The 115,343-nt window shown below is 42.0% G+C and carries 100 protein-coding genes, 1 tRNA gene and 1 other RNA gene (1 of these 102 cut by a window edge); 56 read left to right on the forward strand and 46 right to left on the reverse strand.

Annotation, left to right across the window (positions count from 1 at the left end):
- Nucleotides 1-4 precede the first annotated feature (4 nt).
- Together ACH3Z1_RS11750 and ACH3Z1_RS11755 are read left to right on the forward strand one after the other, a co-directional pair.
- A complete protein-coding gene (locus tag ACH3Z1_RS11750) occupies nucleotides 5-748 on the forward strand; it encodes a polyprenol monophosphomannose synthase (RefSeq protein ID WP_490822170.1) in 744 nt (247 codons plus the stop codon).
- Between the two features lie 179 nt (nucleotides 749-927).
- Nucleotides 928-1,812, forward strand: coding sequence for a DMT family transporter (locus tag ACH3Z1_RS11755; protein ID WP_490822171.1), 885 nt, complete (start codon nucleotides 928-930; stop codon nucleotides 1,810-1,812).
- A 5-nt stretch (nucleotides 1,813-1,817) separates the two neighbouring features.
- On the opposite strand, the gene ACH3Z1_RS11760 is transcribed toward ACH3Z1_RS11755, so the two are convergent.
- Together ACH3Z1_RS11760 and ACH3Z1_RS11765 are read right to left on the reverse strand one after the other, a co-directional pair.
- Nucleotides 1,818-3,167, reverse strand: coding sequence for a PAS domain-containing protein (locus ACH3Z1_RS11760; protein WP_490822172.1), 1,350 nt, complete (start codon nucleotides 3,165-3,167; stop codon nucleotides 1,818-1,820).
- A 95-nt stretch (nucleotides 3,168-3,262) separates the two neighbouring features.
- On the reverse strand, nucleotides 3,263-4,090 hold the full coding sequence (locus ACH3Z1_RS11765) for a strictosidine synthase family protein (RefSeq protein ID WP_490822173.1): 828 nt from the start codon (nucleotides 4,088-4,090) through the stop codon (nucleotides 3,263-3,265).
- Nucleotides 4,091-4,223: 133 nt separating this feature from the next.
- Between ACH3Z1_RS11765 and ACH3Z1_RS11770 the strand changes: the two genes are divergently transcribed.
- Nucleotides 4,224-7,145, forward strand: coding sequence for an alpha/beta hydrolase family protein (locus tag ACH3Z1_RS11770; RefSeq protein WP_490822174.1), 2,922 nt, complete (start codon nucleotides 4,224-4,226; stop codon nucleotides 7,143-7,145).
- 130 nt (nucleotides 7,146-7,275) lie between these two features.
- Here the strand turns inward: ACH3Z1_RS11770 and ACH3Z1_RS11775 are convergent, their stop codons facing one another.
- The 4 genes from ACH3Z1_RS11775 to ACH3Z1_RS11790 form a co-directional block, all read right to left on the reverse strand.
- A complete protein-coding gene (locus ACH3Z1_RS11775) occupies nucleotides 7,276-7,995 on the reverse strand; it encodes a hypothetical protein (RefSeq protein ID WP_490822175.1) in 720 nt (239 codons plus the stop codon).
- A 254-nt stretch (nucleotides 7,996-8,249) separates the two neighbouring features.
- The gene (locus ACH3Z1_RS11780; RefSeq protein ID WP_490822176.1) at nucleotides 8,250-8,438 is read right to left on the reverse strand and encodes a hypothetical protein; all 189 of its coding nucleotides are present in this window, start codon (nucleotides 8,436-8,438) and stop codon (nucleotides 8,250-8,252) included.
- A 456-nt stretch (nucleotides 8,439-8,894) separates the two neighbouring features.
- Entirely contained in the window at nucleotides 8,895-10,397 is a 1,503-nt protein-coding gene (locus ACH3Z1_RS11785; protein ID WP_490822177.1) for a dihydrolipoamide acetyltransferase family protein, read from the reverse strand.
- A 223-nt stretch (nucleotides 10,398-10,620) separates the two neighbouring features.
- Nucleotides 10,621-11,877: a competence/damage-inducible protein A gene (locus ACH3Z1_RS11790; RefSeq protein WP_490822178.1), complete on the reverse strand. Its 1,257-nt coding sequence runs from the start codon at nucleotides 11,875-11,877 to the stop codon at nucleotides 10,621-10,623.
- Nucleotides 11,878-11,919: 42 nt separating this feature from the next.
- Here ACH3Z1_RS11790 and dacB point away from each other — a divergent pair, with 42 nt between their 5' ends.
- A complete protein-coding gene (dacB, locus tag ACH3Z1_RS11795) occupies nucleotides 11,920-13,305 on the forward strand; it encodes a D-alanyl-D-alanine carboxypeptidase/D-alanyl-D-alanine endopeptidase (protein WP_490822179.1) in 1,386 nt (461 codons plus the stop codon).
- A gap of 144 nt (nucleotides 13,306-13,449) precedes the next feature.
- On the forward strand, nucleotides 13,450-13,878 hold the full coding sequence (locus ACH3Z1_RS11800) for a DUF6526 family protein (RefSeq protein ID WP_490822180.1): 429 nt from the start codon (nucleotides 13,450-13,452) through the stop codon (nucleotides 13,876-13,878).
- Here ACH3Z1_RS11800 and ACH3Z1_RS11805 read toward each other — a convergent pair.
- Nucleotides 13,863-14,288, reverse strand: a complete 426-nt coding sequence (locus tag ACH3Z1_RS11805) for an acyl-CoA thioesterase (protein ID WP_490822181.1) — start codon at nucleotides 14,286-14,288, stop codon at nucleotides 13,863-13,865. The two genes, ACH3Z1_RS11800 and ACH3Z1_RS11805, sit on opposite strands and share 16 nt — an antisense overlap.
- 161 nt (nucleotides 14,289-14,449) lie before the next feature.
- Between ACH3Z1_RS11805 and ACH3Z1_RS11810 the strand changes: the two genes are divergently transcribed.
- Genes ACH3Z1_RS11810 through ACH3Z1_RS11825 form a run of 4 tightly spaced genes read left to right on the forward strand, consistent with a single transcriptional unit; the run spans nucleotide 14,450 to nucleotide 20,685 of the window.
- Nucleotides 14,450-17,491, forward strand: coding sequence for a tetratricopeptide repeat protein (locus ACH3Z1_RS11810; RefSeq protein ID WP_490822182.1), 3,042 nt, complete (start codon nucleotides 14,450-14,452; stop codon nucleotides 17,489-17,491).
- A gap of 10 nt (nucleotides 17,492-17,501) precedes the next feature.
- Nucleotides 17,502-19,241, forward strand: coding sequence for a hypothetical protein (locus ACH3Z1_RS11815; protein ID WP_490822183.1), 1,740 nt, complete (start codon nucleotides 17,502-17,504; stop codon nucleotides 19,239-19,241).
- Between the two features lie 9 nt (nucleotides 19,242-19,250).
- Nucleotides 19,251-19,769 carry a hypothetical protein gene (locus ACH3Z1_RS11820; protein WP_490822184.1) on the forward strand — a complete coding sequence of 173 codons (519 nt, stop codon included), beginning with the start codon at nucleotides 19,251-19,253 and terminating at the stop codon, nucleotides 19,767-19,769.
- A gap of 13 nt (nucleotides 19,770-19,782) precedes the next feature.
- Complete coding sequence (locus ACH3Z1_RS11825; protein WP_490822185.1) at nucleotides 19,783-20,685, forward strand: class I SAM-dependent methyltransferase; 903 nt, start codon at nucleotides 19,783-19,785, stop codon at nucleotides 20,683-20,685.
- Here ACH3Z1_RS11825 and ACH3Z1_RS11830 read toward each other — a convergent pair.
- From ACH3Z1_RS11830 to ychF, 3 genes are all read right to left on the reverse strand, one after another.
- Nucleotides 20,672-21,487 carry a glutaminyl-peptide cyclotransferase gene (locus ACH3Z1_RS11830; RefSeq protein ID WP_490822186.1) on the reverse strand — a complete coding sequence of 272 codons (816 nt, stop codon included), beginning with the start codon at nucleotides 21,485-21,487 and terminating at the stop codon, nucleotides 20,672-20,674. The two genes, ACH3Z1_RS11825 and ACH3Z1_RS11830, sit on opposite strands and share 14 nt — an antisense overlap.
- 108 nt (nucleotides 21,488-21,595) lie before the next feature.
- Nucleotides 21,596-22,729 (reverse strand): NAD(P)/FAD-dependent oxidoreductase, encoded by a 1,134-nt coding sequence (locus ACH3Z1_RS11835; RefSeq protein ID WP_490822187.1) that lies wholly within the window; start codon nucleotides 22,727-22,729, stop codon nucleotides 21,596-21,598.
- 211 nt (nucleotides 22,730-22,940) lie between these two features.
- The gene (ychF, locus tag ACH3Z1_RS11840; protein WP_490822188.1) at nucleotides 22,941-24,044 is read right to left on the reverse strand and encodes a redox-regulated ATPase YchF; all 1,104 of its coding nucleotides are present in this window, start codon (nucleotides 24,042-24,044) and stop codon (nucleotides 22,941-22,943) included.
- A gap of 191 nt (nucleotides 24,045-24,235) precedes the next feature.
- Here ychF and ACH3Z1_RS11845 point away from each other — a divergent pair, with 191 nt between their 5' ends.
- Entirely contained in the window at nucleotides 24,236-25,468 is a 1,233-nt protein-coding gene (locus ACH3Z1_RS11845) for a nucleoside recognition domain-containing protein (RefSeq protein ID WP_490822189.1), read from the forward strand.
- A gap of 83 nt (nucleotides 25,469-25,551) precedes the next feature.
- Here the strand turns inward: ACH3Z1_RS11845 and ACH3Z1_RS11850 are convergent, their stop codons facing one another.
- The 8 genes from ACH3Z1_RS11850 to ACH3Z1_RS11885 form a co-directional block, all read right to left on the reverse strand.
- Nucleotides 25,552-26,268, reverse strand: coding sequence for a Sir2 family NAD-dependent protein deacetylase (locus ACH3Z1_RS11850; protein WP_490822190.1), 717 nt, complete (start codon nucleotides 26,266-26,268; stop codon nucleotides 25,552-25,554).
- On the reverse strand, nucleotides 26,232-27,125 hold the full coding sequence (locus tag ACH3Z1_RS11855) for a DUF4349 domain-containing protein (RefSeq protein ID WP_490822191.1): 894 nt from the start codon (nucleotides 27,123-27,125) through the stop codon (nucleotides 26,232-26,234). The genes ACH3Z1_RS11850 and ACH3Z1_RS11855 overlap by 37 nt, the downstream gene beginning before the upstream one ends.
- 223 nt (nucleotides 27,126-27,348) lie before the next feature.
- Complete coding sequence (locus ACH3Z1_RS11860; RefSeq protein WP_490822192.1) at nucleotides 27,349-27,759, reverse strand: EVE domain-containing protein; 411 nt, start codon at nucleotides 27,757-27,759, stop codon at nucleotides 27,349-27,351.
- An 18-nt stretch (nucleotides 27,760-27,777) separates the two neighbouring features.
- Entirely contained in the window at nucleotides 27,778-28,494 is a 717-nt protein-coding gene (locus ACH3Z1_RS11865) for a (Fe-S)-binding protein (protein WP_490822193.1), read from the reverse strand.
- 9 nt (nucleotides 28,495-28,503) lie between these two features.
- Nucleotides 28,504-28,995 (reverse strand): 6,7-dimethyl-8-ribityllumazine synthase, encoded by a 492-nt coding sequence (ribH, locus tag ACH3Z1_RS11870; protein ID WP_490822194.1) that lies wholly within the window; start codon nucleotides 28,993-28,995, stop codon nucleotides 28,504-28,506.
- Nucleotides 28,995-29,684, reverse strand: a complete 690-nt coding sequence (locus ACH3Z1_RS11875) for a YfgM family protein (protein ID WP_490822195.1) — start codon at nucleotides 29,682-29,684, stop codon at nucleotides 28,995-28,997. The genes ribH and ACH3Z1_RS11875 overlap by 1 nt, the downstream gene beginning before the upstream one ends.
- 41 nt (nucleotides 29,685-29,725) lie before the next feature.
- Nucleotides 29,726-30,721, reverse strand: a complete 996-nt coding sequence (pdhA, locus tag ACH3Z1_RS11880; protein WP_490822196.1) for a pyruvate dehydrogenase (acetyl-transferring) E1 component subunit alpha — start codon at nucleotides 30,719-30,721, stop codon at nucleotides 29,726-29,728.
- A 214-nt stretch (nucleotides 30,722-30,935) separates the two neighbouring features.
- Nucleotides 30,936-31,400 (reverse strand): hypothetical protein, encoded by a 465-nt coding sequence (locus ACH3Z1_RS11885; protein WP_490822197.1) that lies wholly within the window; start codon nucleotides 31,398-31,400, stop codon nucleotides 30,936-30,938.
- Between the two features lie 203 nt (nucleotides 31,401-31,603).
- Between ACH3Z1_RS11885 and ACH3Z1_RS11890 the strand changes: the two genes are divergently transcribed.
- Nucleotides 31,604-32,116, forward strand: coding sequence for a fasciclin domain-containing protein (locus ACH3Z1_RS11890; protein WP_490822198.1), 513 nt, complete (start codon nucleotides 31,604-31,606; stop codon nucleotides 32,114-32,116).
- A 211-nt stretch (nucleotides 32,117-32,327) separates the two neighbouring features.
- Here the strand turns inward: ACH3Z1_RS11890 and pruA are convergent, their stop codons facing one another.
- Nucleotides 32,328-33,959, reverse strand: coding sequence for an L-glutamate gamma-semialdehyde dehydrogenase (gene pruA, locus ACH3Z1_RS11895; protein ID WP_490822199.1), 1,632 nt, complete (start codon nucleotides 33,957-33,959; stop codon nucleotides 32,328-32,330).
- Nucleotides 33,960-34,502: 543 nt separating this feature from the next.
- On the opposite strand from pruA, the gene ACH3Z1_RS11900 reads away from it, so the two are divergent.
- Both ACH3Z1_RS11900 and ACH3Z1_RS11905 read left to right on the forward strand, forming a co-directional pair.
- Nucleotides 34,503-34,871 carry a hypothetical protein gene (locus ACH3Z1_RS11900; RefSeq protein WP_490822200.1) on the forward strand — a complete coding sequence of 123 codons (369 nt, stop codon included), beginning with the start codon at nucleotides 34,503-34,505 and terminating at the stop codon, nucleotides 34,869-34,871.
- A 259-nt stretch (nucleotides 34,872-35,130) separates the two neighbouring features.
- Nucleotides 35,131-36,006 (forward strand): sulfurtransferase, encoded by an 876-nt coding sequence (locus tag ACH3Z1_RS11905; RefSeq protein ID WP_490822201.1) that lies wholly within the window; start codon nucleotides 35,131-35,133, stop codon nucleotides 36,004-36,006.
- A 51-nt stretch (nucleotides 36,007-36,057) separates the two neighbouring features.
- Here ACH3Z1_RS11905 and ACH3Z1_RS11910 read toward each other — a convergent pair whose 3' ends face one another.
- The gene (locus ACH3Z1_RS11910) at nucleotides 36,058-38,859 is read right to left on the reverse strand and encodes a M16 family metallopeptidase (protein WP_490822202.1); all 2,802 of its coding nucleotides are present in this window, start codon (nucleotides 38,857-38,859) and stop codon (nucleotides 36,058-36,060) included.
- Between the two features lie 210 nt (nucleotides 38,860-39,069).
- Nucleotides 39,070-40,149, reverse strand: coding sequence for a tryptophan 2,3-dioxygenase family protein (locus ACH3Z1_RS11915; protein ID WP_490822203.1), 1,080 nt, complete (start codon nucleotides 40,147-40,149; stop codon nucleotides 39,070-39,072).
- Between the two features lie 145 nt (nucleotides 40,150-40,294).
- Between ACH3Z1_RS11915 and pyrF the strand changes: the two genes are divergently transcribed.
- A complete protein-coding gene (gene pyrF / locus ACH3Z1_RS11920; RefSeq protein ID WP_490822204.1) occupies nucleotides 40,295-41,107 on the forward strand; it encodes an orotidine-5'-phosphate decarboxylase in 813 nt (270 codons plus the stop codon).
- 140 nt (nucleotides 41,108-41,247) lie between these two features.
- Nucleotides 41,248-42,177, forward strand: a complete 930-nt coding sequence (locus tag ACH3Z1_RS11925; protein ID WP_490822205.1) for a metallophosphoesterase family protein — start codon at nucleotides 41,248-41,250, stop codon at nucleotides 42,175-42,177.
- A 95-nt stretch (nucleotides 42,178-42,272) separates the two neighbouring features.
- On the opposite strand, the gene ACH3Z1_RS11930 is transcribed toward ACH3Z1_RS11925, so the two are convergent.
- Both ACH3Z1_RS11930 and kynU read right to left on the reverse strand, forming a co-directional pair.
- Nucleotides 42,273-42,881 (reverse strand): SGNH/GDSL hydrolase family protein, encoded by a 609-nt coding sequence (locus ACH3Z1_RS11930; RefSeq protein ID WP_490822206.1) that lies wholly within the window; start codon nucleotides 42,879-42,881, stop codon nucleotides 42,273-42,275.
- Between the two features lie 87 nt (nucleotides 42,882-42,968).
- A complete protein-coding gene (gene kynU / locus ACH3Z1_RS11935; protein WP_490822207.1) occupies nucleotides 42,969-44,231 on the reverse strand; it encodes a kynureninase in 1,263 nt (420 codons plus the stop codon).
- A gap of 259 nt (nucleotides 44,232-44,490) precedes the next feature.
- Here kynU and ACH3Z1_RS11940 point away from each other — a divergent pair, with 259 nt between their 5' ends.
- From ACH3Z1_RS11940 to ACH3Z1_RS11960, 5 genes are all read left to right on the forward strand, one after another.
- Nucleotides 44,491-47,013: a S9 family peptidase gene (locus ACH3Z1_RS11940; RefSeq protein WP_490822208.1), complete on the forward strand. Its 2,523-nt coding sequence runs from the start codon at nucleotides 44,491-44,493 to the stop codon at nucleotides 47,011-47,013.
- A gap of 310 nt (nucleotides 47,014-47,323) precedes the next feature.
- Nucleotides 47,324-47,860, forward strand: a complete 537-nt coding sequence (locus ACH3Z1_RS11945; RefSeq protein WP_490822209.1) for a DUF2975 domain-containing protein — start codon at nucleotides 47,324-47,326, stop codon at nucleotides 47,858-47,860.
- A gap of 3 nt (nucleotides 47,861-47,863) precedes the next feature.
- Nucleotides 47,864-48,079, forward strand: coding sequence for a helix-turn-helix domain-containing protein (locus ACH3Z1_RS11950; protein WP_490822210.1), 216 nt, complete (start codon nucleotides 47,864-47,866; stop codon nucleotides 48,077-48,079).
- A 492-nt stretch (nucleotides 48,080-48,571) separates the two neighbouring features.
- Nucleotides 48,572-48,937 carry a hypothetical protein gene (locus ACH3Z1_RS11955; RefSeq protein ID WP_490822211.1) on the forward strand — a complete coding sequence of 122 codons (366 nt, stop codon included), beginning with the start codon at nucleotides 48,572-48,574 and terminating at the stop codon, nucleotides 48,935-48,937.
- A gap of 337 nt (nucleotides 48,938-49,274) precedes the next feature.
- Nucleotides 49,275-49,994 carry a VIT1/CCC1 transporter family protein gene (locus ACH3Z1_RS11960; RefSeq protein ID WP_490822212.1) on the forward strand — a complete coding sequence of 240 codons (720 nt, stop codon included), beginning with the start codon at nucleotides 49,275-49,277 and terminating at the stop codon, nucleotides 49,992-49,994.
- A 55-nt stretch (nucleotides 49,995-50,049) separates the two neighbouring features.
- On the opposite strand, the gene ACH3Z1_RS11965 is transcribed toward ACH3Z1_RS11960, so the two are convergent.
- From ACH3Z1_RS11965 to ACH3Z1_RS11980, 4 genes are read right to left on the reverse strand one after another with little or no spacing between them, the layout of a single operon-like run.
- Complete coding sequence (locus ACH3Z1_RS11965) at nucleotides 50,050-50,706, reverse strand: hypothetical protein (RefSeq protein ID WP_490822213.1); 657 nt, start codon at nucleotides 50,704-50,706, stop codon at nucleotides 50,050-50,052.
- A gap of 14 nt (nucleotides 50,707-50,720) precedes the next feature.
- Entirely contained in the window at nucleotides 50,721-51,623 is a 903-nt protein-coding gene (locus tag ACH3Z1_RS11970) for a pirin family protein (RefSeq protein ID WP_490822214.1), read from the reverse strand.
- A gap of 16 nt (nucleotides 51,624-51,639) precedes the next feature.
- Nucleotides 51,640-52,161, reverse strand: coding sequence for a hypothetical protein (locus ACH3Z1_RS11975; protein ID WP_490822215.1), 522 nt, complete (start codon nucleotides 52,159-52,161; stop codon nucleotides 51,640-51,642).
- 9 nt (nucleotides 52,162-52,170) lie between these two features.
- Nucleotides 52,171-53,166, reverse strand: coding sequence for a glycoside hydrolase family 43 protein (locus ACH3Z1_RS11980; protein ID WP_490822216.1), 996 nt, complete (start codon nucleotides 53,164-53,166; stop codon nucleotides 52,171-52,173).
- Between the two features lie 221 nt (nucleotides 53,167-53,387).
- Here ACH3Z1_RS11980 and ACH3Z1_RS11985 point away from each other — a divergent pair, with 221 nt between their 5' ends.
- Together ACH3Z1_RS11985 and ACH3Z1_RS11990 are read left to right on the forward strand one after the other, a co-directional pair.
- Nucleotides 53,388-53,834, forward strand: a complete 447-nt coding sequence (locus tag ACH3Z1_RS11985) for a hypothetical protein (protein ID WP_490822217.1) — start codon at nucleotides 53,388-53,390, stop codon at nucleotides 53,832-53,834.
- A 62-nt stretch (nucleotides 53,835-53,896) separates the two neighbouring features.
- Nucleotides 53,897-54,346 carry a DUF1569 domain-containing protein gene (locus tag ACH3Z1_RS11990; protein WP_490822218.1) on the forward strand — a complete coding sequence of 150 codons (450 nt, stop codon included), beginning with the start codon at nucleotides 53,897-53,899 and terminating at the stop codon, nucleotides 54,344-54,346.
- Nucleotides 54,347-54,425: 79 nt separating this feature from the next.
- On the opposite strand, the gene ACH3Z1_RS11995 is transcribed toward ACH3Z1_RS11990, so the two are convergent.
- The 3 genes from ACH3Z1_RS11995 to ACH3Z1_RS12005 all read right to left on the reverse strand — a co-directional run bounded on the left by ACH3Z1_RS11995 (nucleotide 54,426) and on the right by ACH3Z1_RS12005 (nucleotide 57,150).
- Nucleotides 54,426-55,640, reverse strand: a complete 1,215-nt coding sequence (locus tag ACH3Z1_RS11995; protein WP_490822219.1) for a cation:dicarboxylate symporter family transporter — start codon at nucleotides 55,638-55,640, stop codon at nucleotides 54,426-54,428.
- Between the two features lie 27 nt (nucleotides 55,641-55,667).
- A complete protein-coding gene (locus ACH3Z1_RS12000) occupies nucleotides 55,668-56,084 on the reverse strand; it encodes a YciI family protein (RefSeq protein WP_490822220.1) in 417 nt (138 codons plus the stop codon).
- A 148-nt stretch (nucleotides 56,085-56,232) separates the two neighbouring features.
- Nucleotides 56,233-57,150, reverse strand: a complete 918-nt coding sequence (locus ACH3Z1_RS12005) for a hypothetical protein (RefSeq protein ID WP_490822221.1) — start codon at nucleotides 57,148-57,150, stop codon at nucleotides 56,233-56,235.
- Nucleotides 57,151-57,332: 182 nt separating this feature from the next.
- Here ACH3Z1_RS12005 and ACH3Z1_RS12010 point away from each other — a divergent pair, with 182 nt between their 5' ends.
- The 6 genes from ACH3Z1_RS12010 to ACH3Z1_RS12035 all read left to right on the forward strand — a co-directional run bounded on the left by ACH3Z1_RS12010 (nucleotide 57,333) and on the right by ACH3Z1_RS12035 (nucleotide 64,365).
- Nucleotides 57,333-58,517, forward strand: a complete 1,185-nt coding sequence (locus ACH3Z1_RS12010) for an acyl-CoA dehydrogenase family protein (protein ID WP_490822222.1) — start codon at nucleotides 57,333-57,335, stop codon at nucleotides 58,515-58,517.
- Between the two features lie 231 nt (nucleotides 58,518-58,748).
- Nucleotides 58,749-59,255, forward strand: coding sequence for a shikimate kinase (locus ACH3Z1_RS12015; protein ID WP_490822223.1), 507 nt, complete (start codon nucleotides 58,749-58,751; stop codon nucleotides 59,253-59,255).
- Nucleotides 59,248-59,637 (forward strand): DUF423 domain-containing protein, encoded by a 390-nt coding sequence (locus tag ACH3Z1_RS12020; RefSeq protein WP_490822224.1) that lies wholly within the window; start codon nucleotides 59,248-59,250, stop codon nucleotides 59,635-59,637. Before ACH3Z1_RS12015 ends, ACH3Z1_RS12020 begins: the two co-directional genes overlap by 8 nt.
- 92 nt (nucleotides 59,638-59,729) lie before the next feature.
- Nucleotides 59,730-62,312: an FtsK/SpoIIIE family DNA translocase gene (locus tag ACH3Z1_RS12025; RefSeq protein ID WP_490822225.1), complete on the forward strand. Its 2,583-nt coding sequence runs from the start codon at nucleotides 59,730-59,732 to the stop codon at nucleotides 62,310-62,312.
- 117 nt (nucleotides 62,313-62,429) lie between these two features.
- Nucleotides 62,430-63,059, forward strand: a complete 630-nt coding sequence (lolA1, locus tag ACH3Z1_RS12030; protein WP_490822226.1) for an outer membrane lipoprotein periplasmic chaperone LolA1 — start codon at nucleotides 62,430-62,432, stop codon at nucleotides 63,057-63,059.
- 166 nt (nucleotides 63,060-63,225) lie between these two features.
- Nucleotides 63,226-64,365: an alpha/beta hydrolase gene (locus tag ACH3Z1_RS12035; RefSeq protein ID WP_490822227.1), complete on the forward strand. Its 1,140-nt coding sequence runs from the start codon at nucleotides 63,226-63,228 to the stop codon at nucleotides 64,363-64,365.
- Nucleotides 64,366-64,451: 86 nt separating this feature from the next.
- Here the strand turns inward: ACH3Z1_RS12035 and ACH3Z1_RS12040 are convergent, their stop codons facing one another.
- Nucleotides 64,452-65,357: a ribonuclease Z gene (locus tag ACH3Z1_RS12040; protein WP_490822228.1), complete on the reverse strand. Its 906-nt coding sequence runs from the start codon at nucleotides 65,355-65,357 to the stop codon at nucleotides 64,452-64,454.
- Nucleotides 65,358-65,629: 272 nt separating this feature from the next.
- On the opposite strand from ACH3Z1_RS12040, the gene rpsO reads away from it, so the two are divergent.
- From rpsO to ACH3Z1_RS12070, 6 genes are all read left to right on the forward strand, one after another.
- Nucleotides 65,630-65,902: a 30S ribosomal protein S15 gene (rpsO, locus tag ACH3Z1_RS12045; protein ID WP_490822229.1), complete on the forward strand. Its 273-nt coding sequence runs from the start codon at nucleotides 65,630-65,632 to the stop codon at nucleotides 65,900-65,902.
- 156 nt (nucleotides 65,903-66,058) lie between these two features.
- On the forward strand, nucleotides 66,059-68,212 hold the full coding sequence (pnp, locus tag ACH3Z1_RS12050; protein WP_490822230.1) for a polyribonucleotide nucleotidyltransferase: 2,154 nt from the start codon (nucleotides 66,059-66,061) through the stop codon (nucleotides 68,210-68,212).
- A gap of 150 nt (nucleotides 68,213-68,362) precedes the next feature.
- Nucleotides 68,363-69,175 carry a 50S ribosomal protein L11 methyltransferase gene (prmA, locus tag ACH3Z1_RS12055; RefSeq protein ID WP_490822231.1) on the forward strand — a complete coding sequence of 271 codons (813 nt, stop codon included), beginning with the start codon at nucleotides 68,363-68,365 and terminating at the stop codon, nucleotides 69,173-69,175.
- Between the two features lie 79 nt (nucleotides 69,176-69,254).
- Complete coding sequence (gene plsY, locus ACH3Z1_RS12060; RefSeq protein ID WP_490822232.1) at nucleotides 69,255-69,911, forward strand: glycerol-3-phosphate 1-O-acyltransferase PlsY; 657 nt, start codon at nucleotides 69,255-69,257, stop codon at nucleotides 69,909-69,911.
- A 190-nt stretch (nucleotides 69,912-70,101) separates the two neighbouring features.
- Entirely contained in the window at nucleotides 70,102-70,908 is an 807-nt protein-coding gene (locus tag ACH3Z1_RS12065) for a M48 family metallopeptidase (protein WP_490822233.1), read from the forward strand.
- 273 nt (nucleotides 70,909-71,181) lie between these two features.
- Entirely contained in the window at nucleotides 71,182-71,844 is a 663-nt protein-coding gene (locus ACH3Z1_RS12070) for a YdeI/OmpD-associated family protein (protein ID WP_490822234.1), read from the forward strand.
- A 140-nt stretch (nucleotides 71,845-71,984) separates the two neighbouring features.
- On the opposite strand, the gene ACH3Z1_RS12075 is transcribed toward ACH3Z1_RS12070, so the two are convergent.
- From ACH3Z1_RS12075 to ACH3Z1_RS12085, 3 genes are all read right to left on the reverse strand, one after another.
- The gene (locus ACH3Z1_RS12075; protein ID WP_490822235.1) at nucleotides 71,985-72,227 is read right to left on the reverse strand and encodes an anti-sigma factor family protein; all 243 of its coding nucleotides are present in this window, start codon (nucleotides 72,225-72,227) and stop codon (nucleotides 71,985-71,987) included.
- Between the two features lie 15 nt (nucleotides 72,228-72,242).
- On the reverse strand, nucleotides 72,243-72,803 hold the full coding sequence (locus ACH3Z1_RS12080) for a sigma-70 family RNA polymerase sigma factor (RefSeq protein ID WP_490822236.1): 561 nt from the start codon (nucleotides 72,801-72,803) through the stop codon (nucleotides 72,243-72,245).
- A gap of 117 nt (nucleotides 72,804-72,920) precedes the next feature.
- Nucleotides 72,921-74,183, reverse strand: a complete 1,263-nt coding sequence (locus ACH3Z1_RS12085; RefSeq protein WP_490822237.1) for an aminotransferase class V-fold PLP-dependent enzyme — start codon at nucleotides 74,181-74,183, stop codon at nucleotides 72,921-72,923.
- A gap of 168 nt (nucleotides 74,184-74,351) precedes the next feature.
- On the opposite strand from ACH3Z1_RS12085, the gene ACH3Z1_RS12090 reads away from it, so the two are divergent.
- Nucleotides 74,352-74,435 (forward strand) — tRNA-Leu (locus ACH3Z1_RS12090).
- Between the two features lie 73 nt (nucleotides 74,436-74,508).
- Here ACH3Z1_RS12090 and hscB read toward each other — a convergent pair.
- Nucleotides 74,509-75,000: a Fe-S protein assembly co-chaperone HscB gene (gene hscB, locus ACH3Z1_RS12095; protein WP_490822238.1), complete on the reverse strand. Its 492-nt coding sequence runs from the start codon at nucleotides 74,998-75,000 to the stop codon at nucleotides 74,509-74,511.
- Nucleotides 75,001-75,095: 95 nt separating this feature from the next.
- Here hscB and ACH3Z1_RS12100 point away from each other — a divergent pair, with 95 nt between their 5' ends.
- Nucleotides 75,096-76,295: an NAD(P)-dependent oxidoreductase gene (locus ACH3Z1_RS12100; protein ID WP_490822239.1), complete on the forward strand. Its 1,200-nt coding sequence runs from the start codon at nucleotides 75,096-75,098 to the stop codon at nucleotides 76,293-76,295.
- 101 nt (nucleotides 76,296-76,396) lie between these two features.
- Here the strand turns inward: ACH3Z1_RS12100 and ACH3Z1_RS12105 are convergent, their stop codons facing one another.
- Nucleotides 76,397-77,113: a tRNA1(Val) (adenine(37)-N6)-methyltransferase gene (locus ACH3Z1_RS12105; protein ID WP_490822240.1), complete on the reverse strand. Its 717-nt coding sequence runs from the start codon at nucleotides 77,111-77,113 to the stop codon at nucleotides 76,397-76,399.
- Nucleotides 77,114-77,173: 60 nt separating this feature from the next.
- Here ACH3Z1_RS12105 and ACH3Z1_RS12110 point away from each other — a divergent pair, with 60 nt between their 5' ends.
- Both ACH3Z1_RS12110 and ACH3Z1_RS12115 read left to right on the forward strand, forming a co-directional pair.
- Nucleotides 77,174-77,635 (forward strand): helix-turn-helix transcriptional regulator, encoded by a 462-nt coding sequence (locus ACH3Z1_RS12110; protein ID WP_490822241.1) that lies wholly within the window; start codon nucleotides 77,174-77,176, stop codon nucleotides 77,633-77,635.
- Between the two features lie 118 nt (nucleotides 77,636-77,753).
- On the forward strand, nucleotides 77,754-78,266 hold the full coding sequence (locus ACH3Z1_RS12115; protein ID WP_490822242.1) for a DUF4199 domain-containing protein: 513 nt from the start codon (nucleotides 77,754-77,756) through the stop codon (nucleotides 78,264-78,266).
- Nucleotides 78,267-78,423: 157 nt separating this feature from the next.
- On the opposite strand, the gene ACH3Z1_RS12120 is transcribed toward ACH3Z1_RS12115, so the two are convergent.
- The 4 genes from ACH3Z1_RS12120 to ACH3Z1_RS12135 form a co-directional block, all read right to left on the reverse strand.
- On the reverse strand, nucleotides 78,424-79,185 hold the full coding sequence (locus ACH3Z1_RS12120) for a succinate dehydrogenase/fumarate reductase iron-sulfur subunit (RefSeq protein ID WP_490822243.1): 762 nt from the start codon (nucleotides 79,183-79,185) through the stop codon (nucleotides 78,424-78,426).
- 49 nt (nucleotides 79,186-79,234) lie between these two features.
- Nucleotides 79,235-79,585, reverse strand: a complete 351-nt coding sequence (locus ACH3Z1_RS12125; RefSeq protein WP_490822244.1) for a four helix bundle protein — start codon at nucleotides 79,583-79,585, stop codon at nucleotides 79,235-79,237.
- 132 nt (nucleotides 79,586-79,717) lie between these two features.
- On the reverse strand, nucleotides 79,718-81,691 hold the full coding sequence (locus tag ACH3Z1_RS12130) for a fumarate reductase/succinate dehydrogenase flavoprotein subunit (RefSeq protein ID WP_490822245.1): 1,974 nt from the start codon (nucleotides 81,689-81,691) through the stop codon (nucleotides 79,718-79,720).
- Nucleotides 81,692-81,763: 72 nt separating this feature from the next.
- Nucleotides 81,764-82,429, reverse strand: a complete 666-nt coding sequence (locus tag ACH3Z1_RS12135) for a succinate dehydrogenase cytochrome b subunit (RefSeq protein WP_490822246.1) — start codon at nucleotides 82,427-82,429, stop codon at nucleotides 81,764-81,766.
- Between the two features lie 329 nt (nucleotides 82,430-82,758).
- Between ACH3Z1_RS12135 and ACH3Z1_RS12140 the strand changes: the two genes are divergently transcribed.
- From ACH3Z1_RS12140 to ACH3Z1_RS12150, 3 genes are all read left to right on the forward strand, one after another.
- Nucleotides 82,759-84,009, forward strand: coding sequence for an ABC transporter permease (locus ACH3Z1_RS12140; protein WP_490822247.1), 1,251 nt, complete (start codon nucleotides 82,759-82,761; stop codon nucleotides 84,007-84,009).
- Nucleotides 84,010-84,089: 80 nt separating this feature from the next.
- Nucleotides 84,090-85,070, forward strand: a complete 981-nt coding sequence (tsaD, locus tag ACH3Z1_RS12145; protein ID WP_490822248.1) for a tRNA (adenosine(37)-N6)-threonylcarbamoyltransferase complex transferase subunit TsaD — start codon at nucleotides 84,090-84,092, stop codon at nucleotides 85,068-85,070.
- 188 nt (nucleotides 85,071-85,258) lie between these two features.
- The gene (locus ACH3Z1_RS12150) at nucleotides 85,259-87,532 is read left to right on the forward strand and encodes an ATP-binding protein (RefSeq protein WP_490822249.1); all 2,274 of its coding nucleotides are present in this window, start codon (nucleotides 85,259-85,261) and stop codon (nucleotides 87,530-87,532) included.
- A gap of 2 nt (nucleotides 87,533-87,534) precedes the next feature.
- On the opposite strand, the gene ACH3Z1_RS12155 is transcribed toward ACH3Z1_RS12150, so the two are convergent.
- Nucleotides 87,535-88,311 carry a LytR/AlgR family response regulator transcription factor gene (locus ACH3Z1_RS12155; protein WP_490822250.1) on the reverse strand — a complete coding sequence of 259 codons (777 nt, stop codon included), beginning with the start codon at nucleotides 88,309-88,311 and terminating at the stop codon, nucleotides 87,535-87,537.
- A 338-nt stretch (nucleotides 88,312-88,649) separates the two neighbouring features.
- Here ACH3Z1_RS12155 and ACH3Z1_RS12160 point away from each other — a divergent pair, with 338 nt between their 5' ends.
- The 9 genes from ACH3Z1_RS12160 (at nucleotide 88,650) to ftsY (ending at nucleotide 101,877) form a co-directional block, all read left to right on the forward strand.
- On the forward strand, nucleotides 88,650-89,081 hold the full coding sequence (locus ACH3Z1_RS12160; protein WP_490822251.1) for a hypothetical protein: 432 nt from the start codon (nucleotides 88,650-88,652) through the stop codon (nucleotides 89,079-89,081).
- A 9-nt stretch (nucleotides 89,082-89,090) separates the two neighbouring features.
- Nucleotides 89,091-94,976: an HYR domain-containing protein gene (locus ACH3Z1_RS12165; RefSeq protein ID WP_490822252.1), complete on the forward strand. Its 5,886-nt coding sequence runs from the start codon at nucleotides 89,091-89,093 to the stop codon at nucleotides 94,974-94,976.
- A 134-nt stretch (nucleotides 94,977-95,110) separates the two neighbouring features.
- Nucleotides 95,111-96,736: an ABC-F family ATP-binding cassette domain-containing protein gene (locus ACH3Z1_RS12170; RefSeq protein ID WP_490822253.1), complete on the forward strand. Its 1,626-nt coding sequence runs from the start codon at nucleotides 95,111-95,113 to the stop codon at nucleotides 96,734-96,736.
- 102 nt (nucleotides 96,737-96,838) lie between these two features.
- Nucleotides 96,839-97,216, forward strand: a complete 378-nt coding sequence (locus ACH3Z1_RS12175) for a retropepsin-like aspartic protease (RefSeq protein WP_490822254.1) — start codon at nucleotides 96,839-96,841, stop codon at nucleotides 97,214-97,216.
- An 87-nt stretch (nucleotides 97,217-97,303) separates the two neighbouring features.
- Nucleotides 97,304-99,862 (forward strand): M14 family metallopeptidase, encoded by a 2,559-nt coding sequence (locus ACH3Z1_RS12180; protein WP_490822255.1) that lies wholly within the window; start codon nucleotides 97,304-97,306, stop codon nucleotides 99,860-99,862.
- Between the two features lie 339 nt (nucleotides 99,863-100,201).
- On the forward strand, nucleotides 100,202-100,438 hold the full coding sequence (gene rpmB / locus ACH3Z1_RS12185; protein WP_178889158.1) for a 50S ribosomal protein L28: 237 nt from the start codon (nucleotides 100,202-100,204) through the stop codon (nucleotides 100,436-100,438).
- 30 nt (nucleotides 100,439-100,468) lie between these two features.
- Nucleotides 100,469-100,651 carry a 50S ribosomal protein L33 gene (gene rpmG / locus ACH3Z1_RS12190; protein ID WP_133472563.1) on the forward strand — a complete coding sequence of 61 codons (183 nt, stop codon included), beginning with the start codon at nucleotides 100,469-100,471 and terminating at the stop codon, nucleotides 100,649-100,651.
- A 2-nt stretch (nucleotides 100,652-100,653) separates the two neighbouring features.
- Entirely contained in the window at nucleotides 100,654-100,827 is a 174-nt protein-coding gene (locus tag ACH3Z1_RS12195) for a DUF4295 family protein (RefSeq protein ID WP_294991686.1), read from the forward strand.
- A gap of 84 nt (nucleotides 100,828-100,911) precedes the next feature.
- The gene (ftsY, locus tag ACH3Z1_RS12200) at nucleotides 100,912-101,877 is read left to right on the forward strand and encodes a signal recognition particle-docking protein FtsY (protein ID WP_490822256.1); all 966 of its coding nucleotides are present in this window, start codon (nucleotides 100,912-100,914) and stop codon (nucleotides 101,875-101,877) included.
- A gap of 81 nt (nucleotides 101,878-101,958) precedes the next feature.
- Here the strand turns inward: ftsY and ACH3Z1_RS12205 are convergent, their stop codons facing one another.
- A complete protein-coding gene (locus tag ACH3Z1_RS12205) occupies nucleotides 101,959-102,435 on the reverse strand; it encodes a hypothetical protein (protein WP_490822257.1) in 477 nt (158 codons plus the stop codon).
- Nucleotides 102,436-102,538: 103 nt separating this feature from the next.
- Between ACH3Z1_RS12205 and ACH3Z1_RS12210 the strand changes: the two genes are divergently transcribed.
- From ACH3Z1_RS12210 to prfB, 5 genes are all read left to right on the forward strand, one after another.
- A complete protein-coding gene (locus ACH3Z1_RS12210) occupies nucleotides 102,539-103,504 on the forward strand; it encodes a polyprenyl synthetase family protein (protein WP_490822258.1) in 966 nt (321 codons plus the stop codon).
- A gap of 70 nt (nucleotides 103,505-103,574) precedes the next feature.
- Nucleotides 103,575-105,281 carry an amino acid permease gene (locus ACH3Z1_RS12215; protein ID WP_490822259.1) on the forward strand — a complete coding sequence of 569 codons (1,707 nt, stop codon included), beginning with the start codon at nucleotides 103,575-103,577 and terminating at the stop codon, nucleotides 105,279-105,281.
- A 140-nt stretch (nucleotides 105,282-105,421) separates the two neighbouring features.
- The gene (locus ACH3Z1_RS12220) at nucleotides 105,422-106,447 is read left to right on the forward strand and encodes a Smr/MutS family protein (protein WP_490822260.1); all 1,026 of its coding nucleotides are present in this window, start codon (nucleotides 105,422-105,424) and stop codon (nucleotides 106,445-106,447) included.
- 113 nt (nucleotides 106,448-106,560) lie between these two features.
- Nucleotides 106,561-106,943, forward strand: an RNA gene (rnpB, locus tag ACH3Z1_RS12225) — RNase P RNA component class A.
- A gap of 80 nt (nucleotides 106,944-107,023) precedes the next feature.
- Nucleotides 107,024-108,110, forward strand: a protein-coding gene (gene prfB, locus ACH3Z1_RS12230; RefSeq protein ID WP_490822261.1) for a peptide chain release factor 2 whose coding sequence is annotated in 2 segments (ribosomal slippage) — nucleotides 107,024-107,083 and nucleotides 107,085-108,110 — 1,086 coding nt in all. Because the reading frame shifts where the segments join, the coding sequence is not laid out codon by codon here.
- Between the two features lie 89 nt (nucleotides 108,111-108,199).
- Here prfB and nhaA read toward each other — a convergent pair.
- From nhaA to ACH3Z1_RS12250, 4 genes are read right to left on the reverse strand one after another with little or no spacing between them, the layout of a single operon-like run.
- Nucleotides 108,200-109,387, reverse strand: a complete 1,188-nt coding sequence (nhaA, locus tag ACH3Z1_RS12235; RefSeq protein ID WP_490822262.1) for a Na+/H+ antiporter NhaA — start codon at nucleotides 109,385-109,387, stop codon at nucleotides 108,200-108,202.
- Nucleotides 109,388-109,419: 32 nt separating this feature from the next.
- A complete protein-coding gene (locus ACH3Z1_RS12240) occupies nucleotides 109,420-111,063 on the reverse strand; it encodes an OstA-like protein (protein WP_490822263.1) in 1,644 nt (547 codons plus the stop codon).
- Nucleotides 111,063-112,067 carry an MlaD family protein gene (locus ACH3Z1_RS12245; protein WP_490822264.1) on the reverse strand — a complete coding sequence of 335 codons (1,005 nt, stop codon included), beginning with the start codon at nucleotides 112,065-112,067 and terminating at the stop codon, nucleotides 111,063-111,065. The genes ACH3Z1_RS12240 and ACH3Z1_RS12245 overlap by 1 nt, the downstream gene beginning before the upstream one ends.
- Nucleotides 112,068-112,124: 57 nt before the next feature.
- Complete coding sequence (locus tag ACH3Z1_RS12250) at nucleotides 112,125-113,063, reverse strand: N-acetylmuramoyl-L-alanine amidase family protein (protein ID WP_490822265.1); 939 nt, start codon at nucleotides 113,061-113,063, stop codon at nucleotides 112,125-112,127.
- 103 nt (nucleotides 113,064-113,166) lie between these two features.
- Here ACH3Z1_RS12250 and ACH3Z1_RS12255 point away from each other — a divergent pair, with 103 nt between their 5' ends.
- Nucleotides 113,167-115,343, forward strand: the 5' portion of a protein-coding gene (locus tag ACH3Z1_RS12255; RefSeq protein ID WP_490822266.1) for a putative LPS assembly protein LptD. It continues 487 nt past the right edge of the window; 2,177 of the gene's 2,664 nt are visible here — the first part of the coding sequence; the start codon lies at nucleotides 113,167-113,169; the stop codon falls past the right edge of the window.

The raw sequence follows: 115,343 nt of genomic DNA on the forward strand, positions 1-115,343 counted from the left end.
GCTTTTGAAAAAACTAGTCATCATACCAACCTATAATGAAAAGGAAAATATTGCCGCAATCATCGCGGCAGTATTCGAATTACAGGCAGGTTATCATGTGCTGGTAATTGATGATGGCTCACCCGATGGTACCGCAGACATCGTTAAATTGCTGATGATACAATACCCTGAGCAATTGTTCATAGAAGAAAGAAAAGGCAAGCTGGGGTTGGGTACAGCGTATATCCATGGATTCAAATGGGGCATAGCCAGACGGTATGATTATATTTTTGAAATGGATGCCGATTTTTCACACAACCCCAAAGACCTCGAAAGATTATACAATGCATGTCAACAGGACGGTGCAGACATAGCTGTTGGCAGTCGGTATGTTCCGGGAGGCAAAACAGAAAACTGGCCACTCGACAGACAATTGTACTCAAGAGGTGGAGCCTTGTATACACGCCTGCTTACCTGGATGCCCGTAAACGACCCCACTGCAGGTTTTGTTTGTTATAAACGACAGGTATTGGAAGCCATTAACCTCGACGAAATTGAATTTGTGGGTTATGCTTTCCAGATTGAAATGAAATTTGTTGCCTGGAAACTTGGATTTCGTATCAAAGAAGTGCCCATCACTTTTGTGGATCGAAAAATCGGCGTAAGCAAAATGAGCAAAGGCATCATCAAAGAAGGTGTATTAGGTGTATTGAAAATTCAATGGCACAGCCTTTTCCGTAATTACCGCAAGCGTGTAGCGAGTTCGTAGGAATATTTTATTGGCTATGAGCCTTGAGCTGCGAGCCAGGGTGAGTATGGAACAGTTGTATTATACTCAAAAATGATCCATTATTTTGCTCGAAGCTCACAGCTCATAGCCGGCGTTTTACAACACGGCGCTCAACTTTACTCCTTTCTCATTAGCTTTATTCCCACACAACCGCCCATATGAGAGATGCACTCGTTAAACTTCATATTTCTGTTTTTCTGGCCGGATTTACCGGTGTATTAGGTGCATTGATACAACTTAATGAAGGATTGCTTGTATGGTACAGAATCATGATTACGGTAGTGAGCTTACTCGCTTTGTTGCAAATAAAAAAACAGTTTCAGCGTATTCCCGTATCCATGGTATGGAAGCTCTTGGGTATTGGAACACTCATTGCCCTACACTGGGTATTTTTTTATGGGAGCATCAAAATGGCCAATGTGTCTATCGGACTGGTCTGCTTTGCTTCTACTGGGCTTTTTACCGCTTTACTGGAACCGGTGTTCAATAATAAAAGATTCAGTTTGTGGGATGTAGGTCTGGGGCTGATCAGTCTGCTTGGAATCTTACTCATCTTTCAATTCGACCAGCGTTACCGGGAAGGAATTATAGCAGGTATTGTTTCTGCTATTCTTGCTGCATTGTTTACGGTACTTAATAAAAGGCAGGTAAATAAAGTAGAGCCTCGCGTAATGATGGTATATGAATTAAGCGGAGGTTTATTGCTGTTAACATTGCTCATGCCTGTTTATCTGCAGTATTATCCTGTTGAATCAGTATTACCATCTTTATCAGATTGGTGCTGGCTACTGATACTCGGATGGTTGTGTACGGTACTTGCAATGGATCTGATGCTGCAGGCTTTGCAAAAAGTATCTGCCTTTACGCAAAACCTGAGCCTTAATCTTGAACCCGTATATGGTATTGCGCTCGCTTTTGTTTTATTTGGCGAACAAAAGCAGTTGGGAAAGAGTTTTTATGTCGGTGTAATGCTCATCACCGTCTCGGTATTGTTGCAGATGATCAGGGTAGTCAGACAACATAAACAAGCAAGCAAAATTTGAATCACTTATTCCTGTCTTGTATTCGATACAATTTGCTGAATCACTGCATCGAGTCTTGCCGCACTGGCATTCAAATGCTCGAGTACCTGGAGAATATCAGGGTCATTGGTTTTTTCGGTGTAGAGCATCAGTACATTGATCAGTCCTAATATATTACTGAGCGGTGCCCTTGCTTCATGCGACTGGAGATACGCGATTTCCCGCATTTTATCGTACTGTTGCAGGAGTTTCATCTCTGCTGTTTTCCTCCCGTCAATATTGGTAATATTCATCGCCACACCCATCATACTTCCGGCTTCGCTATAAACCGGGTAGTATAAAAACTGAAACCACATGGCATCGCCGCCAGGCAAACCTACGGGTCGTTCGGTGGTAAGTTTTTCGCCTGATAATGCCCTGTTGAAGTTTTCCTGGAATGATGCCCTTAATTCAGGCATAACATAATGCATGAAATTGGCACCTACATATAATGATGCCTTGAAATATTCTTCTGCCAGTATACCAGCAGTACGGTTAAAATTAAGAATGCGCATATCAGGACTGATCATGATATTTACATCAGTGGTACTATCGAGGATTGCTTTTAACTTTATTTCATTGGCCAGCAGTTCAAGCTGTTGTTTCTTTTGCAAGGAGATATCAATGAAATAACAAATAATCCCCTCTTTCGACGGACTGGCCGATACCGCAAAATGATATTCGGGTGGCCAGGGTTGTTCAAAAGTGATGGTCTGTTCCTGGTCAAATGCTTTACGCATGGCAATGGCATAAGGCTGATCGGGAGAGTCTGGAAAAATGTCCCAGAAATTTCTGCCAATCATTTCATGTCTGTTCAATCCGGTCACCTGTTCAAAAAAACGGTTTACCCGGGTAAATACCCAGTTGCGGTTGAGTGCAAAAAAACCATCCTGCACGCCATCAAGGTATTCATTGAATTGATGAGCATAGCGTGAGGCGGCAAATTCATCCAGCGTATCGCCACTTAACAGCACACCCATGCCCACAATTACATGATCCTGTTCATCGGCATAAGAACAAAACTCCCATTGGATGGGGAAAGTCTGATCACTTTGAATATAGCGAACGGTTGCGGGATATTTCTGTCCGGGGTTTCTTTGGCAATTCAATAACTGCTGACGGAAAAATTCAATATCCGCATAATGAATATTTGCATCTGCCCTTATATCAGACATGGTTGAAGCCGACAAACCTGTAAGCTTGGCAAAGCGTTGATTGGTATACGTATAATATCCTTTCTCATTTATCAGCACACAGGCAAACATATCAGAATGCTCCATCATTCTGATTGCTAGTTGTGTACTTTGAACATCGGTATTCATTTCAAATGAATGCATTTGAACATGTATGGCTTTTTAAAGGGGATCTGCCATCACGAAATATCTGCCTTTTCGAACATATGTTCGTCATAAACACATTAAAATGCCCTTAATTATTGCCTTAATTGATAAGCTGCTACTGTATTTCTGTAAAAAGTAGGTACGTATACGATTTTACGTTTGGGGTCGTAGCCGATATCTGCGCTATTGAACCTGTCATTTCTTGTGTCTGAAATAACAATTTTATTACCGTTCGAATACACATAATAGATTACACCTGCCCAGGAACTTATAATGTATTCGTTCTCTTTCACCATTTCAATGCCGTCTGTTCCAGGATCCATACCATCTGCTAATTTGGAGAGCTGGCCGTCAAAGGTCATTTTAAGCAGACTACCCCTGTCTAAAATCATCAATCCGTCTTTAATGGCAAGCAGTCCGTTAGGTCCCTGTAATTTTTCAACCAGCGTCATCACGTTACCATTTTCGATTTTGTGCACTTTGGCAGACCTGCTATCACTTACATATACCACCCCTTTGTTGTCGATGCTGATATCATTTAAAAACACAGCGTCTGCAACCGGTATTCTCTCTGTAATGGTTCCTTTTTTAATATCAATTACAACTACTTCGGTTAAATCGGCTACATACAGTTTGTTTTTGTATAAACCCATCCCTTTGGGGGCATTTAATCCGCTGATCCATTCTACCTGTATAATCTTTCCGTCCAGACCCAGTTTCCCAATGGACCCTTTACCATCTTTTCCGGCAGGTTGTCCATCGATATTGGAAACATATAAAACCTTGTTTCCTGCGTCATATAAAACAGATTCCGGAACTTTTAAGAGACTGTCGGTTGTCCATATTTTTTCCAGTCGGGGTTCCTGGGAGAGTAGTTGTGTGGAGAAGCAAAGTAAGGCTGCCAGTAAAAACGTTTTCATATGAATGCATTTATGCGAAAATAGTCGAAACAATGTTTCCTTGTTTCTGTTCACCCATTGATCATTTTCCTGCAAAAGCTATCCCGGAAACTCTCTGGTTTGATTATCTTCGGAACCTACTAAAACTACCGCTATGAAAAAACTCATGCTGGCCCTGCTATTATTGCCGGCACTTCAAACCCTTGCACAGAAAAAACCATTGGATCATACTGTTTATGACGGATGGGAGGCATTGGGTGAAAGAGTCATCAGTAATGATGGAAAATATGTGGCTTATGCAGTAAATCCACAGGAAGGAGATGGTAACCTGTATATCCAGAGTGTATCAGGTGATTATAAAGTAATCATACCTCGTGGTTACAGTGTTTCTATTACAGAAGATAATCTATATGCCATCTGCCGTATCAGACCTTTCTTTAAAGATACTAGGGATGCAAGGATCAAGAAACGTCGCCCTGATGAAATGCCGAAAGACAGCCTCGCCATTATCGCTTTGGGAAAAACAGAAATTGTAAAAATCCCACGCATTAAGAGCTATAAAATTCCTGATGAAACAGGAATCTGGCTGGCTTATCTGTTAGATAAACCATTGCCTGAAACAAATCGTCCACGCACATCGGATTCTTTAACAAGAATCAATACTATGTTATCAATGGCCGATAGCCTGATGCGTGTGGCCGACAGTATTCGCAACAAAGCCAACCTGGCCAAAACCAATGGAATGGCTATTTTGCAACCGGCAAGAACAAATCGTCCGGCAGCAAGACCAGCAGCAGATCCTGTAGAAGAAGGAACTGAACTGGTATTAAAAAATCTGCTGACAGGTGAAGAACGCAGATTTACATTGGTGAAAGATTATTTCTTCAATAAAACAGGTACTGTTCTTCTCATCGAAACCACGCGTAAGAACAGCGATGAGTCATCAGTTGCATCATTGACAAAACTGAACCTGAAGAACAATACAACCACCACCATTTTCAAACGCTTTAATGAAGCCAAAAGTTTCCGCATGGATGAAGCGGGAACACAAGTGGCATTTGTAGCAGAAAGAGACAGCAGCAGTAAAGCTTTGCAAAAATTCTTCAAACTGTATTATCATAAAGATGGTATGGACAGTGCCCGTTTACTCGCCGATAATAGAACGCCGGGCTTACCAGCTAACTGGACCATCAGCGACAATCCCGGTAGTATTGTATTTAGTAAGTCGGGTAACAGATTATTCCTCGGTACATTACCCATCTGGCCAGTTCGCGATACCACTGTTCCGGAAATAGACAGGGTAAGTGTGGATGTATGGCATTATAACGACGATTATGTTCAGCCTGTTCAGTTACGTAACATGAACACTGAACTAAGAAGAAGTTATACTGCCTATTATGATATGTCCAGCAATCAGGTAGTACAATTAGCCAATGAAAAACTGCGTACAGTTGTTCCTACACAGGAAGGAGATGGTAGCGTATTTTATGGTGTATCCGATTTTGGAAAACGTGTAGCTACACAATGGCAGGGTTTTAGTTTGAATGATGTATATAAAGTAAACCCAACATCCGGTCTTGCTGAAATTATTAGAAAAGACCTCAAAGGAGGGAACCTCCAACCATCGTACACAGGTAAATACCTGTTGTTCTTTGATGAGAAAAAGCAACAATACTTTGTGTACAATAACAGCACACAGCAGTTGTATCAGGTGGCCAAAGACATTAAAACATCACTGGGAGATGAAGAAAATGATGTGCCCGATGATCCTAATGCCTATGGTATCATAAAATGGTCGGAAGCTGACCAGTATGTTTATGTATATGACCGTTATGATATCTGGCAGGTAGATCCGGAAGGGAAAGCAGCATCTGTTTGTTTGACAACCGGTCGGAAGGATAAAACTACCTATCGTTATGTAAACACAGATCAGGAAGAACGTTATATCAAAGCCGGTCAGACTTTATTGCTTCGTTTATTTGATGAGCGTGATAAAAGTGCCGGTATCGCTACCCTCAATCTTTTTAATAAAGAATTCAAACTGGTGTTCAGGGATAAAGTATCAGTGAGCCCGGCAATTCAAAAAGCGAAAGATGCGAATGTGTTGTCTTACACAAAAGAAACCTATCAGCAATCGCCCAACCTGTATGTACAGTCACTGGATGGTTCTGCAAGACAATTATCAAATACCAATCCTCAGCAGGCTGGTTACAACTGGGGAACGGCTGAACTATTCAAGTGGAAAGCATACACAGGAAAAGAAGCAGAAGGCATTGTATACAAACCCGAAGATTTTGATCCAAAAAAGAAATACCCGATGATCGTGTATTTCTATGAAAGAAGCAGTCAGGGTTTGTATGGCTATAATGCACCATCTCCCACACCCTCAAGATTAAATATCTCCTTCTTTGTGAGTCGTGGTTATGTGGTATTTGTACCCGATATCTGGTATAAAAAAGGATATCCCGGACAAGGTGCATATGATTATATACTCAGTGGTACGAGAGCTGTGGTGAAACAGGGTTATGTAGACAGTACCAAATTAGGCTTACAGGGCCAGAGCTGGGGTGGTTATCAGATTGCACACCTGATTACAAGAACCAATTTATATGCAGCAGCATGGGCAGGGGCACCAGTAGTGAATATGACAAGTGCTTATGGCGGTATTCGTTGGGGAACAGGTTTGAACAGACAGTTCCAGTATGAAAAAACACAGAGCCGTATTGGTGCCACTTTATGGGAGAAACCCAACCTGTATATCGAAAACTCACCACTGTTCCATTTACCCAAAGTAACTACACCACTGGTTATTATGGCCAATGATGCAGATGATGCCGTACCCTGGTACCAAGGCATTGAGTACTATACAGCCATGCGCAGACTAGGTAAGAAAGTTTGGATGCTGAATTATAACAATGAGGCCCATAATCTGGTAGAAAGAAGAAACAGGAAAGACATCCAGATACGTGAGCAGCAGTTCTTCGATTACCTGCTGAAAGGCGATAAGCCTGCAAAATGGATTACAGAAGGTGTACCGGCTACCATGAAAGGAAAAGACATGGGACTGGGATATTAAGAAGATGTCGGATGTCAGATGTCTGATTTGAATTATCGACAGAAAAAAACCGAACAAAATGTTCGGTTTTTTTTTTATTAATGGGTTTTTCAAATCCGACATCTGACATCAGACATCCTCCATGTTCCTCCTAGGCCATCATCGTTGTAATATACCTCACCAGGCTTCTTTTCGCGATGGGGAGTAATGTTTCTTCGAGTGGAATGCTGAGATCTGTTTCTACAGAATAGACAGCAGGGTTGGGAAGGTCTGAACGGTTACGGATGAGCTCAGCTTTGATATTCTGGTAGGAGTTCACCATATTTCTTTGCCACACATCTACAAATTCGGTTTTAATACTCCTGTATTTTTCGTCGTGTTTTTCAAAAATGCTGAGTCGGTATTGGTAAACCCATGTATTTCTACAAGTGCCCTCACAAAGCAGGAAATAACCTTCGTTATGATCGAGTGGTACGATACCGATGGGTTCGATGGTGATTTTATTTTCTACAAATTCATAAATCTCCGTTCCACTGGTAATGGTTTTTTTCATATTGGAAGATGCATAGTGTATAATATCTTCCAGTTCCTGCATCAATTCATCATCTTCTACCATCGATTCGTATAACAGTTGCAATTTCTCGATTTGTACACCCGTGAGTTTTTTCGGAAACTGCTCCTGGAGGTATTGTTTATTTTCTTTGAAGGCAATGAGATTGTTGTAATGAAAAATAACATCGGCCAGTTGCGGATACAACTTGTTCTGGCAGAAATAATGATTGATCTCTTTTAAATAAGCTAGCAGGGTATATTTCTTCAATTCAAAATCAATATAACCATCTGCAAACCATGTTTGTGATAAGGTCTTCATACTGATCCGTTTTGTTTCCTTAATTTACTGCAACCTGAAAACAAAAAGATCATTTGTTTATTAACAGGATGTGAAAATCGGGGGTAGCAGTCAGAAAGTCCGAAAGTCAGGAAGTCCGAAAGACCGAAGTGCAACCAGGAAAAGCACTCCTTAAAAAAATATTGCTTCTGGACTTTCCGACTTTCGGTCTCCCGGACTTCCTCCCAAAAAAAAGCCCGCCACGAATGGCGGGCCATATGATTTATGCTAATTGCTTAGCATTTTTTTGTACAACCCGGAGGAGTGCAGGATTTTTTGCAATCCTTTTTATCCGCGCAAGCTTTTTTATCGCATGCTTCTTTGGGTGCTTTTTTGTTGACTGCTTTTTTAGTGCTGTTATCAGAAGCCATAGTCATGCCACTGATCAGCGTAAAAGCGATCAGGGCCATCATTGTTTTTTTCATTTGATGGTAATTAATGTGTTTAAAAAATGGATTGTTTTATATCAAACGAAAAGAAACTCGGGAGGCTGCCAGCAATCCGTTGAATAACCCGAAACAGGGTTTTCAATATGATGGGGGTTTATTTTTGTGTTCGAAGTTGACCAGAAACTTTTATACAATGTTTCTTCAACGGGTAAGTACTGACACACAAAACAACAGGAGGAAGCATTACATCTGGTGGTGGTATCGCAGTTTTTATTTTCTGCTTTTTGTTCCGGCTTGCTTTCGCTACATACTTTACGACAGGTGTACTCGGATTCACAGGTATCAGTTTCCTGCATTGACATCATCATGACCAGTGGCTGAACTGTAAAAAGTCCAGACAACACAATAAATATGCAAGCCACTGCTTTCATTGAATACTAAGGTAGACAACAGCAGACAAACGCAAAACCGTTCATCAAAAACAACAAATGATTACAGGTACTGAAACCACTGACGGCTGGGATCCCATTTCTCAAATTCTTTGGCCACTTCTGTGAGGAAGCTGGCACCAATGCTGCCATCTACAATGCGATGATCATAGCTGAGTGAGAGATACATCATGTGCCTGATGCCAATGGTATCGCCTTCCTTGGTTTCAATTACCATCGGGCGTTTTTTTATGGCACCTACTGCAAGAATCGCTACCTGTGGTTGTGGGATGATCGGTGTACCCATCAGGCTACCAAAAGTACCTACATTGGTCAACGTGAAAGTGCCGCCATTGGTGTCATCCGGTTTGAGGCGATTGTTACGTGCAGCATCTGCCAGTCCGTTAACAGCTTTACTTAATCCAACAATATTCAATTGGTTGGCGCCTTTAATAACGGGCACAATCAGGTTACCAGATGGCAGGGCCGTGGCCATACCAATATTAATATCTTTCCGGATGATTACTTTATCTCCTTCCACTGAGCAATTGATCAATGGATAACGTTCAATCACACGCGCAATACACTCCACGAACATGGGGGTGAAAGTAAGTTTGGTGCCTTCTCTTTTTTCAAACTCTGCTTTTACTTTCTCACGCCATTGCACCATATGTGTAACATCGGCTTCTGCAAAACTGGTTACGTGAGGGCTGGTATGCTTACTGTCGACCATATGTTTGGCGATCAGCTTACGCATCCTGTCCATCTCCATGATCTCTGTCTGCCCGTTTACAACTACTGCAGCAGGATCGCTGAGTTTGCCTGAAGATGCCTGTATGGAAATACTACTGCTAGTGGCAGCAGTATCATTTGTTTTTGTCGCAACGGTTTCAAATCGGGGTGCGGCCTGAACAGGTGCAGCGGCTGGTGCAGGAGCTGTGGCGGGAACTTTTCCTGATTTCTTATCAGCTACATAGTTTAGAATATCTTTTTTACTTACCCTGCCATCAATGCCTGTACCCGGAATTCTTTCGAGTTCGCTGAGGCTGATTCCTTCGCTGTTAGCGATATTCAGTACCAGTGGTGAATAGAAACGGTTGGTCGCAGGTTTATCGAGTAAAGTAACTTCTGGTGCTGCAGGAACAAATGGCACTTCTGCTTCAATCTGAGGCGAAGGCTCAGTCGGAGGTGCAGGTAATGGTGATGATAAAGATAAGGGCCCTGTTGGCTGAATAGTTTCTGTGCTTGATACTTCAACAGTCCAATTACCACCTTTCTCCTCTACAGCCGGAGCAGGTGTCGGAGCATCTGTTACTACGCCATTAGCGGTGGTATTAATTCTGGCAATCACAGTACCAATTGGTACCACGTCGTTTACATTGAATAATATCTCTGTTATGATACCTTCAGCAGTAGAAGGTACTTCACTGTCAACCTTATCCGTGGCGATATCCAGTACAGTCTCATCCATTTTCACATGGTCGCCCACTTTCTTGTTCCATTTCAGGATGGTAGCTTCCATGATACTCTCGCCCAGCTTGGGCATCACCAGTTCAGCAATTGCCATACAATTCGTAGTATTTAAAATAATGATCAAAAACCCTTCTGCACACTATATCCGGTCCTAAAACTTACGCCCGTTTGTTTTCGGGGGCAATATTAGTGAGAAAATAGACAAATTACCGCTGAAAACCGAAAAAACTCATCTGTCTTTATACACAGTATTTCCAGATGCAATATAGATGTGTATTTAACACACTCCCGTTGTTTCCGCAATCGGGGATAAAGATTTACAATTTTCCCAATATCAGTTGTCTTAAAAGATTTAATGCATTGGTAGCGGTTAATTCAATATTCCTCGCCCGGTCAAACCGGAAATGGAAAATCTGTGTCACCGTTTTTTCAGCGGATGCCACTGCTACCCAAACCGTTCCCACAGGTTTGCTAGCTGTTCCGCCATCAGGTCCCATGATACCACTCACCGCAATGGCATAATCGGTTTGCATGATATTTCTTACAGAAGCGGCCATCTGGCGAACCGTATCTTCGCTTACTGCACCCACCGTGTTTAAGGTGGTGGATGGAACACCTAACAGCGTTTCTTTAATACGGTTGTCATAGCTCACCACACTGCCCATATAATAGGCGGAAGCGCCGCTGTGTTTGGTAATAACATGGGCAATATATCCACCTGTACAACTCTCTGCTGTGGCAAGGGTCTGGTTTCTTTCCTTCAATAATTTTCCCACCACCAGTTCCATAGGTATATCTTCATCTATGACGAGGTAATCTTTTGTTCTTTCCAATAATTGCTGAAAATAAACCATCAGTTCATTTTCGAGTACAGTTTCATCAGCACCCGAAGCGGTTAAACGAAGCCTTACCATACCATAATTGGGCAGGTAGGCCAGTTTAATATGGCTGGGTAGTGATGATTCAATATCTGCAATCATTTCTGCCAGAAAAGATTCGCCAATACCTGCGGTAAGCAGGGTTCTGTGACGAATGAAACCTGTTGTAAAACGGTTTTCAATAAGCGGCAATACATGGTTTTGCATCAGCCATTTCATTTCATGGGGTACACCGGGCATGGAAACATAGATCACGCCATTTTTTTCAAACAACATGCCGGGTGCTGTACCTTTTTCATTCTTTAAAACGGTGCACACATCTGGCACTTCTGCCTGTTTCCTGTTTCTTTCAATCATCGGTCGCTTGAATACTTTTTCAAACAGAAATGTAACATGTGCCAGTGTTTCTTCATGCACCAGCATCTTTCCGCCAAAATATTCACAGAGTAATGGTTTGGTAATATCATCTGCGGTAGGTCCCAGTCCGCCAGTAATGAGTACAATGGATGCTTTTTTGCTTTCTTCATCCAAAGCCTGCCATATATCATCCCATGTATCGCCAACGGCCACCCTGTTTTTAACCAGGATACCTGCTTTATTCAGTTCCTGGGCCATCCAGGCACTGTTGGTGTCTATGACCTGTCCAATCAGTAGCTCATCGCCAATCGTAATAATTGATGCAAAAACTTTTTCCATACTTTACAGGCGCTTAATTTTATTGCAAGGTAAAACGCATTTATGAGAAGACTTGTTTACAGTTGTGTGAGTTTAGTTTTTTTTCTGACCGCCACCAACGCACAAACAGTACAGGAAAAAATACAAAAAGCGGTTCAGCAGTTGTTGAGCGACCCGCAAATGCGATATGCAACACTTGGGTTTACGGTGGTGAACAGCGAAACCGGTGCTGTTGTGTATGAATACAACGGTAATACCGGATTGGCCCCAGCCAGTTGCCAAAAAACGGTTACCAGTGCCACCGCTTTTGAACTGCTTGGCAAAGATTATACGTTTAGCACCCTGCTTGGACATGATGGAACGATTGCCAATGGAAAACTCCATGGAAACCTGCACATTACCGGGTCAGGTGACCCCACGCTCGGAAGCTGGCGATACAGTAATACCAGCGATACCCTGATTCTAAAACAATGGAAAGAAATCATTAATAAAGCTGGTATTAAAACAATAACAGGTCATATCATCATGCATGGCGACAGGTGGGAGAGTTCATCTGTGCCAGGCGGCTGGCCATGGGATGACATGGGAAATTATTATGGAGCAGGTGCTTATGGCATCAACTGGAGAGAGAACCAGTATGACCTGGTACTGAAATCGGGTGCTAATACAGGCGATCCTGTAATGATCAGTAAAACCATTCCAAAGCTGCATAACCTGCTTTTCACCAATGAACTGAAAGCGGGTAAGAAAGGGAGTGGTGACAATGCCTATATTTTTTCTGCACCATACAACGAAAGGGTATATGTACGTGGAACGATACCGCCTGCTCAGAAAAGTTTTACCATATCGGGTTCCATGACCGATCCACAACAGCAACTGGCATACAGTTTATCGGCACAGTTGGCTACCAATGGAAAACAGCCAGGTGTACGTGTAAAAACAACTGATGCAAAGATCACCAACATTCATACGCAGGTATCGCCAACGCTTGACAGTATCAATTACTGGTTTATGAAAAAAAGTATAAACCTGTATGGGGAGAGTCTGGTAAAAGCGATAGCATTTCAGCAAAATGGATTCGGGGCAACAGAAGACGGACTGGAGATCATGAAAAATTTCTGGAAAGAAAAAAACATTGATCCTGCGTCACTTAGAATGATTGATGGAAGTGGATTGTCACCACAAAACAGAATTACCACCAATGCATTGATCAACGTATTACAGTATGCACGTACTCGCCCCTGGTACAGTTATTATGTTGATGCTTTTCCTGAGTATAATAAAATGAAGTTAAAGAGCGGAACCATCGGAGGATCAAAGGGTTTTGCAGGATATCATACTTCGAAAGAAGGAGTGGGTTATACCATTGCCATGCTGGTCAATAACTATGATGGATCGGCAAGTGAAATCGTGAAAAAAATGTTTCTTGTACTTGATGAACTAAAATAACCCGTTATCATGTTAAGCCGGAATTGAAATCCGGGACAAGGTAATTGAAAGGTGAAAATGATGATGTTTTGAATATTCATTTTACGTAACACAAAACGAACCAAACCCAGCCCCAGATTAAAATCCGGGAAAAAATGAAAATGTATGAAAGAACAAAACTTCAATAACCATACACGCTATGTACCTGTATGGCATTTTTTTGTGGCACCAGCTCTTCTTTGTTTGTTGATTGGTGCTTTTATCAACCTGGCAAATGCCTCGGATGATAACCTTTATTCGGCCTCACTTATCTGCCTCACCAGTATTGTACTTGGTTTTATTTATTGGTATGTGCGTGCATTTGCACTCAAGGCGCAGGACAGGGCCATCAGGGCAGAAGAGCAGTTCCGTCATTTTATACTCACTGGAAAACCCTTGCCGCAAACATTAAGACTCAGACAAATCATTGCCCTGCGTTTTGCTTCTGATGAAGAGTTTCCTGCATTGGCAGAAAAAGCTGCAAAAGGAAATATGGGTAACAAAGAAATCAAAGCGGCCATACAAAACTGGCGACCCGATTACAGCAGGCTCTGATCCTGGAAAAAGGGCAGGAGTTTTTCTCGCAAGGCTTCTGGCAACCGGGACTTTTTGTTGGTATGACTATCTATGAAGTACAATGTTACTTTCCCGGTCGTAAGTAACTTATTTTGCTCATTGTACACTTCATGATAAAAACTGATGCTGTGATCGGTTGGTAATTCTTTCAATATGGTTTTGATGCTGATGAGGTCATCGTAATGAGCCGGACGTAAAAACCGGGCTTCCATTTCCACAACAGGCATACGGATACCTATTTCTTCCATTTTCTTATAGGTAAACCCAAGTTCACGAATCCATTCAGCCCTGCCCACTTCAAAGAACTGGGCATAGTTACCATAATACACAATATCCATCTGGTCTGTTTCTGCATACCGTATTCTCAATGTAGTGCTGTGTGCGTACATAGTTATCCTGATTTGTTGACAAACTTACGTCCTTGATCTGTTTTTCCACAAATAGCTGTTAAGCCTTTCCTTACAAAACGCTAATACTACCTTTAAAACAGGTTTTTCGCTTTTCATTAAGAAAGAAACAGAAATCTTTGTCATTAAGCAGTCCGCAATCTATGAACAGATTCTTATACATCAGTCTGGTAATCGCAGGTCTGGCGATTCAATCAGGCTCTTATGCACAGATCACACAAATACAACAAGATCCTGATGCCGAGTTCAAACAGGCAAAAGAATTATTTCAGAACGACCAGTATGGGCTTGCCTATCCGGTGTTCAAGAAAATTTACAGCAATGGAGCGCCCAACAGCAATCTCTCATTAGCGGTTCAGTTAGAATCGAAGTACTATTATATTCTCTGTGGATTAAAAATCAATGATTCAACGGCTGCACCCATGGCTGTTGATTTTACAGAGAAAGAATACGATGTACCACATGTGCAGATGATGCGTTTTCATCTTGGTGAATATTATTATCGCAGAAAAATGCTGCCGGAAGCAGTGGCCAGTTACGAGAAAACCAATATTGCCAATCTCAGTAACCGTGAAATTGCTGATATGAAATTTCACCAGGCTTATGGTTATTTTACCATGACGCAGTTCGATAAAGCAAAGCCACTTTTCAATGCCATTCGCCAGATACCGGAAGATCCGAATTATATAGACGCAAACTATTATTACGGCTTTATCGCTTTCAATGAAAAGAAATATGGCGAAGCGATTGCGAGTTTTCAGGTGGCAGAAAAATCACCCGATTACCAGAATGTAGTTCCTTTTTATCTCGCTGAAATCTATTATTTCAATGGTGAAAGAGATAAGGCACTGGAGTATGGAGAAGCTGCCTTGAGTAAAGGCGGGCAATATTATGACCTTCAGTTGCGTCAACTCGTTGGACATATCTGGTTTGAAAAAAGGCAATACTCCAAAGCGCTTCCATACCTCGAAAAATATGTATCGGGTAACCAGAAAGTAAGACGCGAAGATTTATATGAGTTGTCATACTGTTACTACGAAGCAAAAAACTGGTCCAAATCTATTGAGGGGTTCAAGCAGCTTGGTGGGGGCGAAGATTCACTGGCACAAAACAGCATGTACCTGCTGGCAGATGCTTACCTGAAGACCAATGATAAGGTAAATGCCAGGAATGCTTTTCAGTTCTGTGCTGCTAACAATAGCAATGCATTACAGAAAGAAGTGTCTTCATTCAATTTTGCTAAACTTTCTTATGAGTTGGGTTATATGGATGCTGCTTTAAAAGGCTTTCAGGCTTTCACGGCTGCTTATCCTGCATCAACCATGTTACAGGAGGCAAGAGAGTTATTGGTGAGTACACTGGCCAATACGAGTAATTATAAAGATGGACTGGCATTGTACGAAAGTTTACCGGTGAGAAGTGAAAACGCCATGAAAATCTATCCACGTTTATTATATGGGCGTTCGGTGGAGTTGATCAATGACCAGCAAATTACACAGGCCGATCCTTTGTTGAGCCGTTTGCTGGAAGTGCCTTATAACAATACACTACTTTCATTGGCCCGTTTCTGGAAAGGGGAAATTGCTTATCGCAACGGTAACAATGAATCGGCCATAGCTTATTTCACAGAATACCTGAAAAATCCATTGGCCAATGGGGAAGTGAATACCATCAATGCAAGGTATAACCTGGCTTATGCCTTATTAAAAACAGAAAACTACCCGGCGGCAAAAGAGCAATTTGAAATAATTGCCAAAAATGTCAGTTCTGCTTCATCCGCCATTGAAAAAGATGCTTACCTGCGTTTGGCTGATTGTCATTTCATGAACAAAGATTACAAACAGGCGTTGAGAATATATGATCAGGTAATGGTACTGCAAATGGATGGAGCAGATTATGCACTGTTTCAGAAAGGCATTATTGCAGGTGCCATGAACCAGCAAGCAGAAAAACTGAAATTGTTACAGAGTATTGATACAAGATACCCGGCATCTCCATTTACCTCCGATGCTGCCCTTGAAATAGCGAATACACATATTGCAGACGAAAATTATGAGGCGGCACTGATACCACTAAACAAACTGATCAAGAGTAACAAAGCCGCATCTTTAAAACCGGAAGCATACTTAAAAACGGGCATCGCTTATTTCAACCTGGATAAAAACGAGGAATCACTCACACAGTTTAAAACACTTGTATCTACTTATCCCAATGCACCGGAAACTGATGATGCGATTGAGTATATCCGCAATTTATTTGTAGAACGTCAGCAACCCGGAGAGTTTGCGGCATTTATGCGAGCCAATGGTCGTCCGGTTACCTATAATGAAGAAGACTCACTCACTTTTAAATCTGCCATGTTACGGTATGATGTGAAAGACTGGACTGGATCGAAAAATGGGTTCAAGGATTATCTATCCAAATTTCCTGATGGACGTTACCAGATAGAAGCCAATTATTTTACGGCAGAAATTTTTGTCACAGAGAAAGCATTGAAAGAAGCCTTACCCTTTTATGTAGCCGTAGCAGGGAAGGGATTGAGCACATTTGCTGAAAGAAGTGTATTACAGGCGGCGAGAATCTATTATTTCGAAGTAAAAGATTACGATCAGGCAGAAAAATATTTCACCCAGTTAAAGCCCATTGCTACACAACAGGAAAATAAACTGGAAGCTATGCGTGGTTTATTACGTTGTCAGTTCAGGGCTCAGAAATGGGCAGAAGCGGCCCCCAATGCGCAGGAACTTTTAAAAGAATCGGGTATAGCTACCGATGATAAAATGATGGCCAGTCTGGTAGTGGCAAAAAATCACCAGTTAAATAAAGAACCCGATCAGGCGATTGCCGCTTACAGACAGGTAATGGCAACCGGTAAATCGGAATATGGAGCTGAATCGCAGTACCGTATTGCCGAAATCCTGTTTCAGCAGGATAAACTGGCTGATGCAGAGAAATCGGCTTTTGATGTCATCAAAAAATCGGGGTCTTATGAATACTGGGTCACCAAAAGTTATTTGTTACTCGGTGATATTTATTTCAAACAGAAAGACCTGTTTAATGCAGAAGCTACTTTTAAAAGTATAGTGGATAATGGTACTGTAGAAGAATTGAAAAAAGAAGCTGGGCAAAAACTGGCACAGGTATTGGCAGAGAAGAATAAAACAAATAAGGTAGAACAAGAATAAATCAGCATACATGATTCGTCAAACATATAAAGGCTTTTTATTGGCACTGTTGGTATTGTCTTCAGTATCATCTGATGCACAACGCAGGCGTAATACAAGAAAAGCAACGCCAGCTAAAAAAACAGTAACTACAAAAGAGAATACAGAGTCGAAGACCAATCGTGAGGCTTTGGGCGACACTTCATCTCCCAAAGTGGTAACGGTAACATCTGCTTTCAAGCCATCATTGAAAAATGCCGCAAAGATTAATTTTACGGCAGCTTCTCCTTTTATTGATTCATCGAGAACACCTGTAACATATATGGTGCCGTCTCAGAACCTGTTTTTTTCTTATCAGCCCGTACCCATTCGTCCATTGGCATTGCCGGTAGATACTGGTTTCCACTGGCAGAACGATCATTCCGTGAAAGTGGGATTGGGCAATTTCAATAGTTTTCTTTTATCCGGCGCTTTTTCATTTGGGGATGGGGTAAAGAGTAATACCATTGTAACCGCTGATTATCTTACGAACAAGGGTAATCTTTTTGCACAACAGTATGCTCATCTGGGACTGAGTGTATTGTCTGTATTCAATACCAATAACAACAATGAATGGACCACGAAAGCCTGGTATAAAAATACGACCAGGTATTTTTATGGGTATGATACATCCATGTTTAATTATTCAAAAGAGTCATTGCTGAGGCGTTTTAATCATGCAGGAATAGAAGTGGGGTTACGTAATAAAAAAGCCAATGCGTTTAATATTACGTATGCTCCCAAAATAAGCCTGCATTATTTCAGTGATAACAGTTCTAATAAAGAATACAATGCAGTATTGACTGCACCTTTAAAGAAAAAATTTGGAGAGCATTTCGCCATTGATCTGGGTATTACAGCCGATATCGCTAAAACCGATTTTGAAGTATTGGGCATAGGAACCAGGTACAAGCAAACCAATAACCTGTTTTATGTAAGTCCTTCTGTAGAGTATGTAAGTAAAGGGTTTAAATTATCTGCGGGTATCAGGCCTTCCTGGGATAATGGAAAATATGCCACACTCCCGAATATTACAGCCGAAGTAAAAGTGCCTGAAACGCCATTGGTGGCTGAAGCAGGTTGGCATGGCTATTTTAATAAAAACAGTTACAGAAGTATTGCCGACTTTAATCCATGGGTATATACCCCCATGCTGATGCTCCTTAACACAAAAGTGATGGAGCAATATGCAGGCATTAAAGGGTCAGCGGGTAATCATTTAACGTATAGAGCCAGATTATCGTTCCAGCAACTGAATAACCAGCCAGTGTTCCCTAATTCAGTAACAGATGGAAAAACATTCAATGTTTTATATGAATCAACCATGAATGTGGTGCAGATACATGGAGAACTGGGTTATACCCTGCAGGAAAAACTCTCTTTACTGGCAGGTGCCACATTCCGTCGCTTTTCGAACATGCCCTCTTATGAACCATGGGGTTTATTGCCCTTTGAGTTAACTGGCTCATTAAAATGGAAGATCCTCAAAGACCTTCAGTTAAAAGCAGATGCTTTTTTCTGGGATGGCAGTAAATACAGAAACAGCGGTGTAAATACCTTCAAGATGAAACCTGCCGCCGATCTGAACCTGGGTGCAGAGTTTTCAGTGATGCCTAAACTGAACCTTTGGGTACAACTGAATAATGTGCTCAATAATAAATACCAGCGCTGGAATCAATATGAGGTATTAGGATTGAATGTTTTGGGCGGAGTTGTATATTCGTTCCGGTAAACCGGAATTATGATACAGCAATTATTGTATAAATACCTTGTTTTAAACGGGCAGCTTGGATTGCCCGATATTGGTAGTTTTACAATCCATCGTCAGCCTGCTGCTGTTGATGCCACAGGTTCTGTATTGCTGGCTCCAACGCAGGAGGTTCATTTTGAACCCCAAACTGTTCAGGCAGATAAAAATCTCTTTCTTTTCCTGGCCCAGGAAACCGATGCTGATGAAGTAACAGTGATCGGACAATTCAATGAATGGGTAAAATCAACCAAAGAAAAACTGACACAGGAATCTGTAGCAGAATTGCCATTTATAGGATCTCTGCGATTAACTGGAGAGGGCGCTTATCGTTTTGATGCATTGTCGGCAGCTATTGTGCAGCCCGCCGTTTCTTTACCTGAAGGATTGGTATGGAAAACAATTGTAACAGAAGAAGATTCAATTGCTGAAACAACTGATTCCGGTTGGTGGATTTATGCCATCATACTGCTGTTATTAGGTATTGCCGCCATAGCTTATCGTTATCTCTAAAGTATTGAATGGAATGAGTGCACCGCTTGTTAATTATACAAATTGTCCTTTCTGCAATAGTTCAGCCATTCATCCCGTACTGGCAGCCAAAGACCATACGGTAAGTCATCGTTCATTTGAAATATGGCATTGCGCTCATTGTACCAATCGTTTTACACAGACTGTTCCCGATCTGCAACATATCGGCCCCTATTACCAGTCTGCTGAATACATTTCACACTCTGATACGGCCAAGGGACTGATTAATCGGCTCTACCACTGGGTACGTTCTTATACACTTGGTGCAAAACGGAGACTGATACAAAAAGTAGCAGGTTTGGATCAGGGTAGTTTACTGGATATTGGTGCGGGCACCGGGGCATTTGTCACCACAATGCTGGCGGCAGGGTGGAAGGTAACCGGATTGGAACCCGACAGCATCGCACGTGAGAATGCCAAAACCAAACATGGCATCGACCTGCGTTCAGCAGATGATATATATTCCTTGCCCTCATCTTCTTTTGATGTGATTACACTCTGGCATGTATTAGAACATGTACATGATTTACATGGCTATTTCAAACAGTTTAAAGCATTATTGAAGCCAGGAGGAAAACTGGTCATTGCGGTACCCAATTATACCAGTAAAGATGCTACTGCTTATGGTCAGTTCTGGGCGGCATGGGATGTGCCCCGGCATCTGTATCATTTTTCACCTGCTGGCATGCAACATCTTGCCCAGCTCGAAGGGTTTTCTATTCAATCTATGCACCCGATGTGGTTCGATGCTTTTTATGTGTCGATGCTGAGTGAACAGTACAAAAACGGGAAACCCAATTTAATCGGTGCTTTAGTCAAAGGATTATCTTCCAATCTGGCAGCTATGGGCGATAAACGCCGATGCAGTTCGCTGATCTATGTACTTAGTTTAATTTGATCTCGTATAAAGCAGGCCATTTTTTACCTGTAATATAGAAGCTATTGGTAGCAGCATTGTATGCGATTCCATTGAGTACAAAACCATTGGCTATATACATTTCTTCATCAAAAGACTGGTTGGTTTTTTGTAGCACATTTGTTAAGTCAATTCGCCCTTCCACCAAACCTGTTTCGGGGTTGATTTTTGCAATCCACTCTTTGCCGTAAACATTTGCATAAATACTCCCATTCACATATTCAAGTTCATTTAAATCAGCGAGGTAACCATTGTTGTCATACACACCCAATGTTCTTTCAATGGCAAAGGTTTCAGGATTTACAAAATATAAATTGCTATCACCTGTGCTTACAATTAGCTGCTTACCATTATGTGAGAGACCCCAACCTTGCATGCTCCAGTCAAATTCTTTGATCTTTTTAAACGTATTGAGATCGTATACGAACACTTTATGCTCTTCCCATGTAAGTTGATAAATCTTATCATTAAAAATGGTGATGCCTTCCCCAAAATATTCTTTCGCCAGGTCTATTTTCTGCTTGTGTTTGCCTGATGCCAGGTCCACTTTCATCAGCCTGCTTTCACCTTTCAGGCCAGTACCTTCATAAAGAGTATTGTTGTGCCATATCAATCCCTGCGTGTAAGAACTGGTATCGTGCGGATAAATTTTTACAATGGAATAATTCAGGTTGGCAGGAGCGGGGATAGCAGCGGAATTATTGGTTGCATCACGCTGCTCATTCTTATCGTCGCCACAACTACTTATTAAAACAACAGCTATCAGTAAGGGATATAGTTTCATGCGTATAAAATTCAGGCTAAAAATAGGAAATCGTACATAAATCAAATTGTTAATGATATCCATATCCCAGCTCCGGACTTAAGTCCGGAGCTGGGATATGGATATCATTCAGGAAAGTATATCTGATGCAATAGTTTCAGCAATAACAGGTGTAAGAGCCACTCCCATTCCATTACAGGCAACAGCGAGGTAAGCACCGTCTTTTACGTAACCTGTAAATGGACGTTTATCTGCAGTAAAACCCATAATACCACTCCAGGAATGTTCAATTGTATATTGAATAGATGGAGACAGGTGTCTTTCCAGAAATGATACAAGTGTATTCCGGATGACATCGGATCCATTTAGATCAGTGGTACTTTCTCCATTAAAATCTGCATTTCTTCCACCACCCAATAAAATACGATTACCCAGGTGCCGCCAGTAGTAATAACCTTCATCAAAATGAAAAGTACCTTTCATGGGCAGATTGGCGATAGGAGAGGTTAGAATGATTTGTCCCCGACCCGGTTCAACAGCAGCCGTATCAAGTAATGTATTGCTGAATGCATTGGTACAGAAAATGAGTTTGGTTGCTTTGATGGATTGCCGGCTTTCTGAAAGCACTTCAAAACCCAGGTTGGTTTTCTGCCATTCTTTTACAGCAAAGCCCGATAAAATGGTCGCACCTTTTGTTACTAATTGTTGCGTAAGCGCCTGCACCAGTTTACCACTGTGTAAAGCCGCTTCTGTGCTGTTTTCAATGAGTGTATCGAAATGCTGTAAACCTAAATCGCTGAGTTTATTACCTGCGTATTTGAAAATGGAACGATGACCGGTAATGTCTTTTAAAAGTTTATTGAGTTGACTGATTCTGTCATCAAATGCTGGCCAGAAACGGGAATCTTTGTTGATACATTCATAACCGCCACAATGTTCGAAGCCAATGGCTTCATCAGAAAAGTGTTTTTTTATTTTTTCAATGCCTTTATAACGCATTTCAACCACCTGAAGCATATCCTTAATGCCCATGGTTTCCATATCGCTCATGAGTTCTGTTGGACTGCCAAAACAGGCGAATCCGGCGTTGCGGGTTGAAGCACCGAGAGGGGTGCTGTTTCTTTCAAGAATAACGATGCGGAGTGAAGGATTTTGTTGCAGTAGTTCCCATGCGGTCCATAAGCCCATTAAACCTGCACCAATAATAATGATATCTTTTGGTGCATAAAAGGATTCCTGTTCCCAGATTGACAAGCTAATCATGAGCTAAAGTTACTAAGTAAGCATCAATTATTTTTTGTACGAGGGGAAACCACAGAGTTACACGGAGCATGGTATGGAGTTTCACAGAGGGATGTTTTAAATATAGGTTATGGGTTAATAGTAAAACCTCCGTGCAACTCTGTGTTCGACTCCGTGTAACTCTGTGGTAAAAAAACTGCCGACTAAAAGTCGGCAGTTAAATCATTTTTAATTACACATTAAACCGGAAATGCATTACATCTCCATCCTTCACGATATATTCTTTTCCTTCAATTCTTAATTTGCCATTTTCTCTGCAAGCTGCTTCACTGCCGTATTTCACGAAATCATCATACGCAATTACTTCTGCTTTGATGAATCCTTTTTCAAAATCGGTATGAATCACACTGGCAGCCTGTGGTGCTTTCCAGCCTTTGTGGATGGTCCATGCTCTTACTTCCTGTACACCAGCCGTAAAATAAGTATCGAGGTTGAGGAGTTTATAAGCGGTGCGAATCAATCTGTTCAATGCAGGTTCGGTCATTTTATATTCTTCCATGAACATCTGCTTGTCTTCTTCCACTTCCATTTCCGCAATCTGTGCTTCGATATTGTTACACATCACAATCATTTCTGCGCCTTCTGCAGCAGCTACAGCCTTCAGTTGTTCAGAAAATTTATTGCCGGTATGCATGCTGGCTTCATCTACGTTGGCAACATAGAGCACAGGTTTGTCGGTCAGCAGAAACAGATCGGCTACTGCTGCTTTTTCTTCCTTGCTTAAGCCAAGTGAGTAAATGCTTTTGCCTGTTTCGAGGTGTGCTTTACAACGTGACAGTATTTCAAACTCTGCTTTTGCTTTCACATCGGTACCTACACGGGCCATTTTCTCTACACGCTGTATTTTCTTGTCTACGCTTTCCAGGTCTTTCAATTGCAGTTCGGTATCAATGATTTCTTTATCACTTACCGGATTGATGGCACCTTCATCACGTAATACATTCTCGTCTTCAAAACAACGGATCACATGAATGATGGCATCTACTTCCCTGATATTCCCCAGGAATTTATTACCCAATCCTTCACCCTTGCTGGCACCTTTTACCAGTCCGGCAATATCCACTATCTCCATCTGGGTAGGTACAATCCTGTTGGGGACCACTAATTCAGCCAGTTTCGCCAGTCGCTGATCGGGTACATCCACCAGACCCACATTGGGCTCAATGGTACAGAAACGATAGTTGCTGGCCTGTGCTTTGGCACTGTTACTAACCGCATTAAAAAGTGTTGATTTTCCAACATTGGGTAAACCCACAATACCTGCTTGTAAAGCCATAATCCTTTTTTTCGAGCCGCAAATATAGCGTTTTGGGGGGGAAGTTGGTGAATGGTCAATGGTTAATCGGGAATGAATCTCATGCATTGGGAGTAGTACCTCTATTCTTCAGGAACTCTTTATTCACCATTGACCATTGACCATTCACCAATGCCGCTTTTCTCCCTATATTCACCCCCTAATTCAACGCCATGGCCCTTAACATTGTATGGATCGCATTTTTTGTGATTGCGTTCGTTATTGCACTGTATAAGTTCATTTTCCTGCATGATACTGATATCTTCAAAACACTGGTAGATGGTATGTTCGACAGCGCCAAAAGTTCTGTAGTGGATGTGGCTTTTCCCTTGACGGGAGCAATGGTCTTTTTCCTGGGCCTGATGAATATCGCTGAAAAAGCAGGAGCCATCAACTGGCTGGCAAGAATACTCAACCCTTTTCTCAAACGACTGTTTCCTGAAGTGCCGGAAAAACACCCGGCCATGGGACAGATGGTGATGAACTTCAGTGCCAATATGCTCGGACTTGACAATGCAGCAACTCCTTTCGGCTTAAAAGCCATGGAAGGGCTACAGTCCATCAATCCGGAAAAAGAAAAAGCATCCAATGCGCAGATCATGTTTCTGGTATTGCATACGAGTGGACTTACACTGATTCCTTTAACCATTATTTCATACCGACTGGCGGCAGGCTCCAAAGAAGCGGCCAGTATTTTTATTCCGCTGGTATTGGCAACCATCTGTACCACACTGGCGTCCATTTTTGTGGTGGGGTTCAAGCAAAAACTAAAGTGGGACAGAGTGATGTTTGGGTGGATAGGCAGCATGTTACTGGTTGTAGCACTTATGCTTTATTGGGTGCAGGGTATGGCTCCTGAACAAAGAGAAATATTCAGTAAAATCACCGGTAATCTTTTATTACTGGTAATCGTAGTTACCATTATCCTCGGTGCGGTCTGGAAAAAAGTCAATGTATTTGATGCATTCATTGATGGTGCCAAAGGTGGGTTTGATGTAATCATTAAAATCATTCCATACCTCGTGGGTATGCTGGTGGCCATCCGTCTTTTTCGCGATAGCGGTGCACTGGGTTATATCGTGGAAGGCATTACCTGGTTGCTGATGCAAACAGGCGTGAATACTGATTTTACTTCTGCTTTACCAGTAGCCATCATGAAACCCTTTAGTGGCAGTGGTGCCAGGGGGTTGATGCTCGATGCCATGCAGGTGCATGGCCCCGATTCTTTTGTGGGTAAACTAGCATCCACATTCCAGGGTTCGGCTGATACCACTTTTTATATCATTGCACTTTATTTCGGAAGTGTAGGTATCAAAAAAGTTCGTTATGCCATCTGGGCGGGTATGCTGGCCGATATTATAGGAGTGATTATGGCTATTATTATTGGGTATATTTTCTTTCACTAAAAGAAGGCTGTGAGCTCTGAGCCATGAGCTTCGACTAAATTTATTACTCACGGCTCATGGCTCACAGCTCATAGCCCAAAAGATTAGCGTAACAGTAAATCTCTAAGCTGCAACACTCCCTCAGATGCTGGTGCTTCAATTCGTGTAAGATTTGGGATAGCACCTGTTGTAGGTATATGTTTGTCGATGATGTATTTGGGAATATGGCGTGGTGCCATATCGAGTAAACCCGCAGCAGGGTAAACTACCAGTGAAGTGCCAATCACCACAAAAATATCTGCTGATGCTGTAATGCGGGCGGCTTCGGTAATCATGGGTACGGGTTCTTCAAACCAAACGATATAGGGTCTTAACTGTTCACCATCTTCCGCAGTATCTCCTATATGGATATCGCCACGGATATCATAGATAAGTGAGTCATCTTTTTCACTACGCATTTTAAAGATCTCACCATGCAGGTGTAATACCTTACTGCTTCCGCCACGTTCATGCAAATCATCTATGTTCTGCGTAATGATATGCACATCAAAATTTTCTTCCAGTTCGGCTAACCCGGTATGTGCGGCATTGGGATGAACGTTGGCTATATCTCTTCTGCGCAGGTTATAAAATTCAAGAACGATAGCGGGATCTTTTTTCCAGCCCCGGGGGGAAGCCACTTCATAAATATCGTGGCCCTCCCAGAGACCGTCGCTGTCGCGGAATGTTTTGATACCGCTTTCGGCACTGATACCCGCACCGGTAAGCACTACCAACTTTGGCTTTATTTTTTTACTACCTGTAATCTTCTTCTTTTCCATAAAACACCGATCAGTATGCCCAATAAAATTAAGGGCCATAAACGAATACCGATAAGTATAATTTCCACCAATATATTCCCACCATCTGCAAAACCTTCCTTCAGCTTGTTCCAGAATGAATGGGGTTTCGACGACTGCGGGCTAGCCGAAAGAAACGTATAGTAAGTGAGATGAATGGTGCTGTACGATGTTTGGTGCGACAGGTAATTGAGCCTGCCAGCAGCTGATTCTAACTCTTCCTGAATATTGTTGATTTCCTGTTCCACTTTTAGTACATCGTCCATCTTTTTTGCCTGTTGTAACAGTTGTACATAACGCTCCCTGATTTTTTTTCTTGCTTCTATTCTCGATTTGCTGTCATACATTTCTGATGTTACATCTTCGGTACTGATATTCTTTTGCACCACACGATTGCTGTCGGACCCAAAACTACCGAGCAAGGATTCAAAATAAACCACCGGTACTTTGATGGTCATTACATTTTGTTGCCTCTCTTCTGAAAAAGCCTGTTCTTCTGATGCGATATAGGCCCCATGTCGTTTTAAGGCGTTGCGAATAGCCTGGTCAAAGCGATGGTAGTTAGCAGCTTCAACCGTAATGTTAGCGGTCTTGATGAGTTTTTTATCCCAGTCCCGGTATGCCACTGATGGCTTCTTTTCTTCGGGATCAGCGATATTGTCTTCGACTTTTTCATCAGCAAGCATTTGTGGAGCTGTATAAGTTGTATCGGCAGCTGTAGGTGTTATTAACTCTATATCTGCTGTTGATATTTTGGCTTTTAGCTGGTCTTGTTCTCGGCTGTTACAGGCAATAGATAGCAGTATGGCCAGACAGGCCATGTAGGTGATGGTCTTCATAAATGTCTTTTTTAATTAGATGCGGTGAAGAAAAAAATGCACAGGCCTGTAACCATAAATACCATTTACGCAGAAAAAGTAACCCTATAGAGCTTGTTAAAAAATCAGCACTCCCGTTCTCCCTTTCTCTTTGTAAAAAATGTCTTGCAAAATAGTAACTAAGAATAAGTAGAGCGTCTTTAACAAAGAAAAAGGGAGAACGGGAGTTTTCGCAGAGGGGAAATTATTTAGTGCCTGAGAGTTCCATGATGATTTGCCATTCTTCCTCTGTAACAGGTTGTACAGACAGGCGCCCTAAACGAACCAGTGCCATATTGGCCAGTCGTTTATCTGTTTTAATCTGGGCAAGTCCCACAGGTTTTTTTAATTTTTTGAATGGCGCAAAGTCAACAGCCGACCATGTTTCATCATCGGCAGTAGGATCGGGGTAGGCTTCTTTAATGACTTTGGCGATGCCCACTATTTCCAATCCTTCATTGCTGTGGTACCAAAAAGCCTGGTCGCCTTTTTTCATGGCACGAAGGTGATTGCGGGCAGCATAATTTCTTACACCATCCCAGAAAGTGGACTTGTCTTTTTCAAACTGTTCCCAACTATATTTGAATGGTTCCGATTTAATGAGCCAGTATGCCATACAATAATTTTGTTTGATTTAAAATGAAGCGAGTACATCTGCCAGGTGTAATACTTTCAAACCTGAGCCTTTGTGTTTCATACAGCCATCTATATGCATCAGGCAACTCATATCGGTACTGATGATGTATTCGGCGCCGGTTGCTTCTGCATGGGTAATTTTCTGATCCGCCATGGCTACGCTGATGGGTTCGAACTTCACAGCAAAACTACCGCCAAATCCGCAGCAGGTTTCGTTATCTGCCATTTCAACCAGTTCAAGTCCTTTTACGTTTTGTAATAATTTACGTGGTTCCTGTTTCAATCCACATTCACGGAGTGCAGCGCAGCTATCGTGATAAGTTGCTTTACCGGTAAAGCTGGCACCCAGATCATCCACTTTCACAACATTCACCAGGAAATCTGATAATTCAAAAATGCGCTCACTTATTTTTTTGGCAGCTTGTTGTTGTGAAGAGTGTTCATACAATTTGCTGTAATAATTTTTTACAAAGCCCACACAACTGGCGCTGGGAGCTACTATATAATCTGATCCGCTGAAATCGTGAATAAATTTGTTGCATACATCTTTTGCTTCACCCCAGAAACCCGCATTAAATGCAGGTTGTCCGCAACAGGTCTGGTTGGGATTATAGTCAACCACACAACCTGCTTTCTCCAATACTTTTACCATGTTGAAGGCAACAGTGGGATAGAGCTGGTCGATAAAACAAGGAATAAAAATCTGAACGCGCATGTGTGGTTATTATGACTTTCTATTCATCAATTTACGATTCAATGCAATCATTTTTATGGCTGTGATGGCTGCTTCTTCTCCTTTATGCCCATGTTTACCGCCAATTCTTTCAATGGCCTGTTGTTCGTTGTCGACTGTTAGTACACCAAATATAACAGGCACATCCAAAGCAAGGTTGAGTTGCAGTACACCATCGGTAACTGACTGGCATACATAATCGAAATGGGGTGTATCGCCCCTGATCACCGCTCCCAGGGTTATATAGGCATCTGGTGGGGTTTTGCTGTAAGCGTAATGATTCTTTACAGCAAATGGAATTTCAACTGCACCAGGCACCACAATACTTGAAACCCTGATTCCTTGTTCCTTACACACTTTCTTTACCCCTGCTTCCAGTTTATTAATGATATGGGTGTTCCATTCGGTTTTAACGATAACAACAAAGGCATCCTTTAGGGTAGGGATGCCTTTGTTTAATGAAGTATTTCCTTTTGTTGCCATTAGTTAGCTCCCAGGTCGTTTTTTTCAATACTTAAACGATAAATATATCTGTCGGCCTGAAACCCTTTATCGGTTTTAGGGAATTTCTCTTTGATTTCTTTGTAGATGGCCAATGCCTCTTCGTTCTTACCCTTTGTTTCCAACAGCAGGGCTGCGCGGAACAGGTACTCAGCAGAGTTGTTATCATCTTTTTCAAATGTGCTGCCTGCTTTTTTATAGTAGCTGATGGCATCATCTGTTTTGTTCTGCTCTGCATAAGCATCACCCAATGCGCCAAAAGCCAGTAACTGAATCTGTTTGGCATCAGTTGAAAACTCTTTCAGGTATTTTACTGCATTGTTAAAGTCACCCAGTTTCAGGTAGCTTACACCAGCATAAAAATGAGCAAGGTTAGCTGCTTTGGTGCCACCAAAATTTTTGATCACATACAAAGCACCACGACTCTGGCCATCGCCATTTAATACCAGGTTAGCAGAGTCCATACGGAAATACTCTTCTGCCTTGAATAAAGCTTCAGCAGCTTTTTCTTCTTTGGGTTTAACGATGTATTCTTTGTAACCATACCAGCCTGCAAAGCCAATTACTACAACGGCTACAGCGCCAATAATGATTTTTTGGTATTGCTGCCAGAAACCCTGTGCTTTTGCAAGGGCCTGTTGCTCATTCGTCACTTCGTGCTTCTCACTCATGGGAAATTAATTAGTCGAGTTTATGTGTATTGTTTAAAATATTAGTCAACGATAAAAGGATAGTTCTGGTCAATATATACATCTTTCAGTACTTCGCTGTCATCGGGCCATGGACTTTCTTCGGCAAAACGAACGCTTTCTTCTACCACGGCATCAATACGCTTATCAATATCATTCAGGAATTCTTCAGTAGCGAACCCATTTTCCAGGATGGTGTTACGTACCTGGGTAAGTGGATCCTGCTCTTTATATTCATCAACTTCTTCCTTAGAACGGTATTTCTGCGGGTCAGAGATAGAATGTCCCTTGTAACGATAGGTTTTCATTTCCAGCAGGGTTGGACCATCGCCTTGTCTGGCTCTTTTCACAGCTCTTGCCACACCTTCGTGAACAGCTTCTGCAGACATGCCATCAATTTTATCAGCAGGCATATCGTAGGCATCGGCCAGTTTATAGATATCGGTTACGTTACTGGTACGCTCAATCGAAGTACCCATCGCGTAATTATTGTTCTCGCAAATAAAGATCACGGGCAGTTTCCAGGTCATGGCCAGGTTAAAAGTCTCGTGTAACATACCCTGTCTGGCTGCACCGTCACCAAAATAGCAAAGCACCACATTTTGTGATCCCCTGTATTTTTCTGCAAAAGCCAGTCCGGCACCGGTACCTATCTGGGCACCAACGATACCATGTCCACCAAAGAACTTGTGTTCAACACTAAAAAAGTGCATACTTCCACCCTTACCCTTTGCGCAGCCGGTGGCTTTGCCATAGAGTTCGGCCATACAGGCATTGGCGCTCACGCCTTTTGCGAGGGCCAGGCCATGGTCGCGGTAGGCAGTAATGAAAGGATCATCCTGTTGGGTAGCGGTCATACATCCGGCGGCAATAGCTTCCTGACCCACATAGGCATGGAAGAAACCGCGGATTTTACCCGCCATTTTATACATTTCCTCGGCTTTCAGTTCGAACTGGCGGATAAGCTGCATCAGCTCATACCAATAGAGATAAGTTTCTTTAGAAAATTTGGTTGGCACTTGGTCAAATTTTGAGCAGCAAATATAGGGGTTATGTGGCAAAAATGAGTTGACCCGCCGGAAAGGGGAATGAAACAGAGAAATAAGGAATATGGAATAAGGAATGAGTAAGTGAATGACCATGTTTGTAACTGTTCCGGCACTCTCAAGGAATGAAATTTGCCTTATCATCCATCTTTCGGTCTTCCCGACTCCCGGCTTTCTGACTAATACATTACGCCATCTCCACTACCCAATCCATCTTCGGCAGGGGCACCGATTCAATCAACTGGTCTTCCAGTAATTGTGCAAAGGTTTCGAAATAGAGGATGACATCTTCGCGTTCATTGCGTTTGAGCCAACGGAAGCCACCGGGAAGGGCATTGAGTACCTGGCGATCGTCGAGATATTCAAGGTGGTGAATATCTGTTGGGGTGAGACCTGCATCCTGTAATTTCTTCAGTAACAGGCTTACCGGTGCATTGGTAATACCGCAATAGTCTTCTGCCAGTTCGGTCCATTCGCCAATACCTGAATGTGCATAGGTGAGTATTTCTTCTTTTGATAAATCGGTGATTACCTGTAAAAGGTTACCGCAATTGCAGGAACCATGGTTGCCCCATGCATAGGGGGCGCCATTCCTTAAACGTGTAGCAGTTTCGCGAAGAGATGCGATCAGTTCAATATTCGGATATGCCATAGCGATACTTTATTGCATGATAACAAATTTACAAACGATTGGTTTTCCATGTCAACACTTTCCGTACACACATTAGTTGTGTTGAATGGTTTTTCCTGCAGTTGCCCGATCTCTTAAACGACACTGTTAAAAAAATAAAAAAGAAAAAAAGAAACGAACTGTTTAAGGCACACACATGTATTAATGGTACAAAAACATAAAAAATGAAAATGAAATTTTTCTCTTTTGCCATCGCATTGCTGATGGGTGCATTTGTAACCGTATCTGCCCAGAAAACAGTAGTTGATGTAGCCGTTGGTTCAAAAGCACATACCACACTGGTTGCTGCAGTGAAAGCTGCCGGACTGGTTGAAACCTTACAGGGTGCTGGTCCGTTTACTGTCTTCGCACCGGTAAATGACGCATTCGGTAAACTGCCCGCAGGAACAGTAGAGACGCTGTTAAAGCCTGAGAACAAAGCACAGTTAACCAAAGTGCTTACTTACCATGTTGTAGCAGGAAACCTCGATGCTGCTGCCGTTGTAAAAGCGATCCAGGACGGAAAAGGAAAAGCGGTTGTAAAAACGGTAAGTGGTGGTTCTTTAACTGCTTCACTGAAAGACGGTAAAGTAATTCTTACAGATGAAAACGGGGGTGTTGCAACTGTAACAGCCACAGACCTGAAAGCAGGTAATGGCGTGATTCATGTGATTGATGGAGTGGTGTTACCGAAATAGAAATATGAAATAAGTAATAAGGAATAGAAAGGGATTGATTAGTAGATGATGCAAGGTTTAATATTCTGATTTTTGATTTCTCATGTGCATGAAAAAGCCTCCATCTGGAGGCTTTTTCAATGTCGGAAAGTGAAGATTTCAGAATAGGTGGGTTCTAACCCATTAAAACCCTTCCTGATTCCTTATTTCATGTTTCTTATTTCCTATTCTCCTACGCTTCATTCATAAACGGATACTTATAATCCACCGGTGGGTTATAGGTTTCCTTGATGGTTCGGGCGCTTAACCAGCGGAAGAGGTTGAGCATGCTGCCGGCTTTATCATTGGTTCCGGAAGCACGGGCACCACCAAACGGTTGCTGTCCTACAACGGCACCTGTTGGTTTATCGTTGATGTAGAAGTTACCAGCCGCATTACGCAGTTTGTTGGTAGCCAGTTCAACTGCAGCTCTGTCTTGCGAAAGAACGGCACCTGTTAAGGCATACGATGAAGTATTGTTTACCAGATCAAGTGCTTTTTCAAATTCACCGGCTTTATATGTGTAGATGGTAAGAACCGGTCCAAAGATTTCTTCACACATGGTTCTGTATTTCGGATCGCTGGTTTCGATAACCGTAGGTTCAATAAAATAACCTTCTTTCTTGCTGTAGTTACCGCCGGCAATGATTTTGGCTTTTTTATCTTTTTTAGCACCATCAATGTATTTTGTAATACTGTTGAATGCTTTTTCATCGATCACTGCGTTGATGAAGTTGGTGAAGTCTTCTACTGTACCCATTTTCATGGTTTTCAGTGTGGTTACCAGCTTCTGTTTTACTTCAGCAGCGATATTGTCGGGCAGGTAAGCACGTGAAGCTGCCGAACATTTTTGTCCCTGGTATTCAAAAGCACCACGGGCCAATGCTGTTACGACTGCATCTACATTAGCACTTGAATGTGCAATTACAAAATCCTTACCACCTGTTTCGCCCACAATACGAGGATAAGAACGGTATTTGGCAATATTCTCGCCAATCACTTTCCACATATTATTGAATACACCTGTAGAACCAGTGAAGTGAACACCAGCGAATTCATGGTGATTGAAACATACTTTACCAATAGTAGGGCCATCAACATAAATCAGGTTGATCACGCCATCCGGTAAACCAGCTTCTTTCAGGATGCGCATAAACAATTGAGCAGAATATATCTGTGTATTGGCAGGCTTCCAAACCACCACATTACCACACATAGCGGCAGAAGTAGGGAGGTTACCACCGATAGCAGTAAAGTTAAACGGTGTTACAGCCAGTACAAAACCTTCCAGTGCTCTCCATTCCATACGGTTATGCATGCCGGGAGCAGAAACGGGCTGTTGCTTATAGATTTCACTTAAGAAGTGCACATTGAAACGTAAGAAGTCAATCAGTTCACAGGTACTGTCGATCTCAGACTGGTAAGCATTTTTGCTTTGTCCGAGCATGGTACTGGCATTCATCGTGTAGCGATACTTGGTGGCCAGCAGGTCTGCAGCTTTTAAAAAGATATGTGCCCTGTTTTCCCAGCTCATGGCAGCCCATGCATCTTTGGCTTTTAAAGCCGCATCAATGGCCTGGTTTACATGTTTTTCTTCACCTGCATGGAAATATCCCAGGGTATGTTTGATTTCATGTGGGGGATGAATGGCCACTTTATTACCCGTCTTCACTGCTTTACCACCGATATACATCGGTATATCAATTTCCTTCTTTTTCAGATCGGCGATTGCTTTTTTTAATGCTGCTTTTTCCGGGGTACCGGGAGCATAACTATTAACGGGCTCGTTGGCCGGAATAGGATAGGAGAAAGTACCAAAGCTCATGTTTCTTGATTTTGAAGGTGCAAGGTAGGAAATAAGGAATAAAGAATATGAAATCCGGCATCAGGGGGAATAAGGTAATATCCTAAAGGATTTTCACTACGAGAATACACTTTTATGTAATAGTCAGCCCCCTGATATTTATTACATTTTGCGATTATAATGAGTCAGGTGTGAAAATCAATCAATCAAAACAAAGAGCAGGGATCAGGCTAACACAAAACCTATTTCGAAATACTTTAGCGCAGCTTTTCACATGTATTATTCACCTCTTTCTTGGGTAACAGTTCTGTTGATGTAAAAAAACGAATCGCGTTACCAATGATAATTCTATTTACTATGATTGTTTTGGAAATTTTGAAAAGCAGTCCTCACCGATGATTTGATACTCAATCCCCACTTATAAGCCTAAAAAAGAAATTGGTTCATTTCGATTATGTAAATATTCGACAATGCTGAATTGCCTGTTCACCGTGAATACTGTTTTATGTTGCTTTCACTCAGCAAATGAAATAACTTTCTATTTCATCAAATAAATCAAACAGTATGAAAAAGTTATTATTTCTAACCTTAATCTTTGGCGCCATTATCTCAACCAGTGCCTACGCACAACCAGCAGCCGATCCTCTCACTGTACTGCAACAGATGAAAGAAAAGCAAAAGCCGGGATTGATCGAGAAAGTAGGGCTCACGGAAGCACAGGCTGAAAAAGTCATCGAAATCAATTATGAAACCCGCATGCAGGCAGCCCGTGAATTAAAAGATTTGAATGAGGCTGACCGCACAAAAAAACTTGCCGACCTAAAGGCGGAGAAAGAAAAAAAGTTTCTTGCATTTCTGAAACCTGAGCAAATAAAAGCAATGAATGAATATTATGAAGAAATGGGAAAGAGGATGCAAAAACCCAAGAACTAAACCTTCCAGATGATTGAAAAGCTGCTGAAAAGCAGCTTTTTTTGTATCCATACAATTCCATTTCAGGTTATTAAGTGCGAAAGAAAAGAGGGAACAGTTATTTCAAAATCATGTAACAACATTTTGGTAAACACCCTTGAGACAAAAACAAAAATCAATTAGCCCCTCTTTGTGAATCAGTGTATCTTTTCACCTTTCAACATTTTTAACAGCAGTATTTCGAAGTTGTTGATTAGTTTAAATACCTAAAACTCAACCTATGCGCTACCTGTTATTGTCTATCATAATTGTTATTTTATCAACAGATACCCAGGCACAATCGAACCCTGTATTGGTTACACCCGCCTGGCTGCAGGAACATAAACAGGAAAAAAATCTGGTGATACTGCAAAGCAATTTCCTGCGTCTCGATTTTGAAAGGGAGCATATTCCCGGGGCGCGTTTTTTATGGCCCGACTGGCTGGGGGCTCATTCACCGGAAGGAAATTTTAATGCTCCCGATCTGGCTTCCGCAAAGAAAACATTACAGTCGCTGGGCATCAACCAAAATTCACAAATTGTCCTCGTATATACAAGAACCGATCTAACCGTAACAGCCCGTATGTTTCTGACATTGGAACACCTGGGTTTATATGGAAAAGTGAGCTTACTGGATGGCGGACTGGAAGAATGGAAAAAAGCCGGACTCTCTGTAGAAAGCGGAACATCTCCAATGGTAGCAAAGGGAAATATAGAACCTAAATACCAGCAATTACTGGTGGATAAAAATTATGTACAACAGGCACTAACCGCTACCGGTAAAATGGTAATTGATGCGAGACTGAAAAGATTTTATGATGGTGATGTAACAGGCAATCCCCGTGATGGACATATTACCGGGGCATTCAACCTGCCTTACCCCGACTTAATTGATAGCACAACAAAGTTTAAACCTGTGCAACAACTCAGTAATTATTTTAATGCAGTGAACAGGGATAAACAGAGAGAAATGATCGGGTATTGTTTTATCGGACAAACAGCCAGTGTGCTTTACCTGGCTGGAAGGGTATTGGGCTATCCTATGAAGATTTACGACGGCTCTTTACAGGAGTGGAGCCGTTTACCCGAACTCCCCATGGAGAAAACACGTCAATAAAAAAAACGTCTCTGCATAAACAGAGACGTTTTTTTTATTGCTCAGTTACAATTATTGTTGTTCAGGCAACATAATGAGTTTTACCATGTTGTTTTCATTGAACAGGCGGTTAGCCAGTTCTTTGGTTTTATCTACTGTAAGCAGTTTTATTTTATCGGCTGCTTTCAATATCTCTGTAGGGTCAGTACCACGGAAGAAATGCTGTTCAAGTCTGAAACGCCAGTAATTGTTTTCTTTTATGTCATTTTCCAGGCTTCTTGTTTGTTCTGCCATTACTTTTTCAATATTCACCGCTGGTACGCCATTGGCTTTTGTGGCTTTAATTTCTTCCATCACCAGATCCACCAATTTGTCAACATTCTCAGGGGCACAGCCAAACTGAATACTGATACTGTAACTTTTTACCGGTTCACGGCTAAAGCCCCCGCTTACGCCAACACCATAAACACCACCTGCATCTTCTCTTAAAACCTCTCTCAGTTTAATAGACAGGGCTTTGGTAAGTTGACCCAACTGCACTTCATCCATTTCGTTGATATCGTTTACCTCTCCGGTAAAGAATAAACGTACATTGGCCTTGGCTTCCTTACCTTTTCTGAATGTTTTATTTACTATGCCTTTAGGATAACGGATGCCTACATCTTTCCAGCTTTCTTTTTTATCGGATGAGGGGAGTGATGCAATATATTTCTCCACCAGCACTTTCATGCTATCGAGGTTGAAATTGCCCACAAAAGTGAAGACAAACTGTCCGCCATTACTGAAACGTTCTTTGTAAATGTCAAAGGCACGATCCAGTTCAAGTTGACCGATGGTTTCAACAGAGAAAGGTTTTCTGCGGGGATGATAATTACCCATGATATAGTTTACTGAATCGCCGAACACAGATGCTGGATCCTTATCCTTATTCACCATCTGTACCTGCATCTGTTGTTTCAGTACTTCAAACATATTGGCATCTTTTCTGGGGGCGACGAAATAGCCATGTAATAATTGTAAAGCAGTTTCAAGGTCTTTCGTAGTGCTGCTGCCATTCAGCCCCTGCATGTAATTGGCTACAGATGGCGATACATAACAATTTTTACCCGCCATTTCTTTTTGCAGACTTTGGATGTCCAGATCACCCACACCGCCAAACAAGGCAACGGTAGAGGCAGTAGAGGCATTCACAAAATCTTTATCGCTGTACAAAGAGGTACCACCCCAACTGATGGCAGAAAACTGTACATCGTCATTTTTAAATGTGGTAGGTTTCAGTATGACTTTTGCTCCATTGGAAAGTGTCCATTCTGTCGTTTCAATCGATGGATATTTTTTCTCATTTACCACTTTACCTGCTACAGGCTGTACCGGAAGAATAGCACCCGCCATAACTTTATCTTCATATGGCTGTAGTTTGCCAACAGGCTTATTGAGCAATGCAGTTACCTGCGCAGAAGTTAGCATATCGGCTTTTTCTTTTTCAGGCGATGTGATCACAACCGATCTGTTCTGGGTACTGATCCATTGTTTAATCAGTGCATTTACTTCAGCCAGTTGAATGGTAGGCAGGTATTTCTGGTGCATTTCAAATTCTTTCTCGATACCGGGAATGGATTCACCTTTCAGGTAATTCCTGATATATTCCTGCAGAAGTTCTATCGATTTGGTTTTGTCTTTTTCATTGTATGCATTTTCCAGTCTCGACATAGTTGATTTAACAGCACGGTCGAGTTCACTCTGTACAAAACCAAATTGTTTTACTCTTTCATTTTCTCTCAGTAATGTTTCAACAGATGCAGAAATCTCTTTAGCTGTCTTGGCAACAGCCACTAAACTGAAAGCATCTTTATCACCTATAAAGGAGCCATAACTGCTGCTGCCAAACAGAAAAGGCGCTTCAGGTTTCTGGGCAATCTCTTCGAGGCGACTACTCATCATCTGGTTAAATAATCCGCGTACAATGCTTGCACGGTATTCTTTTTCAGTTTTAGACTGGGGTATTTCAGGTCTGAGATAGTATACCTGTACCACATTATAGGGCTGTTCAGGATCGGTAAGAATAGATGTTCGTGTTTCAGGAAAAGCAGGTACACCAAACTTTGTTCTCGAACGGGGTGTTTTTGCAGCAGGAATTTTTCCGAAATGATCACGGATCATCTGTTCTGTCTCGGCAATATCAATATCGCCGACTACAATCACCGCCTGCAAATCGGGACGGTACCAGTCTTTGTAAAATTTGGTAAGCTGACTATATGGTGATTTCTCAATGCTTTGTTTGGTGCCGATAGGGATACGTTTGGCATACTGAGAGCCTTTCAGGATAACCGGAAAATATTTATCACGCATACGTGCATCGGCGCCACGACCCAGTCTCCATTCTTCTACAATTACACCTCGCTCTTTATCAATTTCAACGGGTTCAAAACTTACCTGGTGTGCCCAGTCTTCCAGTATCTGCATGGCTTTTTTAAACACCTGCATACTATCTGTGGGAACCTGTAATTCATATACGGTTTCGTCAAAACTGGTATAAGCATTCAGGTCGGCGCCAAAGTTTACACCACTTTTTTCAAGAAAGTCTACCAGTTCCTGTTTTTTGAAATTTTTGGTTCCATTAAAAGCCATATGCTCCACAAAGTGGGCCAGGCCTAATTGCTGATCTGATTCAAGAATGGAACCGGCATTCACTACCAGTCTTAATTCTGCCCTGTTTTTGGGCTCTATATTTTTTCTGATGTAGTAGGTAAGGCCATTGCTGAGTTTGCCAATTTTTACTTTGGGATCAATACCCAGTTTCTGATCCAATCCATTTTGTGCATGGACATAAGCCACCACAAATAACAAAAGCAGGAGTTGTTTAATACGCAACATGACAAGGTTTTAAAATGAACGATTCAATGCTTATATAGATCCGCTGTGAAAGCGGGTGGGGGATGTACTAAATTACAGAATTTTAGTAATACTAATTTGGAAATGTGCTGATTTGAAAATTTGGAAATGGGGAATCTGGGATTTGTGATACTTCAATTAATTAAGCACCCTCATTTCCAAATTTCCAAATTAGCTAATTTTCAAATTCTCCTAAAGCTGAAATCCCAAATTCCGAATCAACGAATCCGGTAAAGCGGGTAGTTTTCTTCTTTCAATGAGATAGGTAGACAATCCTGAAATATCCCTGTACACAAAATGTTTACTCATGGCGCCTTCCAGATAGCCGGCTCCGGAAGTATTGCCTGTTCCTACACGCATGCCAATCATGCGGCGAACCATTACCAAGTGTTTGTGTCGCCAGCTACTCATAAGGTGGTCAATTTCTATCAAGGCATCCAATACCTGGTAAGAAGTCTGGAATAAGGGGAAGTCACGATAGAGCATAATGAATAATGCAGAGCGCAGTGCGGTGGGAGAGAACAGTGTTTTCATAGTGGCAGTTTGTTCTTCTGTATAGTGCGCCGGTTTTTCTTCAAAAAAAACAAGGTCAAAATCATGGATCTTATTCTTCTCTCTTTCCGTTAAACCCGCTTCATAAATAGCTCGGTAATCGTTCCAGAAAGGATGATGTTTACCTGTTCCAGAAGACTGATAATCCTTCCAGAAATCTTCTCTGAAAAAAGGGATCCGTTCCAGCCATTTATTTACCAGTTCCAATAAATTGTGTCCATCTTCCACTGCATTAATATGCTGATAATCCTCTTTGCTAAAACCACCTTCATTGGTTCTTTTGTAATAGTCTTTATGATGACGATGATCCAGTTCCAGCCCCAGTCTTGCTTCCAGTAACCTGAACTGTTTACTCTGGAAACCCGATGACGGAGTGAGCAGGTTACGAAACTCCAGGAAATCAAGTGGTGTCATGGTATCCAGGACTTCCACCTGTTTATTCAGTAGCTGAAGAATATGAATGATCCGGTGCAGTCTGTGACGTACCAGGTTCATGTCTTCGGAATTGTCATTGATTTTTTCTTTGCTGAAAACGCCGGTTATATAGTCCAGTTCAAACAAAATCTGTTTAAACCATAATTCATAAGCCTGGTGAATAATGATAAATAACATTTCATCATGTGCCGGTTCATTACCCGGCTCAAAACTTACCGGATGCTGTGCATCCAACACCTTATCCAGTCCGAGATAAGTACCGTAATACATAGGATTTTTTTCCATAGATGGTAAAGGTAGCAGAGAAATAAGAAATAATGAATAAGGAATAAGAAATGAGAAAGTGAAGAAGAATACAATTTATGTTGATACTTACTTCCTGATTTCTGATTTCTTATTCCTTATTTCTCTGTTTTCTTACTTTTGCTGCATGACCCGCCAGCAACTCGTTGAACAAATAAAACTGAAAGGATCCTATCTCTGTGTTGGATTGGATACAGACATTGAAAAACTACCGGCGCATTTAAAAGGCCGTTCTGATGCTGTAATCACTTTTAACAAAGCTATTATTGATGCAACGAAGGATCATTGTGTTTCCTATAAAATCAATACAGCATTTTATGAATCACAGGGATTGAAAGGCTGGGAGATCATGGCGGAAACGCTGGCTCATATTCCCCCCACACATTTTACCATTGCTGATGCCAAACGTGGTGATATCGGCAATACATCGGCTCAATATGCCAAAACTTTTTTTGAAGTATTACCATTCGACGCAGTAACGGTTGCGCCTTATATGGGGGAAGACAGTGTACGCCCTTTTCTTGAATACAAGGATAAATGGACCATAGTACTGGGTCTCACATCCAATGCAGGCAGTTTTAATTTCCAGCGATTGCCACTTGCTGAACAAAATGGGAAACAATTATATGAACAGGTGCTCGAAACCACCTGTCAATGGGGAACACCCGATAACCTGATGTTTGTAGTAGGAGCCACCCGGGCAAGTGATCTTGCATATATCCGTGGCATCATACCCAACCACTTCTTACTGGTACCCGGTGTGGGTGCACAGGGAGGTAGTCTGGAAGAAGTGTCTAAATACGGACTCAATAAAGATGCCGGTTTGCTCGTCAATGCCAGCCGCGCCATCATCTTCGCCAGTGGTGGAGAAGATTTTGCAGCAGCAGCAAAAAAAGTGGCTGAATCCTATCAGCAGGAAATGTCGACCTACTTTTTGTAAATGACTCGGCGTTAACTCCCGTTCTTCCTTTCTCCCTGTTCATAACCACTTCGCATTGGTAACCTTACCATAACAATTTTTTTTTAACAGGGAGTAGGGAAGAACGGGAGTTGGTGTAATTTCAGGATTCAATTCAACCCATGAATAGAAGAAAATTTTTGCAGCAGGGTTCTTTATCCGCCGCTGCTGTAGCTGCACTGCCATTGGCCTCTACTGCCGAAATAAATGCGAAACCCTCTTTTCGTGTTGCTTTTATCTCTGATGTACATATCAAAGCAGGAGAAGTGCCCGAGAGGGGCATGCAGCAGGCATTTAAACATGTAAATGCACTCAGGCCATCTGTAGACTTTATCATCAATGGTGGCGATGCCATCATGGATGCCATGAAAGCGACCAAAGCCAAAGTGCAGGAACAATGGGATATCTGGAATAAAATCTTAACTGCAGAAAATAAGCTACCCATTTATCATTGTATCGGTAACCACGATGCCTGGGGCTGGCAGATGACAGAACCGGAAATTAAAAACGATCCTTTATACAACAAAACCTGGGCTGTTCAGCAACACCAGATGCCGGGCAGGTATTATAGCTTCACTAAAAACAACTGGAAATTTATTGTACTCGACAGTGCACATGAAAACAATGGTGGTTATATCGCTAAAATTGATGAGGAACAATGGCAATGGCTCGAAAAAGAACTAACATCAACCGATGCTGAAACACATATCTGTATTGCTTCTCATATACCCATTGTATCGTATGTATCTGGTTTCTTTTTTGATAAAACAGAAGACAACGGCGACAGAAAAATATCAAGGGCATTATTGCATACCGATTCATTTAAACTCACAGAACTTTTCCGCTCCCATAAAAACATCCGCTGCTGTTTAAGCGGACATATTCATTTGCAGGATATGGTTGAATACCGGGGTATTCACTACTACTGTAACGGCGCCATCAGCGGCAACTGGTGGGGTGGTGCATTCAAAGGTTTTGCACCTGCTTATGCAGTATTTGAATTTTTTAAAGACGGAACTGTTAATCGCAGAATGGTAGAGTATACTTATTAATTTGAAAATGCGATAATTTGAAAATTTGAAAATGTTGTATTGCCTTACATCTTTCTGCATCTTCTTCATTTTCAAATTAGCACACTTTCAAATTTTCAAATTGTCTTTTCAATGATAGCTGCAACTTTCTCTGCCCACACAGCGTGTGATTTGGCTGAATAGTGGAGTTGATCGTTTGCTAATAAACTGGTGTCGTTTTTGGCAAGTCTTGTTTGGGGGGTAATATCAATAAAAGTACCGCCAAGTTTTTTTGTGGCTTCTTCACAAACTTTATTGAAAGCATCAATGGCTTCGCTGATGGCTTTGCTGTCTTTGCCTGAAGCAAAAGGGGTAATACCCCAGTCGGGGATAGATAATACGATCACACGCTCTGGTCTGTTACCGGCAAAATGAATGGCTTTTTTGAGCAGGTATTCAAACTCTTCTTTAAAGTCTGATAAGGCCAGACCGCGATATTGGTTATTCACACCAATCAGTAAGCTTACAAAATCGTATTGTTCATTTAATTGGGCATGCAGAATATGATCGGCGAGCTCGAAACTCGTCCAGCCGGTTTTGGCTACTACTTCCGGGGCATGAAAATGCAGTCCTTTTTTTCTCAATAACTGCACTACCTGGTACGGAAACCCTTCATGCAAAGGCACCGATTCTCCAATCGTATACGAATCGCCCAGTGCCAGATAACTAAAATAATGACGAGTCATGGTAGTATTTTTCAGTGTTATTCTGTGTCCTCAGTGGCAATGTAATCCGAAAGACGGAAAGTCCGGAGAGCAAAGCTGCGAAGGAAATCAGAAATTGGTTTTCAAAATTTCATAGAAACGATATACATCTTCAAAACTACAATACATAGGAGCGGGGGCAACACGTATCACACCGGGTTCGCGGTAGTCGACGATGATACCACTGCTGATCATCTTGTCATGAATTTCTTTTCCTCTTTCTTTAAAATACAAACACAATTGCGCACCCCTTTGTTCCGGATCGGCAGGGGTAATAATTTCGAAATTAATATGTTTCAGTTCCTTCAGTAAAAATTCGAGATAAGCTGTCAGATGCACACTTTTTTTACGAAGTCTGTCGATGCCTGCTTCTTCAAATTGTTCAAGGGAAGCTTTTAAACAAACCGTATTAAAAACCTGTGATGTGCTGATATTCCATCCGGTGGCATTTGTTTTCGGGATAAATCCTTTTTCCATTTTAAAACGGGTCTGCTCATCATTACCCCACCAGCCTCCGAGACGAGATGTATGACTATCGCTGGCATGTTTCTCATGCACAAATACCCCACCAATGGCGCCAGGACCTGCATTCAGGTATTTATAACTGCACCATACAGCAAAATCAACATTCCAGTCATGTAACTGCATAGGCACATTACCGGCCACATGCGCCAGGTCGAAACCGGCGATGGCACCAACCGAATGTGCAGTTTTGGTAATGGCAGCTATATCGAATAACTGGCCTGTGTAATAATTAATGCCTCCAAACATCGTGAGGGCAATACTATCACCGTTGTCTTTAATCACCTGAATGATATCTTCTGTTCGTAATAATTTTTCACCGGCCCTGGGGTTTATTTCAATAATGCTTTCATTGGGGTGAAGTCCAAAATGTTTTACCAGTGTTTCAACCGCATATTGGTCGGAAGGAAAGGCCCCTGCTTCCATCACGATTTTATAACGCGAGGAAGTGGGTTTATAAAAACTCAACATAAGCAGGTGCAGGTTAACGGTGAGGGCATTCATCACGGTAACCTCTTCTTCTTTTGCACCCATCATTTTTGCAAGTGTTGGCATACAAAAATTATGGTACCATAACCATGGATTTGTGCCTCCAAAATAGCCACCTACCGCATGTTTGCGCCAGCTTTCCAGTTCAATTTCAATAACGGCAGCGGTATGTCGGGGTTGCAACCCTAATGAGTTACCACAGAAATAGATCACATCTTTTCCGTCTTTCTGGGGAAAATGAAAATCCTTTTTTAAATGCGCCAGTTCATCCTGCTGATCGGCCTTCAATGCATAACTTATATCGGTACTAAAAGCAAACATTTCGTAGAATTTGCCGCTAAAATAACTAATTGGAATGCATTAACTCTGCGAAACCTCGTATTCCCCCATTCCCTGCGGTGAACATCCACCTAATTCACCGCATAGAACGAGAGATAGCTGAGTTTACGCGGGGTTATTGAGCGTCAGACAGGGCCTTAACAGGGATTGAAAAACGGCCTTCACCGAATTTTTATCAAACTCTGTCGGTGAATTGATGGCTTTGGCCTAATTTTCAGACTTCCAAAAACGTAAAAACTGTATGAGAAAATTGACGCTGTTGTCAGTATGCATGCTATTTGCATTTGCTACTATTGCACAACATACCCCCGTTACCAAGGCCAATTATTCGTTGGCTGCCCGTTTCTCTCCAAGAAAACTGGGTAAAATGATCTTCAGCACCAATGTGGATCCACACTGGTTAAAGAACTCCGACAAATTCTGGTACATGTACGAAACCACTGAAGGTAAAAAGTGGTATATCGTAGATCCGGTGAAAGGAGAGAAGAAAGTATTGTTCGACAATGCCGACCTCGCTGCCAAGATTACCCGCATTGTAAAAGATCCTTTTGATGCGCAGAACCTCGGACTGGACAGTATGCGTTTTGTACGCGATGAAAACTGGATCCAGTTTGAAGTGAAAAGTACACAGGATGAAGTAAAAAAAGATACAGCCACTACAGGTCGCAGAGGCGCTGCTGCAGCCGCTGCAACACCTGCTAAAAAAGTATTCTACTTCGAATACAACCTGACCACAGGTGAGCTGATTGAATTACCCGATTTCAAAAAACCAAAAAGAAAACCCAACTGGGCCAATCTTTCTCCTGATGGCAATACCATTGTATTTGGTAAAAACTATAACGTGTACTGGATGGATAAAGCCAACTATGAAAAGGCTTTAAAAAATGAAAACGACTCTACCATCGTAGAATATGCGATTACCAAAGATGGTATTGATGGTTATGGATATTATAATGATGGCAACCTCTCCGGTAGTGGTATGACAGATGATGAGAAAGAGAAAGAAGCCAAAAGGAGAAGACCTGTTTTCGCATTATGGTCGCCCGATTCAAAGTATTTCACACTGCGTCGTGTAGACAACCGCAAAGTGAAAAGTCTGTGGGTGATCAACAGTGTAGCCAACCCACGCCCCACACTCGAAACGTATAAATACTGGATGCCGGGTGAAAAAGAATCACCTGTTGATCATCTTTACCTGGTTGATGTAGCCAGTAAATCGAGTAAAGAACTGAATGTATCAGCTTTCAAGGACCAGACTGTTGGTTCATGGGCTGCTCCTGCGAAAGTGAATACACGTGATGATGACTGGAGACCAAGTATCTGGCTGGGTACCAAAGATAAATTCTATTTTACCCGTACCAGCCGCGACCAGAAACGTATTGATGTATGTGTGGTAGATGTTACCACTGGCGTGGTGAAAACGCTGGTAGAAGAGCGTTTCAATACTTATATCGAAAGTAACCAGATTGCACTGATCAATGGTGGAAAAGAGTTTATTCAGTGGAGTGAGCGCGATGGCTGGGCACATTTTTATCTCTATGATGAAAATGGTAAACTGAAAAACCAGATCACCACCGGCGCCTTCCATTGCGAAGATGTACTGGGTGTGGATGAAACCAAACGTGTATTGTATTTTTCTGCCAATGGTAAAGAAGCAGGAGAAGATCCTTACTACTTACACGCTTACCGTATCAACTTCGATGGCACAGGAATGAAACTGCTGAATGCCGGTGATTTCGATCATGCCATGCGTATGAATGATGGAAACAGTTTCTTTATCGATAATTACTCGCGTGTAAATACTGTACCTAAATCGGTATTGTACAATGCAGATGGTAAAAAAATACTTGACCTTGAAACGGCTGATTTTACTTCACTGTTTGCATCAGGTTATAAGTTCCCTGAAATCTTTAAGGCCAAAGCCGATGATGGTATTACCGATATTTACGGAACCATCTACAAACCTTTTGATTTTGACAGCACAAAGAAATATCCACTGATCGAGTATGTATATCCCGGACCACAAACAGAAGCAGTAAACAAAGCATTTGGCCGTGGTTTCGACAGAACCGATCGTTTGGCACAGATGGGCTTTATTGTGATTACACTCGGCAACCGTGGTGGTCACCCTGCACGCAGTAAATGGTACCACAACTATGGTTATGGTAACCTGCGCGATTATGGTCTGGCCGATAAAAAAGCAGTAGCGGAACAACTGGCCGATCGTTACAAATACATCGACATCAGCCGTGTAGGTATTCATGGTCACTCAGGTGGAGGTTTTATGAGTACGGCTGCCATGCTGGTGTATCCAGATTTCTTTAAAGTAGCTGTATCATCTGCAGGTAACCATGATAACTCAGTATACAACAGATGGTGGAGTGAACAGCACCATGGTGTGAAAGAAGTGGTGAGTGATAAAGGTGATACTTCCTTCCTCTACAGCATTGAAAAGAATCCCGATATCGCCAAAAACCTGAAAGGTAAACTGATGTTATCACATGGTGATATCGATAATAACGTACACCCTGCCAATACCATCCGTATGGCCAATGCACTGATCCGCGCCAACAAACGTTTCGACCTGGTAATATTACCCGGACAGCGTCATGGTTATGGTGATATGACAGAATATTTCTTCTGGAGACAGGCAGACTATTTCGCAGAACACCTGTTAGGCGATAAAACCGGTCGTACTGAAACCGATATTGAAGAAATGAATAAGGAAGTGGAGCAGAATGGAAGAACAGGGAGGAGGAATTAGAAATAAGCAATAAGGAATAAGAAATCAGGAAGTAAGAGACAAGGCACAAAAACAATAGATAGGGAATAGCATGATTTCTATGAGCTGTGGCTCCCGGTGGGGAGCCACAGTTTTTTTTGGGTAGGGGATAGACAGAAAAGTCCGAAGACCGAAAGACCGAAAGCAGGCTTCTATGTGTGTATTTAGCAGTATGTAGAAACCCAATGTACTTCCTCTGTTCCTTATTATTTTTCCCTTTTTTCAAAATAAATTTATTGTTTTTCAATAAATATTTATTACTTTTGCCGTATCAACCTAAACATGCAAAACAATGTCAACAACAAACAATTTCGTATTCACAGTCCTGAAAATCATTGCCTGGATCATTTTTGTGGGTCTAAGTATAGAAGCGGGTGGTCTGGTGGTAAATTTTATTTTCAGTATTGTAAATCCAGCATTCGTTGGTAAACTGTATCAGAAACTTGACCTCACAGAAATGTATGCGCGCAGTCAATGGGCGTTCTTCTGTATGTATAGTTTTATACTGTTTATTGCCTTTCTGAAAGCAGGGTTATTTTACAAAGTGATTATGCTGCTGAATAAAATTGACCTTCTAAAACCTTTCAGTGATTATGCTGCCAGACAAATTTTGGAGATTAGCTATTATGCTCTTTCTATTGGTTTGATCAGTTATGTTGCCCGGCAGTCTGCGAAAACAATGGAGCATCATGGTTATTTAACCGAAAACCTTGGCCAGTTTTGGGAAGATGCCCAGGCATTTATTCTGATGGCAGCAGTGGTGTATGTAATTGCAAAGATTTTTAAGAGAGGAGTGGAAATTCAGAACGAAAACGATTTAACTGTATAAACGATGCCGATAGTAGTGAATTTAGATGTGATGATGGCCCGGCGGAAAATGTCGTTGAACGAGCTATCAGAAAAAGTAGACCTAACGCTTTCAAACCTTTCTATTCTAAAAACAGGAAAGGCAAAAGCCATACGTTTCAGTACGCTGGAAGCTATTTGCAAAGCGCTTAATTGCCAGCCCGCCGATATTCTTGAATATGTAGAGTACACCGGACAATAATACGAATATGGAAATGGTAGGTCTGTGGTTATTATGTCGAGATTTTTTAACCACAGAGTTTCACGGAGTTTAACACAGAGTGGCACGGAGTTTTTTCGGAGTCGCTTCGGAAATCTGTCGTACCAAAGCCGTATTTGCGCCATACTTTCTTCGGGGTTTATTCGGAACGGCTTCGGGAGCGCTTCGGAAAATCCCGAAGCCGCTTCGGGCATCCTTCGGGATTTTCCGAAGAAACCCCAAAGAATACCCTAACCAACCGGGAGGGATGTATGAGTCTGGTGTTTGTTATGTATCAAAGACATTCGAATGATGCTCCAACGATTGAAAATTGAATCTTGGGGAAGTAAAGCGCCCCAACACTCAATAAAATCTTCTTTCCTCTGTTCCTTATTCCTGATTCCTTATTTCCTCCTCCTCCTGGCTTGCATTATTCAAAATAGTTACTATATTAGTATTCCCCCACTCACAAAATTCCTGATCATAATCCGCACTATGAAACTGCATATGCTATGTGTATGCCTGCTTGTATTCACGGTTAGTGATACGGCTGAGGCTAAAAAACAAAACGAATTTTATTATTTCTGTACATCTACAGGTAATAACCAGTTAGCTGCTGATGGTATACAGTATATTTTCTACACCGACATAAAACAATTACCTGCCGATTCAGCTCTGGTAAATCGGTTACCTGCTGTATGGGGTAAACAGGTGAGACAGGACTGTAAAAACAGCAATGGCTGTAGTTCTGATATGAATATATATGAATCCAAAGCCATTGCACAAGCTTATCTGGTAAAATTTAAAGCGCGTTATGCGGATGAGAAAAAATACATTCTTATCCGGATGAATTTTCAATAAACAGTTGATATGATACATTATGAAATTGTTTAAAAAAGCAGTACCCGAACCAGCACCTGTGCAGGTAAAAGGACGATCATTGATCTGCCCGCATTGCAGCAACAATTTGTTTTGGGTAAGAAAGGCCCAACTTAATAAAGCCTCCAGCACTTTTTTCGGTTTTGACTGGGCCGATAGGTCAGCCACCTGTTTTGTTTGTTCGGAATGTACAAGGATTGAGTGGTTTTTGGGTGAGTAGCAAGGCAGGCATTCTCAATTTTAGTTCCTAACTTCAATACGACCGTTTCGAATAGGTATTCACCTTTCTAAAGGTGTAATACAATCAATCATTTCAGCCATGGAAACCCCAATCAAAAACATTACCATCGACAATTATTTAGAAAGTCATTATATACACCGCAGCAACTGGTTAAGAGCGGCTGTGCTGGGGGCCAATGATGGTATTATTTCTGTTTCAAGTTTAGCTATTGGTGTGGCCACGGCCAGCACTACCAGAGATCCTATATTGCTAGCCACCATTGCCGGTCTGGTGGCAGGCGCTTTGTCGATGGCTGCGGGTGAATATGTTTCAGTTAGTTCTCAGACCGATATCGAAAAAGCAGATATCGCCCGTGAAAAACAGGAGCTGGAAGAAATGCCGGAAGTAGAACTGAATATCCTGGCAGAGATTTATGAAAAAAGGGGGCTCAAAAAAGAAACCGCCATGCAGGTGGCCAAAGAATTGACAGAAGTTGATGCACTGGGAGCACATGTAAGAGATGAACTGGGTATTAACGAAGTGAGTCAGGCAAACCCAATACAAGCAGCTTTTGCATCAGGAGCAGCTTTTACGGCGGGTGGTTTATTGTCATTATTGGTCACCTTGTTTGCACCTGTACAACAAATGGAATATTTTCTCTACGGTTTTACCATCCTGTCATTGGTTATACTTGGAGCAGTGGCTGCAAGAACAGGTGGATCAAGTATTCCTAAAGCTATTTTCCGTATCGTGATCTGGGGAACGATTGCAATGGTTGTTTCGGCACTGGTGGGTTATTTGTTTGGGGTGAAAGTGTAAAAAATAGAGACGAAGCCATATTTTTTGTCGGCCACCTGACCCACTACCTCAAAAATTATTCGATATTCAGTAATGAACTGATTGTCTCCGGCAAAATAAAACTACCACCAAACCTGTATTCCCCGTGAAAATTCCATTCAGTTATTTTACAAATAATATACTGATGATTTTTTTTTGTAAAAATGCAGTTTTGTCCAATATCGCCCTGTGCAATGGATGCACTCAACTGGTAGTACTTTCCGAATGTCTGCAAATGATAATCTTCCATTTCAATAGATTTCAAATAAAAGTCAGCCCAAAAATCGGGTAAGATTTTTATTGAATTTGTTGCTATAATTTTCTGTAAGCCCAATGTTTTTTGAACATCAAACCTGATAATAGCACCAGTTTCGGTTTGCTCAATGAGGGAAATGATTTTCCCATAACAGAATGCGGATTGTTCTACATCTTGTTCAGTAGTATAACCTTCATACGATACTTTGATATTGTCGTAATACAGCCATATATCCATGTCTGTTCTGAATTTTACCGGTTGCTGTAGCAAAACAGTATAGTTTTTTTCAGCCTGGGGTTTTTCATCTAGGCTATGTTGATTGTTTGTAGGTTCTAACCACCTACAATTAGTGGCTATGATATCAGTCTGGTATTTTAGCTCATCTCTTTCTATGGGCTTGCAAAGAGAGCAGCAAATGATTTCTATTTCTTTTTGCATAGCAGGGTGTACGATTAATGCTTTTGTATCGGAAATGCTGGCAGCGGCACAAACTCCTGATCATCTCCCGGAATTTTCGGAAAAGCCGTTACATCCTGATTCTTCCAGTTTATTTTCGCCTGCTCAATCATATTCTTATCCGAGTTGACAAAGTTCCAAAAAATAAAACGCTCTTCTGCAAAAGGCTCTCCCCCAAATAAATAGAGTGTGGTTGCTCCATTGGTTTCAAATTCGCATAAGCTGGCATTTTTGGCGATCAGCAGTTGAGCGGTTCCGTAATCATTGCCTTCTATATTTACGGTTCCATCCAGTACATACATACCCACATCGCCAAATAACTTTTCTCCAATATTTATTTTTTGTGCTGTTTGTGTTTTGATCTCCAGAAAAAACAATGGACTGTGAACAGGCACCGGCGATTTTTTACCAACGATTTGACCGGCAATCAGTTTGTAATGAATGCCATCTTCTTCCCATACAGGAATAGCGTCTTTGTCTATATGATGAAAGGTGGGTTCAGATTGTTCCAGTTCTTTGGGTAATCCGATCCAGATCTGAAAACCATGTAGAAATTTATCGGCCCTTCGTAAATATTCAGGTGTTCTTTCAGAATGTACCACACCTTTTCCTGCCGTCATCCAGTTTACTTCACCCGCTTTTATTTCTATGGCACTGCCAATACTGTCCCGGTGAAAAATGGAACCCTCCAGCAAATAGGTTAATGTTGATAAGCCAATATGTGGATGTGGAGGTACATCCATATTCTGGTAATTCTTTAAACAGGTGGGTTTCATATGATCAATAAACACAAATGGTCCCACCGCACGTTTCTGACGGAAGGGTAATAACCTGCCTACAATAAAGTTGCCGATATCGGCTGCTTTTTCTTCCAGTATTAAACCGATGTTTGATTGCATGAGAATAACTTATTGTTTAATCACGAATTTGAATATGTTCAACTGAAATTACTTTCTCTTTTTTAAACTTTACAGCGAGGTGATTAAACATGAATCCTAATCCGCCTCCACCCATACCCATATCATAGGTCCAGGTATTGATTGAATCTGGCTGCCATTTATTATCGCTCCAAAAACTGTCACCCAACATTTGTTTTACCTGGGTGGTGTCTTTACCAATCAGTATTTTACTTTCAATAATATCATCTGCCATTTGAAAACGTTCATTCGTATTGGTTAACCATTCCTTTTCTGTAAAATCTTTGCTGGGGATATAGGTGATATAATATATCAAGAGTAAAATTAGTCCTGCATAAACAACTGGTGTTACAGCAAGCGTTGTAACCCATGCGGCTATTTTTCTTGTGCGTTCTTTTTTTATCCATTTTTTCAATAGCCAGTTGTTGAAAAAAAACACAGGAATGGCAATGATGGCCATGATCAAATAGACTTCCATGCTAAATCCAAACAGCGTCGGTATATTGATGAACTGATGCATGATAGTATGTTATTTCAATTCACGCTTCACACCCTCAAATGTCATTTTCACTTTCTGAATACTTCCATCTGCATTAAAATACATCCTGTCGATACAGGTAACCCGGTGATCGCGGTCAAGATTGGGAATGGGTCTGCGGTGGTACACCATATACCATTCATCTGTACCCGGAATATTCATCACAGAATGATGACCTGCACCCGTGGCAATAGTTGAGTCGGCTTCAAGGATGGTTGTTTCTCTTTCAAATGGACCAAAAACATTGTTGGATCTGGCATAGGCTACTTTATAACTGCCGTTGGTCCAGCCACCTTCCGACCACATGAGATAATATGTGTTATTGCGTATAAACATGGTTGGCCCTTCCACATACCCCTTCGGCGTAATTTCTTTTACCAGTGCACCGTTTTCAAAAGGAGAGAGGGCGGTGAAATCTTTATTCAGTTTTGCAATATTACAACGTCCCCAACCACCATACATGATATAATACTGACCATCTTTATCCTGAAATACAAACTGGTCAATGGGTTGTGCGTCATTGTAAAACTGATTGATAAGTGGTTTGCCTAAATAATCTTTATAAGGTCCTTCTGGTTTTGATGCTACTGCTATTCCTATACCTCCGTTATGGTCGTCCTGTTTCTTGTTTCTTGCCTTACTCTGGATATCATTCGCAGAGAAGAACAGAAAATACTGGTTGTCTTTTTTTACAATGGCCGGTGCCCACATCGCCATGTAAGCCCATTTAATAATGCTGGTATCAATGACACGGGGATGCCTTTTCCAGTTCACCATGTCAGTAGACGAGAAGGCATCCAGAAAAACCTGGTCTTTGTATTTGGCAGAGAAAGTAGGGTAGAGCCAATATTGATTATTAAATATAACAGCTTCAGGGTCGGCATACCAGCCTTCAATAACCGGGTTGCCATTACCACGCTTTTGGGCTTCTATGTTTTGATGGAAGAACAGAAAAATAAAAGAGATAAAAGTGATCTTCTTGAGCATGGTAGATGTGTTTACTGGCTATGTTCAAATATACCAATCAAATTTTAATACCTCATTCACCTCTGCTTCTGTGTTTTCAGAATCTTATCTATACTGTCTGACATAGATGGTCATCGGAAAATTAGCTGCATCTTCTTGGTAATACCCTTGGTAGCAATTTCTACAGTTAAAGCAAGCAACGGTTTAGGTTGTTTGCCGGTCATGTATGGAAAATAATGGCTATGCGCACGATTATCGTATCGGTTGTTGTTCTATTTATGTTAACCTCTTGTTCCAGAGAACGGGAGGAAATATCATTTGCGGACTGTATTGCCGATCCTGTTATATATGATTCTGCAGCTATCGTTGGTAAACTGATCGGTACATGGGTAATCGTAAAACAAAGATGTGGATGGGGCGGGGATACAGATGCGCACAAACAAAATATAAGAAGAAAGTTGAATAGTGATCTAAGTTTTACAGAAACAAAAAATGGACAAATCACATTACAAGGCACCTGGTATATTGACAGATATTATGGTTCTGCTACTGTTTGGGAGTTGAATTTCAGGATGCAGAATGGTATTGCTGATTATGACTGGGGAGCGATAAAATTTTGTGGTAATAATCTTATAATCGATAATTCCCCTACAGACGGTTGTTTAACTTATTATTATAGAATTAATTGATGATTAGAAAACGGGCACATTGAATAGCCGTATCTTCATTTCAGTTATTTTAACAATCATACATGCCCAGTTTATTTAACCAAACAGATGTAGGTGATTTGATCAACCGTATCAATAAACTTACCCCCGATGTTCAAAGACAATGGGGTAAAATGAATGTTTCGCAGATGTTGGCACATAGCAATAAAGGGATGGAGTCTGCATTGGGGACACATCATATTCCAAGGGCTTTGATTGGCAGAATACTGGGACCACTGCTTCGTGCCACTGCATTAAACGATAAACCCTTTGGCAGGAATTCGCCAACAGATAAAAGCCTGATTTTTAAAGGTGAATATCAATTCGAAGCGGAGAAATTAAAGTTGATCAATCATATACAGACATTCCTGCATGGAGGACCAGATGTCTGTACCAAAGAACCACATGCATTCTTCGGTCATTTTACACCCGAGCAATGGGCCTTTTTTCAATGGAAGCATCTTGATCATCACCTGAGACAATTTGGGGCATGAGGAGGAAAGTGAGACGAGACGTCAGACGTGAAAGGACAGGCAGGGGAGACTTATCAAATCCGACATCTGCCATCCGAGATCAGACATCCGCTTCTATGTATTCTTTTTCACTTTTTGCAATCACCAATGTTGCTACCCCATTGCCGATGATATTGGTGATTGCCCTTGCTTCACTCATAAATTTATCTACACCCAATAAAAATGCAAGCCCCTCGAGTGGAATTGTCTTAATGGCTGCAAGGGTAGAAGCGAGTACAATAAATCCACTGCCTGTTACACCCGCCGCACCTTTGGATGTAAGCATGAGCACCAGTAAAATAGTGAGTAATTCACCCGCACTTAAATGAATATTATACAACTGTGCCAGAAAGATGGCGGCCATGGAGAGATAAATAGATGTGCCATCGAGGTTAAAGGAGTAACCGGTTGGAATAACAAGACCTACTACCGATTTACTACAACCCATTTTTTCCAGCTTACGCATAATGGATGGTAACGCAGCTTCTGAGGAAGAAGTACCTAATACTATCAGTAGTTCTTCTTTAATAGATTTAAGGAAAGCACCAATACGAAAACCATAATAACGCATGATACTGCCCAGAATAAAAAAGATAAAAACAAACATGGTGAGATACACACAGGCCATGAGCTTGGCAAGTGGCACCAGTGTTTGTAAACCAAACTTTCCAACTGTATATGCCATGCCTCCAAAGGCGCCCAATGGTGCCAGGTACATCACATACTTTAAAGCAGTAAATACATAATGTGAAATGCGACCAAAAAAATGAATGAGTTTTAAACGGTGTTTCGAATAGTTGAATAGTATGCCTACAATAATGGCCACCAGTAACACCTGTAAAGTAAGATTGGCTTTGAAGAACTGAATCCAGTCGAAACTGCTGCCGGCCTGTTTGGTAAATTTACTGGCATCCTGTAAATCGAGGCCACTGCGATCAATATTACCCGGCTGAACCAGTAATGCCACTACTATGCCAATACCCAAAGCCAGTGTGGTTACTATTTCAAAATAAATCAATGATTTGATGCCAATACGTCCCACTTTTTTCAGGTTACCAATACTGCTGATGCCCAATACAATGGTGAGAAATATGATGGGTGCGATAAAGAGTTTGATGATGTCTACAAAAGTCTTACCAATCCATTCTGTTTTGATGGCGGTTGCCGGTGCATAATGTCCGAGCAGTATACCTGCTATGATGGCGAGGAGCACATAGAAAGTAAGATTAGTGAGTACTGTATGGTACCATGGTTTCTTTTGTGTAGCTGTATTCAAAATTGCTGATAGGAGGTTTTACAATAATTAGAGTGCTTGTTTCGGTTTACCGGGTACAAAACTGCCAATGGGTGCCGTGTACCAGGGACGGATATCACAAATAAGTCTGCCTGCAGCAACAGCCGGATCGGTCTTGAGTAAATTTTCTACTTCTTCTTTGGTCGGACAATCAAAAATAAAAATGCCCTGCCAGTCTTTGCCATCACCAAACGGTCCTGCGACTTTTAATTTGCCATCATTGTAGAGGCGATCCATATTGTCAAGGTGTCCTTTCTGGATTTTTGCGGCAGTAGCAGAGTCCTGGTTACGGTTAGGTCCTTTGATGAGCATCACAAACCAGTATTTGCGTATTTGTTCCTCGGGCTTTTTAGTAGCGGAATTGTTTTGTGCAATAGCAGCAGTAGTAATGACTACCAGTAAAAGAAAAAAAAATCCCTTTTTCATAACGTTGGGTTTGAAAAGGGAAGATAAGGAAAGTCCTGAAAGACCGTAAGTCGGAAAGTCAGCAAGACCGAAAGTCCGAAAGTCCGAAAGATGACTGTGTTAAGTTAATCATCTTTCGGACTTTCGGTCTTCCCGTCTTCCGGACTTCTCACAACAACCTCACAGTCCCGAAATTGCTTTTGATATTGATCTTTGCATCGCCGCCGTTACCGAGTTTGCCGGTATAGTGATGGTTGAATGTTACACGACCACGGATGTTTTCGGGTTTATCTTCTTTCAGTTCAAAATTTCCCTTGCCTGTTGCGGTGGCATGTGTGGTGGCAATATCATAATCGCCTCCGATGTTTTTGGGTAATAACAAATAGATGCTGGTATGACTGGTATTGATATCAATGTTTTTTACAGCACTGTTAACAGGAATATCAAGACTGTTGCAGAAAGTAACAGTGGCTTTGATGTCTCCAGTTAATTCTTCAATATCAATACTTGAATGTCTGAAATCGGCTTCTGTTTTACCCAGCTTGCCAATTTTGGCTTTACTGAAATTTACTTTTAAGGATTTTGTATTGGAAAGATTGCCTGCTGTTAAACTGCCATGACTGCTTTGTAAATCAGCTTCACCGCTATGGTCACCAATTTCCATGGGTCCAAAACTGTTATGCGCTTTCAGCTTTGTATTGGCCGGCAGGTAAACGATGTAATCAATCGACATTTTATTGCTTTGATTGGTGCTCCATCCTTTGTTTTCATCGCCAATCTGTGTTTTAAAACTGATGGTATCGCTACCCGTCTTTTCAACGATCTGGATCATATCGAGTAAAGTGTTGGCATAAGCTTCTTCCTGTGTGGATACCAGTATTTTAGCTTCTACTTTTACTTCGTTTTTATCCCAGTGTTTTATTTCCATCTTACCAAACTGGTTCCTGAGTGCCACCACTGCAGAGCCGATGGGCAGGGTTTTGTTGAAATCTTTTTGTTTGGTTACTGCCCACTTATAATTATCCTGGGCAACAGTGCTATTTATGAGTGCCATTAAAAGGCAGCTAATGCTGATGATCTTTTTCATGCAGGGAATGGTTTTAGGATAAGAGACAGCGGATTTAAAAAGGTTGGAAAAACGGCCAATTTTTAATGTTAAAAAGCGGGAAACAAATAAAAATGACACAAAACAGGGTGTACAGTCCGCATACCTTATTTTTGCCGGGTTAACAGGCGACCGACCTAACGTATTTAAAAATTATTATTCGCATGGCTGCCAGAACCGATTTATTTCAATCGCCCGACTATTACCAGTTAGATGAGTTATTGTCTGAAGAACATAAACTGATCCGTGATTCGGTGAGGAATTATGTAAAGAAAGAAATTTCTCCCATCATCGAGGATTATGCACAAAAAGCCGAGTTCCCCCAGCAGATCGTGAAGCAAATGGGTGACCTGGGTTGTTTTGGTCCAACCGTACCTGTTGAATATGGCGGCGGTGGACTTGACTATATCAGCTATGGGTTGATGATGCAGGAACTGGAAAGGGGAGATAGCGGTGTTCGCAGTACCGCCAGTGTGCAGGGTAGTCTGGTGATGTACCCTATTTATGCTTACGGTAATGAAGCGCAGCGTAAAAAATACCTGCCCAAACTGGCAAGTGGCGAATGGCTGGGGTGTTTTGGATTAACAGAACCCGATCATGGCAGTAATCCTGCCGGTATGATTACTAATATCAAAGATGCGGGTGATCATGTCATATTAAACGGCGCCAAAATGTGGATCAGCAATGCTCCTTTTGCACAGGTTGCTGTGGTTTGGGCCAGAAATGAAGAAGACAAGATACAGGGTGTGATTGTTGAAAGAGGGATGGAAGGTTTTACCACACCTACTACCCACGGTAAATGGAGTCTGCGTGCTTCTGCAACAGGTGAGCTGGTATTCGACAATGTAAAAGTGCCCAAAGAAAATATTCTTCCCAATGTTATTGGTTTGAAGGGTCCGTTGGGCTGCTTAACCAAAGCCCGTTACGGTATTGCCTGGGGAGCTTTGGGTGCAGCCATGGATTGTTATGATACGGCTTTGCGTTACAGCATGGAACGTGTACAGTTTGATCGTCCTATTGGGGGCTTTCAGTTGCAGCAGAAGAAGCTGGCAGAAATGATTACAGAAATTACCAAGGCCCAGTTACTGGTTTGGCGTTTGGGAGTACTGATGAATGAAGGAAAAGCAACACCACAGCAGGTGAGTATGGCCAAACGTAATAGCTGCGAAATTGCCGCTAATATTGCAAGAGATGCCCGTCAGATGCTGGGTGGTATGGGTATCACCGGCGAATACAGCATCATGCGTCATATGATGAACCTTGAAAGTGTAATTACCTATGAAGGCACCCATGATGTTCACCTTTTGATTACGGGGATGGATGTTACAGGGTTGAATGCGTTTAAATAATGTGAGACGTGAAAAGTGAAAAGAGTTTCTCCCTCTTTGCGCAGAAGAGAGGGGCGGGGTGAATTGAAAACCGTGTAACTCCGTGTTAAACTCCGTGAAACTCTGTGGTTAAAAAATATTTAATTATGAACCACAGAGTTACACAGAGTCCGGCACGGAGTTGCACGGAGGATTGTTTACTAATTAAATATCTTCCGGACTTTCGGTCTTCCGACTTTCGGACTAACAACAATGAAACTATTCCTCATCGGCATGATGGGTTCCGGTAAATCGCACTGGAGCCGTCAACTGGCAAAGAAATTAAAGACGGGAGGTTACGACCTCGACTTTCTCATTGAATCACACGAAGAGAAAACCATCAGTGAAATATTTGAGGAAGATGGCGAAGACTATTTCAGAAAATCGGAAGCAAAAATCTTACGCTGGTTTGGTGAGAAGAAAGCCTTTGTACTGGCCACCGGCGGCGGTGCACCCTGTTTTCATGACAATATGGACTGGATGAATAAAAATGGCGTAACCATCTGGCTGGATGAACCGGTGGAGACATTGGTAGAAAGGTTAAAGCCCGGTAAAGAACACCGCCCCCTGATCCGCTCTTTGTCGGATGATGAACTAACTTCTTTTCTGGAAAATAAACTCAGCGAACGCACACCAGTATATGAGAAAGCGCAGCATCGCTTAAGAGGTAAAGAGATCAGTGACCTTTCATTCAAAAAAATTATACAGCAATATGCATAAAGGATTTCTGGTAACTGCCTCATTTATTGGTGCCCTGTCGGTAGTATTGGGTGCTTTTGGCGCACATGGATTGAAAAAAATAGTAGCACCCGAATCACTCGTAACATTTGAAACGGCGGTACGCTACCAGTTTTATCATGTGTTTGCACTGGCACTTACCGGACTGGTATTTGCATCAGGAACACCCTCACTGATGAAAGCGGCAGGTATTTTATTTATTGCCGGCATGACACTTTTCAGTGGATCGCTCTACCTGCTCACTTATAAGTCGGCAGCACAGGTAGAAGGGCTCTCATGGGTTGGTCCGGTTACACCTTTAGGCGGCACTTTACTGGTGGCAGGATGGGTATGCCTGGCACTGGGTTTAAGTAAAGGAGTATAATCATGGTGGAAAACTCCACCGGCTTTTACCAGTTTTGCACATAAGTGGGTAGTTCTATTATGCAGGTATTGGCATAGCTTATATTTGTTTTCATGGCAAATCGCTTGAAGAAGAAAACGCCACCGCCGCCGAGTCCGGAAGAACTGAATCCCGATAAGGAACCTGAAGTAACGGTAACGGAAGTGGTGAAAGATGAACGTACCACCAAAATTCTCGGTGCCTCCAGCTTATTGCTGACCATCTTCTTATTTGTGGCATTCACCTCTTATCTGTTTACCTGGCAGGAAGACCAGGATAAAGTTCACCAGTTTGGTATCCGCATTTTTGCAACCGATGATGTAAAAGTGAATAACCTGTTGGGTGTATTAGGTGCTTATGTTGCCCATTCTCTCTTTTACAAAGGTTTTGGCCTGGCTTCTTATCTCTTGTGTAGTTTCTTTTTTGTGCTCGGTGCCAACCTCTTGTTTGGCAAAAAAATATTCAGTCTTGTCAGGAACCTCCGATACATGATTGTTGGACTGGTTGTACTAAGCATGGCATTTGCCTTTGTATCAAGGGCCAGTGCTTTTTCATGGGGTGGTGCGGTTGGTGAATTATTAAATGCATGGTTTGTAAAATGGATCGGTAATATTGGAACAGGAGCTTTGTTATTATTGTCAGTATTCAGTTATGTCATCTGGCGGTTCAATCCCACTTTCAAAGTGCCTGACTGGCAGTTTGGTAAACCCAGTGCCAAAGCACATGAAGACGATTTCAAACTCTCCATCGATGATGAAGTGGCGGTAAGACAGGAATGGGATGAAAATGCAGATATAGTGGAAGAACCTGTTCAGGAAGAAAAAGTAGTGGGGCCGAATAAACTTAAATCGGAAGGTTCAGGGGTTGTGGTCATCATGCCACAACAGGAAGAAGAGGAAGGGGATCCAATGAATGAATTTGAGATGAACGAGAAGGACTTGGATGAGGAGGATTTGGAGGAGGAACAGGATGAAGAGGAGGAAGAAATTGTCTTTGAGGAGGAAGTTATTTCGAAACCAGAGCCTTTGATTAATGTGATTCCACCGGCACCGCGTAAAGCAGAAGCGGATACGAATGGATTGGAGCTTGAAATAAAAGAAACACCTGAAGAGGAAGAAGAGCCTGCACCTGCACCAACACCCGGTAAGCTCAATACCAAATACGATGTAACACTTGATCTGAAAGATTATAAATATCCAGGTCTTGACCTGCTGGAAACACATGGCAGCGAAAAAATTGTTCATGACCCGACAGAGCTGGAGACCAATAAGAACCAGATCATAGCCACATTGAAGAACTACGATATTGCTATACAGCGTATCGCTGCAACAGTAGGTCCAACGGTAACATTGTATGAAATTGTACCGGCACCTGGTGTACGTATCAGCCGGATCAAGAACCTGGAAGATGATATTGCATTGAGTCTGGCAGCATTGGGTATTCGTATCATTGCTCCCATTCCTGGTAAGGGAACCATTGGTATTGAAGTGCCCAATGTGCGTAAGACAGTGGTGAGTATGAAGACTTTGCTGGCGAGTGAGAAATTTCAATCCAATTCATTCTCGCTGCCGATTGCGATTGGTAAGAAGATCGATAATGAAAACTTTATTGTAGACCTCGCTGCCATGCCTCACCTGTTAATGGCAGGTGCAACCGGACAGGGTAAATCTGTAGGGTTGAATGCCATTCTGGTTTCATTGCTCTACAAAAAACATCCTTCACAGCTCAAGTTTGTATTGGTAGATCCCAAGAAAGTGGAGTTGAGTTTGTATCGTGTTATTGAAAAACATTTCCTGGCCAAATTACCGGGAGAAGAAGAATCCATTATTACCGATACCAAGAAAGTGGTGCATACATTGAATGCCCTGTGTATTGAAATGGATAACCGTTACGACCTGCTGAAAGAAGCGGGTTGCAGAAATATCCGTGAGTACAACGAGAAGTTCACAGCCAGAAAGCTCAATCCTGAAAAAGGACACCAGTACCTGCCATTTATTGTGTTGGTGGTAGATGAGTTTGCGGATCTGATTATGACGGCAGGTAAAGAAGTAGAAATGCCGATAGCGCGACTGGCACAGTTGGCAAGGGCCATTGGTATTCACCTGATCATTGCTACACAGCGTCCATCGGTGAATATTATTACCGGTACTATTAAAGCCAACTTTCCGGCGCGTATTGCTTTCAAAGTATCGAGCAAAATCGACAGCCGTACCATTTTGGATGCAGGAGGAGCAGAACAGTTGATCGGTAAGGGCGATATGCTGGTAAGCTATAACGGCGAAATCACCCGTTTGCAGTGCGCTTTTGTAGACACGCCTGAAGTAGAAAATGTATGTGAATTTATTGGTGACCAGCGTGGCTATCCACAGGCATTCCTGCTACCGGAGTATGTGGATGAAAAAGACATGGAAGGAAGAGATTTTGATGCCAGTGAACGTGATCCGCTGTTTGAAGATGCGGCCCGACTCATTGTACAGAGCCAGATGGGCTCTACTTCCCTCATACAAAGAAGGATGAAACTGGGTTATAACCGGGCAGGTCGCCTGATGGACCAATTGGAAGCGGCAGGGGTTGTGGGTCCTAACCAGGGAAGTAAGGCGCGTGAAGTATTATTTAAAACCGATATGGAACTGCAGGAATTCCTTGATTCTATGTAACAAAGCCTCATTTTCACCGATTTATAACAATATCTCAGCCCGCTCTTCTAAACTAATGCGCATAGAGACTGTCTTACAAAACAGTAAAACTTATATTTGCGCCCTCAAATGAAAAGAATGAAGAAATTTTACGCGATAGTTTTGGTACTGGTAGCGATGATCTTACAAGTGAATGCACAGAATGATCCCAAAGCCAAAAAAATACTGGATGCCGTTAGTAATACTGTAAAAGCATATAAAACCATATCAGCAGGTTTTAGCATTAAATCGGTTTCAAGCCGGGGTGTAAACAATGGTACCAAAGCCGGAACCATTATTACCAAAGGGCAGAAATATGTATTGAAAGAAGGTAAAACCGAGATACTCTGCGATGGTACAAAAACCTATAACTACGATGGCAGCAAAACCATTACTGTATCTGCGGTAGAGGAAAGCGGGCAAACACTTACACCGCAAAAAATTCTCTCAGGCTCATATGATAAAGATTTTTCTTATCGTCTTGTTGGTACCAAGGGCAACTTTCATGAAATTGAAATGAAACCGCTTGACAACAGAAAGAATTTCTCCAAAGTGAACATTTTTGTAGATAAAACAAAAAACATGATAGCTCGTGCAGTGATACTGGATAAAGGAAATAATACTGTTCAGGTAAGCTTTACTAATATTGTTCCCAATAAAAACCTCGCTGATAATCTTTTCGTCTTCAATGCTTCGAAGTATCCGAAGGATGTAGAGATATTGGATTAAAAGGCTGACATTTTTTGTAAGCCGCAGATTCGCAGATTATTTTCCTACATCTGCGAATCTGCGGTTTTTTGTTCTCCGGACTAAAATCCGGAGAACAAATATTGGAGAGGAAATAATTTAACCATTCAAAAGCAACAAAGCCCTCACTGTTTCGTACTTTAATTGTATGAAACGATTTATTACTGCATGTGTTTTATTGCTGGCTATGGAGGGGCAGGCACAGTTCTCTGTTCGTCTTATTGTAAATACAGTGGCCACCAAAGCCAATGATGATATTTATGTGGCAGGTAATTTCAATAACTGGAACCCTAAAGACGAAAACTATAAACTCAAACCTTTTGGAGGTTCCAGAAAAAGTATTGTGCTGAAAAATATGACTCCCGGTACTTATGCCTTCAAATTTACCCGTGGTGGTTTTGATAAAGTAGAAACATTAGCTGATGGCCGCGATATTTCAGATCGTGTACTTGAAGTAAACAATGATCTCAGCCTTGAATTCGATATCCCCGGCTGGAAAGATGAATACCCTGATAAACCCAAACGGTATAGTGCAAGTCCGCAAGTGCGTGTGCTCGATACCGCATTCAGTATGCCGCAACTCAACCGGAAAAGAAAAATATGGATATACCTGCCGAAAGGATATGCCACGTCGGCCAAAAATTATCCTGTATTGTATATGCAGGACGGACAAAATCTTTTCAACGACCAGACTGCATTTGCAGGAGAGTGGGGTGTTGATGAATGCCTGGATACTTTACAGCAGCAACTCAAAAAAGAATGTATTGTAGTGGCCATTGATCATGCAGGCGATAAACGCATCATTGAATACAACCCATGGGATCATCCGCAGTATGGAAAAGGAGAGGGGAAAGCTTATGCTGAATTTCTTGCAAAAACACTTAAACCTTATATCGATAGTAAATACCGCACGTATAAATCAGCGGAAAACAATTATGTACTGGGCAGCAGCATGGGTGGACTTATCAGCCTGTACACTGTATTGCAATATCCTGATGTATTTGGAGGAGCAGGGGTGTTTTCTCCATCCTTACAGTTGAGTAATGATATCTATCAGATGGCAGAAAATTTTTCCACTGCATCCATGCCTGCATTCTATCTCTATTCAGGAAGTAAGGAGGCAACCAATGCCGTACCAAATCTCCAGAAAATGAGCGATATCTTACAAAAGAAACAACGCTTCATCATCCGTACCGTCATCAATCCCCTCGGTCAGCACAACGAAACTTACTGGAAACAGGAGTTCAGGGATTTTTACAAATGGATGAGTAATAATTTGAAAATTTGAAAATGTGCTAATTTGAAAATGGAGTGGCTTAAATTATACAGTGATTATATGCCACACAGTTTTCTCATTTTCAAATTTCCTCATTTTCAAATTAAATAGGTCGTTCCCTCAATCGCCAGTTGTGTATTGGCGAAGACAGATTGTGCTTCGCTTAGGAAATCTTCTAAACTTTCATATTTACTGCTGAAATGGCCGATGAGTAATTGCTGAACTCCTGCTTGTTTAGCAATAGATGCTGCCTGTATGGTGGTGGAATGATAACGTGCAGCGGCTCTCTCTTCCAGATCCTTTAAATAAGTGGCTTCATGATAGAGCATGTTTACGCCTTTTGTTTTTTCGGCAACAGAAGGATCATAAATGGTATCGGCACTAAACGCATAACTGCGGCCGGGTGTATTGGCATAAGTAACAGTTTCGTTTTTGATGATCAGCCCATCACGGGTTTCATAATCATCTCCATTTTTTAAACGCTCGTAATAAACGGAAGGGATATTGGCTGCAATGGCAGCATCGCGATTTACTTTTCTGGGTTTCTTTTTCTCCCTGATGATAAAACCAAAACAGGGAATACGGTGTTGCGTACTAAAGCATTCAACCGAAAACTTCGGATGATCGAGTAACAAGCCTTCCTGTTCAATGCCATGAAAATAAATGGTAAATGGCAGGCTGGTAGATGCCACTTCTAATTGAAGGTTGATGATTTGCTGTAATGCCGGTGGTCCGTATAAATGCAGATCCTGTTCCCTGCCAAGCAGTCCCATGCTGGTGATGAGCCCGATCAGACCGAAATAGTGATCGCCATGCAGGTGTGAGATAAAAATGTGGTTGATGCGACCTCTTTTCACCTTATAACGGGCCAGTTGAATCTGTGTACCTTCTCCACAATCAATCAGGAAAACCTGCTCATTCAGTGTAATAGCCTGGGCAGTTGGATGCCTGTCGTAAGCTGGTAGTGCAGAATTATTGCCTAATATGGTAACGCCAAACATCATAGAATCAGGTTAGCGGAAAATGTCCGATTACTACAAAATAAAAGTTATTCTGTTGAAAATCAATAAATTGCTTTCTTATTCCGGCGAAAAGCCAGACTGGTAAGCAATAAAAAAGTCCGAATTTGTAACAACAAACAGCCGATGAAATACCGGGACTACAGGAGGGGGTAAAATTCAGGGTTTAAAATTATCAATTTTGCCTGATATATCCTACCTTTGCAGCCGATAAAAAATAAGAGGAAAACATTCCGGAGTCTATTAAACATTTTCAGATGTCTCATTTAACAACAGAAAAAAAAGCCAGCATTTTTGCTGAATTTGGTGGAAAAGCCACCAACACGGGTTCAATTGAAGCTCAGGTTGCTATGCTGACTGAGCGTATTGCCCACATTTCACAGCACTTACAAGCCAATAAAAAAGATTATTCCACACACCGTGGTTTGATGCAGATGGTAGGCCAGCGTAAGCGTTTGCTCACTTACATGCAGAAAACAAACCTGCAGGGCTATCGTGCACTGATCGAGAAACTGGGTCTGAGAAAATAATTTTTCAGTCTATGATACATGCTATTCCCAACTGGTATTTGTAAACGGTTGGGAATAGTTATTTGTGTCAGTACCTGTTTCAGTTCATTTCCCTAACCAGGGTATCCTGCACGTTTTCCCGCCTGTGCCGGATGGTCCCTACTACAAAAATTAATTATGTTATCACAACCAATCAGTGTCAGTTTTGATCTCGGTGGCAACCGTATCGTTACCATCGAAACCGGTAAACTGGCCCGTCAGGCAGATGGTGCCGTTACAGTGCGCCAGGGCAATTGTGTGCTTTTAGCCACCGTTGTTGCCAATAAAGATCCCAAAGAAGGGCAGGATTTCTTCCCTTTGAGTGTTGATTACCAGGAAAAATTTGCCGCCGCCGGCCGCATTCCCGGTTCATTTTTCAAACGTGAAGCCCGCTTAAACGACTATGAAATTCTCACCAGCCGTTTGATCGACCGCGCTTTACGTCCATTATTCCCAGAAGATTATTTGTGCGATGTACAGGTGCTGGTTAGCCTTGTATCCAGCGATGCTGAAGTAATGCCCGATTCACTGGCTTGCCTGGCTGCATCTGCTGCACTTGCTGTATCAGATATTCCCATCAAAGAAATCATCAGTGAAGTAAGGGTTGGCCGGATCAATGGTCAATATATCATCAACCCAACCCGTTCCGAATTAGAAAAGTCTGAAATCGAATTCATCGTAGCCGCTACTGAGAAAAACCTCATGATGGTGGAAGGCGAAGCAAAAGAATGTTCAGAAGCTGATCTGATTAAAGTACTGGAACTGGCACATGATGCCATCCGTATACAGATTAAAGCACAGGCAGAACTGAGAACGAAGAAAGGTGTAACCACCATGCGCGATTACAAAAAGCCTGAGCAGAACGAAGAACTGAAAGCAAAAGTGTATGCTTTTGCCAAAGACCGTGTATATGAAATCTCACGTAAAGGATCGGCCAAACATGAGCGCAGCGATGCTTACAGTGCATTGAAAGATGAACTGATTGCCAGCCTGGGTGAAGATATTACCGATCTGGACAAAAAACTGGCGAAGAAATACTACGAAGACCTGAAATGGGAAGTAGTACGCAGCATGATCATCGACGACCGCTTCCGTCTGGATGGTCGCAAGCTCGATGAAGTTCGTCCATTGGCCATGGAAGTGGATCCATTACCAACACCACACGGTTCAGCACTGTTTACCCGTGGGGAAACACAATCACTGACTACCGTAACATTTGGTACCAAACTGGATGATCTGCTGGTAGAAAGTGCAGCCAAATCTGTAGATTCTAAATTCTATCTCCATTATAATTTCCCTCCATTCAGCACCGGAGAAGTAAAAATGATGCGCGGTCAGAGCCGTCGTGAAGTGGGACATGGTAACCTAGCCATGCGTTCACTGAAACAGATGATGCCTAACAGCAGCGATTATGCTTATACCGTTCGTGTGGTGAGTGATATCCTGGAAAGTAATGGTTCTTCATCTATGGCTACTGTTTGTGCCGGTTCGCTGGCATTGATGGATGCAGGTGTTCCTGTACCTAAACACGTAAGTGGTGTGGCGATGGGACTGATTACCCGTGAAGATGGTAAATATGCGATCCTGACCGATATCCTGGGCGATGAAGATCACCTGGGTGATATGGACTTCAAAGTAACTGGTACCCGCGATGGTATTTGTGGTGTACAGATGGATATTAAAGTAGACGGTCTGAGCATGGAAGTAATGCGTGAAGCATTGGAACAGGCCCGTAAAGGTCGTTTGCACATCCTCGATGCCATGTATGAGTGTATTCCTGCACACCGTGATGATGTGAAACCACATGCACCACGTATGATCAAACTGATCATCGATAAAGAATTCATCGGTGCGGTAATCGGACCAGGTGGTAAAGTAATCCAGGAAATCCAGCGCGAAACAGGTACTACCATCAATATCGAAGAAGTGGGTAATACAGGTGAAGTGAGCATTTTCTCTGCCGATAAAGCTTCTGTTGACAAAGCAGTGGCATGGGTAAGAGGCATTACTGCTACACCTACTGTAGGCGATGTGTATGAAGGTCCGGTAAAAGGGATCAAGGAATTTGGTGCTTTTGTGGAGTTCATGCCTGGTAAACAAGGTTTGTTACACATCAGTGAAATCAGTTGGAAACGCCTCGAAAGCATGGAAGGCCTGTTCAATGAAGGTGATATGGTGAAAGTGAAACTGGTTGGATTGGATCCTAAAACAGGAAAATTCAAATTGAGCCGTAAAGTGCTGATGCCAAGACCCGAGGGTGCAAAACCCCGTGAGGAAGGAGGAGAAGCGTAATCAATATTGAATATTGAATGACGAATATGAAATGGGACTTCCTGCCAAACAGGAAGTCCCATTTTTAATATTCCGCAGGGCTTAATTTACAATCCGCCTCAGGCGGATTAGACCCAAGAATTTTCAAATTTTCAAATTTTCAAATTTCCAATGAACCACTACCAAATAACCATCCCCGTAACCGAAGAGTCAACCCGCGACATCCTGGTGGCCCAATTGGCTGAACTGGGTTTTGAAGGCTTTGAGGAATCGGAGACAGAACTGAAAGCATATATTGAAGAAGGGGCTTTCGACGAAAAAAATATAAAGCAAATAATTGATCAACTGTCTATAACTTATTCAAAATCAATTATTAAAAAAGAAAATTGGAATGCTGTTTGGGAATCTAATTTCGAACCGGTGTTGGTAGATGACTTTGTAGGCATAAGAGCAGGGTTCCATGCTCCGCTTGCAGGTGTGCAGCATGAAATTGTGATTACACCTAAGATGAGCTTTGGAACGGGCCACCATGCCACCACTTATTCTGTGATGCAATTGATGCGTGAGATTGATTTTCAGGGCAAATCGGTATTCGACTTTGGAACAGGCACGGGTATACTGGCCATACTGGCCGAAAAGCTGGGAGCAACAGAAATCCTGGCCGTTGATTATGATGACTGGTGTGTGGAAAATGCTTCTGAAAACACTTTAATTAACAATTGCCAATATATTGATATTCAGAAAGATGATACAGCTAAAACAAATAAGCCGTATCAAATCGTTATCGCGAATATTAATAAAAATATCATCCTCGATAACCTGCAATACCTGGCCAAAGCTGTGATTCCCGGGGGCGAAATCGTACTAAGTGGCTTGCTGAGCGATGACGAAAACGATATTTTAACCGCTTGTAAACCATTAGGTTGGCACCATATTAAAACAGTACAGAGGGGGGCGTGGATAGCCATCAGGCTAAAGGGATAATTTTCCCCAAGGGGGATGTTAATTTATCATTAACTTCATTTTAGGTATATTTGTACCTCCAAACTTCAACCACCCCCCGATGAACGAACTATTGCTCATTGTATTGGCTTATATGATCGGATCGATTCCTACCGCAATCTGGGTTAGTAAATCATTCTTTGGTATAGACATCCGCGATTATGGAAGTGGCAATGCGGGCGCCACCAACACCTTCCGTGTTTTGGGTTCTAAATGGGGCAGTTTTGTGATGATGGTGGACGTCATTAAAGGTGTAATAGCTACTTCTCTTTATATTCTTTTACCTTATTACCTCACCAATGAGTGGGACAGAACCAACCTCATGATCGGTTTGGGGCTGGCCGCCGTACTGGGTCATATTTTCCCTGTATGGGCCAATTTCCGTGGCGGTAAAGGGGTGGCAACATTACTGGGAATGGCAGTAGCCATTCAGCCAATGGTTGCTCTTTGCTGTATCGGTGTTTTCCTGATTGTATTATACCTGACACGCTTTGTATCGTTGAGTTCTATACTGGCGGGTATTTCATTTATGGTATTTATCCTTTTCATTTTCAATGAGGAAGAAACCCTGTACCGCATATTTGCGGTTCTTGTAGCTTTAATGGTGGTCCTCACACACCAGAAAAATATTTCCCGTATTCTCAAAGGCACTGAAAGTAAAGTGCCCATTCTCCGCCACCGCGATAAACGCAGGTTAAGACGAGATCGCTTCAAATAAGTATTTATTCCGCTCGATTTTCAAATGAATAGACTGGATACCAATTGGCATCCGGTATCACCTCGCATTGTTTTGTATAATCCAGCCCATTTATTGTATCATTCACAGTTATCGGTCGATCCCTAACATTTCACCTGTTACCGGTGCTATCTTTGGTATGGTTTTTATTCAGTTTTATCAAAATGCATTTATGAAAAAGAGTATCATTTACTTGCTGTTGCTTAGTATAGCATTTGCAGCCTGTCACCGTAACACCATCACCGGAAGGAACCAGTTAAGCCTTTTACCTGATTCTGAAATACAGGCGATGGCTTTTAACGAGTACAAAGAGTTTATTTCAACCAACCCTGCGGTACAGCCATCCGGTAATAATGATGCAGCGATGGTACAAAGAGTCGGTGGGCGAATTATTGCTTCTATTAAAAAATATTACGCTGAAAAGGGGTATGCCAAAGACATCGAAAATTTTGCCTGGGAAGTAAACCTCGTAAACAACAAGGAACCTAATGCCTGGTGTATGCCGGGTGGTAAGATTGTGGTATACACCGGATTACTTCCGCTTACGCAAAATGAAGCATCACTGGCAGTGGTAATGGGACATGAAGTAGCACATGCTTTGGCACGCCACGGTAATGAACGTATGAGCCAGGGTTTGTTGCAGCAATTAGGTGGAGTGGCTTTATCTGTTGCTATTGCCAATAAACCAACTGAAACACAGAACCTGTTTATGACTTCCTATGGTATTGGCAGCAATGTAGGAGTGATTTTGCCCTTCAGCAGAAAAAATGAACTGGAAGCTGATAAATTAGGACTTATGTTTTCTGCTTTGGCGGGATATGATCCGAGAGAAGCCATCCCGTTCTGGCAGCGTATGGCCAAAGCAAGCGGGGGTAATAAACCACCGGAATTCCTCAGCACCCACCCGGCCGATGAAACCCGCATAGCAGCGTTGCAGAAAATAATGGACGCAACAGTTACTCAGTATTATAAGAAGTGAGTTGAAAAGTTTGAAGTCGGAAAGTCCGGAAGACAGGAAGAAGGCGCTGTGATTTGGAGGTCTTCGTTGGACTTCCGGACTTTCCAACTTTCGGACTTTGCTCCCCACAGCTCCAGATACATTAAAATTATCGCATATATCTCAGTAAAATCAGCTCTTTTTCTGTTAAAAAAGCCGCTCAAACACAAAATACATTGCTTTTGTTTGCGGAAACCCATAACATTTTTTTAACTTTGCCTTCTTTTTGTTCATCCTACTAATTTGTTTTTAGGCATGTCAAATCAGACCGTGTTGGAAAAGTTGCAGTTGAAGGATGAGAAGAACCTGCTTATTCAGGGACTTCCTTCAGCTATCGAAAAACAGTTTGCCAAGTTAACTTATGCCAAGAATGTAACCCCGCTGCTGAGAAGCAAAAAGGTTGATTTTGCCCTGGTGTTCGCTATCAGTCAGCAACAGTTGAATAATGTGTTGTGCGAAGTGATACCAGCGCTACATGAAGACAGTAAGTTATGGGTAGCTTATCCCAAAACCACGAGTAAGATTGTTAGTGATCTGAATCGTGATTGCAGTTGGGACTGTCTTACCAAAAAAGAGTATGAATCGGTAAGAATGGTGGCCCTTGATCATGTATGGAGTGCCATCCGTTTTAAAAAGACCGATAAAATACCCAACCGCTCACGTGCTTTCTCGGAAGTAAAGAGCCAGGAGCTGGGTGTTGATTTTGAAAAAAGACTGGTAGTGGCCCCGGTTGAACTGGAAAGACTGTTCACCAAACACGAGGAAGCCAAAGAGTTTTTCACCTCATTGTCATTCACCAACCAGAAAGAATATGTAACCTGGATCCAGGGTGCCAAGAAAGAAGAAACAAAACAGCGGAGACTGGAAACAGCGCTGGAGAAATTACTGGCCGGTAAGAAGAATCCTTCGGAGAAATAAGAAACAGAGAAATATTCAATATTGAATGTCGAATGATGAATAGTCGTTCGACATTTTTTTTGCCATTAGATGGCACACAGATTTTCATGATTGTTATGATCTATCATGAAAAATCATAACAATCATGAAAAATCCGTGTTCTATTTACTTGCACTTAGTGACTCCTGCATTTTATTTTTAGACGCTTCTGAAAGTGTATCTGTACACTCAGCATGTTTGGCATGGTGGGCAATCATATTTGACTGTTGTTCAAATAAACGGCAAAGGCTGCAAATGGTCATATGAGAACGCAACTGGATTTTTTCCATCCAGCTCAGTTTACCTTCCTCTTTTTTGGAGGAGAGATAAGTGGCTTTTTTGCAACTGATTGTAAACAATCCCATGGGGCGTCAAATTATTTATTTCAGGTTGATCCAGTTTTTTTCCAGGCAGGCCCTTAACCCAAGTTTGGCCCGGTGTATCAGCACCCAGTAATTAGACGGGGTGATGCCCAATGCCTTACAAATTTCATCTGCATCCAGATCGTCCATGTATTTCATGACAAATACGCTTTGTTGTACCTGCTGGAGTTTTCGTTTGCACTTTTCAAAAACAGTATAAAATTCTTTCTGGTTGATATTGTCCGAAGGCAAAGTCCAGCTCAATGGCTGGTCGTTTTTGGTCCAGTGTTCATGCTGGTCAAAGAAAACATCGGTCGCATCCGATTCGGTACCTGTTTGTACAATCTCTTTAGCTTTCCTGCGATAATGATCGATGATTTTGTTTTTGAGGATGGTAAATAACCAACTCTTCTCTGATGCTTCACCTTTGAATCCATCTTTGGCTTTCCAGGCACTCAGAAATGTTTCCTGTACCAGGTCTTCGGCCACCTGTGCATCATTCACCCTCGGCTTCGCATAAGCATATAGCAGATCTGCGTAATTGGCTATCCATTGATCGGGTGAGAGACTGTGTGGCATAAGAGATGTTAGATATTAGATGTCGGATGTCGGATGTCGGATGTCGGATGTCGGATGTCGGATGCTTTGGATTTGCAAGTTACTGCTTTCATAAAATCATACATCAGACATCTGACATCAGACATTTTTCAACGCTGCCACCAACTGATCAAGCTCTTTTGTAGTGGTATAGAGATTGGGGGTGATGCGGCATCCATATACATCGGCTTCTGCTCGTTCAATCGCTACGGTGTAAATTTTATATTGATTTAAAAGTGTAGTGGCAAGATCCGAGGGCTTTATTCCTTTCACCCCTACATTGGCAATGGCACAACAGCGTTGTAGATCATCGGGGGTATTGAGGATGATTTTAGGCAATGTCCTTACCTGTTTCAGCCAGTATTGCTGCAGGTATTTTAATCGGGCTTCTTTTCTTTCTGCACCAATCATTTTATAATGTTCAATGGCATAAGGTATAGTGATATCGGTAGCTACCGGATGTGTACCAGTATGGTTTAGCCTGGCAATCGTTTTTTCTTCACCCTCTGAAGGACCAAGCAATGGCCAGTTCTGGTGAATATGTTCCTTCTTCACATACAATAAACCTGCACCCAGCGGTACGCTCAGCCATTTGTGCAGGCTGGCGCCATAATAATCGCAGTGCAGGTCGGGTATCTTGAAATTGAGTTGGGCAAAAGCGTGTGCGCCATCTACCAATACCTGAACACCTTTACTATGGGCCATGTCGCAGATTTTTTGAACAGGCATTACCTGACCGGTAATATTCACGACATGTGGAACCATCAGGAGTTTGGTCTTGGGCGTAATAGCATTGGCATATACCTGAACCAACTCTTCATCACTTTTAGGGTTGTGGGGAATGGAAACCATTTTATTAATGATACCATGTCTTTTGGCTACCAGTTTAAACATATCGAGCATGGCCAGGTAGTCCTGTGCAGCCATTACCGCTTCATCACCGGCTTTCCAGGGGAAGCCACCAATAATGGTATCGAGCGATTCGGTGGTATTACGGGTAATAATAAGTTCTTCGGCACTACAGCCCGCTAATTCGGCTAGTAGGGCATTGGCTTTCTTTTTATTATCAGCCTGCACTGTACGCATGTAATAAGGTCCGTGGTAATTGACTTCACGGATGTTTTTAATATAGGCTTCGAGGATATTTTCGGGTAAGAAATTATAATAACCGTTCTCCAGGTTGATATAATCTGGTTTCAGTTTATACCCGTTTCTGATCACCGACCAGAAATTTTCATCATCGGCTATCTCTGCCGGGGAGAGGGTATCGTATTGTTGTATCCATTCGTTCATAGCGTTACTGCTTAAGGGTAATGTAAGACCAGCCAGGGAGATTGATTTGATAAAATCGCGCTTATGCATGGGATAAAGTTGTACTGAAAAGTACAGTTTTCTGCTGTTTCGGGTCTAAAATATTGATGAAGCTATGTAGACGAAGGGAAGGCTGTTACTTTACAAGAAAAGCACTCATTTTTTCAACAGGTATATTGTCAGATTCTCAGATTCTTTCCCTAATATTGCAACCCCAATGCCCAGATGGCGGAACTGGTAGACGCGCTAGACTCAAAATCTGGTTATCGCAAGGTAGTGCAGGTTCGATTCCTGTTCTGGGCACAAAAAAGCAGCGATTCAATCGCTGCTTTTTTATTTGAAGGCATACAAACCTCATTTTCAAATTCACGAATTTTCAAATTTCCAAATTCTCAACCATTCGATCTAAGTACTTCTTCTTAAAATAATACTCTTTCACTTGCAACAGCTCTTTTTCGGAAGTAAGACCTTCCTGATAATCTGTAATAATCGTTTCCACAGTGGCATACAATTCTTTTTTTAGCTGATCAATTTTGGCCTGTATTGTTTCGGTCATCCCTTCTTCCAGTTCCTCATTCAGTTCCATCACTTCCATCAGAAAATCGGGAGACAACTGGTATTTTTCATCCTCTTCCAGCAAACCTTTTAACTGGAGTACATATTTAATGGTTTCATCCCGATCCTTCAGTATCTTAAATGCTTTATTGATCTGGGACGATACCTGCAGCGCTTCCTCCTTTTCAGCATCGGATGCCTGCCCAAACCTGTCGGGGTGGTATTTACGTTGCAACTCAAAATACTTTTTCGACAAACCGCTGGTATCAACGTTAAGCGTAATCGGGAGGTTAAAGAGTTCGAAGTAGGTCATAGTGAGTAGTCAGTAGTGAGTAGTCAGTAGGCAGGTTGATGAAAAACTCACTACTGACTACTCACTACTCACTATCTTGCCACAAAATTAGCAGAATGCTTGTTATCGGACTTATCAGAGAGGGAAAAATTCCGGCAGATAACCGGGTGGCGCTTACGCCCGGACAGTGTAAATGGCTGCAAAAAAAGGTGGAAGGCTGTAAAATACTGGTACAACGCTCACCCAACCGCTGTTTCAGCGACCAGGAATATGCCGATGCGGGGATTGAATTAACGGATGATCTCTCAGCCTGTTCCATACTGCTGGGTATTAAAGAAGTGCCGGTTGATATGTTACTGGCCCATAAAACTTACCTGTTCTTTTCACATACCAAAAAGAAACAGCCCTATAATCGTGCTTTGATGCATGCGATGGTTGACAAACAGATCACCCTGATTGATTATGAGTGTCTGGAACATGAAGATGGGCAACGCATCATCGGCTTTGGTTTTTTTGCGGGTATAGTGGGTGCACACAATGGTATCATGTGTTATGGCAACAGAACCGGGGCATATCAGTTAAACAGGGTAGTAGATGTAAAAGATTACCGCGAACTCATTCATACCTATTTCGGATTAAAACTGCCCAACATCAAAATAGCTGTTACAGGCAGTGGCCGTGTGGCGCATGGTATTCTTGAGATCATGAACCTGATGGATGTGCAGGAAGTAGAACCGGATGAATATATGAGCCGTTCTTTTAGTTACCCCGTTTATGTACACCTGAAAGGGGCCGATTTATACCGGCACAAAACAGAAAATACTTATCAGCGCGATCATTTTCATGCAAATCCGGGTGAGTATACATGTGTTTTTAAACAGTACTGCTCGCATACCGATATTCTCATGAATGGTATTTACTGGGACCAGCAGATACCGCGTTTATTTGAACTGGATGACCTGAAAGATCCGTCATTCCGGATACAAACCATTGCAGATATTACAGATGATAAAGGTGGTAGTGTGCCATGTAACCTGGGTGATGCTACTATTGATGATCCTGTTTACGGGGTTGATAAATATAGTTTTGATAAAACCCTGCCATATTTAACCGGTAGTGTCGACGTAATGGCGGTGGGTAACCTACCCAATGAATTACCGCGCGATGCGAGTAAATATTTTGGGGAACAGTTGATCAAATATGTACTCGAAGACATCATCAAAGGAGGGACTGATACTTTGGATCGTGCCACTATTCTGCGTAATGGAAAACTGACTTCACATTTTGAGTATTTAGCAGATTATGCGGCGCATTGATGGATTGATTGCCACTGTCCGAAGGATTCCGCCGGAGAAGGCACTGAGATACACTGAATCGTTTCTGTGTTTTTCTGTGCCTTCAGTGGCAATAAACTTCTTTATAAATGCAGATAATAATCTTTCAACAAAACCACAAATTCTTCTGAATAATTCCCGTTTTTTTTGATGAGGATTGAATGGCTAACCGGCTCCATCTTTTTCCTCCCAAACAAAAGCATCACCCTGAACGGACCATGTTTTTCTGTTTGCTGTACCAGTACTTTTTCATGAAGAAAGAAACCATTATTAGTGCTATACTCCAAACAGTCTTCGAGGCGTTGATAGGGTAGTAGTACAGCAAAAATTCCGTCCGGCTGGATACAGCGGGTAACATTTTCCCATAGTTGCTCCAGTGTTAAACCTGTATCGTGAAGTGCCAGGTTTCTTTGCTGATCAGGGCTTCGGAGATCCTGCTCATAAAAAGGAGGGTTGGAGATGATAAGGTCATAGCCGGTTTTTTGCCAGTCATTCACAGCACTATGATGCGTGGTTACTTTATTACTCCAGGGAGATAAAATTATATTTTCTCTTGCCTGATCTACGGCACCGGCATCTACATCAATGGCATCAATGGACCCCGGGAATTGTTGTGCCAGCATTAATGCAAGTAAACCGGTTCCTGTTCCGATATCCAGTACGCTTGTACCCTGAAACTGGTTTTCTTGTATCTTCTTTGTCACCCATGCCCCAAATAGGCATGCATCGGTGCATACTTTCATAGCTGCCCGTTGCTGATGGATGGTGAATTGTTTAAACTGAAAATAAGTATTGGGCATTCAGCAAAGGTAATAAGCTTTAGTCCTTAGTTATTATCTTAGGGGGGAAGGCTGTTACACATGATCCGAAAATACCGACTCATTATTGGTTATAGTTTTTGTCTGGCAGTATTGCTGGCATTGCTCAGGTGGATGGAGATCAGATATCTTTTGTATGAATACGTATTTACCATTTATGCCCTTTTCATTGCAGTGCTATTTCTGGTAATCGGTATTTGGCTCTCCCGAAAGCTTACACAACCAAAACAAACAATTGCCATTAAAGAAAAGATCATCTACCTCGACACAGCTACTCCTTTTTCCCGCAATCAAAAAATGGTGGAAGAGCTAGGACTTAGCAGTCGTGAGTTGGAAGTTTTGAATTTAATGTCATTAGGATACAGCAATAAGGAGATAGCATCGCAATTATTTGTTTCGCCTAATACGGTTAAAACACATTTATCCAGCATATTCGAAAAACTCAACGTAGGGAAAAGGTTGCAGGCTGTTGATCAGGCAAAAAAGCTGGGTTTAATTCCTTGAAAACAGGTACTAATGGGTGAAAATGGACTAAAAAGTATAAAATCACCCGAAAGTATGAACCCGATTGTTCAGATTGGATCGATTTTGCGAATAATTTTTAAATCGAAAAACAACTTACATGAAAAAAGTAATCCTTATTAATGGCATCATTGGTGGTTTTATTGTGAGTGCACTCATGGTACTTGCAACCCTGTATTTTAAAAGCACGGGAGATTTCGAGAATGGAATGATCTATGGGTACGCCTCGATGATCCTGGCATTTATCTTCATTTTTGTTGGGATAAAAAGCTACAGAGATAAATACAACAATGGACTCATCAGTTTTGGCAAAGCTTTTAAAATTGGTTTGCTGATTGCATTAATTACTTCTACCTTTTATGTGGTCACCTGGCTGTTTGAATATTTCTATGTATTTACAGATTTCGCGGAAATATATGCTAAAGAAACACTGGCAAAAGCCAAGGAGTCAGGCGCTACAGCAGCGGAATTGGCTAAAAAAACAGCCGAAATAGCCAAGTTCAATGAAATGTATAAGAATCCCTTCTTCAATGCCTTAATCACCTATACGGAAATATTACCGGTAGGCTTGGTCATTTCTTTGATCAGCGCGTTCTTTTTGAAGAAAAAATAGGAGGAAGTTTCAAGCTGCAGGCTGCAAGCTACAAGCTTTGCATTTGTACTGAACAAGTAACGTTAGGATGCTTCAAATAAAAAAGCATCCAGCGTTTCTGGATGCTTTAAGAACTTGCAACTTGTGGCTTGCAGCTTGTAGCTTGTAGCTTTTCAGCTTATTCCACTGTCAACCCCGCCATCAAATACTCCTGGTTGAGTCTTGCGATATTGCTGATGGAAATTTCTTTCGGACAGGTAGCTTCACAGGCACCGGTATTGGTGCAGGCACCAAAACCTTCTTTATCCATTTGCGCTACCATATTTATGACACGCGATTTGCGTTCCGGTGCACCTTGTGGTAACAATGCCAGGTGTGATACTTTGGCACTGAGGAATAACATAGCCGAGCTGTTCTTACAGGCTGCCACACAGGCACCACAACCAATACACATGGCTGCCGCAAATGAAGCATCTGCTTTATCTTTCTCAATGGGTAAGGCGTTACCGTCAACCGCATTACCGGTGTTAACGCTGATATAACCACCTGCCTGTATAATACGGTCGAATGCAGAACGGTCTACCATCAAATCTTTGATAACGGGAAATGCATTGGCTCTCCATGGCTCAACAACTATTGTATCACCATCTTTAAAGGCACGCATGTGGAGCTGACAGGTGGTATTGGCCTGCCAGGGGCCATGGGGTTTGCCATTGATATACATGGAACAGGCTCCACAAATACCTTCACGGCAGTCGTGGTCAAATGTAACCGGATCTTCACCATCGCGGATGAGTTGCTCATTCAGCACATCAAACATCTCCAGGAAACTCATTTCCGAAGAAATATTTTCTACCCTGTACAGTTTAAACTCTCCTTTACTAGCACTATTCTTTTGCCTCCAGACTTTAAGATTCAGATTCATTGTATAATGTTCCATGGTAACAATTTGAAAATTTGAAAATTTGAAAATTTGAAAATTAAAACAGTCAGTAAGACTTTGATGTGGCAATTATTTTTGAAAGAATTCTGATGATTTCATCTAATGACTCTTTCAAATTTGCATCATAGTAATACGCCGGACTTTGTTCACATAAGGTCAGCCAATAGAGCGTTTCACTTGCTTCTTTGGCTGCAATTTTCATTTTGTGAATGAAGTCTGCTCTGCTTTCAGCATTCTGGGCTTCAAAAACATTAGCTCCAATAGAAGTGCCAGATCGCAGAACCTGTTTCGCAATTACAAATTTCCTGTTTTGTTCAAGAACTTCATTATATGCTATGATCTGTAAGGAAAAACTAATAGTCTTTTCTACGATCACATTTTTTCTGTCATTTCTCATGGGAAAATTATAAATGAGGAAACAATTTACCTCATTTATAATTTTTCTCTCCCGCTCCGCAACTGCTTCTAACTATTAAGTAATTTTTGACAATTCAGCATTTTCAAATTTTCAAATTGCCACATTTTCAAATTACTTATAATTCCGCTGGCTTGGTTTAATTACATCATAATTCAATGTTTCTTTGTGCAGCTCCCACTGGTGTTCTCCTTTGTGCTCCCAGGCAGCTACATACATAAAGTTAGCATCGTCGCGCATCGCTTCACCTTCTTCTGTTTGTGATTCTTCACGGAAATGTCCGCCACAACTTTCTTTACGGTTCAGCGCATCCAGACACATCAATTCTCCCAGTTCAATAAAGTCGGCCACACGGTTGGCTTTATCCAATTCAGGGTTCATGGCATTGATTTCACCCGGAATACGAACATCGCTCCAGAATTCTTTTTTCAATGCCTGTATTTCTGCAATAGCCTGTTTCAATCCTTCTTCATTTCTGGCCATCCCACATTTATCCCACATGATTTTACCCAGGCGCTTGTGGAAACTTTCAACAGACTGTTTGCCCTTGATATTCATCAGTTGATTAATCCTGTCGCTCACAGCTTTCTCCGCTTCTGCAAAAGCAGGATGATCGGTAGCAATGGCTTTGCTGTAGATTTCATCGGCCAGGTAATTGCCAATGGTATATGGAATAACAAAATAGCCATCGGCCAGACCCTGCATCAATGCAGAAGCACCTAAACGGTTGGCACCATGGTCGCTGAAATTGGCTTCACCCAATGCATATAATCCGGGAACGGTGGTCTGCAGTTCATAATCTACCCACAATCCACCCATGGTATAGTGTACAGCAGGGTAGATGCGCATGGGTACTTCATATGGATTTTCACCTGTGATTTTCTCATACATGTCGAACAGGTTGCCATATTTTTCCTTCACCACCTCTTTACCCATGGCAATGATTTCTTCCAGGCTAACATTGTTTCTGCCTTGTTTATTGGCTTCTGTACGGCCATAACGTTCAATGGCAGAAGCATAATCAAGATATACGGCTTGTTTGGAAGAGCCTACACCATAACCGGCATCACATCTTTCTTTGGCTGCACGTGATGCCACATCGCGTGGAACCAGGTTACCAAAGGCAGGATATCTTCTTTCGAGGTAATAATCTCTTTCTTCTTCAGGTATATCTGTAGCCTTACGTGTATCGTTTTGTTTTTTGGGTACCCATATGCGACCATCGTTACGCAGCGATTCTGACATCAATGTCAATTTCGACTGGTGATCTCCACTTACCGGAATACAGGTAGGGTGGATCTGGGTGAAACAGGGGTTCCCAAATAAAGCACCCTGTTTGTGTGCTTTCCAGGCGGCGGTTACATTGCTGCCCATGGCATTGGTTGACAGGTAGAAAACGTTACCATAACCACCTGAACAAAGTAATACGGCATGTCCAAAATGGCGTTCCAGTTCTCCACTAACCAGATCGCGGGCAATGATACCGCGTGCTTTTCCGTCAATCTTAACGATCTCCAGCATTTCATGACGGCTGTACATTTTTACATTACCCAACGCCACCTGGCGCTCAAGGGCCTGATAAGCACCTATTAATAACTGCTGACCGGTTTGTCCGGCAGCGTAAAAAGTTCTTTGTACCTGTGTACCACCAAATGAGCGGTTACTCAGTAAACCACCATATTCACGGGCGAAGGGAACACCCTGGGCCACACACTGGTCAATAATATTAGCACTTACTTCCGCCAGGCGATGCACATTGGCTTCACGGGCACGGTAATCGCCGCCTTTAATGGTATCATAGAACAGACGAAAAACACTGTCACCATCATTCTGGTAATTTTTGGCAGCATTGATACCACCCTGGGCTGCGATAGAGTGAGCCCGGCGGGGAGAATCCTGGAAACAGAAAGCCTTCACTTTATATCCCAGTTCACCCAATGAAGCGGCAGCAGAAGCACCGGCCAGACCAGTACCTACGATGATCACTTCCAGCTTGCGTTTATTGGCCGGATTCACCAACTTGCAATGTCCCTTGTAATCTGTCCATTTCTGATCTAATGGCCCGGCAGGTATTTTCGCATTCAACATACGAGATGTTTTTATAACGTGAAAGGTGGAGTGAGCGTCATTTTGATGGTTGACTGCTCACTTTTGACTTTATTAAATCCATTTAAAATAAAAGCTGATGGGCATCATGGCGAATACCAATGGAACGATGATGGAGAATCCATAACCGATTGCTGTCAGCATTTTATTGTATTTCTTATTGTGAACACCCAGTGTTTTAAAGGCACTCTGGAAACCATGTGCCAAGTGATAGGCCAGTGAAATACAGCCAATCACATACAAAATCACTACCCATAATACACTGAACTCTGTCTGCATTTTTTCATACAGGTTGATTTCAGGTCCTAACAGAAACCCCTGGTTGGAACGGTTGGGAAACCAAAAATGCGACATATGCATGATCAGAAAAAGAAGAATCAGTGTACCGAGCAAACCCATGCTGCGGCTGTACCATTTACTTCCATTACTGTAAGAAACGGCATAACCCACAGATCTTTTCTTACGGTTTTCAACGGTGAGTAGGTAACCCTGTATAATATGGAGGAAAAATCCTGCAAACAATCCTATTTCAAGGATACGAGGAACCCAGTTGGCACCCATAAAATGAGCGGCATGTAAAAACATTTCACCACCATCGTTGGCCCAGATACAGGCATTTAATCCGGCATGTACAATCAGGAAAAGAATCAGGAAAATACCAGTGAAACCCATGACCAGCTTCTTTCCAACAGATGAGGTAAATACTTGTTTCCAGGTCATATTGCAAGTTTATAGTTGAAGAAATCGCTGCAAAAATAACGCAGAACGCAATAGCATTTTCGGAAAACGTAAAAAGTTTTATGCATTTATGTTGATAAACAATGTTTGGGAGGGAATGGTTCATTCGTAGTCGGAAAGACCGAAAGTCCGAAAGTCCGGGAGAAACTTGTTTAACGTTGAAGCCCCTATGCAAATAATAGCAAGCCAAACAAAAAGTACACTACTTATTTCTGACTTCCGGACTTTCTGTCTTTCCGAATTCGGTCTCATCTCTTCCCCGCCCATAAAATTTAGTTTATCCATCCATAAACTGCACTTACATTTGGTATATGTTCAAACTGCTCAATATATTATGGAACAGTTTCCGGATGGCTTTACAGGAGCTGCGCGTCAATAAACTGCGTACTTTCCTGTCGCTGTTTGGCATAACCATTGGTATCTTCTGTATCATCGGTGTACTGGCTACAGTTGACAGCCTGGAAAGAAAAGTGCAGAATGATATCAAAGCATTTGGGAACAATACCATTTATATTGATAAATGGGACTATAGTGGTGGTGGTCCCGACTACCCCTGGTGGAAATACATGAAACGCCCCAATATGAAAGTGGAGGAAATGCGTTTTATCAAAGCCAAAAGCCAGTTGGCGAGTAATCTCTGTTTTTTTGTTTCCAATAACGTGAACCTGAGTTACAAGGATAATATCCTGAGTAATGTAAATATCTATGGGATAACAGAGGAGTTTACATCCATTCAGACCATTGATATTGATAATGGCCGGTACCTGAATGAAGCAGAATTTATGCGTGGCACCACTTCCGCTGTGATCGGATACGTTGTAGCGGAGCAGTTATTTGGAAATCCACAGAAAGCTGTTGGGAAACAGGTTTCCTATAATGGCAAACGTGTAAATGTCATTGGAGTCATCAAAAAACAAGGGCAAAGTTTTGTGGGTGGGTTTGATTATGACCAGTCACTCATTGTTACCTATCGATATTTCGCCAGTGTGTATAATCCGGATTACAGCAGTCCATTTATTATGGTGCAGGGTAAAAAGGATGTACCATCACCAGCATTGGCCGATGAACTGATAGGGGTAATGCGGCAGTTGAGAAAATTAAGTCCGGCAGACGAAAACAATTTTTCCTGTAATGATGTAGCACAGTTTAGTGAGCAGGTAGGCGGATTTTTTGGACAGGTGAGTGCCGGTGGCTGGGCCATTGCAGGTTTAAGTTTAATAGTAGGCGCATTTGGGGTAGCCAATATCATGTTTGTAACTGTTCGTGAAAGAACCAGTCAGATAGGCTTAAAAAAAGCCATTGGTGCCAAACGCAGAACCATACTGACAGAGTTCCTCCTCGAAAGTGCTTTCCTATGTATTATCGGCGGATTGATCGGCCTTGCCCTTGTATGGTTGATGTCGCTCATACTGAGTGCTGTACTTCCTTTCCCTATTTATATAGCCCCGAATATCATCATACTTGCATTAAGTATTTGTATAGGGCTGGGTATAATTTCAGGAATTATTCCGGCATCCATTGCAGCTAAAATGGATCCGGTAGTGGCTATCCGTACAAAATAGACGGATTACATCCTTCATTCAATTAATTTTGCATTCTCTTTTACCAGAAATCTGTTCGCATCAGTAAACCTGTAACCATATTGGCCATTGAATCATCCTGCGATGAAACTGCTGCATCGGTATGTGTGGATGGGAAAATACTGTCCAATTTTATCGCAAACCAGTCTGTTCATGAGCAATATGGTGGTGTAGTACCAGAACTGGCCAGCCGTGCGCATATGCAAAATATTGTTCCGGTGGTTGACCAGGCCCTACAAAAGGCAGGTATTCACAAAAATAATATTGATGCAATTGCATTTACACAGGCACCCGGATTAATTGGCAGTCTGCTGGTAGGTGCACAATTTGCCAAATCAATGGCATTGTCACTGAATAAACCATTGATCGGTGTTCACCATATGCAGGCACATGTACTGGCCAACCTTATTGGTGACCATAATCCATCGTTTCCCTTTCTATGTTTAACAGTGAGCGGGGGACATACACAGATAGTACTGGCTCATTCTCCACTGCATCTTGAAGTAATCGGTGAAACCATCGATGATGCTGCTGGAGAAGCATTCGATAAAACGGCAAAATTGCTTGGGCTTCCATATCCGGGCGGACCATTGGTGGATCGTTATGCGAAAAACGGCAACCCGAAAGCATTCAGTTTTGCTGAACCCCAGATACCTGAATTGAATTTTAGTTTCAGTGGATTAAAAACATCTGTGTTGTATTTCTTGCAAAAACAGGAACCGGGTTTTATAGCACAACACCTGCATGATCTTTGCGCATCAGTGCAATTTGCTATTGTAAATATTCTCATGAAGAAACTAAAGAAAGCAGTGCAGCAAACAGGTATTAAAAATATTTGTATTGCGGGTGGTGTGAGTGCCAACAGTGGATTAAGAGAAGCGCTTTCAGAAGCTGGTTTAAAACATGACTGGAAAACATATATACCTAATTTTGAGTATTGCACCGATAATGCTGCAATGATTGCTATAACTGCATACTATAAATACCTCGATCAACAGTTTGTTGAACTGGATGCAGGTCCTACTGCAAGAGCAACTTGGTAATCGTTTGTTGTTGTTAAGTTTTTTTCAATCTTTTTTTAATGATCAGAGATAGTAAAACGAACTATCTTTCCAGCGTAACACTTAGAGAAAATGAGATTGGCTCCGCTTCTGAATTGTCAGTATTTGCATACGCTATTGTTTTCATCCGCACCCTCTTCTGATTTGTCACTCAATTTCAATGATTTTGTATGTGGATAGTGCGGTGTTTCATTGGTCTGGTATTTTTATTGTCTAGCTTTTCATCCTCAGCGCAACAGAAAAGGTTGGATAGTTTATTACAGGTACACCATTCATACCATGTAAAAGATTCCATCAAAATAATACATTACAGAAATATTTTTCGTCAGTATGGCAATATGCAGCGTTTCGATTTAGCTGTATTATATATTGATAGTGCCGTTTCGTTGGCCAGACAACTAAAATTAAATGTTGCATTGTGGGATGTATTTGAAAGAGCAGGCAGACTACATCATGGCCGATCGAGATATGCGGAGGCATTAGGATATTATCAGAAAGCATACGATGTAAGTCTTGATATAAAGAGTATAAGACACCAGGCAGGTATTTTACTGAATATGGGAGCATTGTATCTCGATCTTAAAGATTATATAAAATCACTTGAAAAACACCAGGCATCATTAACGCTCTTTGAGCAGGTCAATAATATTGATGGTATTAATAGTTCTATCATGAATATAGGGTTGATTTATCTTGACCTGAACCAGATAGAAAAAGCACTGCTTTATATGAAGCGTGCATTAGTTGCATTCGAAAAAGATGACCCGCAAGGACGGGGGATAGCTGTTGCGCAACAGGCTATTGCATTGGCTTATATGCGGGCTTCTGATGCTGAACTGAAAAAAATGAATATCGGTTCAAGCGAAAGGTACATGTTGGCATTGACTGGATTGAATAAGGCATTACCCATTGCATTCAAAGAAGACGACCTTGGGCTGGCGTCTAATATCCTTGCAGATATGGGTGAAATTTACGACCGGATGGGCGATGCAACCAAAGCCATTGCTGTATTAAAAAGAGCAATGGATATTGATGTTTCGCATGAAGAGTTTATAGTTACTGCAGAAAATTTTTATAAAACAGGTTTGCATTATGTGAAATGGAAAGAGGACCAAAAAGGGCTACAATATTTCCGATCGGCGATTACAGTTGCAGAGAAGCACCAGGCACTCGGTACGCTCAAGCAAGTGTACGAACAGATGAGTTATCTCTATGAACGGATGGGACGATTTGACAGTTCATTGATTTTTTTCAGAAAGCATATTGTTATCCGCGATAGTTTGTATGGGGAGGAGAAAGAAAAAGAAATTACGCGACAGCAATTAAGAATTGATCTGGATATCAAAGACCGGGATTTTCGCTACAGCAAACAATTGCTCGATAATGAGTTGAAACAACAGGTATTATTAGCCGCCAGAAGAAAGGATCAGTTAGAGCTTACGGAGAAAGAGAAGAGTGTACAACGCTTATTGTTTTTACAGGAACAGTCGAAGTTGGAAAATGAAGCGCGTCAGCAATCCATTGTTTTTCAGCAGCAGCAGGATCGATCAAGATTTGAAAAAGCCATCGCGCAAAAACAGATCAGTAACCAGTATTTGCAGTTGCAGTATAACAGAAACCTGAATCTTTTTTTCATGGTAGTGGTATTCATATTGCTGGGGGCGGCAGGTAGTATCTATTATAACCAGCGGAAAACAAAAAAGCTGAATATCATTATCAATAATCACAAGAAAGAGCTGGAAGAGCTCGTTACGGTAAAGGATCAGGTTTTAGGTACATTGAGTCATGATATGCGCACGCCCATCAATTCATTGATTTCATTTACGCATTTGCTGGAGAAAGATACCATTCCGCAAGAGAAGATGAAATTATATGCGGCTCAATTAAAAAGTACACTTGGTTATACGCAGGGACTGATGGATAACCTGCTGAAATGGGCCACCAGTCAAATGCACGGCTTTGCGCCAAACACAGAATCAGTTGATCTTGGACAGGTTGTGGAAGAAGTATTATTGTCTGTAACAGATGCAGTTGGTCAAAAGCAGTTGCTTATTCAGAACAATATTACACATGGATCCATATTGTCGGCTGACCGTGAAATGTTAGCATCTGTAGTCAGAAACTTAATAGCCAATGCCATCAAGTTTAGTCATAAGAAGGGAGCAATCGAATTACATTCAGTAGCCAATGGAGAGCATAGGAATTTTATCGTCACTGATCATGGAATTGGTATGGATGCGAATAAAGTGTTGCTGATTAATGATGCCGTAAATCACTCTGTTAAAAGTTCAAGAGGAACAGTGCAGGAGAAAGGTAATGGTCTTGGGTTGGTTCTCTGTAAATCTTTTGTTACAATGATGAATGGTCAACTGGTAGTAAGCAGTACAATCGGGGAAGGAACCAGCTTTACCGTTCAGTTACCCATACATATAACACAAGTCTGAGACTAATCGCCGAATCGTTTTAATAATTTTTTTTCAACCACCGATTCAATCAGGTTCTGGCGATAGGATGTACTAACGGGTATCGCTGTCTTGTCGAGCAATAATATTTCCGCATTATTAACAGAACTAACCTGTAACAGGTTAACGATAAACTGGCGATGCACACGCCTGAAAATTTTAGCTGACAATTGCTTTTCGATATTTTTCAGGCTCACTAATACCACAAATTTTTTCTGACCAACGGTGTGGATTTTCGAAAAATCGCCCATGCTTTCAATATGGGTGATGTCGTGTATATTCAGCTTGTTGTAATTATTATTCTCTTTAATGAAGAAAAAGTTTTCTGTTGAAACCTGGCTGCCGATCTCTATCAGTGGGGTATCGGCAACAACTTTCTCACTATAGAGCTTAGTGTTGTTTTTTATTTCAATATACTCTATTGCTTTGTCAACTGCTTTCTGAACACGTTCAAAACTGGCAGGTTTTACGATATAATCTATGGCGTCGAGGTTATAACTTTCTGCTGCATATTCCGGGTATGAGGATACGAAAATGAAAACTGGTGGTTTTGCGATGCCTTTTAACAAGTCAATTCCATTGAGTCGGGGCATATCTATATCTGAAAAAACAATATCGACAGATTGTTTTTTTAAAAAAGCGGCTGTTTCTTCTCCATTGGCGCATTCCGTGAGCACTTTTATGTTCTTTACTCTCGAGAGGTGTAAGGCGAGAGCATCTCTTTCAATCAGATTGTCATCTGCAATTATTGCGGTGTACATAGGGCTACAGGGTATTGAATAATGTTCATGTAAATATAGGAAGCCATAACTAGTTGATTAAAAAGAATTTCCACATCAGTTTCGATCAGGTATTGTCAAAAAGACAATACCTGATTTTGTGTAGGGCTGTTTTTAGTCTACTGAGATAGCCGTTTAGTCGATTTTATAGCTATCGTTATCAAATGCTTATTTTCTGTTAACATATTATGTAGACATTCACTTTGCGTAGTATATATACTACGTGTTACCATCACTGTAAACTACATATAGGCTATCTGATTGTTCTATTGTGGTTTGTTTGATGGAGTACTCATCCGTATTAACCAAAATTAACTGCTATGAAAATGCTTCAAAAGCGGTACGGCATTCTATTGCCTGTACTTTGTTTCTTTTTGTCTCTTTCTTTTTCCCTCCAGGCCAAAACTTATCAACCAAAAGAAGAGGTTGTATACAAAAACTGGGATAAACTGGGTGAATCCAGTAATCATATCGATGTATTTGCGCGTGTTATTAAATGTACATCAGCCAACCAGGTTCACCTGATGGTTTTCAATGAAAGCAGTGTAGACCAGGTTAGCAAATTTGTGATTGAAGTAACCAATCCTGCTACCCAGCAGAAATTCAGCAAGGAAGTTTCATTCAGCACCATCAAAGCTACTATTTATAAAGCTGAGTGTAACAGTGATACGTCTACTGATGCACTTAAAATCAACCTGCCAGAAGGGTATGATCCCGCACAGGTGAAAATCACCATTGAATTCAAATCCTAAACCCCTGATATGAAAAGAATATTACTATTACTTATGGTCATACTGATGTCCTGCACAACCCTGTTGCAGGCACAGGTATGTAATAAGCCCACCATCAATAGTTTCTCCCCGGTAACGGGATTTATTGGTAGTGTGGTAACCATTAATGGATCGAATTTTGATCCGATACCGGCCAATAACCAGGTTTTTTTTGGCGCAACACAGGCAGAAGTTTTATCTGCCACTTTTGGTGTGCTCGAAGTAAGGGTTCCGGTAGGGTCTACCTATGGCCCCATTACAGTTCGTAATGCCTGTGGTTTAATTGGTAGTTCGCCACTTTCCTTTAATGGGATTTTTTGTGGTACAACTATTACCAATACAACGTACAATACTGAGAACTATTCTGCCAATGTAAGTGGTGGTTACCAGATGATATCCCAGGATATGGATCTGGATGGCAAACCCGATCTGTTGGTTTGTGGTTTTACTGCCAATAAGGTTTCTGTGATGCGTAACATGAGTACGCCCGGTAATTTTAATTTTGCACCCAAATTCGATCTTGCTTTTGCAGGTGCTACTCGTTGTATAGCACCAGGTGATTTTGATGGTGATGGTAAAATTGATATAGCAGTAGTGGATAATGGCGTAGGTATCCGTATCTATAAAAATACCAGTGTGCCTGGCACATTAAGTTTTAGCGGTCCTATCAACCTTACTGCCTCAGGTGCATACCAGATGTCTGTTGGAGATATTAATGGAGATGGTAAAATGGATCTGGTTTATGGTAGCAGCAGTAGTGTTGGTACTTATCGCAACACTTCAACTGGTGGTACCATTAGCTTTGCTGCCGCCGGAACGTTTAGCAATACTTATTATCTTACAGGGGTGGCCATTGCAGACGTTGATGGCGATGGTAAACCAGATGTAGGTACCAGTTGTCCGAGTGATAACAGGGTAACTGCTTTGCGTAATACAACTGCCGTAGGTGCAACAACCTTCTCTTTCCAGACTCCTGTATCGTACCCAACCAATTCAGCCTATCCGTATCGTCTTTTCCTGGGCGATTTTGATAAAGATGGTAAGATTGATTTTACCACAAATAATTTCAGTGGCGGAACCGTTTCTGTATTCAGAAATACATCGGTTCCCGGAACCATATCATTTGCAGCTACTGTAAATGTTACCAGCCCTTCATCCAACTATCGTATTGGCGTGGGTGATGCGGATGGTGATGGTAATGTGGATCTGATTACAAAGTCAAGTGGAGTAAGTGTGTTTTCGGTATATAAAAATACCAGCACCGGACCCGGAAATATTTCTTTTGCAACAAGAGTAGACTATCCAAGCCTTGCAGAAACAAGCGGTGTTTTGATTGGCGATCTGGATGGTGATAATGTACCCGATATCGCAACAAGTGGTATCAGCTACAACACACTCCGTATTTACAGAAATAACAGCACTGTTGTAGATAATACTGCACCAACTGCTTCCTGTAAAAATATAACAGTGGCACTTTCACCTGCAGGTACTGTAACCATTACACCTCAAATGGTGGATAATGGTTCAAGTGATGCTTGTGGAATACAATCATTGGCATTGAGTAAAACCAATTTTACCTGTGCAGATATTGGCGCCAATAATGTAACCTTAACAGTTACAGACCGTGCCGGAAATGTTTCAACCTGTACTGCTGTAGTAACTGTAGCACCTGCTGCTGTTATTATAACAGGTCAGTCAACTGTTTGTCAGGGACAAACAGTAACCATGAATGCCAATCCTGGTGATAGTTACCAATGGCAGAAAGATGGTGTTGATATTAATGGAGCAACTTCTCAAACTTATGTGGCAACTGAAACAGGTAATTATTCTGTAACAGTAACCAATGCAGGAGGATGCTCTGGAACTTCAAGCCCGGTAACTGTAACAGTTAGTCCGGCTCCTGTTGTTACCACGACACCATCAGGTAATACAGCACTCTGTAATGGGTCGCTGGTGATTACAGCAAGTGCAGGTAGTGTGTATCAGTGGAGCAATGGTGCAACAACACAATCTATAACAGCTACACAGGCTGGTTCTTATACGGTAACCGTTACCAACCAGTTCGGATGTACCAATACATCTGCACCGGTAGTAGTAGGGGCAACAGATAATGTGCCACCGGTAGCAAAATGTAAAAATATTACAGTAGCCATCAACTCAAACGGTACTGCTGCGATAACAGCAGCTTCTGTAAATGATGGCAGTATTGATAATTGCAGTGCAGTAACACTGTCTGTCACTGGTCAGACTTCTTATAGCTGTGCCGATGTAGGTAATACTTTCAATGTAGTATTAACAGTAACAGATGCACAAGGTAACCAGAGCAGTTGTACGGCAACAGTAACGGTAACAGATCCGGGTTCTTATTGTAACCAGCCTCCTGTTGCAGTATGTAAACCTTTGACAGTTTCTGCCAATGCAAATTGTCAGGCTGTTGTGGCGGCTGCCGATTTCAACAATGGATCAAGTGATCCGAATGGTGATGCATTAACCTATAGTGTATTACCTGCAGGACCTTATGCAAAAGGTGTAACCAATGTAGTATTAACGGTTACAGACAGCAAAGGTGCAAGCAGTACCTGTTCAACTACTATTACAGTGGTAGATGATCTGGCACCAGTGGTAGCAGCTCCGGCTAATGTAACGGTGAATACAGATGCTGGCTTGTGTATTGCAACCAATGTAAATCTGGGAACACCAACTGTTACAGATAATTGTACAGGATGGACTGTAACAAACAACGCACCTGCTCAGTTTGAAAAAGGTGTAACGAATGTTACATGGACAGTAACAGATGCAAGTGGTCATGTAACAACTGCTGTACAAACGGTAACAGTAAAAGATGTCACAGCACCAGTAATTGTATGTCAGCCAAACGTGGCTAAGAATAACGATCCGAACAAATGCGGAGCGGTAGTAAACTATGCAGTAAATGCAACAGATAATTGTGTTGGCCCATCTGGCAGCTTAACGTTTGCCTATACGGGTTCAATCATCAACTGGACTGTTCCTGCTGGTGTTACGAAGATTAATATCAAAGCATTTGGCGCTCGTGGTGGTAATAGCGTCAATGGTTTTGGTGGTGGTGGAAATGGAGGTAAAGGTGCATCTATACAAGGTGACTTTACTGTGGTGCCCGGACAGGTATTGAAAATACTTGTTGCAGGACATGGTGAAGATGCCATCAATAATCAGAATGTATTAAATACCGGTGGCGGTGGTGGTTCCTTTATCTGGAACAGCACTTCCGGTAATTCACTCATGCTTGCAGCAGGTGGTGGAACCGGTTTAGGAACTTGTAATTCACAACAAGCCAAACCAGGTCTGGCTACTTTAGGCGGATCAGGTAACGGCGGACTAGGTGGTAACTTCAATTGCGGCATCAATAATGGTGGCGGCGGAGGAGCCGGCTGGTTATCAAATGGTGCTGGTACAACTGTTAACCCTAATATGGGTGGTAAATCGCCTTTGAATGGAGGTAATGCTGGTTTAGCTGGCGCAGCCGCAGGTGGATATGTTGGTACTGCCGGAGGTTTTGGTGGTGGTGCCGGTGGTGGTGGTAACTGTGGTGGCCCAGGTGGTGGTGGCGGTTATACCGGTGGTAATGGTGGCGATAATACCCTTTGTGGTGCAGGTACACAACCTGTAAGTGGTGGTACATCTTATAACCTCGGAACAAACCAGGTAAATATTACAGGTGTAAATGATGGCCATGGTCAGGTAATCATCAGCTACCAGGGCTCATCGGCAACGATTACCCAGACAGCAGGCTTACCAAGTGGATCTTTATTCCCTGTAGGTACAACAACCAATACATTTGTTGCTACTGACGAATCAGGCAATACATCAACTTGCAGTTTCGATGTGGTTGTAACAGATACAGAAAAACCTGTTATCAGTAATATGCCATCAAACATCACTGTATCAAATGATGCTGCTGTTTGTGGTGCTAAAGTAAACTGGACTGCTCCAACTGCAACAGATAATTGTCCTGGAGTGGTGCTTATATCATCTCATCAGTCGGGCGATCTTTTCCCTGTTGGTAACACAACTGTTACATATACAGCTACTGATGCTTATGGTAATGCAATCAGCGGATCATTTACTGTAACAGTAAATGACACAGAGAAACCAGTGATCAATGGATTACCAGCGAATATCACTGTATCAAATGATGCAGGTGTTTGCGGAGCCAATGTAAGCTGGACTGCAGCAACTGCTGCTGATAATTGTGCAGGTGCAACCATTGCTTCTTCACATGTATCCGGACAACAGTTCCCGATCGGAACAACAACGGTTACTTATACAGCAACCGATGCAGCAGGTAACACAACAACCGGAACATTCACTGTAACAGTAAATGATACGGAGAAACCCGTCATCAGTGGATTACCAGCAAATATTTCTGTATCAAATGATGCAGGTATTTGTGGAGCCAATATAAGCTGGACTGCAGCTACAGCTACTGATAATTGTGCAGGTGTAAGCATTGTTTCATCGCATGTATCTGGTCAGCAATTCCCTGTAGGTACAACAACTGTTACTTACACAGCAACAGATGCGGCAGGTAACAGCACAAGTGCAACCTTTACTGTAACGGTAAATGATACGGAAAAACCAGTGATCAATGGATTGCCATCAAATATTGCTGTATCGAATGATGCAGGCGTATGTGGAGCCAAAGTAAACTGGACTGCTGCTACAGCAACTGATAATTGTCCTGGTGTAAACATTGTTTCATCGTATGCATCTGGTCATCAGTTCCCTGTTGGAACAACAACAGTTACGTATACAGCAACTGATGCAGCAGGAAATACAACAACCGGAAGTTTCACTGTAACTGTTACAGATAATGAAGCACCAAAAGCCAATTGCAAACCTGTTACGGTTACACTGGTAAATGGTATTGCAACCATTACGGCTGCTTCAGTAAACAATAACAGCACAGATAATTGCGGTATAGCATCCATGAGCCTGTCTAAAACAAGTTTCACTTGTGCAGAAATTGGTTCAAATACGGTGACTCTTACCGTAACAGATATCTATGGTAATTTGTCAACCTGTACTGCGGTGGTTAATGTAGTGGGTACTATTCCAACTGCAACCATCACAGCCATACCTGCCAATTCAACTTACACAGGTGGTGTTCCAACCAATATTTACCTGGGTTATGGATCACAGAGTGTAACACTTGCGGTAAATGCAGTAAATGGTGCGCCATATACTTATTCATGGACAGGTAACGGCACATTAAGCAATACAACCAGCGGAAGCCCTGTATTTGCACCGACTGCAGCCGGACTGTACACATTCACTGTTGTAGTAACCAATGTGAATGGTTGTGTAACTACATCAAGTATATCTATCTGCGTGAAAGATATCAGGGTACCTGGAACCGACGGTAAGAAAGTATATGTATGCCACGTGCCTCCAGGTAATAAGAGCAATCCGCAAACACTGTCTATCAGCGTAAATGCGGTGAGTTCACATCTTGGACAGCACAGTGATGACAGATTAGGTAGCTGTGACCAACAACCTTGCGGCGGACCAGTGAATGCATCACAGTCTACAGAGAACAAGGCAACGGCTATGGCTGAAACAGCGAAAGTGAATACTTCAACTGAAGAAACACTGAAAGTAACCGTAATGCCAAACCCAAGTGCAACTATCTTCACACTCAAACTGCAGAGCAAAAACAATGCGCCGGTTCAACTGCGTATTACAGATGCAACAGGAAGAGCAGTAGAAAGCAGGGCTAACCTAGGTGCCAACAGCACGGTACAGGTAGGTAGTAACTTTATAAGCGGTACTTATTATGCAGAGTTTACCCAGGGTAACCAACGCAAAGTGGTACAACTGATTAAAGTGAGACGATAGCGTTCAGTTTTTAATAGGATAAAGGGGGTTGTCTGAAAAGACAGCCCCTTTTTGTTGATACAGGGCCAGTTATGAAAAAAGGTGAAAATCCGCTCATTAACCGTAATTTTGCGCCCTGAAAACAAAGCAAAGCAATGATCAGCGCAAGAAATATCACCCTCGCATATGGTAAAAGGGTATTGTTTGATGAAGTAAACATCAATTTCATCAAGGGTAACTGTTATGGTGTTATTGGGGCCAATGGAGCCGGGAAATCTACTTTCCTCAAAATCCTGAGTGGCGAAATAGAACCCAATAAAGGAACCGTAGAAATTACACCCGGTGAAAGGATGTCGTTTCTTAAACAGAACCAGTTTGAATTTGACGAGTGTACGGTCTTAAATACCGTTCTGATGGGCCACCAGAAAATGTGGAATATCATGCACGAAAGAGAAGCCATTTATGCCAAAGCCGATTTCTCTGAAGAAGATGGTATCCGCGCCGGAGAACTGGAAGCTGAATTTGGTGAGATGGGAGGTTATACCGCCGAAAGCGATGCTGCTACATTGCTGAGCAGTCTGGGCATCAAAGACGATATGCACAGCAGCCTCATGAAAGACATCCCGTCGAACATGAAAGTGCGTGTGTTACTGGCCCAGGCATTATTTGGTAATCCCGATATTCTCCTGCTCGATGAGCCTACCAATGGTCTGGATATTGAAACCATCGGCTGGCTGGAGAACTTCCTGGCAGATTATGAAAACATTGTACTGGTGGTGAGTCACGACCGTCACTTTCTCGATACTGTTTGTACGCATGTGGCTGATGTGGATCGTGCAAAAATCAAAGTATTCACCGGTAACTATACATTCTGGTATGAGTCATCGCAGTTAATGAGCCGCCAGATCAATGATAAGAATAAGAAAACAGAAGAAAAACGTCAGGCACTCATAGACTTTATCGCACGATTCTCTGCGAATGCCTCAAAGAGTAAACAGGCAACTTCAAGAAAGAAAGCACTGGAGAAACTGACGATTGAAGAAATTGAACCATCCAACAGAAAATATCCGGGTATCATCTTCCAGCCATTGCGTGAAGTAGGTAACCAGATACTGAATATTGAAAGCCTGAAAAAATCGGTGGATGGTCGTGTGCTGTTTGATAAAGTCAATTTCAGTATCAATAAAGGTGAAAAAATTGCTTTCCTGAGTAAGGATCCATTGGCCGTAACCAGTTTCTTTGAAATCATCAATGAAAATGCACAGGCCGATGCAGGAAAATTTGAATGGGGAACTACCATTACCAAAGCCTACCTGCCTGTTGAGAACAATGAATTTTTTACAGAAGGACTGAACCTCATGGATTGGCTGCGTCAGTTTGTGCCATCGCATGTAACAGATGCAGATGAACCATTTATCCGTGGTTTCCTTGGTAAGATGCTGTTCAGTGGTGATGATATCATGAAGAAGACCAATGTACTCAGTGGAGGCGAAAAAGTAAGGTGTATGGTGAGCAGGATGATGCTGCAAAATCCAAACCTTGTTGTACTCGATCAGCCTACCAACCACCTCGATCTGGAAAGTATACAGAGTTTTAACGAAGGATGTATCAGCTTCCCTGGGATTGTATTGTTAACATCGCATGACCACACATTTATGCAAACAGTGGCCAACAGAATTATAGAGTTAACACCCAAAGGTATCATTGATCGCCTGATGACATTTGATGAGTACATGGAAGATAAACGTGTGAAGGAATTGAGAGAAGAACTCTATGCGTAATTCGCCTGAAGCGTAGTGTGGTAGCGTATTTCCCGCAAATCTTTTTCGAATGGTTGTTTTTATGTTAGTGAATAGTAAATTAGCATAAAACAACCATTTTTTATGTCTGTAATCAAACTGCCATTATTATTTACCGGCTCGCTGGGAGAGAAGAGATTATATACTTTGTTTGATAGTGGGGCTAATCTTTCTTGTATCCATCCTGATTTTGTAGAAGGCTTGGAGTATCCAAATCCACTGAGTGAAACAAGAAAAATAATTACAGCAAGTGCAGGACATTTTATTGAAGTGACGCATAGGATAACTGTCGATTTCTGGATAAATGATGTTTTTGTAAGTGATGAGTTTTTAATTGTACCCGGCTTAACTGAAGACGCTGTAATAGGAGCAGTTACGATGCAGAAGTGGCGCATGAAACTGGATTTTGATCATGATATGGTTCATGTAGATCCCAAAGTGATGATCATGCAACTCATTTAAGTTATATAAAAAACAATTCACCCAGCCATCCACGACCAGCGGATGGCTTTTTTGTTTTCACTATCTTAGGCACCCTAAACAAAAAACATGAGAAATCTGCTACTGGCCAGTTTACTGGTTTTATCTCTATCTGTTCATGCACAGGAACTGGGTTATTACCTCCCCAAAAATGTGAGCTATAATGCAGCCATTCCAACTCCATCATCTGTTATCGGACATGAAGTGGGTGAGTGGCATGTAACACACGACCGTCTGGTGAATTATATGAAAGCGGTTGATGCCGCTTCCGACCGCGTAACACTGCAACAACTCGGGACTACCTATGAAGGAAGACCACAGTTGGCACTTGTGATTACTTCACCCAAAAACCAACAGAACCTTGAACAGATCCGCCAGCAACATGTTCAGTTAACCAATACGGCACAATCAGGTTCACTCAATGTAAATGATATGCCCATCGTGGTATGGATTGGTCACAGCATACACGGAAATGAGAGCAGTGGCTCCAATGCATCGCTGCTCACCACTTATTACCTTGCCGCAGCACAAGGACCAGAAGTAGATGCTTTACTCGATAAAACAGTGATTCTGCTTGATCCGTCCTTTAATCCGGATGGATTGAACCGTTTTGCTACCTGGGCCAATATGCACAAGAGCCAGACACTGGTTGCCGACCCGCAAGCCAGAGAGTTTAACGAAGTATGGCCTGGCGGACGTTTCAACCATTACTGGTTTGATCTGAACAGAGACTGGTTACCTGCTCAGCACAGGGAGAGCCAGAACAGGTTACAGCTTTATCACAACTGGAAACCCAATATTCTTACGGATCATCATGAAATGGGAAGCAATGCCTCCTTCTTTTTTCAGCCCGGTGTACCATCAAGGGTAAACCCCAATACACCTTCCAAAAACCAGGAACTTACCGGAGCCATTGGTAATTTCCATGCTAAATTTTTTGATAGTATCGGGTCACTCTATTTTACCAAAGAAGGATACGATGATTTCTATTATGGTAAAGGATCCACTTATCCCGATATCAACGGAGCAGTAGGTATTTTGTTTGAACAGGCCAGCAGCCGCGGACACGCACAGGAAACAGAAAACGGATTGCTCACTTTTGCCTTTACGATTCGTAATCAGTTTACCGCTGCATTATCAACACTGGCAGCCGCAAAAACGCTGCGAGTTGATATGTTGAAATACCAGCGCGATTTTTATAAGGAAGTAGAAAAAGAAGCTGCAGCCTATCCGGTAAAAGCATTTGTAGTGGGCGATCAATACGATAAAACCCGCACCAATACATTTATTCAAATGCTGTTAAGACATGAAATAGATGTTTTCCATCTGAAGCAGGATTTTTCGGGAGATGGAAAACAGTTTAAAGCAGGCCAGGCATTTGTTATACCTGCTACACAGAAGCAATTCAAGATCATTAAAACGGTATTTGAAAAAACCTTTGAATACAAAGACAGTCTGTTTTACGATGTAACTGCCTGGACCATGTCATTGGCTTTTGGTATGCCTACGGCAGAAGTAAAAACAGGATACGATCAGTTAATGGGCGCCAAAGTCATCAATGCCGTTCCGTTGAGTATGCCCATCATGAATTTATCACCCAATGCGGCAGCTTATGCATTTCGCTGGGACGATTACAATGCACCGAAAGTGTTGTATCGTTTACAATCAAAAGGAATAAAAGCCAAAGTGGCTACTCAGAAATTTAAGATGATGGTAGATGGAAAGGAAGAATCTTTTGAATACGGAACCATCATCATTCCAACTGCTACCCAAACAGTAAAAGGAGCAGCCCTAGCCAGTCTGATTGGAACAGAAGCTGCCGGTACGAATGTAGATGTGTATACATTGCCTACAGGATTGGCCGGTGGTGGAATTGATCTGGGAAGTGCCAGCTTCAATAATGTGAAACAACCCAAAGTAATGATGTTTGGCGGTAATGGTACGAGTGCTACCGATGTGGGAGAAATATGGCACATGATCGATATTCGTTACAATATTCCGGTGAGTATTGTGGACGTTGACCGATTTAATTCTATCAATGCAGACAGGTATAATGTGATCATCATGCCATCGGGTTCTTATAATAACCTGACCAAGCCTGCACAGGATAAACTGAAAGAATGGATCAGCGGAGGAGGTACTTTGGTTGCCACTGAAGATGCCACCAAATGGTTGTCGACCAACGGCTTTACTCGCGTCATCTTTAAAACTGCAGACGAAAAACGCGATACCACACTTCAGTTGCCTTATTACCTCCGTTCCGATGAAATGAGGGCAAAAGATATGGCTGGTTCATTGTTTGAGGCAAAAATGGATCTCACACATCCACTGGCCTATGGTTACCGCGATCCGTCTGTAAGCATCTTTAAATCGAATACCCTGTTTATGGACCAGAACAACAATCCATACGATTCACCTGTGATGTACACCGATAATCCGCTCCAGAGTGGTTATTTATACAGGGGATACAAGGATGTGGTAAAGAAAACAGCGGCGATCAATATCGATGGGGTAGGAAGGGGTAAAGTGATTTCCATGGTCGATAACCTCAATTTCAGGGCATTCTGGCTGGGAACTTCCAAGCTGTTTATGAATGCAGTGTTTTTTGGGGATATTATCAGGCCTTAGGAGGAAAGTCCGGAAGTCCGTAAGACCGAAAGACGACCGGAAGACCAGGAGTCCGGCAGATGATTTTCTGTGTTCCTCAGTGTTTTCAGTGGCAATTATAACGCCCCTGACGACACTGAGAAACACAGAATTTATTTTTAGAATATGTCTTCCGCAACCTGCTTTCGGACTCCTGCGGACTTGCGGTCTTTCGGACTTCTCTGTGGATAACCCCGCCCAAATTAAAAATCCAAACAGGATTTATACGGGAAATGTGAACAAATTTCACAAAAAAAGAGGTTTTATTATTGATATTTTGGCACATTTCCCTACCTTTGCCGTCCCGAAAAAAATTGAGTCATGGCAAGAGTATGTCAGGTTACTGGAAAAAAGCCGATTGTTGGAAATAGTGTTTCTCACTCAAACATTAAGACCAAGCGCCGTTTTTTACCAAATTTACAGAAGAAGCGTTTCTTTTTTGCAGAAGAAGACCGTTGGGTGACCCTCAAAGTGTCTACTGATGCTTTAAGAACCATCAACAAAAACGGTTTAGCAACTGTGATCAAAGAAATGAGAGCCCAGGGCGCTAAGATCTAATTAAACAACAAGAAAAAACTACCTAATACAATGGCAAAGAAAGGTAACAGGGTACAGGTAATTCTGGAATGTACTGAGCACAAGACCACTGGTCTGCCCGGTACAAGCCGTTATATCACTACCAAAAACAAGAAGAATACGCCTGAGCGTATGGAACTGAAAAAGTTCAACCCGATTCTGAAAAAAGTAACTGTTCATAAAGAAATTAAATAATCATGGCAAAAGCAGCTTCCAAAAACGCGAAAGTAAAAGACCAGAAAGCAGCCGCTGAAGCTAAGAACTGGACTAAAGTTATCAAGGCTGTCCGTAGCCCTAAAACTGGTGCATATACCTTTAAAGAGGCTATCGTACACAAGGATAAGGTGAAGGACTACATGTCTGAGAAATAATCATTCTCAACCTGATCATATTAAAAGCTTTCTCTTTTACGGGAAGGCTTTTTGTATTTAATTGCATCGCTAAAAACACTTCTCATGGGATTTTTTGACAAGTTATTCGGGAAGAAAGAAAAAGAAAGCCTGGACCAGGGTTTGCAAAAAACCAAGGAAGGATTTCTTTCCAAAATCACCAAAGCCATTGCCGGTAAAAGCACGGTAGATGAAGAAGTGCTCGACCAACTGGAAGAAGCATTGGTAGGTGCTGATGTTGGGATTGATACCACCATCAAAATCATTGAAAGAATTGAGAACAGGGTTAAACAGGATAAATATGTAAACACCACTGAGCTGAATAAACTATTACAGGAAGAGATTCAGAACATGCTGGTGGATGCACCTGATTTCTCTTACAAAGACTTTGATATTCCAGAAGGCAAAAAACCTTATGTAATACTGGTGGTGGGTGTAAATGGTGTAGGTAAAACCACCACCATTGGTAAACTGGCACACAATTATAAAAAAGCCGGTAAAGACGTGGTATTAGGTGCTGCCGATACCTTTCGCGCAGCAGCAGTAGATCAGTTAACCATCTGGAGCGAGAGAGTAGGTGTTCCGATTGTAAAACAGGCCATGGGCTCAGACCCCAGTGCCGTAGCATTCGATACCGTCAAAAGTGCGGTAGCACGCAATGCAGACGTCGTGATTATTGATACAGCCGGACGCTTACACAACAAGCTGCACCTGATGGATGAACTGGGAAAAATTAAACGCGTGATCCAGAAAGTGATTCCCGACGCACCACATGAAGTAATGCTGGTGCTGGATGGTTCAACCGGACAAAACGCATTGGAACAGGCCCGTCAGTTCACCGCCACCACGGAAGTAACTGCCTTGTCTATCACCAAACTCGATGGTACAGCCAAAGGAGGCGTGGTACTTGCCATCGCCAATCAATTTCAGATTCCAGTAAAATATATCGGCGTAGGAGAAAAAATAGATGACCTCATCATCTTTGACAAAAAAGAGTTTGTAGACAGTCTGTTTACGATAACAGAGAAATAAGGAATAAGAAATAAGGAATGAGAAAGTGTTAGGGATAATCTCACTTTCTCATTCCTTATTTTTTATTTCTCTGTTGCTTATTTAAAACGTAAACCTTATCCCAATTCCACCCCAGCCACCTTCGAAATAGTTGTAGCCGATAAAGTTGAAAGAAGGCTGCCAGTCGAAGCTAAGGTTTAAGGGGGCACCTTTTATTTTGTAATCAACACCCAGTACACCATCCACACCAATGGCAAGACCATCATTACGGGTAGGATAACGGTTGCGCCAGTTGTCGCTCCACAAACCAAGGTGTGCACCACCACCTACATACCATTTCAAGCCATCAACACCGGTAAAATCGCCATGGTACTCATAGAGACCCGTTAAGCGAAAACCATCATTTGAAATATAGCCAAGACCTTCAATGGCGGCATTACTTTTCACGAAGTGTTTTACACTAATGGCCCCGGGGTACACTTTCACACCCAAAGCGGTTTTGTAGGTGGAGCCTGTGCTCTGCGCCATAGCAACAGAAGCTGTAAAAACAATCAGGGTTAACAGAATTACTCTTTTCATAACAGTGTTTTTCTCTTATAACATAAAATCGTGCCAAAAATAATCCCGTTAATCTTCAAGGAATAGTTAAGGTTGCTTTTGCTTTTATATTTAGGTTTGTATTATGCACAGTTTTAAAGATTTAGTAACAGATTTCGGGAATCATTTTGCAGTCAGGCATTTTCCTGAACAGCCCTCCAGTTTATATGAACCCAACGAATATTTCCTGTCCTGGGGAGGTAAAAGAATACGTCCTGTCATGTGTCTGATGGGCAATGAATTGTTTGATGAAATTCATCCCGATACCTGGCATATGGCAACGGCGATAGAACTGTTTCACAATTTTACCCTCATTCACGACGATATCATGGATGCAGCCCCTTTGCGCAGGGGTATGGAAACCGTGCATATCCGTTATGGTGAAAGCACTGCATTGCTGGCGGGTGATGTGATGCTCATTAAAGCATATGAATACCTGAATAAAATCAATCCACAATACCTGCATCGCCTACTCAACCTGTTTAACACAACAGCGAGGGAAGTTTGTGAAGGGCAGCAACTGGATATGGATTTTGAAAAACTGGAATCGGTTTCTCTGGACGCTTATATTCATATGATCAGTCTGAAGACATCTGTACTATTGGCTGCGAGTTTGGAAATGGGCGCCATTATTGGCGGTGCCAGTGAAGGCAATTGCAGACATCTCTACGATTTCGGAAAAAACCTGGGTATCGCTTTTCAGGTGCAGGATGATTACCTGGATGCTTTTGGTGATCCTGAAAAATTCGGGAAAGATGTAGGCGGAGATATCCGACAGAATAAAAAAACATTTCTCCTGTTACATGCAATGGAAGTGGCATCACCGGAACAGCGAAAAGAGATGGAACACTTAATGCGACAAAACCCTGCGGATAAAGTAGAAAGAATGTTGGCTATTTTCCGCGCCTGCAATATTGATGAATGGGCCAGGGCGCTCAAAGATAAATACCTGCAAACAGCATTAGGTCACCTTGAAGCCATTGCCGTAAGAGCCGTTCGTAAAGAGCCTTTACAGGAACTGGCCAATTTTCTCATACAGCGAGAATATTAACCGGATTGAATTATCTTGTCAACTGTTCAGTTTATAAATAACGATTCTTCCATCACCAAAACCAACCAGCATGCCAGGTTCTCTTTTCAGAAAAAAATCACTTGATAAAATTACGGCAGATGCAGCAGCCGGTCATACAGATGCACATGGAACCGGACTGAAAAAAGTATTGGGTGTTCGTGATCTCACTTACCTGGGTATTGCGGCAGTAGTGGGCGCCGGGGTGTTTTCTACCATTGGCGGCGCTGCTTATGATGGAGGGCCGGGTATATCACTGCTATTTGTTATTACAGCCATCACCTGTGGTTTCTCTGCACTTTGTTATGCTGAGTTTGCCAGCCGGGTGCCTGTTGCAGGAAGTGCCTACACCTATTCCTATGTTACTTTTGGAGAACTGATTGCCTGGATCATCGGTTGGGCACTGATACTCGAATATGCCATTGGTAATATTGTGGTAGCCATTTCATGGAGCGGCTATTTCAATAACCTGCTGGTACATATTTTCAATATTCATTTGCCCGATTGGTTACTGGTAGATCCGCTTACGGCTTCGAATGCTTTTACAACGGCCACCAATGCAATGGCTGCGGGTAATATTACAGATCCTGCACAGTTAGAGTCTTACCGTTTTGCCATCAATGCCTATAACAGCGCGCCAGTCATCGGCGGTATGCATATCTTCTTCAACCTGCCGGCTTTCATGGTAGTGGCATTGATAACATGGATCACCATCATCGGTATAAAAGAAAGTAAAAAAACGGCCAATGCCATGGTGATCTTCAAAGTGGCCGTCATCATATTTGTCATCATTGCCGGAGCTTTTTTTGTGGATACCAATAATTGGAGACCCTTTATGCCCAATGGATTTACCGGGGTACTGAAAGGTGTATCAGCCGTGTTCTATGCCTATATTGGCTTTGATGCCATCTCTACCACTGCAGAAGAATGTAAGGACCCGCAACGCGATTTACCAAGGGGTATGATTTATTCGCTGGTAATTTGTACCGTTTTATATATACTGATCGCACTCGTGCTTACCGGTATTGAGAACTATGCAAATTTCAAGGATGTAAATGATCCACTGGCTTTTGTATTTGAAAACAGGGCGCCATGGATTGAAAAAATTGTATCCATCAGTGCAGTTGTCGCTACAACATCGGTGATGCTCGTGTTCCAGTTGGGACAACCGCGTATCTGGATGAGCATGAGTCGCGATGGATTATTACCCAAACGTTTTCAGAAAATTCACCCCAAATACAATACACCCGTTTTTGCATCGATTGTAACGGGTATTATTGTGGCTGTAGGTGCTTTGTTTATTGAATCGGGTATCATGACCGATCTTACCAGCATTGGTACTTTATTTGCCTTTGTACTGGTGTCGGGAGGAGTATTGCTTCTGCCACCGGTAAAAAAGGAACCGGGTAAATTCAGTCTGCCTTATATCAATGGTAAATGGATTATCCCGGCATTAACACTGACATTCATATTTCTTACGCGTGAAAGATTGCAGCTGGCCATTAATAACCTCACTACAGAAGGTTACCAGGAAATACTCTTTATTGTATTTGTGATCATTACGATTGTATTGAGTGTGCTCACCTTTTTGCGTAACTATTCTTTTATACCCATCATGGGCGTGTTTACCTGCTCGTATCTCATGATTGAAATACCTGCCTTAAGCTGGGCCTGGTTTTTTATGTGGATGACACTTGGGTTGTTGATTTACTTCTTTTATGGCCGTAAAAACAGTGTGCTGAACCAAACAGAAGTGTAGACAGGGAATGGGAAATAAGAAATAGGAAATAAGGAATGAGAAAGTGAAGAGAAGTGGATCAAATTACAGATAATTTACTTTCTTATTCCTTATTTCCTATTTCTTATTCCTCTGTTTCCCTTCTTCCGTATTTTTGCCCCATGAAATACCAGGTAGGAGACGAGATCATTGTATTACACAGCAATGAAGAGGGAAAAGTAATTGAACTGATCAACGATAAAATGGTGATGATCGAAGTAAGAGGCGTAAAGTTCCCTGCTTATATGGACCAGATCGACTTCCCTTATTTCTATCGCTTTACCAAAAAGAAAGAACCGGAAGAGCAAAAAGCACCCAAACAATATATTGACCAGCTTCCCAAAGAAAAACCCAAGCCCAACCAGATACAGGTGGCAGATGGTGTTTGGCTGGCTTTGATCCCCAAATTTTCACTGGATGATTTTAATGATGAAGTGGTTGATTTATTAAGGGTACATCTCGTGAACAAAACCCCGCAGGCATACCAGTTTGTGTATAAACAGTTGTTTGCGCAGGAACTTAATTTCGAACTCAGCAACCAGGTACAGGGATTTCATGATTTTTACCTCCACGATATTGCTTTTGAGGCAGTCAATGACAGTCCCTCTTTTTCCATTGATTTCTCATTGCTGCAGCCTGAAAAAAAGAAAGCTGCTCACTATGAAGCGCAACTGAAGCTGAAACCCAAACAACTGTTTCAGCGTATTGAAGCGATGAAAGAAAACAATGAGCCAACTATTTCTTACAAGTTATTTGATCAGTATCCTGATAAAACGGAAGAAGATTATGTTGATCTCTCAAAATTGTCTGGTAAGGGATACAAAATTTACGATGCATCCAAAGCACGACAGCACCTGCCGCCTGCCCGTTCAGTAGTGGATTTGCATATAGAAAAGCTGACACATGATTACGAAAAGATAAGCAATATTGAAATTGTAGGTATCCAGCTATCAGAATTTGAAAAGTGGTTCGATCTGGCGGTAGCACATCACCAGCCGACATTGATTGTGATTCATGGTGTTGGTACCGGCAGATTAAGAGAAGAGATACACGATATCCTCAAAACCAAAAGGGAAGTAAAAAATTTCATCAACCAGTATGATCCGCGTTTTGGATATGGAGCGACGGAGATTTTCTTTCAGTATTAATTGAGTTGCCACAGGAATAACAGAATGGCACTGAAGGGGTCTGTGTATAACTGCTTTTTGGTGGTCATTCATCTAACATAAACATCTGTATTCATTTTCGTACCTTTGCCCTTCCATAAGCCCGAACCATCGCTTCTCTCGCCTAAGGCGAGAGGGGAGGAAAGTCCGGACAGCAAAGGGCAACCCACCGGTGAAGAGCCGGCTCCCCACAGCAGTGTGGGGACGAGAAAGTGCCACAGAAAATAACCGTCTCGCCTTAGGCGAGATAAGGGTGAAAATGTGAGGTAAGAGCTCACGGTTTTTACTGGTAACAGTAAGAGCGGGTAAACCTTGGGTGCTGTAATGCCATGTATAGGAATCATTGAGGGCGGCTCGTCCGATTCCAACAGCAGTGTTGGGAGGGTTCCAGGGTAGGCAGCAAGATCGCAACAGTAATGTTGAGGCCAGATAAATGATGGTATTGGAACAGAATCCGGCTTATGAGGCTTATGGTTTTTTAAATGTATTGATGTCAGATGGCAGATGTCGGATTTTTTCAAATCTGATATCTGCCATCTGACATCCAAAAATTCAAATATGACAATAGAACAAATTAAAATTTTAAGGGACCGTGTAGTTGTCCTGAGGAGGTTTCTTTGACGTCGATAACAGGAACTATAAAGTAGATACCGATCGACAGCTCTCACTCTCGCCTGGCTTCTGGGATGACAACGCCCGTGCTACGGCTATCATGAAAGAAATTAAAGTAAATGAATACTGGCTCCGTCTGTACAAACAGGTGGAATCGGCAGTAGAAGACTTTGCTGTACTCTTCGATTTCTGGAAAGCAGGTGATGCTTCTGAAGAAGAAACCAAACAGGCTTATGAAAATGCATTGACCAGTATTGAAGATGCAGAGTTTAAGAGCACCCTCAATAAACCTGAAGATGAGTTACCTGCCATTGTGCAAATCAATTCCGGTGCAGGTGGAACGGAAAGCCAGGACTGGGCAGAAATGCTGCTTCGTATGTATCGTATGTATGGCGATAAACAGGGCTGGAAAGTAACTGAACTCGATTTTCAGGAAGGTGATGGTGCCGGTATCAAAAGTGCCACACTGCAGTTTGATGGCGATTTTGCTTATGGGTTTTTAAAAGCAGAAAGTGGTGTACACAGACTGGTGCGCATTTCTCCTTTTGATAGCAATGCAAGGCGTCATACATCATTTGCATCGGTGTTTGTATATCCATTGATTGATGATAGTATTGAAATCAATGTAAACCCCGGCGATCTTGAATGGGCTTTTTACCGAAGCGGAGGTAGTGGCGGACAAAACGTAAACAAAGTGGAAACGGCCGTTCGTCTGAAACATATTCCCAGCGGATTTATTGTGGAATGTCAGCAGGCACGTACACAGGGCGAGAACCGTGAATTGGCCATGAAAATGCTGAAGAGTCGTTTGTATGAGGAAGAATTACGCAAACGCCAGGAAGCCATGAATGCCACCAATGCCAACAAGAAAAAAATAGAATGGGGAAGCCAGATCAGAAGTTATGTATTCCATCCCTATAAAATGATCAAAGACCACCGCACTGATTACGAGGTAGGTAATGTAGGTCCGGTGATGGATGGAGAGATTGATGGCTTTATTAAAGCGTATCTGATGATGGAGAAAGAGAGCTAGGGAACAGAGAAATAAGAAATAAGAAATAAGAAATAAGGAATAAGAAATAAGAAATGAGAAACAAGGAGTAAACCATACTTTCTAATTTCTTATTTCTTATTTCTCTGTTTCTTGAGCCACATATACCCACTCAACATAGCGATCAGTGAGGCGAGCAGGACGGAAATTTTTGCGATATCCTGTTCTGCTGCATTGGTGAATGCCAGTGTTGAGATGAAGATACTCATCGTAAAACCAATACCCGCCAGTAAACCGCCACCTATCATTTTATACCAGCCCGTTCCAGATGGCAGTTCTGCCAGTTTTCTTGATACCAACAGATAACAGGCGGTGGTAATGCCTAATGGTTTGCCGATACAAAGTCCGATGATAATACCCCAGCTTAAACTGCTGTTTAAAGCCTGCAAACTGTTTTCAGGAATACCGATAGCTGTATTGGCCAATGCGAAAATGGGCATGATGATGAAATATACAGGTGTGTGAAATTTTAGTTCCAGTTTTTCCAGTGAAGAAACGGGCACCATAAAAGCAAAGACCACGCCAGCAACAGTAGCATGTATGCCCGAGTTGAACATGCAATACCATAACACAATACCCAGCAACCAATGTAGTATGCCAAATGTCATTTTTCTTTTATTCAGGAACCATAGAACAGCCAGTACAGCAATAGCACCGATTAAATAACCGAATATAATTTTACCTCCATAAAATAAAGCGATCACCACAATGGCGCCAAGATCATCGATGATGGCAAGTGCGGTGAGAAATATTTTTAATGCGACCGGTACTCTTTTACCCAGCAGCGATGCGATACCAAGCGTAAATGCAATATCGGTGGCCGTAGGAACGGCCCAGCCAGCCATATAGGCGGTGCCTTTGTTAAATAAACCAAACAACAAAGCCGGTGCGAACATGCCACCAATGGCACCCACCACAGGAAGAGTCGCTCTTTTAATTGAAGCCAGCTCTCCGCAAACCAGTTCACGCTTGATTTCCATACCAGCCAGGAAAAAGAACAATGCCATCAGTGCATCATTGATGACCAGTAAAGGTGAATTGGGTAATGATAAAAAGCCCATGTGGGTATGGTGGTTCAGTGTGCCGTCAAAAGAAATATGCCACATGGTTCTGTAGGCTTCACCCCAACTTCCCCAGTTGGCTGCCACCAGCGATACAGCAGTACATACCAGCAACGTGATACCGATGGCACGACTATCATGTATAAACTGCCTTAAGGGATGCAATAAACGGGTATGTACAAACCTGGGTAAGATCATACTTGCAATTTACAGATTAAACAGGGGATAGTTTATTGAGAGGAGAGGATATCGAACCTGCTCTTGGGTCTTCGGTTATCCAGCCACCTGAAATTACGCAATTTCAGTTCTTCGTGATTCACCTGCCGCATCGGGTACATAGTGCCATCGACAGCATTGATTAATACTACTTTTTTGGGTTTGCCTTTATCGAAGCGAATCTCAATCACATCAGAACTATTTTTATTTACGCCGATAAAATTCTTCTGTTCATCAACCCCATAATACACATTTTCTGAATTGCCCTTTGCCCGCAGAAAATGAATTTGTCCCGTTGTGTCAAAAAAAGCATTGATGGTATTACCCTTCACCTGGTTAAAATACATGGAACTATCTACTTTGCTGAGAGCCAAAGCATTTTCAAACACGTATAATCTTTCGGGTTTGCTGTTTTTCAGGTACATGTAAATGGTGTCGCCACTTACCTGGTTTTCCTGTGCCCATACGACGGGCTGTTTGAATATGCGAAACACAGAATCTTTTAAGGCATAAAACAAACTATCGCCTACGCTTTGCAATGAATCGGAATAGATCTTCACATTGTAATAGGCTTCAAAATATTTATCGGTACTGTCTTCTTTGGTACTGTCAGGCGAAAAAATAAAATCAACGCTGTCTCTTACCCTTGGTACGGTTTTGATTTTGAGCAGATCAGATAGTTTGGCAGAATAAAAAGTATCGGCAGCAATATAAATAGAGTCGCGATCCTGTTTCAATAATAACAATGGACTCTGTGTAGCCAGTAAAGAATTCTTTTTGTTATTGGTTTTAATATTATTGGCAATCAGGTCGAAACCTTTTGCTGAATCTTTACCACGATATACGGCATTACCCCTGAACTCTCCCAAACCACTCAAACTGTCCAGTGCCATTTCATCGGCCGTCATGGTATAGGTACTGTCATCAATAATAGAACGTTTGAATAACTGGGCGCGTTTGTTTTTCAGGTCATAAAAACCATCACGTGTTTTGATGATAAGCTTTTTATCGTTGCGGATGGTGGTCGGACTTGTAAATGTGGCGATCTCTGTATCTGTATTGTATTGCAGTGTATCGGTATTGATGCGATAATCCGGATTAATCAACACCACTTTCTGTTTGAAATAAATATCTCTGGTGTCGCCATAATAATAACCTTCCTTGCTGGTAAGTGTTGTTTTTTCATTCACCACTTTGCCATTTTTGAGATAAGTGCCAATCTTTACCGTCACGTCATATTCCAGCTCTTCAGTTGTAAGGGTGCTCTTTCCATCCGTTAATCGTACCCTCTTTTTCAGGTAGGCTTTTTTCTCCTTTGCGAGGTATTTCAGGTATTGCGCATAAGTATGTACACTGTCTGCATCATTGATATGGATATTACCAAATGCTTCCAATACGTTTGTAATAGGGTTTAGTACAACACTGTCTGCATAAAAAAGTGTCTTGTCCTGCTTCATGATCACATCGCCCGCGTAAGAAATAAACTGGTTCAGCGAATCGATTTTTTGTATGTGATTACGACGCGCTTGTAAAGGCTCCAATAATCTGCCTGTTACAGTTTTACTTGTATCTGTAACGGGTGGATTGCTGGTTTGTGCCTTGGTGAGTAAACTACAGCACAACAACAAACTGCAAAAAACAAATTGGCTGATCCGCATTATTGTTTATTCTTCGTAGAGTCTAATGGAGCCATTAAGGGACCTGTTTTATCTTTCTTGCCAAACACTGAAATGTTTACATAACGTTTGGGATGTACACGCAGATCATCCATCAGTATATTGGCACTCCTTACGGTATTACTCAGGTTATCATACAATGTTTTATCGTTGAGCAGTTTGCCTAATGAACCATCGGTAGAAGAAGCTTTGGCCAAAATACTGTTCAATGTTTCAATGGAAGTTTTTAACTGGGCTACGGTACCATCTATATCAGCTTTCGATAAATTTTCAGTGGTCTTCTCCACATTACTGAGCATACGGGTAACTTTCTCATTGTTGTCGGCCAGGTTTTTGGTGAAACTGTTTACATTATTCATGGAAGCAGTAATAGCACCTGTTTGCTCGTTGAGCATGGCTTGAATAGAGGCAGACGAAACGACAAGGCTGGCAGTGGTTTTATTGATATTGGCAATAACGCCCTGCAGGTTGTTTTTAGTAGCCGGATCAAAAATAGTATTGATGTTTTTCAGTACACTGTCGAGCGAACTTACGGTAGCTTTAATCTGGTCGCCCACAGGTCCCAGTTTATTCATTACATCACCCAATAAACCCGCAGAGGAAGAGGTAAGTATGGTATCACCCGATTTTACATAGGAAGCTGCATCACCCAGACTAATACTGATGCTGGCATTACCCAATGGGTTTTCTTTAATAGAAGCAACAGAATTAACGGGAATATTATAGTTGTCTTTCAGTTTAATGGCCACTACAATGGCAGAAAGATTGGCATCAGCATTTTCGATATCGTATACAGAACCCACCTGGAAGCCGTTGATGAATACACCATTGGATACCATGATTCCTTTGGTATCGTTGTATTTGGCGTAAATGAAATTACCGGTTTTGAATAAGGTTTTGCCTTTCAGGAAATTAAATCCGAGGATCAGTAAAGTGATGGCAATAGCCGTAAGCGCACCCACTTTTGTTTCGTTCGATATCTTCATATCGCAAAACTAAGGTTTCTTGGGTTTAGGCCTTCTCATTAGCCTGTTAAAGCGGCTTTATTTTCTATTACCGGCAGCGGTAATGCCAGCCTGGTTTTCCAGAGAGTTTTTATAAATACGGATGGCTTTGGTTACTACCTGACAAATTTCCATCTGCCCTTTTTCGCTGTTGAGGTAGTCTTCTTCCTCTGGATTTGATATAAAACCTGTTTCCACCAGTACTGCAGGCATGTTAACGGCCTGTAAAACCCAGATACCTTTTTTTCTTTGCTGGGCCTTACGGCTTACACGGCCTACTTTCTCAAATTCTTCTTCAATGGTCATGGCCAGTTTGGCACTGCGCTGAAAATATTGCTGGGTAAGAATATTGGCCAGCATGGTTTTGGTAGGATCGTTGGCATCGGTTTTTTTGCGTGCTTCCAGAATTTTTACGGAAACACTATCCAGGTATTCATCCAATCCCTCACTGGCTACCGCTTTGCGCTCATCGGTTTTATCGATACCATAAATAAAGGTTTCGGTACCCATGGCCGGACTGGGTGTGGTCCAGGTACGGTAATCTTTTACCCTTTGTTTAACCAGTTTTCCTTTTCTTTTAACGGTTATGGTTTTATAGCCAATAAACTCTCTGTTTCGGCGTGATGCGGCCGAATTAACGTGTATACAGACGAAAAGATCGCCTTTTGCCTGATTGGCTATATCGGCTTTATGGATAACGGAGTGGAAAACATCGGTTCTGCGGGTCATAATGATCTCCACATCGGGTAAGGCATCCTGCAGCATTTTCTCCAGTTTCAGGGCTACTTCCAGTGAAATCTGGCTCTCGGTAGAATACCTGCCACGGGCACCCACATCTTCGCCGCCATGACCGGCGTCAACGATGATCCTTCGGAGCACCTGTTTTTGCTGAGGTTTGCCCTTATCAGACGTAAAGGAACAGAAAATGCCGATCCCTAAACTTAACAAAACAAAAGCAGCACATTTTACACGCATCATATCAATTCGTTAAAGGATTATAACCAGAGTTCGGTTTACACGCTTCAAACACTATTTTTGCCAGGTGAATATGCGCAAACGCTGTAAAATTAACGCAAAAACCATGCTTCCTATTGTAGCGTGTGGATATTTACTCATATTAACATTTCATACGCAGGGTCATGCCGCTCCGTTTTTTCTTCAGACAAGAACCGCTATTGCGCAGCGGGATACAGTTCCATCCAAAAATATAAGCGATACCAGCAGAAAAAAATTGGATAGCCTGGCACAGAAAAAATCAACCGACTCTCTCGTCACCAAAACAGATACTTTACGAATTTCCAAAGACTCAATTGATGCCCCCATCAGTTATTCAGCAGTGGATTCGGGTGTATTGATGATTGATACGCGTGAATTTATACTCTATGGCAAAGCCAAAACCAACTATAAAGATTTACAGATGGAAGCCGCTACCATTCGCTACGACCAGGAGTCGCAGATGGTAAAAGCATATGGATCGCTTGATTCCACGGGAAATCCTTTGAGTAAGCCTCAACTGATACAGGGCGAAACAAAATCGGTTAGTGATTCCATTCTATTCAATCTCAAAACTGCGAAAGGTGTTATTAAAAACACTTTTTTCCAGGAGGGCGAAATTTATGTCAATGCACAGATACTGAAAAAAATAAGTGCCGATGAGGCTTTTGCCAGCAAAGCCAGGTTTACCACCTGTAACCTCGATACACCCCATTTTGCTTTTCGAACAAGTAAGATGAAAATCATCAACAACAAAATGGGTATATCCAGTGCTGCTTTTCCTGAGTTTGAAGGAGTGCCAATGCCGATTGGTATTCCATTTGGTATATTTCCTTTGTACAGAGGCCCGCAATCCGGATTTATAGCACCGGCTTTTACAGCCAGCGAAGATTTTGGTTTGGGACTGGAGGGCATTGGTTACTATCACATCTTTAATAAAAACCTCGACCTTACCACAAGGGCTAATTTATATTCCTATGGTGGTTTTATGGTCAATTTTAATTCGAGGTTTCTGAAACGCTATAAGTTTACCAGTAACCTCAACCTGACTATTCAGAATTCAAGGATATTGAACAGGAGCGGGGCTTCAAAAGAAGAGTTTAGTAAAACCAGTTCATTCATGATCAACTGGTCGCATAGCAGAGACAGCAGAGCCAGACCCGGAACCAGTTTTTCAGCCAATGTAAATTTTGGTAGCACCAGGTTCAACCAGTTAATTTTGAATAACCCTGTTCAGAATTTTAATAACCAGTTAAATTCATCTATCAGCTATACCAAGGACTGGCGAGGTAAATACAACCTCACACTCAACGCCAACCATAGCCAGAATAACAATACACGTTTGGTAAACCTGAGTTTGCCAACCATGAACTTTAACGTAGTAACCTTTTATCCGTTTCAGCAAAAAGACCAGGTGGGTGCTGGAAAATGGTATGAAAAAATTGGTATTGGTTATAGTGGTAATCTGTTGAACCAGTTGTCTTTTTACGATACAGCATTCAATATTCGAAGAATGCTCGATACATTACAGTGGGGAGCACAACACAATATTCCCATCACCCTTTCATTGCCATCACTAGGTCCTATTACCATAGCACCCAGTGTTTCTTTTGAAGAACGCTGGTATGGTCAGCGTATCCTGAGAAACTGGAATAGTACAGCAAAAAAAGTAGACACCACTATTCAGCGTGGTTTTTATACGGCCAGACAGATGGCATTTGGTATCAGTATGAATACGCGGATTTTTGGTACTTATACCATCAAATCGAAAGATCAAAAAATTATCAGACATGAGGTAAGACCCAATATTTCTTTCAGCTACCGCCCCGATATGGCGGCAAAATACTTTTACAATACCCAGGTGGATACCACAGGTCGTGTAATGCGTTTTTCGCAGTTTGAGGGAGGTGTGATCCCGGGGTTTTCTGAAGGAGCATTCGGTGGAATTGGTTTTGGTATTGATAACCTGTTAGAGATGAAACTGAAAGACAAAGCTGACAGTACCGGGAAAGCCACTAAAAAGATCAAACTGATTGATGGATTTGGCTTCAACTCATCTTACAACTTACTCGCCGATAGTTTCGCATTGGGCAATTTCACTTTCTATGCACGCAGTACCTTATTCAACAAGATCAATATTACTGCAGGCATGAATCTTGATCCATACAAAGTAGATGCAAAGGGTTTCCGTCAGAAAGAACTGGCTTTTGATGTCAAAAAACTGCAATTTGGCCGTATTACCAGCGGTAACCTTGCCATCTCAAC

The organism is Sediminibacterium sp. FW305-C-49 (assembly GCF_058231085.1).

What these genes read in the sequence shown, in the direction of transcription:
- ACH3Z1_RS12040 (WP_490822228.1), bottom strand. Translation starts at nt 65,357, where the DNA reads ATGATGTTTGGCGTTACCATATTAGGCAATAATTCTGCACTACCAGCT.
- ACH3Z1_RS12015 (WP_490822223.1), top strand. Translation starts at nt 58,749, where the DNA reads ATGAAACTATTCCTCATCGGCATGATGGGTTCCGGTAAATCGCACTGG.
- ribH (WP_490822194.1), bottom strand. Translation starts at nt 28,995, where the DNA reads ATGGCAACAAAAGGAAATACTTCATTAAACAAAGGCATCCCTACCCTA.
- ACH3Z1_RS11815 (WP_490822183.1), top strand. Translation starts at nt 17,502, where the DNA reads ATGATTCGTCAAACATATAAAGGCTTTTTATTGGCACTGTTGGTATTG.
- ACH3Z1_RS11985 (WP_490822217.1), top strand. Translation starts at nt 53,388, where the DNA reads ATGCGCACGATTATCGTATCGGTTGTTGTTCTATTTATGTTAACCTCT.
- ACH3Z1_RS11760 (WP_490822172.1), bottom strand. Translation starts at nt 3,167, where the DNA reads ATGCATTCATTTGAAATGAATACCGATGTTCAAAGTACACAACTAGCA.
- ACH3Z1_RS11905 (WP_490822201.1), top strand. Translation starts at nt 35,131, where the DNA reads ATGCGCTACCTGTTATTGTCTATCATAATTGTTATTTTATCAACAGAT.
- rpmG (WP_133472563.1), top strand. Translation starts at nt 100,469, where the DNA reads ATGGCAAAGAAAGGTAACAGGGTACAGGTAATTCTGGAATGTACTGAG.
- ACH3Z1_RS11940 (WP_490822208.1), top strand. Translation starts at nt 44,491, where the DNA reads ATGAGAAAATTGACGCTGTTGTCAGTATGCATGCTATTTGCATTTGCT.
- ACH3Z1_RS11865 (WP_490822193.1), bottom strand. Translation starts at nt 28,494, where the DNA reads ATGCGCGTTCAGATTTTTATTCCTTGTTTTATCGACCAGCTCTATCCC.
- ACH3Z1_RS12135 (WP_490822246.1), bottom strand. Translation starts at nt 82,429, where the DNA reads ATGACCTGGAAACAAGTATTTACCTCATCTGTTGGAAAGAAGCTGGTC.
- ACH3Z1_RS11835 (WP_490822187.1), bottom strand. Translation starts at nt 22,729, where the DNA reads ATGATTAGCTTGTCAATCTGGGAACAGGAATCCTTTTATGCACCAAAA.
- ACH3Z1_RS11890 (WP_490822198.1), top strand. Translation starts at nt 31,604, where the DNA reads ATGAAAATGAAATTTTTCTCTTTTGCCATCGCATTGCTGATGGGTGCA.
- ACH3Z1_RS12180 (WP_490822255.1), top strand. Translation starts at nt 97,304, where the DNA reads ATGAGAAATCTGCTACTGGCCAGTTTACTGGTTTTATCTCTATCTGTT.
- ACH3Z1_RS12100 (WP_490822239.1), top strand. Translation starts at nt 75,096, where the DNA reads ATGCTTGTTATCGGACTTATCAGAGAGGGAAAAATTCCGGCAGATAAC.
- ACH3Z1_RS11975 (WP_490822215.1), bottom strand. Translation starts at nt 52,161, where the DNA reads ATGCATCAGTTCATCAATATACCGACGCTGTTTGGATTTAGCATGGAA.
- ACH3Z1_RS12075 (WP_490822235.1), bottom strand. Translation starts at nt 72,227, where the DNA reads ATGGGATTGTTTACAATCAGTTGCAAAAAAGCCACTTATCTCTCCTCC.
- ACH3Z1_RS11960 (WP_490822212.1), top strand. Translation starts at nt 49,275, where the DNA reads ATGGAAACCCCAATCAAAAACATTACCATCGACAATTATTTAGAAAGT.
- ACH3Z1_RS11910 (WP_490822202.1), bottom strand. Translation starts at nt 38,859, where the DNA reads ATGTTGCGTATTAAACAACTCCTGCTTTTGTTATTTGTGGTGGCTTAT.
- ACH3Z1_RS12210 (WP_490822258.1), top strand. Translation starts at nt 102,539, where the DNA reads ATGCACAGTTTTAAAGATTTAGTAACAGATTTCGGGAATCATTTTGCA.
- rpsO (WP_490822229.1), top strand. Translation starts at nt 65,630, where the DNA reads ATGTCTCATTTAACAACAGAAAAAAAAGCCAGCATTTTTGCTGAATTT.
- ACH3Z1_RS11930 (WP_490822206.1), bottom strand. Translation starts at nt 42,881, where the DNA reads ATGACTCGTCATTATTTTAGTTATCTGGCACTGGGCGATTCGTATACG.
- ACH3Z1_RS11805 (WP_490822181.1), bottom strand. Translation starts at nt 14,288, where the DNA reads ATGTACGCACACAGCACTACATTGAGAATACGGTATGCAGAAACAGAC.
- ACH3Z1_RS12020 (WP_490822224.1), top strand. Translation starts at nt 59,248, where the DNA reads ATGCATAAAGGATTTCTGGTAACTGCCTCATTTATTGGTGCCCTGTCG.
- ACH3Z1_RS12000 (WP_490822220.1), bottom strand. Translation starts at nt 56,084, where the DNA reads ATGAAAAAGGGATTTTTTTTTCTTTTACTGGTAGTCATTACTACTGCT.
- ACH3Z1_RS11765 (WP_490822173.1), bottom strand. Translation starts at nt 4,090, where the DNA reads ATGAAAACGTTTTTACTGGCAGCCTTACTTTGCTTCTCCACACAACTA.
- ACH3Z1_RS11785 (WP_490822177.1), bottom strand. Translation starts at nt 10,397, where the DNA reads ATGGCAATTGCTGAACTGGTGATGCCCAAGCTGGGCGAGAGTATCATG.
- ACH3Z1_RS12150 (WP_490822249.1), top strand. Translation starts at nt 85,259, where the DNA reads ATGTGGATAGTGCGGTGTTTCATTGGTCTGGTATTTTTATTGTCTAGC.
- ACH3Z1_RS11915 (WP_490822203.1), bottom strand. Translation starts at nt 40,149, where the DNA reads ATGGAAAAAAATCCTATGTATTACGGTACTTATCTCGGACTGGATAAG.
- ACH3Z1_RS11950 (WP_490822210.1), top strand. Translation starts at nt 47,864, where the DNA reads ATGCCGATAGTAGTGAATTTAGATGTGATGATGGCCCGGCGGAAAATG.
- ACH3Z1_RS12110 (WP_490822241.1), top strand. Translation starts at nt 77,174, where the DNA reads ATGATCCGAAAATACCGACTCATTATTGGTTATAGTTTTTGTCTGGCA.
- ACH3Z1_RS11790 (WP_490822178.1), bottom strand. Translation starts at nt 11,877, where the DNA reads ATGGAAAAAGTTTTTGCATCAATTATTACGATTGGCGATGAGCTACTG.
- ychF (WP_490822188.1), bottom strand. Translation starts at nt 24,044, where the DNA reads ATGGCTTTACAAGCAGGTATTGTGGGTTTACCCAATGTTGGAAAATCA.
- hscB (WP_490822238.1), bottom strand. Translation starts at nt 75,000, where the DNA reads ATGACCTACTTCGAACTCTTTAACCTCCCGATTACGCTTAACGTTGAT.
- ACH3Z1_RS11965 (WP_490822213.1), bottom strand. Translation starts at nt 50,706, where the DNA reads ATGCAAAAAGAAATAGAAATCATTTGCTGCTCTCTTTGCAAGCCCATA.
- ACH3Z1_RS11860 (WP_490822192.1), bottom strand. Translation starts at nt 27,759, where the DNA reads ATGGCATACTGGCTCATTAAATCGGAACCATTCAAATATAGTTGGGAA.
- ACH3Z1_RS11820 (WP_490822184.1), top strand. Translation starts at nt 19,251, where the DNA reads ATGATACAGCAATTATTGTATAAATACCTTGTTTTAAACGGGCAGCTT.
- ACH3Z1_RS11780 (WP_490822176.1), bottom strand. Translation starts at nt 8,438, where the DNA reads ATGAAAAAAACAATGATGGCCCTGATCGCTTTTACGCTGATCAGTGGC.
- ACH3Z1_RS12065 (WP_490822233.1), top strand. Translation starts at nt 70,102, where the DNA reads ATGAAAAAGAGTATCATTTACTTGCTGTTGCTTAGTATAGCATTTGCA.
- pyrF (WP_490822204.1), top strand. Translation starts at nt 40,295, where the DNA reads ATGACCCGCCAGCAACTCGTTGAACAAATAAAACTGAAAGGATCCTAT.
- ACH3Z1_RS12205 (WP_490822257.1), bottom strand. Translation starts at nt 102,435, where the DNA reads ATGAAAAGAGTAATTCTGTTAACCCTGATTGTTTTTACAGCTTCTGTT.
- ACH3Z1_RS11845 (WP_490822189.1), top strand. Translation starts at nt 24,236, where the DNA reads ATGGCCCTTAACATTGTATGGATCGCATTTTTTGTGATTGCGTTCGTT.
- ACH3Z1_RS12120 (WP_490822243.1), bottom strand. Translation starts at nt 79,185, where the DNA reads ATGGAACATTATACAATGAATCTGAATCTTAAAGTCTGGAGGCAAAAG.
- pruA (WP_490822199.1), bottom strand. Translation starts at nt 33,959, where the DNA reads ATGAGCTTTGGTACTTTCTCCTATCCTATTCCGGCCAACGAGCCCGTT.
- ACH3Z1_RS12215 (WP_490822259.1), top strand. Translation starts at nt 103,575, where the DNA reads ATGCCAGGTTCTCTTTTCAGAAAAAAATCACTTGATAAAATTACGGCA.
- ACH3Z1_RS12070 (WP_490822234.1), top strand. Translation starts at nt 71,182, where the DNA reads ATGTCAAATCAGACCGTGTTGGAAAAGTTGCAGTTGAAGGATGAGAAG.
- ACH3Z1_RS12005 (WP_490822221.1), bottom strand. Translation starts at nt 57,150, where the DNA reads ATGAAAAAGATCATCAGCATTAGCTGCCTTTTAATGGCACTCATAAAT.
- ACH3Z1_RS12140 (WP_490822247.1), top strand. Translation starts at nt 82,759, where the DNA reads ATGTTCAAACTGCTCAATATATTATGGAACAGTTTCCGGATGGCTTTA.
- ACH3Z1_RS12170 (WP_490822253.1), top strand. Translation starts at nt 95,111, where the DNA reads ATGATCAGCGCAAGAAATATCACCCTCGCATATGGTAAAAGGGTATTG.
- ACH3Z1_RS12160 (WP_490822251.1), top strand. Translation starts at nt 88,650, where the DNA reads ATGAAAATGCTTCAAAAGCGGTACGGCATTCTATTGCCTGTACTTTGT.
- prmA (WP_490822231.1), top strand. Translation starts at nt 68,363, where the DNA reads ATGAACCACTACCAAATAACCATCCCCGTAACCGAAGAGTCAACCCGC.
- ACH3Z1_RS11980 (WP_490822216.1), bottom strand. Translation starts at nt 53,166, where the DNA reads ATGCTCAAGAAGATCACTTTTATCTCTTTTATTTTTCTGTTCTTCCAT.
- ACH3Z1_RS11800 (WP_490822180.1), top strand. Translation starts at nt 13,450, where the DNA reads ATGAAAGAACAAAACTTCAATAACCATACACGCTATGTACCTGTATGG.
- ACH3Z1_RS12115 (WP_490822242.1), top strand. Translation starts at nt 77,754, where the DNA reads ATGAAAAAAGTAATCCTTATTAATGGCATCATTGGTGGTTTTATTGTG.
- ACH3Z1_RS12105 (WP_490822240.1), bottom strand. Translation starts at nt 77,113, where the DNA reads ATGCCCAATACTTATTTTCAGTTTAAACAATTCACCATCCATCAGCAA.
- rpmB (WP_178889158.1), top strand. Translation starts at nt 100,202, where the DNA reads ATGGCAAGAGTATGTCAGGTTACTGGAAAAAAGCCGATTGTTGGAAAT.
- lolA1 (WP_490822226.1), top strand. Translation starts at nt 62,430, where the DNA reads ATGAAGAAATTTTACGCGATAGTTTTGGTACTGGTAGCGATGATCTTA.
- pnp (WP_490822230.1), top strand. Translation starts at nt 66,059, where the DNA reads ATGTTATCACAACCAATCAGTGTCAGTTTTGATCTCGGTGGCAACCGT.
- ACH3Z1_RS11875 (WP_490822195.1), bottom strand. Translation starts at nt 29,684, where the DNA reads ATGAGTGAGAAGCACGAAGTGACGAATGAGCAACAGGCCCTTGCAAAA.
- ACH3Z1_RS12130 (WP_490822245.1), bottom strand. Translation starts at nt 81,691, where the DNA reads ATGTTGAATGCGAAAATACCTGCCGGGCCATTAGATCAGAAATGGACA.
- ACH3Z1_RS11830 (WP_490822186.1), bottom strand. Translation starts at nt 21,487, where the DNA reads ATGAAACTATATCCCTTACTGATAGCTGTTGTTTTAATAAGTAGTTGT.
- ACH3Z1_RS11900 (WP_490822200.1), top strand. Translation starts at nt 34,503, where the DNA reads ATGAAAAAGTTATTATTTCTAACCTTAATCTTTGGCGCCATTATCTCA.
- ACH3Z1_RS12195 (WP_294991686.1), top strand. Translation starts at nt 100,654, where the DNA reads ATGGCAAAAGCAGCTTCCAAAAACGCGAAAGTAAAAGACCAGAAAGCA.
- ACH3Z1_RS12010 (WP_490822222.1), top strand. Translation starts at nt 57,333, where the DNA reads ATGGCTGCCAGAACCGATTTATTTCAATCGCCCGACTATTACCAGTTA.
- kynU (WP_490822207.1), bottom strand. Translation starts at nt 44,231, where the DNA reads ATGTTTGCTTTTAGTACCGATATAAGTTATGCATTGAAGGCCGATCAG.
- plsY (WP_490822232.1), top strand. Translation starts at nt 69,255, where the DNA reads ATGAACGAACTATTGCTCATTGTATTGGCTTATATGATCGGATCGATT.
- ACH3Z1_RS11970 (WP_490822214.1), bottom strand. Translation starts at nt 51,623, where the DNA reads ATGCAATCAAACATCGGTTTAATACTGGAAGAAAAAGCAGCCGATATC.
- ACH3Z1_RS11955 (WP_490822211.1), top strand. Translation starts at nt 48,572, where the DNA reads ATGAAACTGCATATGCTATGTGTATGCCTGCTTGTATTCACGGTTAGT.
- ACH3Z1_RS11925 (WP_490822205.1), top strand. Translation starts at nt 41,248, where the DNA reads ATGAATAGAAGAAAATTTTTGCAGCAGGGTTCTTTATCCGCCGCTGCT.
- ACH3Z1_RS12155 (WP_490822250.1), bottom strand. Translation starts at nt 88,311, where the DNA reads ATGTACACCGCAATAATTGCAGATGACAATCTGATTGAAAGAGATGCT.
- ACH3Z1_RS12250 (WP_490822265.1), bottom strand. Translation starts at nt 113,063, where the DNA reads ATGATGCGTGTAAAATGTGCTGCTTTTGTTTTGTTAAGTTTAGGGATC.
- ACH3Z1_RS12025 (WP_490822225.1), top strand. Translation starts at nt 59,730, where the DNA reads ATGGCAAATCGCTTGAAGAAGAAAACGCCACCGCCGCCGAGTCCGGAA.
- ACH3Z1_RS12175 (WP_490822254.1), top strand. Translation starts at nt 96,839, where the DNA reads ATGTCTGTAATCAAACTGCCATTATTATTTACCGGCTCGCTGGGAGAG.
- ACH3Z1_RS11825 (WP_490822185.1), top strand. Translation starts at nt 19,783, where the DNA reads ATGAGTGCACCGCTTGTTAATTATACAAATTGTCCTTTCTGCAATAGT.
- ACH3Z1_RS12085 (WP_490822237.1), bottom strand. Translation starts at nt 74,183, where the DNA reads ATGCATAAGCGCGATTTTATCAAATCAATCTCCCTGGCTGGTCTTACA.
- ACH3Z1_RS11775 (WP_490822175.1), bottom strand. Translation starts at nt 7,995, where the DNA reads ATGAAGACCTTATCACAAACATGGTTTGCAGATGGTTATATTGATTTT.
- ACH3Z1_RS11755 (WP_490822171.1), top strand. Translation starts at nt 928, where the DNA reads ATGAGAGATGCACTCGTTAAACTTCATATTTCTGTTTTTCTGGCCGGA.
- ACH3Z1_RS12220 (WP_490822260.1), top strand. Translation starts at nt 105,422, where the DNA reads ATGAAATACCAGGTAGGAGACGAGATCATTGTATTACACAGCAATGAA.
- ACH3Z1_RS12165 (WP_490822252.1), top strand. Translation starts at nt 89,091, where the DNA reads ATGAAAAGAATATTACTATTACTTATGGTCATACTGATGTCCTGCACA.
- ACH3Z1_RS11770 (WP_490822174.1), top strand. Translation starts at nt 4,224, where the DNA reads ATGAAAAAACTCATGCTGGCCCTGCTATTATTGCCGGCACTTCAAACC.
- ACH3Z1_RS11945 (WP_490822209.1), top strand. Translation starts at nt 47,324, where the DNA reads ATGTCAACAACAAACAATTTCGTATTCACAGTCCTGAAAATCATTGCC.
- ACH3Z1_RS12035 (WP_490822227.1), top strand. Translation starts at nt 63,226, where the DNA reads ATGAAACGATTTATTACTGCATGTGTTTTATTGCTGGCTATGGAGGGG.
- ACH3Z1_RS11885 (WP_490822197.1), bottom strand. Translation starts at nt 31,400, where the DNA reads ATGGCATATCCGAATATTGAACTGATCGCATCTCTTCGCGAAACTGCT.
- ACH3Z1_RS11855 (WP_490822191.1), bottom strand. Translation starts at nt 27,125, where the DNA reads ATGAAGACCATCACCTACATGGCCTGTCTGGCCATACTGCTATCTATT.
- ACH3Z1_RS12125 (WP_490822244.1), bottom strand. Translation starts at nt 79,585, where the DNA reads ATGAGAAATGACAGAAAAAATGTGATCGTAGAAAAGACTATTAGTTTT.
- ACH3Z1_RS12245 (WP_490822264.1), bottom strand. Translation starts at nt 112,067, where the DNA reads ATGAAGATATCGAACGAAACAAAAGTGGGTGCGCTTACGGCTATTGCC.
- ACH3Z1_RS12240 (WP_490822263.1), bottom strand. Translation starts at nt 111,063, where the DNA reads ATGCGGATCAGCCAATTTGTTTTTTGCAGTTTGTTGTTGTGCTGTAGT.
- dacB (WP_490822179.1), top strand. Translation starts at nt 11,920, where the DNA reads ATGAGAAGACTTGTTTACAGTTGTGTGAGTTTAGTTTTTTTTCTGACC.
- ACH3Z1_RS11990 (WP_490822218.1), top strand. Translation starts at nt 53,897, where the DNA reads ATGCCCAGTTTATTTAACCAAACAGATGTAGGTGATTTGATCAACCGT.
- ftsY (WP_490822256.1), top strand. Translation starts at nt 100,912, where the DNA reads ATGGGATTTTTTGACAAGTTATTCGGGAAGAAAGAAAAAGAAAGCCTG.
- ACH3Z1_RS11850 (WP_490822190.1), bottom strand. Translation starts at nt 26,268, where the DNA reads ATGGAAAAGAAGAAGATTACAGGTAGTAAAAAAATAAAGCCAAAGTTG.
- nhaA (WP_490822262.1), bottom strand. Translation starts at nt 109,387, where the DNA reads ATGATCTTACCCAGGTTTGTACATACCCGTTTATTGCATCCCTTAAGG.
- ACH3Z1_RS11810 (WP_490822182.1), top strand. Translation starts at nt 14,450, where the DNA reads ATGAACAGATTCTTATACATCAGTCTGGTAATCGCAGGTCTGGCGATT.
- ACH3Z1_RS12080 (WP_490822236.1), bottom strand. Translation starts at nt 72,803, where the DNA reads ATGCCACACAGTCTCTCACCCGATCAATGGATAGCCAATTACGCAGAT.